The sequence below is a fragment of the Streptomyces sp. AK08-02 genome (assembly GCF_033795085.1).
Classification (GTDB): domain Bacteria; phylum Actinomycetota; class Actinomycetes; order Streptomycetales; family Streptomycetaceae; genus Streptomyces; species Streptomyces echiniscabiei.
In genome coordinates this window covers 1-115,343 of record NZ_JARAZV010000023.1, presented here as the reverse complement: position 1 = coordinate 115,343, position 115,343 = coordinate 1, and the positions used below count along the sequence as shown (strand labels likewise).

At 69.3% G+C, this 115,343-nt stretch carries 95 protein-coding genes, 2 tRNA genes and 2 pseudogenes (1 of these 99 running past the window's edge); 37 read left to right on the top strand and 62 right to left on the bottom strand.

Annotated features, from left to right (window positions below; translation table 11 throughout):
- Nucleotides 1–482, top strand: partial view of a DUF3830 family protein gene (locus tag PV734_RS38870; RefSeq protein ID WP_319090251.1) — the 3' portion only. The gene continues 34 nt to the left of window position 1, outside the view; the window shows 482 of its 516 coding nt (coding positions 35–516); the start codon falls outside the window, past its left edge; its stop codon occupies nt 480–482.
- On the opposite strand, the gene PV734_RS38865 is transcribed toward PV734_RS38870, so the two are convergent.
- Together PV734_RS38865 and PV734_RS38860 are read right to left on the bottom strand one after the other, a co-directional pair.
- Nucleotides 463–1,863: an amidase gene (locus tag PV734_RS38865; protein ID WP_319294119.1), complete on the bottom strand. Its 1,401-nt coding sequence runs from the start codon at nt 1,861–1,863 to the stop codon at nt 463–465. The two genes, PV734_RS38870 and PV734_RS38865, sit on opposite strands and share 20 nt — an antisense overlap.
- A gap of 20 nt (nt 1,864–1,883) precedes the next feature.
- Nucleotides 1,884–2,834, bottom strand: coding sequence for a D-2-hydroxyacid dehydrogenase (locus PV734_RS38860; RefSeq protein WP_319090249.1), 951 nt, complete (start codon nt 2,832–2,834; stop codon nt 1,884–1,886).
- 234 nt (nt 2,835–3,068) lie between these two features.
- On the opposite strand from PV734_RS38860, the gene PV734_RS38855 reads away from it, so the two are divergent.
- The 3 genes from PV734_RS38855 to PV734_RS38845 all read left to right on the top strand — a co-directional run bounded on the left by PV734_RS38855 (nt 3,069) and on the right by PV734_RS38845 (nt 5,915).
- On the top strand, nt 3,069–3,884 hold the full coding sequence (locus tag PV734_RS38855; RefSeq protein WP_319294117.1) for an aspartate/glutamate racemase family protein: 816 nt from the start codon (nt 3,069–3,071) through the stop codon (nt 3,882–3,884).
- A 21-nt stretch (nt 3,885–3,905) separates the two neighbouring features.
- Complete coding sequence (locus tag PV734_RS38850; protein ID WP_319294115.1) at nt 3,906–4,637, top strand: decarboxylase; 732 nt, start codon at nt 3,906–3,908, stop codon at nt 4,635–4,637.
- Between the two features lie 138 nt (nt 4,638–4,775).
- Nucleotides 4,776–5,915, top strand: a complete 1,140-nt coding sequence (locus PV734_RS38845; RefSeq protein WP_319090685.1) for an LLM class flavin-dependent oxidoreductase — start codon at nt 4,776–4,778, stop codon at nt 5,913–5,915.
- A 15-nt stretch (nt 5,916–5,930) separates the two neighbouring features.
- On the opposite strand, the gene PV734_RS38840 is transcribed toward PV734_RS38845, so the two are convergent.
- Entirely contained in the window at nt 5,931–7,832 is a 1,902-nt protein-coding gene (locus tag PV734_RS38840) for a putative bifunctional diguanylate cyclase/phosphodiesterase (protein WP_319090246.1), read from the bottom strand.
- A 449-nt stretch (nt 7,833–8,281) separates the two neighbouring features.
- On the opposite strand from PV734_RS38840, the gene PV734_RS38835 reads away from it, so the two are divergent.
- Nucleotides 8,282–9,655 (top strand): M6 family metalloprotease domain-containing protein, encoded by a 1,374-nt coding sequence (locus tag PV734_RS38835; RefSeq protein WP_319090245.1) that lies wholly within the window; start codon nt 8,282–8,284, stop codon nt 9,653–9,655.
- Between the two features lie 67 nt (nt 9,656–9,722).
- Here PV734_RS38835 and PV734_RS38830 read toward each other — a convergent pair.
- The 7 genes and pseudogenes from PV734_RS38830 to PV734_RS38800 all read right to left on the bottom strand — a co-directional run bounded on the left by PV734_RS38830 (nt 9,723) and on the right by PV734_RS38800 (nt 16,486).
- Nucleotides 9,723–9,796: transfer RNA gene (locus PV734_RS38830), tRNA-Lys, on the bottom strand.
- The gene (locus PV734_RS38825) at nt 9,787–10,461 is read right to left on the bottom strand and encodes a hypothetical protein (RefSeq protein WP_319294112.1); all 675 of its coding nucleotides are present in this window, start codon (nt 10,459–10,461) and stop codon (nt 9,787–9,789) included. Before PV734_RS38825 ends, PV734_RS38830 begins: the two co-directional genes overlap by 10 nt.
- A 277-nt stretch (nt 10,462–10,738) precedes the next feature.
- Nucleotides 10,739–11,083: pseudogene (locus PV734_RS38820) on the bottom strand (hypothetical protein); the annotation flags it as partial.
- A gap of 340 nt (nt 11,084–11,423) precedes the next feature.
- Nucleotides 11,424–12,776: an AAA domain-containing protein gene (locus PV734_RS38815; RefSeq protein WP_319294108.1), complete on the bottom strand. Its 1,353-nt coding sequence runs from the start codon at nt 12,774–12,776 to the stop codon at nt 11,424–11,426.
- The gene (locus PV734_RS38810) at nt 12,773–14,386 is read right to left on the bottom strand and encodes a hypothetical protein (protein WP_319294107.1); all 1,614 of its coding nucleotides are present in this window, start codon (nt 14,384–14,386) and stop codon (nt 12,773–12,775) included. Before PV734_RS38810 ends, PV734_RS38815 begins: the two co-directional genes overlap by 4 nt.
- Nucleotides 14,377–15,570 (bottom strand): hypothetical protein, encoded by a 1,194-nt coding sequence (locus PV734_RS38805; RefSeq protein WP_319090241.1) that lies wholly within the window; start codon nt 15,568–15,570, stop codon nt 14,377–14,379. Before PV734_RS38805 ends, PV734_RS38810 begins: the two co-directional genes overlap by 10 nt.
- Nucleotides 15,521–16,486, bottom strand: a complete 966-nt coding sequence (locus PV734_RS38800; RefSeq protein ID WP_319294106.1) for a phosphatase PAP2 family protein — start codon at nt 16,484–16,486, stop codon at nt 15,521–15,523. The genes PV734_RS38805 and PV734_RS38800 overlap by 50 nt, the downstream gene beginning before the upstream one ends.
- 282 nt (nt 16,487–16,768) lie before the next feature.
- Between PV734_RS38800 and PV734_RS38795 the strand changes: the two genes are divergently transcribed.
- Entirely contained in the window at nt 16,769–17,365 is a 597-nt protein-coding gene (locus tag PV734_RS38795; RefSeq protein WP_319090239.1) for a histidine phosphatase family protein, read from the top strand.
- Between the two features lie 176 nt (nt 17,366–17,541).
- On the opposite strand, the gene PV734_RS38790 is transcribed toward PV734_RS38795, so the two are convergent.
- Entirely contained in the window at nt 17,542–18,996 is a 1,455-nt protein-coding gene (locus PV734_RS38790; RefSeq protein WP_319294104.1) for a hypothetical protein, read from the bottom strand.
- A 280-nt stretch (nt 18,997–19,276) separates the two neighbouring features.
- Between PV734_RS38790 and PV734_RS38785 the strand changes: the two genes are divergently transcribed.
- Together PV734_RS38785 and PV734_RS38780 are read left to right on the top strand one after the other, a co-directional pair.
- Nucleotides 19,277–19,735: a hypothetical protein gene (locus PV734_RS38785; RefSeq protein ID WP_319090237.1), complete on the top strand. Its 459-nt coding sequence runs from the start codon at nt 19,277–19,279 to the stop codon at nt 19,733–19,735.
- A gap of 53 nt (nt 19,736–19,788) precedes the next feature.
- On the top strand, nt 19,789–20,658 hold the full coding sequence (locus tag PV734_RS38780; RefSeq protein ID WP_319090236.1) for a fused MFS/spermidine synthase: 870 nt from the start codon (nt 19,789–19,791) through the stop codon (nt 20,656–20,658).
- A gap of 21 nt (nt 20,659–20,679) precedes the next feature.
- Here PV734_RS38780 and PV734_RS38775 read toward each other — a convergent pair whose 3' ends face one another.
- Nucleotides 20,680–21,201 (bottom strand): hypothetical protein, encoded by a 522-nt coding sequence (locus PV734_RS38775; RefSeq protein ID WP_319090235.1) that lies wholly within the window; start codon nt 21,199–21,201, stop codon nt 20,680–20,682.
- Nucleotides 21,202–21,321: 120 nt separating this feature from the next.
- Between PV734_RS38775 and PV734_RS38770 the strand changes: the two genes are divergently transcribed.
- On the top strand, nt 21,322–22,026 hold the full coding sequence (locus PV734_RS38770) for a response regulator transcription factor (RefSeq protein WP_319090234.1): 705 nt from the start codon (nt 21,322–21,324) through the stop codon (nt 22,024–22,026).
- A 17-nt stretch (nt 22,027–22,043) separates the two neighbouring features.
- Entirely contained in the window at nt 22,044–23,444 is a 1,401-nt protein-coding gene (locus PV734_RS38765) for a HAMP domain-containing sensor histidine kinase (protein WP_319090233.1), read from the top strand.
- 145 nt (nt 23,445–23,589) lie between these two features.
- On the opposite strand, the gene PV734_RS38760 is transcribed toward PV734_RS38765, so the two are convergent.
- The 4 genes from PV734_RS38760 to PV734_RS38745 all read right to left on the bottom strand — a co-directional run bounded on the left by PV734_RS38760 (nt 23,590) and on the right by PV734_RS38745 (nt 28,441).
- Nucleotides 23,590–25,017: a GH1 family beta-glucosidase gene (locus PV734_RS38760; protein ID WP_319090232.1), complete on the bottom strand. Its 1,428-nt coding sequence runs from the start codon at nt 25,015–25,017 to the stop codon at nt 23,590–23,592.
- 156 nt (nt 25,018–25,173) lie between these two features.
- Nucleotides 25,174–26,088: a carbohydrate ABC transporter permease gene (locus PV734_RS38755; RefSeq protein ID WP_319090231.1), complete on the bottom strand. Its 915-nt coding sequence runs from the start codon at nt 26,086–26,088 to the stop codon at nt 25,174–25,176.
- Complete coding sequence (locus tag PV734_RS38750) at nt 26,085–27,110, bottom strand: sugar ABC transporter permease (protein ID WP_319090230.1); 1,026 nt, start codon at nt 27,108–27,110, stop codon at nt 26,085–26,087. The genes PV734_RS38755 and PV734_RS38750 overlap by 4 nt, the downstream gene beginning before the upstream one ends.
- Entirely contained in the window at nt 27,107–28,441 is a 1,335-nt protein-coding gene (locus PV734_RS38745) for an ABC transporter substrate-binding protein (protein ID WP_319090229.1), read from the bottom strand. Before PV734_RS38745 ends, PV734_RS38750 begins: the two co-directional genes overlap by 4 nt.
- A 418-nt stretch (nt 28,442–28,859) precedes the next feature.
- Here PV734_RS38745 and PV734_RS38740 point away from each other — a divergent pair, with 418 nt between their 5' ends.
- Nucleotides 28,860–29,915: a LacI family DNA-binding transcriptional regulator gene (locus PV734_RS38740; RefSeq protein ID WP_319090228.1), complete on the top strand. Its 1,056-nt coding sequence runs from the start codon at nt 28,860–28,862 to the stop codon at nt 29,913–29,915.
- A 176-nt stretch (nt 29,916–30,091) separates the two neighbouring features.
- Here PV734_RS38740 and PV734_RS38735 read toward each other — a convergent pair.
- From PV734_RS38735 to PV734_RS38720, 4 genes are all read right to left on the bottom strand, one after another.
- A tRNA-His gene (locus PV734_RS38735) sits at nt 30,092–30,164 on the bottom strand.
- Nucleotides 30,165–30,281: 117 nt separating this feature from the next.
- The gene (orn, locus tag PV734_RS38730; RefSeq protein ID WP_319090227.1) at nt 30,282–30,887 is read right to left on the bottom strand and encodes an oligoribonuclease; all 606 of its coding nucleotides are present in this window, start codon (nt 30,885–30,887) and stop codon (nt 30,282–30,284) included.
- Nucleotides 30,888–31,079: 192 nt separating this feature from the next.
- Nucleotides 31,080–32,369: a helix-turn-helix domain-containing protein gene (locus PV734_RS38725; RefSeq protein WP_319090226.1), complete on the bottom strand. Its 1,290-nt coding sequence runs from the start codon at nt 32,367–32,369 to the stop codon at nt 31,080–31,082.
- A gap of 386 nt (nt 32,370–32,755) precedes the next feature.
- Nucleotides 32,756–33,085, bottom strand: coding sequence for a hypothetical protein (locus PV734_RS38720; protein ID WP_319090225.1), 330 nt, complete (start codon nt 33,083–33,085; stop codon nt 32,756–32,758).
- A 346-nt stretch (nt 33,086–33,431) separates the two neighbouring features.
- Between PV734_RS38720 and PV734_RS38715 the strand changes: the two genes are divergently transcribed.
- Nucleotides 33,432–33,959, top strand: a complete 528-nt coding sequence (locus tag PV734_RS38715; protein WP_006376589.1) for a universal stress protein — start codon at nt 33,432–33,434, stop codon at nt 33,957–33,959.
- Between the two features lie 332 nt (nt 33,960–34,291).
- On the opposite strand, the gene glmS is transcribed toward PV734_RS38715, so the two are convergent.
- Nucleotides 34,292–36,109: a glutamine--fructose-6-phosphate transaminase (isomerizing) gene (gene glmS / locus PV734_RS38710; RefSeq protein WP_319090224.1), complete on the bottom strand. Its 1,818-nt coding sequence runs from the start codon at nt 36,107–36,109 to the stop codon at nt 34,292–34,294.
- 54 nt (nt 36,110–36,163) lie between these two features.
- Complete coding sequence (locus tag PV734_RS38705) at nt 36,164–36,421, bottom strand: hypothetical protein (protein WP_319090223.1); 258 nt, start codon at nt 36,419–36,421, stop codon at nt 36,164–36,166.
- A gap of 164 nt (nt 36,422–36,585) precedes the next feature.
- Between PV734_RS38705 and PV734_RS38700 the strand changes: the two genes are divergently transcribed.
- Complete coding sequence (locus PV734_RS38700; protein WP_319294160.1) at nt 36,586–38,160, top strand: metallophosphoesterase family protein; 1,575 nt, start codon at nt 36,586–36,588, stop codon at nt 38,158–38,160.
- A gap of 68 nt (nt 38,161–38,228) precedes the next feature.
- Here PV734_RS38700 and PV734_RS38695 read toward each other — a convergent pair whose 3' ends face one another.
- The 8 genes from PV734_RS38695 to PV734_RS38660 form a co-directional block, all read right to left on the bottom strand.
- Nucleotides 38,229–39,113, bottom strand: a complete 885-nt coding sequence (locus PV734_RS38695; RefSeq protein WP_319090222.1) for a DUF4429 domain-containing protein — start codon at nt 39,111–39,113, stop codon at nt 38,229–38,231.
- A 40-nt stretch (nt 39,114–39,153) separates the two neighbouring features.
- On the bottom strand, nt 39,154–40,638 hold the full coding sequence (locus tag PV734_RS38690) for an RICIN domain-containing protein (RefSeq protein WP_319090221.1): 1,485 nt from the start codon (nt 40,636–40,638) through the stop codon (nt 39,154–39,156).
- Between the two features lie 171 nt (nt 40,639–40,809).
- Nucleotides 40,810–42,585: an IucA/IucC family siderophore biosynthesis protein gene (locus PV734_RS38685; RefSeq protein ID WP_319294102.1), complete on the bottom strand. Its 1,776-nt coding sequence runs from the start codon at nt 42,583–42,585 to the stop codon at nt 40,810–40,812.
- Nucleotides 42,582–43,133: a GNAT family N-acetyltransferase gene (locus PV734_RS38680; protein ID WP_319090219.1), complete on the bottom strand. Its 552-nt coding sequence runs from the start codon at nt 43,131–43,133 to the stop codon at nt 42,582–42,584. The genes PV734_RS38685 and PV734_RS38680 overlap by 4 nt, the downstream gene beginning before the upstream one ends.
- On the bottom strand, nt 43,130–44,452 hold the full coding sequence (locus PV734_RS38675) for a lysine N(6)-hydroxylase/L-ornithine N(5)-oxygenase family protein (RefSeq protein WP_319294100.1): 1,323 nt from the start codon (nt 44,450–44,452) through the stop codon (nt 43,130–43,132). The genes PV734_RS38680 and PV734_RS38675 overlap by 4 nt, the downstream gene beginning before the upstream one ends.
- A 10-nt stretch (nt 44,453–44,462) precedes the next feature.
- Nucleotides 44,463–45,944, bottom strand: a complete 1,482-nt coding sequence (gene desA / locus PV734_RS38670; protein WP_319294098.1) for a lysine decarboxylase DesA — start codon at nt 45,942–45,944, stop codon at nt 44,463–44,465.
- Between the two features lie 151 nt (nt 45,945–46,095).
- The gene (locus PV734_RS38665) at nt 46,096–46,977 is read right to left on the bottom strand and encodes a siderophore-interacting protein (protein WP_319090216.1); all 882 of its coding nucleotides are present in this window, start codon (nt 46,975–46,977) and stop codon (nt 46,096–46,098) included.
- 136 nt (nt 46,978–47,113) lie between these two features.
- Entirely contained in the window at nt 47,114–48,172 is a 1,059-nt protein-coding gene (locus PV734_RS38660) for an ABC transporter substrate-binding protein (protein ID WP_319090215.1), read from the bottom strand.
- A gap of 830 nt (nt 48,173–49,002) precedes the next feature.
- Between PV734_RS38660 and PV734_RS38655 the strand changes: the two genes are divergently transcribed.
- Together PV734_RS38655 and PV734_RS38650 are read left to right on the top strand one after the other, a co-directional pair.
- Nucleotides 49,003–52,683 carry a LamG domain-containing protein gene (locus PV734_RS38655; protein ID WP_319294096.1) on the top strand — a complete coding sequence of 1,227 codons (3,681 nt, stop codon included), beginning with the start codon at nt 49,003–49,005 and terminating at the stop codon, nt 52,681–52,683.
- A 160-nt stretch (nt 52,684–52,843) separates the two neighbouring features.
- Nucleotides 52,844–59,356: an RHS repeat-associated core domain-containing protein gene (locus tag PV734_RS38650; protein WP_319294094.1), complete on the top strand. Its 6,513-nt coding sequence runs from the start codon at nt 52,844–52,846 to the stop codon at nt 59,354–59,356.
- 694 nt (nt 59,357–60,050) lie between these two features.
- Here the strand turns inward: PV734_RS38650 and PV734_RS38645 are convergent.
- Nucleotides 60,051–60,254, bottom strand: a complete 204-nt coding sequence (locus PV734_RS38645) for a DUF397 domain-containing protein (RefSeq protein ID WP_319090212.1) — start codon at nt 60,252–60,254, stop codon at nt 60,051–60,053.
- Between the two features lie 10 nt (nt 60,255–60,264).
- Nucleotides 60,265–61,116, bottom strand: a complete 852-nt coding sequence (locus PV734_RS38640) for a helix-turn-helix transcriptional regulator (protein WP_319090211.1) — start codon at nt 61,114–61,116, stop codon at nt 60,265–60,267.
- Nucleotides 61,117–61,352: 236 nt separating this feature from the next.
- On the opposite strand from PV734_RS38640, the gene PV734_RS38635 reads away from it, so the two are divergent.
- Together PV734_RS38635 and PV734_RS38630 are read left to right on the top strand one after the other, a co-directional pair.
- Nucleotides 61,353–61,793, top strand: coding sequence for an ATP-binding protein (locus PV734_RS38635; RefSeq protein WP_319090210.1), 441 nt, complete (start codon nt 61,353–61,355; stop codon nt 61,791–61,793).
- A gap of 34 nt (nt 61,794–61,827) precedes the next feature.
- The gene (locus tag PV734_RS38630; protein ID WP_319090720.1) at nt 61,828–62,052 is read left to right on the top strand and encodes a hypothetical protein; all 225 of its coding nucleotides are present in this window, start codon (nt 61,828–61,830) and stop codon (nt 62,050–62,052) included.
- On the opposite strand, the gene PV734_RS38625 is transcribed toward PV734_RS38630, so the two are convergent.
- Nucleotides 62,034–62,444 (bottom strand): Imm10 family immunity protein, encoded by a 411-nt coding sequence (locus tag PV734_RS38625; RefSeq protein ID WP_319090209.1) that lies wholly within the window; start codon nt 62,442–62,444, stop codon nt 62,034–62,036. The genes PV734_RS38630 and PV734_RS38625 overlap by 19 nt on opposite strands.
- A gap of 200 nt (nt 62,445–62,644) precedes the next feature.
- Between PV734_RS38625 and PV734_RS38620 the strand changes: the two genes are divergently transcribed.
- Both PV734_RS38620 and PV734_RS38615 read left to right on the top strand, forming a co-directional pair.
- Entirely contained in the window at nt 62,645–63,802 is a 1,158-nt protein-coding gene (locus tag PV734_RS38620) for a polyprenyl synthetase family protein (protein ID WP_319090208.1), read from the top strand.
- Entirely contained in the window at nt 63,799–64,440 is a 642-nt protein-coding gene (locus PV734_RS38615) for a biliverdin-producing heme oxygenase (RefSeq protein ID WP_319294092.1), read from the top strand. Before PV734_RS38620 ends, PV734_RS38615 begins: the two co-directional genes overlap by 4 nt.
- Before the next feature lie 65 nt (nt 64,441–64,505).
- On the opposite strand, the gene PV734_RS38610 is transcribed toward PV734_RS38615, so the two are convergent.
- The 5 genes from PV734_RS38610 to PV734_RS38590 form a co-directional block, all read right to left on the bottom strand.
- The gene (locus PV734_RS38610) at nt 64,506–65,420 is read right to left on the bottom strand and encodes a hypothetical protein (protein WP_319294090.1); all 915 of its coding nucleotides are present in this window, start codon (nt 65,418–65,420) and stop codon (nt 64,506–64,508) included.
- 138 nt (nt 65,421–65,558) lie between these two features.
- Nucleotides 65,559–66,725 carry an acyl-CoA dehydrogenase family protein gene (locus tag PV734_RS38605; RefSeq protein WP_319294088.1) on the bottom strand — a complete coding sequence of 389 codons (1,167 nt, stop codon included), beginning with the start codon at nt 66,723–66,725 and terminating at the stop codon, nt 65,559–65,561.
- Nucleotides 66,726–66,731: 6 nt separating this feature from the next.
- Complete coding sequence (locus PV734_RS38600; RefSeq protein WP_319294086.1) at nt 66,732–67,661, bottom strand: hydroxymethylglutaryl-CoA lyase; 930 nt, start codon at nt 67,659–67,661, stop codon at nt 66,732–66,734.
- Entirely contained in the window at nt 67,658–69,610 is a 1,953-nt protein-coding gene (locus PV734_RS38595) for an acetyl/propionyl/methylcrotonyl-CoA carboxylase subunit alpha (RefSeq protein WP_319294084.1), read from the bottom strand. Before PV734_RS38595 ends, PV734_RS38600 begins: the two co-directional genes overlap by 4 nt.
- An 11-nt stretch (nt 69,611–69,621) precedes the next feature.
- The gene (locus PV734_RS38590) at nt 69,622–71,238 is read right to left on the bottom strand and encodes a carboxyl transferase domain-containing protein (RefSeq protein ID WP_319294082.1); all 1,617 of its coding nucleotides are present in this window, start codon (nt 71,236–71,238) and stop codon (nt 69,622–69,624) included.
- A gap of 117 nt (nt 71,239–71,355) precedes the next feature.
- Between PV734_RS38590 and PV734_RS38585 the strand changes: the two genes are divergently transcribed.
- The 3 genes from PV734_RS38585 to tesB all read left to right on the top strand — a co-directional run bounded on the left by PV734_RS38585 (nt 71,356) and on the right by tesB (nt 74,147).
- A complete protein-coding gene (locus PV734_RS38585; RefSeq protein WP_319090201.1) occupies nt 71,356–71,946 on the top strand; it encodes a TetR/AcrR family transcriptional regulator in 591 nt (196 codons plus the stop codon).
- A gap of 110 nt (nt 71,947–72,056) precedes the next feature.
- Entirely contained in the window at nt 72,057–73,214 is a 1,158-nt protein-coding gene (locus tag PV734_RS38580; RefSeq protein WP_319090200.1) for an acyl-CoA dehydrogenase family protein, read from the top strand.
- Nucleotides 73,215–73,265: 51 nt separating this feature from the next.
- On the top strand, nt 73,266–74,147 hold the full coding sequence (gene tesB / locus PV734_RS38575) for an acyl-CoA thioesterase II (protein WP_319090199.1): 882 nt from the start codon (nt 73,266–73,268) through the stop codon (nt 74,145–74,147).
- Nucleotides 74,148–74,167: 20 nt separating this feature from the next.
- Here the strand turns inward: tesB and PV734_RS38570 are convergent, their stop codons facing one another.
- Nucleotides 74,168–74,962 (bottom strand): phosphatase, encoded by a 795-nt coding sequence (locus tag PV734_RS38570; protein ID WP_319090198.1) that lies wholly within the window; start codon nt 74,960–74,962, stop codon nt 74,168–74,170.
- Nucleotides 74,963–75,226: 264 nt separating this feature from the next.
- On the opposite strand from PV734_RS38570, the gene speB reads away from it, so the two are divergent.
- The gene (speB, locus tag PV734_RS38565; protein WP_319294079.1) at nt 75,227–76,225 is read left to right on the top strand and encodes an agmatinase; all 999 of its coding nucleotides are present in this window, start codon (nt 75,227–75,229) and stop codon (nt 76,223–76,225) included.
- Nucleotides 76,222–77,910: a thiamine pyrophosphate-binding protein gene (locus PV734_RS38560; RefSeq protein ID WP_319294077.1), complete on the top strand. Its 1,689-nt coding sequence runs from the start codon at nt 76,222–76,224 to the stop codon at nt 77,908–77,910. The genes speB and PV734_RS38560 overlap by 4 nt, the downstream gene beginning before the upstream one ends.
- Nucleotides 77,911–78,060: 150 nt before the next feature.
- On the opposite strand, the gene PV734_RS38555 is transcribed toward PV734_RS38560, so the two are convergent.
- Nucleotides 78,061–78,453 carry a helix-turn-helix domain-containing protein gene (locus PV734_RS38555; protein WP_319090195.1) on the bottom strand — a complete coding sequence of 131 codons (393 nt, stop codon included), beginning with the start codon at nt 78,451–78,453 and terminating at the stop codon, nt 78,061–78,063.
- Between the two features lie 147 nt (nt 78,454–78,600).
- On the opposite strand from PV734_RS38555, the gene PV734_RS38550 reads away from it, so the two are divergent.
- From PV734_RS38550 to PV734_RS38540, 3 genes are all read left to right on the top strand, one after another.
- Nucleotides 78,601–79,446, top strand: a complete 846-nt coding sequence (locus PV734_RS38550) for an NAD(P)H-binding protein (protein ID WP_319090194.1) — start codon at nt 78,601–78,603, stop codon at nt 79,444–79,446.
- A gap of 79 nt (nt 79,447–79,525) precedes the next feature.
- A complete protein-coding gene (locus tag PV734_RS38545) occupies nt 79,526–79,867 on the top strand; it encodes a sterol carrier protein domain-containing protein (RefSeq protein WP_319090193.1) in 342 nt (113 codons plus the stop codon).
- Nucleotides 79,868–80,353: 486 nt separating this feature from the next.
- Nucleotides 80,354–80,998, top strand: coding sequence for a hypothetical protein (locus PV734_RS38540; protein ID WP_319294076.1), 645 nt, complete (start codon nt 80,354–80,356; stop codon nt 80,996–80,998).
- Between the two features lie 434 nt (nt 80,999–81,432).
- Here the strand turns inward: PV734_RS38540 and PV734_RS38535 are convergent, their stop codons facing one another.
- Both PV734_RS38535 and PV734_RS38530 read right to left on the bottom strand, forming a co-directional pair.
- Entirely contained in the window at nt 81,433–82,164 is a 732-nt protein-coding gene (locus PV734_RS38535; RefSeq protein WP_319294074.1) for a hypothetical protein, read from the bottom strand.
- 86 nt (nt 82,165–82,250) lie between these two features.
- Entirely contained in the window at nt 82,251–83,135 is an 885-nt protein-coding gene (locus tag PV734_RS38530; protein WP_319294072.1) for a LysR family transcriptional regulator, read from the bottom strand.
- A gap of 226 nt (nt 83,136–83,361) precedes the next feature.
- On the opposite strand from PV734_RS38530, the gene PV734_RS38525 reads away from it, so the two are divergent.
- Nucleotides 83,362–84,096, top strand: a complete 735-nt coding sequence (locus tag PV734_RS38525; protein ID WP_319090189.1) for a DUF6585 family protein — start codon at nt 83,362–83,364, stop codon at nt 84,094–84,096.
- Nucleotides 84,097–84,187: 91 nt separating this feature from the next.
- On the opposite strand, the gene PV734_RS38520 is transcribed toward PV734_RS38525, so the two are convergent.
- Entirely contained in the window at nt 84,188–84,997 is an 810-nt protein-coding gene (locus tag PV734_RS38520) for an endonuclease I family protein (RefSeq protein ID WP_319090188.1), read from the bottom strand.
- Between the two features lie 290 nt (nt 84,998–85,287).
- On the bottom strand, nt 85,288–87,588 hold the full coding sequence (locus PV734_RS38515) for an ArnT family glycosyltransferase (protein ID WP_415924337.1): 2,301 nt from the start codon (nt 87,586–87,588) through the stop codon (nt 85,288–85,290).
- 221 nt (nt 87,589–87,809) lie between these two features.
- Here PV734_RS38515 and PV734_RS38510 point away from each other — a divergent pair, with 221 nt between their 5' ends.
- From PV734_RS38510 to PV734_RS38490, 5 genes are all read left to right on the top strand, one after another.
- Complete coding sequence (locus PV734_RS38510; protein ID WP_319294068.1) at nt 87,810–88,670, top strand: serine hydrolase; 861 nt, start codon at nt 87,810–87,812, stop codon at nt 88,668–88,670.
- Nucleotides 88,671–88,787: 117 nt separating this feature from the next.
- Nucleotides 88,788–89,894 (top strand): esterase-like activity of phytase family protein, encoded by a 1,107-nt coding sequence (locus tag PV734_RS38505; protein WP_319294066.1) that lies wholly within the window; start codon nt 88,788–88,790, stop codon nt 89,892–89,894.
- 207 nt (nt 89,895–90,101) lie between these two features.
- A complete protein-coding gene (locus tag PV734_RS38500; protein WP_319090683.1) occupies nt 90,102–93,803 on the top strand; it encodes an ABC transporter ATP-binding protein in 3,702 nt (1,233 codons plus the stop codon).
- Between the two features lie 140 nt (nt 93,804–93,943).
- Nucleotides 93,944–94,357 (top strand): hypothetical protein, encoded by a 414-nt coding sequence (locus tag PV734_RS38495; RefSeq protein WP_319090184.1) that lies wholly within the window; start codon nt 93,944–93,946, stop codon nt 94,355–94,357.
- A 129-nt stretch (nt 94,358–94,486) separates the two neighbouring features.
- Nucleotides 94,487–95,947 (top strand): S28 family serine protease, encoded by a 1,461-nt coding sequence (locus PV734_RS38490; RefSeq protein ID WP_319090183.1) that lies wholly within the window; start codon nt 94,487–94,489, stop codon nt 95,945–95,947.
- Nucleotides 95,948–96,051: 104 nt separating this feature from the next.
- Here the strand turns inward: PV734_RS38490 and PV734_RS38485 are convergent, their stop codons facing one another.
- The 6 genes from PV734_RS38485 to PV734_RS38460 form a co-directional block, all read right to left on the bottom strand.
- Nucleotides 96,052–96,684 (bottom strand): GTP-binding protein, encoded by a 633-nt coding sequence (locus tag PV734_RS38485; protein WP_319090182.1) that lies wholly within the window; start codon nt 96,682–96,684, stop codon nt 96,052–96,054.
- A complete protein-coding gene (locus PV734_RS38480; protein ID WP_319090181.1) occupies nt 96,665–97,054 on the bottom strand; it encodes a DUF742 domain-containing protein in 390 nt (129 codons plus the stop codon). Before PV734_RS38480 ends, PV734_RS38485 begins: the two co-directional genes overlap by 20 nt.
- Nucleotides 97,051–97,479 carry a roadblock/LC7 domain-containing protein gene (locus PV734_RS38475; protein WP_319090180.1) on the bottom strand — a complete coding sequence of 143 codons (429 nt, stop codon included), beginning with the start codon at nt 97,477–97,479 and terminating at the stop codon, nt 97,051–97,053. The genes PV734_RS38480 and PV734_RS38475 overlap by 4 nt, the downstream gene beginning before the upstream one ends.
- Nucleotides 97,476–100,208, bottom strand: coding sequence for a nitrate- and nitrite sensing domain-containing protein (locus tag PV734_RS38470; RefSeq protein ID WP_319090179.1), 2,733 nt, complete (start codon nt 100,206–100,208; stop codon nt 97,476–97,478). The genes PV734_RS38475 and PV734_RS38470 overlap by 4 nt, the downstream gene beginning before the upstream one ends.
- Before the next feature lie 160 nt (nt 100,209–100,368).
- A complete protein-coding gene (locus PV734_RS38465) occupies nt 100,369–101,061 on the bottom strand; it encodes a hypothetical protein (protein WP_319090682.1) in 693 nt (230 codons plus the stop codon).
- Nucleotides 101,062–101,258: 197 nt separating this feature from the next.
- Nucleotides 101,259–103,085, bottom strand: coding sequence for a glycoside hydrolase family 3 protein (locus PV734_RS38460; RefSeq protein ID WP_319294064.1), 1,827 nt, complete (start codon nt 103,083–103,085; stop codon nt 101,259–101,261).
- A 536-nt stretch (nt 103,086–103,621) separates the two neighbouring features.
- Between PV734_RS38460 and PV734_RS38455 the strand changes: the two genes are divergently transcribed.
- Nucleotides 103,622–104,548 carry a peptidoglycan-binding protein gene (locus PV734_RS38455; protein ID WP_319090177.1) on the top strand — a complete coding sequence of 309 codons (927 nt, stop codon included), beginning with the start codon at nt 103,622–103,624 and terminating at the stop codon, nt 104,546–104,548.
- Between the two features lie 185 nt (nt 104,549–104,733).
- Complete coding sequence (aroA, locus tag PV734_RS38450) at nt 104,734–105,972, top strand: 3-phosphoshikimate 1-carboxyvinyltransferase (RefSeq protein WP_319294061.1); 1,239 nt, start codon at nt 104,734–104,736, stop codon at nt 105,970–105,972.
- On the opposite strand, the gene PV734_RS38445 is transcribed toward aroA, so the two are convergent.
- From PV734_RS38445 to PV734_RS38420, 6 genes are all read right to left on the bottom strand, one after another.
- Nucleotides 105,969–106,769 carry a sugar phosphate isomerase/epimerase family protein gene (locus PV734_RS38445; protein WP_319090175.1) on the bottom strand — a complete coding sequence of 267 codons (801 nt, stop codon included), beginning with the start codon at nt 106,767–106,769 and terminating at the stop codon, nt 105,969–105,971. The two genes, aroA and PV734_RS38445, sit on opposite strands and share 4 nt — an antisense overlap.
- Before the next feature lie 10 nt (nt 106,770–106,779).
- A complete protein-coding gene (locus PV734_RS38440; RefSeq protein ID WP_319294059.1) occupies nt 106,780–107,727 on the bottom strand; it encodes a bifunctional helix-turn-helix transcriptional regulator/GNAT family N-acetyltransferase in 948 nt (315 codons plus the stop codon).
- 206 nt (nt 107,728–107,933) lie between these two features.
- Entirely contained in the window at nt 107,934–108,383 is a 450-nt protein-coding gene (locus PV734_RS38435; RefSeq protein ID WP_319090173.1) for a hypothetical protein, read from the bottom strand.
- A 54-nt stretch (nt 108,384–108,437) separates the two neighbouring features.
- Complete coding sequence (locus tag PV734_RS38430; RefSeq protein WP_319090172.1) at nt 108,438–109,073, bottom strand: hypothetical protein; 636 nt, start codon at nt 109,071–109,073, stop codon at nt 108,438–108,440.
- Between the two features lie 96 nt (nt 109,074–109,169).
- Nucleotides 109,170–109,805: a hypothetical protein gene (locus PV734_RS38425; RefSeq protein WP_319090171.1), complete on the bottom strand. Its 636-nt coding sequence runs from the start codon at nt 109,803–109,805 to the stop codon at nt 109,170–109,172.
- 2 nt (nt 109,806–109,807) lie between these two features.
- The gene (locus PV734_RS38420; protein ID WP_319090170.1) at nt 109,808–110,248 is read right to left on the bottom strand and encodes a hypothetical protein; all 441 of its coding nucleotides are present in this window, start codon (nt 110,246–110,248) and stop codon (nt 109,808–109,810) included.
- Between the two features lie 839 nt (nt 110,249–111,087).
- Between PV734_RS38420 and dnaK the strand changes: the two genes are divergently transcribed.
- Nucleotides 111,088–112,800, top strand: a complete 1,713-nt coding sequence (gene dnaK, locus PV734_RS38415; protein ID WP_319294057.1) for a molecular chaperone DnaK — start codon at nt 111,088–111,090, stop codon at nt 112,798–112,800.
- 80 nt (nt 112,801–112,880) lie between these two features.
- On the opposite strand, the gene PV734_RS45960 is transcribed toward dnaK, so the two are convergent.
- From PV734_RS45960 to PV734_RS38390, 6 genes are all read right to left on the bottom strand, one after another.
- Nucleotides 112,881–113,189, bottom strand: coding sequence for a ribosomal protein L7/L12 (locus PV734_RS45960; protein WP_415924335.1), 309 nt, complete (start codon nt 113,187–113,189; stop codon nt 112,881–112,883).
- A 53-nt stretch (nt 113,190–113,242) separates the two neighbouring features.
- Nucleotides 113,243–113,434, bottom strand: coding sequence for a hypothetical protein (locus tag PV734_RS38410; protein ID WP_319294055.1), 192 nt, complete (start codon nt 113,432–113,434; stop codon nt 113,243–113,245).
- Nucleotides 113,435–113,498: 64 nt separating this feature from the next.
- The gene (locus PV734_RS38405; protein WP_319090167.1) at nt 113,499–113,894 is read right to left on the bottom strand and encodes a nuclear transport factor 2 family protein; all 396 of its coding nucleotides are present in this window, start codon (nt 113,892–113,894) and stop codon (nt 113,499–113,501) included.
- 251 nt (nt 113,895–114,145) lie between these two features.
- A complete protein-coding gene (locus PV734_RS38400; protein ID WP_319294053.1) occupies nt 114,146–114,406 on the bottom strand; it encodes a hypothetical protein in 261 nt (86 codons plus the stop codon).
- Nucleotides 114,403–114,597, bottom strand: a complete 195-nt coding sequence (locus tag PV734_RS38395) for a hypothetical protein (protein WP_319294051.1) — start codon at nt 114,595–114,597, stop codon at nt 114,403–114,405. The genes PV734_RS38400 and PV734_RS38395 overlap by 4 nt, the downstream gene beginning before the upstream one ends.
- Nucleotides 114,594–114,899, bottom strand: a complete 306-nt coding sequence (locus PV734_RS38390; RefSeq protein WP_319294049.1) for a hypothetical protein — start codon at nt 114,897–114,899, stop codon at nt 114,594–114,596. Before PV734_RS38390 ends, PV734_RS38395 begins: the two co-directional genes overlap by 4 nt.
- Before the next feature lie 165 nt (nt 114,900–115,064).
- Between PV734_RS38390 and PV734_RS38385 the strand changes: the two are divergent.
- Nucleotides 115,065–115,244: pseudogene (locus PV734_RS38385) on the top strand (tetratricopeptide repeat protein); the annotation flags it as partial.
- Nucleotides 115,245–115,343: the final 99 nt, after the last annotated feature.

The following is a 115,343-nucleotide window of genomic DNA, read 5'->3' as shown; positions in this document are numbered from 1 at the left end:
ACATCGAAGTGTCTCTGACCGTCCGGAAAATTCACTGCACGGTGAAACTCCTGACCGACCGGGCCCCGGTCACCTGCGAAACCGTGTGGAACGCCCTGCCGTTGTCAGGTGACGTCTACCACGCCAAGTACGCGCGCAACGAGATATACGCGCTCTTCGCCCCCTTCGGAGAATCGCAGCCGCCGTTGGAGAATCCGACGGTCACTCCGATCCCCGGAGATCTCTGCTATTTCGCGTTCGCCGGAGCCGAGCTCGGGACGAAGGCGTACGGCTACGACCGCGAGGTCGGGCCCGGCACGACACTGGTCGACCTGGCCCTGTTCTACGAGCGTAACAACCTGCTGCTGAACGGCGATGTGGGCTGGGTGCCGGGCACGGTGTGGGGCGAGGTCGTCGAGGGCCTGCCGGAGATGGCGGAGGCCTGCAACGACCTGTGGCGGTCGGGCGCCGCCGGGGAGACACTCAGCTTCCGCCGGGCCTGAGGGCCTCCTCCAGTGTGTGCGCGGCCCGCAGTACCAGGTCGTCCCGGTGCCGGGCCGCGACGAGCTGCAACCCCACCGGCAGCCCGTCCCCGTCGACCCCCACGGGGACGGTCGCGGCGGGCTGCTGCGTCATGTTGAACGGGTACGTGAACGGAGTCCACCCCGTCCAGCGCCGCAGCCCCGAACCGCCGGGCACCTCAACTCCCGCCTCGAACGCGGTGATCGGCAGAGTGGGCGTCACCAACAGGTCGTACGACTCGTGGAACAGGCCCATCCGGCGCCCGAGTTCCATCCGGACGTCGACCGCCGCCAGATAGTCGAGGGCGCTGAACCGACCTCCCGGCTCCCGGATCTCCCGCAGGCCGGGATCGAGCAACTCGACCTCCCGCGCCCCGAGTCGCTGCGTGACCCGGGCCGCCCCGCTGAACCACAGGGTGTGGAAGGCGTCCACCGGATCGGTGAAGCCGGGGTCGGCCTCGGTGACGTACGCGCCGAGTTCCGCGAGCCGCTCCACCGCCCGCCGGACCGAGCCGGCGACGGCCGGACGCACCGCGACCCGACCGCCGAAGGACGCCGAGTAGGCCACCCGCAGCCCCCGGACCCCGCCGGCCAGGGAGTCCGCGTACGAATCGGGGACGGGCGGCCCGAGCGCCGACCAGTCACGGGAGTCGGGCCGGCCGATCACGTCCATCAGCAGCGCCGCGTCCGCCACGGTCCGGGTCATCGGCCCGACGTGTGCGAGGGTGCCGAAGGCGCTGGCGGGATAGAGCGGGACCCGGCCGTACGTCGGCTTCAGCGCGAAGATCCCGCAGAACGCCGCCGGGATACGGACACTGCCCCCGCCGTCCGTCCCGAGCGACAGCGGCCCGGCACCGAGGGCCACGGCGGCGGCGCTCCCGCCGCTCGACCCACCGGCGGTGCACGAGCTGTCGTACGGGTTGCGGGTCACGCCGGTCAGCGGCGAGTCGGTGACGCCCTTCCAGCCGTACTCGGGGGTGGTCGTCTTGCCGAGGAAGACCGCGCCGTGCTCGCGCAGCCGGGCGGCGGAAGGCGCGTCCTCACTCCAACTACCCCTGCTGTCAACGGTTTTGGAGCCACGGAGGGTGGGCGTACCGCGCAGCAGGATGATGTCCTTCACGGTCGTGGGTACGCCGTCCACGAGCCCCGCCGGCTCACCGCGCCGCCACCGGTCGGCCGACTCACGTGCCTGGGCGAGCGCCGCCTCGGCGTCGATCCGTACGAACGCGTTGACCACGGGCTGGAGTTGCTCGGCGCGTTCCAGTGCGGCGCGGGTGGCGTCGACGGGACTGAACTCGCCCTTGCGGTAGCCGTCGAGGAGTCGGGTGGCGGTGAGATCGGCCAGTTCGGCAAGCTCGGTCATCGTGCGCCCCTCCGGTCGGGTCAGTGCCCCGGTACGTATCCGCGCTGTTTGTCGACGACGTTCGTCAGAGACTTCCCCGCGTCCCAGCGTTCGTACAACTCAAGGAACTGCGCCCCGAGTTCGTCGCGCCAGCCGACGGTGTCGCCGCTCATGTGCGGGGAGACGATCAGCCCGGGCACCTCCCACAGGGGGCTGTCCGGCGTGAGCGGCTCGTGCTCGAACACGTCGAGGGCGGCGCCCGCGATCCAGCGCTTCGACAGCGCCTCGGCGAGCGCGCCCTCGTCGACGAGCTGTCCCCGGCCGACGTTGAGGAAACGCGCCGAGGGCTGCATGACGCCGAAGCGGCGGGCGTCGAACATGTGGTGTGTGTCGGCGGTGAGGGGAGCGGCGGCGATCACCCAGTCGGCCCGCGCCATCAGCCGATTGAGGTCGGCGGGCCCGTGGATGCCGGTTCGCGGAGTACGTCCGACGATCGCCGGTGTCACCCCAAGTGCCTTGAGATACCGGGCGATCTCCCGCCCGATCGGGCCGGACCCGACGACACAGGCCTTCGTTCCGGCGACCCGCTGCGACTCCCGGTGCCGCCACTCGTGCCGCTCCTGGAGGCCCAGGGTCCTCGGCAGGTCCTTGGCCATCGCGAGGACCAGGGCGGCGACGTACTCGGCGACGGGCTGGTCGAAGACGCCCCGCGCGTTGGTCACCACGGTGTCGGACGCGGCGAGTTCGGGACACAGCAGATGGTCCACACCGGCGCTCGCCGTGTGCACCCAGCGCGGACGCGCCCCCTCGCCCGGCCAGGCGGCCCGCACGGCGTGCGAGGCGAAGTCCCAGACGAGCAGGACGTCGGCGTAGGGGAGTTGCCCGGCGAGGGTGGTCTCGTCGGCGTGCACGATCCGGGCCCGCCCGGTGAGCCGGCCCAGACGGGGCGGCGGATCGGCGTCCAGGACGAGGAGCGTGGGGAGCGCGGGCATCGGGAGGCGGGTTCCGATTCTGGAGGCCGGACTGGACGGCGGGGGCGGGTCGGCCGGGCGGCCAAGCAGCCGAGTGGACGGGTGGCCGACTGGCCGGGTGGTCGGGTAGCCGGGTGGCCTGAGTGTCTGACATGCGCGGATTGACCACGCTCGCACTCGAACCTACCTTCGTCAACACGGGCGTGTGTACGGTCCGTTGCCCCGTCGTTCCTCACTGTGAGGCCGGTGCCTGTCATGGATGTGTCGTTTCTCGGGGGACCGCGCCCACAGCGCGGTGTCGGCGTGGTCGCCCCGTTCGACTTCGCTCTGGACCGCGAGCTCTGGCGCTGGGTCCCCGACGAGGTGTCCCTGCACCTCACCCGCACCCCGTACGTCCCCGTGGAGGTCAGCCTCGACCTGGCCCGTCTGGTCAGCGAACACGAGACGCTCGGCGACGCGGTACGCACCCTGAACGTCATCGCCCCCGAGATCGTCGCCTACGCCTGCACCTCGGGCAGCTTCGTCGGCGGTGTCGCCGGGGAGCGCGCGATGTGCGAGGCGATGACCCGCGCGGGCGAGGTCCCGTCGGTGACGACCTCGGGAGCGCTGCTGGAAGCCCTCGCGGAGCTGTCCGTACGCCGGGTGGCGCTCGTCACGCCCTACACGGTGTCGGTGACGCGAGCCCTGGAGGAGTACGTGGCCGAGGCGGGCGTCACGGTCACGGGATGCGCGTACATGGGCCTGACCCGGCACATCTGGAAGGTCCCGTACCGCGCTGTGGCGGACATGGCGCGGCGGGCGACGGACGGGACACGGCCCGAGGCGTTGTTCATCAGCTGCACCAACCTCCCCACGTACGACGTGATCGCGCAGCTGGAGGCGGAACTGCGCATCCCGGTGATCTCGGCCAACCAGGTCACGATATGGGCGGCGCTGCGCCGACTGGGTACCCGAGCCGTGGGGCCGTACCAGGCGCTGCTCGACGAGTCGGCGCGCGCCTGGCCCCCGGCGCTGCCGAAAGAACGGCAGGAGCAGCAGGAACGCCAGGACCAGCGCGGGCTGGGCACGTAAGGCAAGCAGGAAGGCTGGATCATGACGGCACTCGGATTCCTCTACCCGGGCCACTCCGCCGAGGACGACTACCAGCGCGTCGAGCAGCTTCTCGGCAGTGACATCCGGCTGGATCTGGTCCATACGGACATCGGTGAGGACGCGCATCGGGTGGACGCCCTCCTGGAGATGGGCTCGGCGGACCGCCTCGCGACGGGCGTGGAGGCGCTGCGGCTGTCCGGCGCGGAGTCGGTGGTGTGGGCATGCACCAGCGGCAGCTTCGTGTACGGGTGGGAGGGCGCCCACGAGCAGGTACGCGCCCTCGCCCGGGCCGCGGGCCTGCCGGCGTCGTCGACGTCGTTCGCCTTCGTGCACGCGGTACGGGAGCTCGGGGTGCGGAAGGTGGCCGTCGGGGCGACGTACCCGGCGGACGTGACGGAACTGTTCGCGGAGTTCCTGAGGGCGGCGGGGATCGAGGTGACGGCGGTCCACAGTGCCGGGATCGTCACGGCGGCGGAGGTGGGGGAGTGGGGCGAGGAGGAGCTGACGGCGCTGGCCCGCGAGGCCGACGACGCGGACGCCGAGGCCCTGCTCCTCCCGGACACGGCACTGCACACGGCGTCGCACATCCCGACCCTGGAGAAGCGCCTGGGGAAGCCCGTCCTCACCGCGAACCAGGTCTCCGTGTGGGAGGCCCTGCGGCTCGCGACCCGCAAGGTGAACGCACCCTCCCTGGGCACCCTGTTCGACAAGGAGCCGCTGGTACAGGTCTGACGGGGCCGTCAGGAATAAAACGGAGCCCCCCTCCTGTTGCCCGGCTGAGGACAGCGCACGGCAACCGGACAGCAGCAGGAGGCACCCACCGTGACCGCAGACGCGACGGTACATGTGACGGCAGACGGGGCGGCGGAGGTGACGGCGGACGCGACGGCGGACGGGATCCGGGGCGAGACGCTGGGCACCGCCCCCGTCCCCCTCTCCGTCCTCGACCTGGTCACCGTGGGCTCCGGCCACACCGCCACCGAGGCCCTGCGCGCCAGCGTCGCCATCTCCCGCCTCACGGAGTCCCGCGGCTTCCACCGCTACTGGGTCGCCGAACACCACTCCATGCCCGGCGTGGCCTCCTCCTCGCCCGCCGTGATCCTCGCCCACCTCGCCGCGCACACCCGGCGCATCCGGCTGGGCTCCGGCGGTGTCATGCTCCCCAACCACGCCCCCCTGGTCATCGCGGAGCAGTTCGGCACCCTCGAAGCCATGGCGCCGGGCCGCATCGACCTCGGCCTCGGCCGGGCCCCCGGAACGGACGGCGCCACCGCCGCGGCTCTCCGCCGCACGGAACGGCTCAACGAGGGTGCCGACGACTTCCCCCAGCAACTCGCCGAGCTGACCCGCTTCCTGGACGACGACTTCCCCGACGGCCACCCCTACCGCCGTATCCACGCCATCCCCGGCCCGGTCCAGTCGACATCCCCGGGCGGAGTCCAGTCCCCCCACCGGCCGCCCATCTGGCTGCTCGGCTCCTCCGGCTTCAGCGCCCGCCTCGCCGGCGTGCTGGGCCTTCCCTTCGCCTTCGCGCACCACTTCTCCGCGCAGAACACCGTCCCGGCCCTGGACCTCTACCGGGAGTCCTTCCAGCCCTCCGCCGTCCTGGACGCCCCGTACGCCCTCATCGGCGTCTCCGCGCTCGCCACCGACGACGAGAACGAGGCCCGCCGACAGGTCCTCGCGATGGGCCTCAACATGGCCCGTCTGCGCTCCGGCCGTCCGGGCCTGTTCCCGACGCCGGAGGAGGCGGAGGCCTACGAATTCAGCCCGATGGAACGGGAGTTCATCAACTCCTGGATGGCGAACATCGTCCACGGCTCGGCGGACGAGGTCCGCACAGGCCTGGACGACCTCCAAAAGCGCACGGGAGCCGACGAGTTGATGCTCGTCTCCCACGCCCACCGGGGCGACATGCGCCTGCGCTCGTACGAACTCATCGCGGACGCCTACGGATTGCCCACGACGACGACCCCGACCACGACGACCCCGGGTACGGTCGCGGGCTGACGGAGTGACCGCGGATCACCCCTGCCGACACGCACTGCCTCCCATCAGCAGGGAGATCCGGTCCGCTCCCACCGGCCGCGAGTAGAGCCAGCCCTGCCCCGTGTCGCATCCGATACGGCGCAGGCGGCCGGCCTGGGCCGCCGTCTCCACGCACTCCGCGGTGACCGTCAGCCCCAGCCGGTGGGCGAGTTGGATCATCGCCTCGACGACGATCTCGTCCGCCGGGTTGGGCGCGACGCCCTCGCCCTCGTACTGGAAGCCCCGGACGAAAGAACCGTCCAGTTTCAGTACTGACACCGGCAGCCGGCTGAGGTAGGCGAGGTTCGAATACCCGGTGCCGAAGTCGTCGATAGCGATGCCCACCCCCATGTCGCTTAGTGCCTGGAGTGCCTGGAGGGGCCGCCCGGCGGAGCCCATGACCGCCGACTCCGTCAGTTCCAGCTGCAGCAGACGCGCCGGCAGACCGGTCTCCGCGAGGATCTCCGCCACGTCCGCCACCAGATCCGAGTCCCAGACCTGACGTACGGCGACGTTGACGCTCACGAAGATCGGCGGCTCGTCGGGGCGTTCGAGCTGCCAACGACGGGCCTGACGGCAGGCCGTGGCGAGGACCCAGCGCCCCAGCTGCACGATCGAACCGTCCTCCTCGGCCAGTCCGATGAACCGGTTCGGCGTCAACGTGCCGAACTGGGGGTGATGCCAGCGCACCAACGCCTCGACGCCGTGCACCCGTCCGTCCGCCATACCCACCAACGGCTGGTAGTCCAGGGCGAATTCACCCCGCTCGATGGCCGGCCGGAGAGTGGACGACAGGGCCTGACGGGTCATCCGGTGGGCGTTGCGCTCGGGATCGAAGAGCGTCCACCGGGACTTGCCGTCGGCCTTCGCCCAGTACAGCGTCGTGTCCGCGGCCTGCATCAGACCCGTGGGGGTCGTGCCGGCCGCGTGCCGTTCGACGACGCCGATGGAGGCGGAGACGGACATCCGCTGACCGGCGAGGTCGAAGGGGAGCTGCAGTGCCTTCAGTACCGACTCGGCCAGGTCCGCCAGTTGGTCGGTGCCCGTCGAGTCCTCGATCAGCAGCGCGAACTCGTCGCCGCCCAGCCTCGCGACCAGCGGAGCGACGGCGCCGGGGTTCCGCCGGGCCAGTCCCGCCTCCTCCGCGCAGCGGGTGAGACGCTCGGCCACGGCGGCGAGCAGCCGGTCGCCGACGCGGTGGCCGAGGGTGTCGTTGATGGCCTTGAAGCCGTCAAGGTCCAGGTAGCACAGGCCGATTCGGCCCGTCCCGCTCTGCTCGTACGACTCCGCCTCCAGGGCCGCGGACAGCCGCTCGAAGAACAACGTGCGGTTGGGCAGGCGTGTCACCGGATCGTGCATCTGCAAGTGCCGCAACCGCGCCTGGAGTTCGCGGCGCGCGCTGATGTCGGCCACGGACAGCAGCACGCCCGGCGCCGTCCCGGAGGCGTCCTTCGGCAGTGGTGTGACCTTGACCTGCGCCCAGAGGGAGTGCCCGTCAGGGTGTTTGAGGCGGCGTGTGCAGCGCAGCCGAGCCGGTCGGCCGCGCAGCACCTCGCGGTACGCGTGCCACGCGCGGGTGTCGGACGCCAGGTCCACCAGATCGGCGGCCACCTTGCCGGCCAGCACCTCCGGGTGGATGCCCAGCAGTTCGCCCAGGGACTGGTTCGCCGTGACGACCAGGCCCTCCCGGTCCACCACGGCCATCGCCAGCGGCGCCGCCGCGAACGCGCCGTCCATCAGGGCGGGGCCCGCGGGGACAGGGAAAGCCGACGTGGACGACGACGTGGAAGCCGTGGATGACATGGGCGATGTAGAAGACGACGTGTCGGAGTTACTCTCTGTGACGGCCGGCCGGATGAGATCTACCGCGGGCGCCGGCCCTTCGGACGTTCCGCTCACCGCTCGCTCCCGCAGTGCACTCGGTCTTGATATGGATCCCGTCGGGCGGCCGACCGGGCGGCAAACCGCCGCCCTGGCGTTGTCCGTGCAGGAAAGTGTCAGGGAAGTGCCAGGAAAGTGTGCCGATCATAGAGGCTGGCCCGAAGCCCTTCCAGCCACTGTCCAGTGTCCCTGAACGACCGGTGGTTCTGACAGATCGTTTCTGCCCGCGCCTGGACGGGTTCCTTCGCCCTCGATCGCTTGTGACGTTCTGTGAGTGTTCCGGGGTGTCGCTCCACGAAGGGTGAGCCTTCGCATGCTTGGCCGTATATCCGGCTGTCCCGCATAGCCCCTGGTCACCTGCCTGATCGTGCGTCGGTCACCCTTCTGGTGCAGACAAACAAGGCATATAAACGCAAGATCACACAGGCTGGGTGGCGGTGTCCCCGATCCCGCCTCCGGAGGTCTGCGTGCCGCGTCAGCTTCCCCTCAGGGGGCTCACCCGTGATGCCCTGGCGGGATTCAGAGGGCTCGCGTGCGTCGGGGCACGCCCCCGCCTGCGCAGTACGGCCGCCGTTCTCACCACCATGACGGCCCTGGCCGCCACCTCCCTCATCGCGGGCCCTTCCGTCGCCGAGCCCTTCTCGGCACAGTCCTGCGCCCTCCAGCGCACCGACGCCCACCACTCGGAGGGCCTCGACACCTGGAACGCGGCCTATCCCCGCCCCTCCCGCGCGCTCGACGCCGTGATGGTCTTCCTTTCGTTCCCGGACTCACGCCCGCGAACCACCCCCGGCGAACTGGCCGCCGACCATTTCCCGGCCACCAGCGACTTCTTCGCCCGTGCCTCGTACGGCAGGTTCACCCTGCGCCCGCACCCGCTCCGGAACTGGCTCCGGATGCCGCGGCCGTCCACCGCGTACGCCATACAGCGGGACTGGAGCGCCGCCCACCGCGCCGACTACCTGCGCGACGCGCTCGCCGCCGCCGATCGTGACGTCGACTTCTCGCGCTACGACATCGTCTACTTCGTGGCCGACCCGGACGCGCCCGGCGTCGACTCCGACGCGACGAAGGTCGTCAACCTGGACGTCCCGCTGCGGGCCGACGGCACGGACATCCGCCGCGTCGTCACCGTCTTCGAGAAACATCCGCCGGACCGGCTCGTCCTCGCCCACGAGACGGGTCATGTCTTCGACCTGCCCGACCTCTACCACCGGCCCGTGGACGGAAAGGGCGACTGGGACACGTACGTCGGCGACTGGGACCTGATGGGCAGCCAGTTCGGCCTGGCGCCGGACCTGTTCGCCTGGCACAAGTGGAAACTCGGATGGCTCGAACCGCGCCAGGTGGTGTGTGTACGCGGCGGAGGTTCCACCCGGCTGACCCTGGAATCCCTGGGGGCGCCTCCGGCCACGACCGCGTACGCCCGTGGGGCTGCGAGGACGGGTGCGGATGTGTTCGGCGGCGGGGGTGCGGGGGCCGGTGCGCCGGTCTTCGGGCAGGGGGACGGGGTGAAGCTGGCCGTCGTACGGACCGGGGCGGACCGGGCGCTCGCCTTCGAGGCGCGGGGGGCGACGGGCAACGACAGCGCCACCTGCACGCAGGGAGTGCTCGTCTACCGGGTGCGCGGCGGGGCCGAGTCGGGCGGTGGTCCGGTCGAGGTGGTCGACGCCCATCCGCGTACCGAGGCCTGCTGGGAGGATTCGGTCTACCCGCCCCTCGCGGACGCGCCGGTCGCCCTGGGCGAGAGCTTCACCGTGCCCGGCGAGAACGTCCGCGTCGAGGTGGAGGGCCGCACGCCCTCAGGGGCGTGGACGGTGAAGATCACGAACGCCGAGTAAGCCGCGTAAGGGGTCCGGAAACGACGTTGGCGAGGCTGTTCGAAAACAGCCTCGCCAATCGACAACGTGCGCCGCCAGGGACTCGAACCCCGGACCCGCTGATTAAGAGTCAGCTGCTCTAACCAACTGAGCTAGCGGCGCCTGCTGACGTCGTAGACCTTAGCACCCTGATCGGCGGGAGGAAAAATCGATATCCGCACCCCACTGGCGACCGTGGAACGGGCCGCTCGGACGGCCGCCCAGAGCAGGATTTCCGCGCCCGGAAGCCAGGGGCGACTGCTGTCGGGGGCGACGACCCAGCGGGACTCGGGCCGCGGATCGACCTCGGTCCCGTCGTCGTTCCCGTGTCCGGTGCCGCATCCGGTCCTGTCTCCGGCCCCGTCTCCGGTCTCGTCGTTCAGCAGGGCGGGGACCGTCACGGCGTCGCCGCGGCCGTGGCAGAGGAGGGGCGGGATCGCGTGGTGGCGTCCGGTGCCACCCTCGCCGGCCGAGCCCCACTCCTCCCACCTCAGGAGCGACGGCAGCCGCTGGGCCGTGCCCAGTGCCGCGAACAGGAGGATCCGGCCCCGGTAGCCCGCCACCGGGCCCGAACCCGGACCGCCTTCCCAGAGCCGGTCGAGCATCCTGCGGCCGAAGACGGCGGGCACGTTGACGACGTCGAACGCGGTGCCGCACGGCAGGACGAGCGGGGCGGTGGGCCGCTCGGCCCAGAGTGAGAGCGTGCTGCGCGGATACGTTCCTGCGGAGGCGAGCCAGGCCGCTCCCTCCGAGGTGACTCCCGAGATGTCCGTGTGTGGGCTGCTCATGGCATACAGATCTACCGGCGGTGACCGGTCGGTCTCCGAGGGTTGCCGGAAATCGGGACGAGAGGGGGCGAGGTGGAGTACCTTGCCCTCCTGAATATGCCGCCCGTACTTTCGAGACCGAAGCGGTCGGATACGGATCGAATCCGACCGGAACGGGTGGGGCCTGCGCGGATCAGACCGGGTCGACGTGGTCCTGACCATGACCATGACCATGACCATGACCATGACCATGCTCGCCGAGGCCGCTTCTGTTGATCCCGCCGGTCCCGCCGCTGGTGTTCTCCCCGCCGTCGCGCAGCAGCTCACGGCCGTACTCGACCATCTTCCGCGCGTAGTCCTCGGTCCACTCGGCCTGCTCCGCGATGTCGGCCGGCGTCAGCCGGTCGAACCGGCGCGGGTCGGCGAGCTGGGCCGCCGCCATCGCCTGGAACTCGACAGCGCGGTCGGTCGCGGCACGGAACGCGAGGGTCAGCTCCGTGGCGCGGGTCAGCAGCGCGCGGGGGTCGTCTATCGACTCCAGGTCGAAGAAGTGCTCGGGATCGTCGGCCACCTGCGTGGGCTCGAAGAGCAGGGGCGCGGGGCGTAGCCGCGGTTCATTGCGACGCGGCGTGGGCTCCGCCATGTCTTCTCCTCCTCGTACGGTCCGCACCGTTCCTACGTACCCTCCACGCGCCACGGCATGTACGGCACACGGTCGAAAAGGCCCCGCAATCGAGCCGGGCCACCGTCCATTGTCCCCTGCCCGCGCAAGTGGGCCCCGGGGTCCGGCCCAGCAGGCCCCTGATCTGCCCCTACGGCCGCCAGACCACCCGGTGTTCCGCCAGATGGGAGAGCACCGCGTGGTTCGCCTCCCAGCCGTCCGGGCTGTAACCATTGGCCGCCTCCGGCGGCGTGCCGGACTCCGTCCGGCGAGGGGGCGGTGCCGGACCGGGTGCCTGTCGATCAGGCGCCCGGCACGTGGATCACGGCCGCCAGAGCACCCGGTGTTCCGCCAGATGGGAGAGCACCGCGTGGTTCGCCTCCCAGCCGTCCGGGAACTTCACCGTCACGCCCAGCTGTACCGGCTCCGTCGACGGATGGTCGTCCAGGAGTTCGGTCACGCCCGCCCGGCACACCACCACGCACGCGTGCCGGTGTCTGGAGGCGAGGACGCAGAGGCGGCCCGTCTCCAGGTGGAAGGCGGTGGCGTCGGGGCGGCCGGAGAGCGGGTGCAGGACCACCGTCACGTCGAACTCCCGTCCCTGGAGCCGGTTCGCCGTGTCCACGGTGACGTCCGGGACCCCCAGCTCGGCGAGCGCCGCCCGGACCGCCGCCGCCTGGTCGCGGTGCGCTGTGCCGACGGCGATCCGGTCGGCCGTGAGGGGCGTCGGCTCGGGTCCCCGTTCCGACGTGGCCGCGCCGCCCCGGTCCAGCATGCGGCGTACGACCATGGCGACCGCGCGGACCGCCTCGGGGTCCGTACGAGGGGTGTGCCGGGCGGGGAGTTCCAGCAGGCCCCAGCCCGATTCGGCGGCCTCGTCGAGGACCCGGTCCGGGGCCGAGCCGTCCGACGGGACGGCGAACGCGAGCCGCCGGTCGCCGTGGCCGGTGCCGCTGCGGAACGGGGTGTACGGGTAGAAGGCGGCCGAGACGAGGGGCGCGGCCGAGGCCGGGAGCCGCCAGGACACCGGCAGCCGGTGCTGCGGCAGTTCGGGGTTGTGGGCCAGGAGGGTCGTGACGGCCGAGGCCGACGGGTCGTACGACAGGCCCGCCCACTGCTCCGCGCCGACGATCGAGAAGGGGTCCAACTGGCCCGGGTCGCCCACGAACAGGGCCCGCTCGAACAGTCCGGCGACGGCGAGCAGCGCGTCCGAGCGCATCTGGTACGCCTCGTCCACGATCGCGTGCCGCCATGGCTCGTCGACCTTGACGTGGGCCCACTTGGCCGCCGTGGAGATGACCACGTCCAGGCCGGCCAGCTCGGCGGCCTTCGCGGACTTCCGTACGTTCGGCAGGTCGTCCAGCGCCTTGTCGTACGGGTCGGTGTCGCTGCTGTGCAGACGGCCCACCGGCAGCTCGGGGTTCTTCTCGGCGAGGCGGACGACGAGGTCGTCGACCTGGGCGTTCGTCTGCGCGATGACCATCAACGGGCGCCCGGCGTCCGCCAGTTCGAGCGCGGCCCGGACCACGAGGGTGGACTTCCCGGCCCCGGGCGGCGAGTCGACGACGACTCCGCGATGCGTGCCGTGCAACGTGTCGTGGAGGATCGCGTCGGTGGCTCGGCCGGCGGCGGCTCCGGGGTCGAAGGGGGCCTGCGGGGTGTGAGCGGCGTTCACAGCACGTCCTCTTCGGTCACCGGGTCGGCTTCCGGCAGCGTCGGCGTCGCTTCCTCGCCCGGAGGGCCGCCGTGGGTCCACGGGGTCTGGTCCGCGTCGGGGAGCTTCGCGCCGCCCCGCTGCTCGTGCTCGAAGAGCGTGAAGCAGATCAGGTCCCCCTTCTCGGGCACCGACCCGGCCTCCGGCTCCTTGCCCCGGCCCATCTTGTCGACCACCCGCAGCACGATCACCGAACCCTCGTCGCCGGGACCGTCCTCATGGCCCACGAACTCCGCCGCCTGCGGCTTGCCGCCCAGCGAGCGGTACACCTTCACCCGCCCGGAGAGCTGCGGCCGGTCGTCCGTGCGGACGGTGACCAGCGGGCGCGGGCTCGGGCGCTTGCCCTCGCTGTACGTCATGACGACATCCGTGACCTCGCCCGCGAACGCCTCCCCGGCCAGCCGCCGGCCCGCCATCACCAGCGGGTCGTCCAGGGCCTCCTGGGCCTCCAGACGGGCCTGTTCACGCTCCCGCGTGGCCAGCTTGTTCGCCGCCGTCACCGCGTCGTCGCGGCGCGGCTGCGGGGGTTCGCCCGCGGTGACCCGGTCGCGGTGGCCGGTGAACGACCAGCGGTCGCGAGTCCAGCGGTCGGCCGCGTGGGCGCCCTCCGGCAGCGCCCGCAGCAGGTCGAGGCCGCGCCACACGGCGTCCCAGGTGGGCCGCGTACGGCTCTCGACGAGGGCGCGGACGTCACGCTCGGCGGCGGTGAGTTCACCGAGCCGGTCGTCCGCCGACTCGCCGTCCTCGGCGGCGGCGAGCGCCGTCCGCGCGCGGTTGTAGTTCTCGATCGCGGGGGCGAGCAGCTTGTTGTCGAACGCGGGGTCGGTCGCCGGACCGGCCGGCGGACACAACAGCTGCCCCTTCGCGTCCCGTGCCAACTCGGCCCGCAGTGCCGCCTCGGCGCCCGACACACCGTCCGGCGGGTCGATCCAGGCGAGAAGCGCACCCAGGTGCTGGTCCTCAAGCGTGGACTGCCCGGTCGCCCAGTGCCGCGACAGCACGTCCGTCAGCGCCAGGAGGAGAGCGGAACCGGGGACCCGGGCCCGCTCCCCGTAGTGCGTGAACCAACGGCCGAGCAACGGCACCCGGGGTGGCGCGGGATGCGGCGTCTCCGGATCCTGTTCCGCCGTACGCCGAAAGCGCGTCGAGCGCCCCAGGAGCCGTACGAGATCGATGCCGGCGCGGCTCGGGACGATCAACTGGGGCGCGTCCGCGCACAGTTCGACCTCGACCTTGACCCGCTTACCGGTCTCCGGGTCGGTCTCGCTGCGCTCCGCGGCCTCCACGGCGTCGGCGTGGTAGTCGATGAACGGCAGCACGACGTCGGCCAGTTCGGCGAGGAACGCGAACCTGAGGTCGCGGTCGCGCGGCTGCGGTACGACGAGCAGGCGCGGCGCGTCCCGGTCGTCGCCGACCAGCGCGCCCAGCGGGGCCCCGGCCTCACCGGCGGTGATGAGCGGCACGAGGACGAGGGGCCGCTCGGACAGATGACGGTGCCGGACGGTGGCGGCGGGCTGGGCGCGACCGGTGCTGACGGCTTCGAGGCGGGCGAGGGTGGTGATCAACGACATCCTGGGCTCCCCGGCTCCAACTCGGCCTCCGGCGAGGTGAGTTCGACGTAGCGCAGTGCCTCGGCGCGCAGGGCTGCCGCTCTGCGGAGCGCCGCCACGGTCGGGTCCTGGGGGTCACCGGACCGGCCGTGGGCCGCCGACAGGACGTCGTCGACCGTGGTCAGGGTGCCCAGTTCGGCCCGTACCGAACGGCCGAGCGGGGTCACCGCGCCCTGCGCGCGGGAACGGTCACGGCAGTGGAAGGCCAGCTCGCACGCGGACAGGCACTCCGGCGCGTACTCCGCGGGCACCGACTCGACGGCCGCGGTCAGTTCGGCGGCGGGCAGGTCCGGGGCGAAGCACGTGCCCTCGGGGAGGGTGTCGGCGATGTCCTCGATACGGGTCAGCCGGGACAGCTGGCGACCGGTCACCGCCCGCTGTTTACGGACATCGACGGCGGACGCGGCCGGAAGGTTGGAGAAGTCCTTCGGGCAGACCAGCAGCACGCGATGGCGTACGACCGGCGCCGGATCGCTGCCCTGGGTGAGCCGGGCGGCGACCTCCTCCAGCGCCAGCACGTACACCGCGGCCTGGCGGGCCGCCGCGCCCACCTTCGCGGGGTCCGCCGAACCGTCCAGCATCGGGAAGGACTTGATCTCCACGACTGACCAGCTGCCGTCCGGGTGCACGACCACCGCGTCCGGCTCCAGGAAGGCCGGGGAGCCGGCGACGTCGAGGGCGAGCATCGGGTGGTCGAGGAACGTCCAGCCGCCGGCACCGGTGCCGGCCCTCGCTGTCGTGGCGTCGCGCAGGGCGAGGGCCGTCCGCGCGGTGCGGCCCTCCGGTCCGGTCGCCGTGAGGTCGGGGACCTCGGCCTCCACCGGTGCCGGGGCACCCGGGTCCAGCTTCTCGTGCACCAGCCGGAGCAGCTCCGAGCCCCCGTCGGCCTTGACCCGGGCCTCGAAGGTGTTGCCGCGCGCCAGGGCGAACTGGGACTGACCGAAGGCGGACGGTGAGCCCAGCGCGCTCGCCAGTGTCGCCTTGTTCACCCCCGCGCCGTCCAGGATCGCGCGCCTTCTGCACCCGGGGTTGGCCGCCAGGGCCGCGAGGGCACGCGCGTCCAGTGCCTTCGGCGGGACCGAGGGACCGCGCAGCTCAGCGAGCCGCTGCCGCAGCGCCGTCCCCCGCGTCCGCGGAAGCGGCACCCGGCTCGGCCCCTGGTCCGGGAACCGGCTCGAAGGCGGACTCGCGCTGCCTTGGAATTCGCTCACGCGGGGCAGTCTGGCATTCACCACTGACAATCGGGGCCTCCGCGCCACGAGAGCGCGTTGTGACGGGTGCGACGCGAGCCGTGATCCACCCCCTCGCCCGGTCCGCGTTCCGGATGACGAGCGGTGCCAGCAGCAGCCCGAGGCCCATCACGGCCGCACCCGCGACGGCGTCGAGGAAGTAGTGGTTCGCGGTGCCCATCACCACGATCGTGGTGATCAGCGGATAGGCGACGGCCAGGACCTTGGTGGTGCGCGTACCGCCGTACCGCCACAGCATCACCCCGCACCACAGCGACCAGCCGACGTGCAGGCTCGGCATCGCCGCGTACTGGTTGGTCATACCGCCGAGCCCGCGCGGGGCGCTCGCCTGGCCGCCCCACCAGCCGTACGAGCTGTACTGGGCCATCGTGTCGACGAAGCCGTGGCCGGCGTCCAGCAGACGGGGCGGGCAGGTGGGCAGCAGGGTGAAGCCGATGAGGCCGATGAACGTCGAGGTCATCAGCCAGGTGCGGGCCGCCCGGTAGCGGACGGCATGGGACCGGAAGAGCCAGACCAGGATGGCCGGGGTGACGAGGTAGTGCAGCGACGCGTACCAGAAGTCCGCCGGTACGCCGATCCAGGACTCGCTGGTGAACAGGCGGTTGAGCGGGTGCTCGGCGTTCAGTCGCAGCGCCTTCTCGAACCGGAGGATCGCCAGGCCGTGCTCCACGGCGGTCGACTCGTTGCCCCGCACCAGCAGGCGTCCGGCCGAATAGCACGCGTAGACGAGCAGGAGCAGTGGCAGCTCGGTCCACCAGCGAAGCCGGGGGGGTGGGTCCGTCTCGGTCCGTGCACTATCGGTCCGCGGCATCCGATCGTCTCTCCCACTCTGTGTTCCCGTTGAGCTGCGCCTCCGGTCGTCGGTGGCCTGCGGTTCGTCCGATTTTACGGCGTACGTGAACGCGCCGGGCGGCGCCCCTGTCACTAGACGCAAAGATCGACCCCCCGGTTGCCCTCCGACAGCGTGCGCGATGATGGAGGGGTTCCGCCTTGCTTTTCCGCCATTCGGTACCCCTGATTCGCTTCGTCGTCCCCTTTCGTTCGTCTCTCACCTCATTTGCCACGCCAACCGTCTCCCCCGGAAGGGGCCCTCATGGCATCGCGCATCCTGCTGGCCCGGCACGGACAGACGGAGTGGTCGCTGTCCGGCAAGCACACCGGCAGGACCGACGTCCCCCTCCTCGACGAGGGGCGGCGCGGTGCCAAGCTGCTCGGCGAACGGCTGCACCGGGCGCCCTTCGACGGGCTGCCCGGGGTCGAGGTGCGCACGAGTCCGCTGGCACGCGCGCGTGAGACGTGCGAGATCGCCGGGTTCGCCGAGCGTGCGACCGGGTGGGACACGCTCATGGAGTGGGACTACGGCGCGTACGAGGGCATGACCCCGGCCCAGATCCAGGCCGTCAGGCCCGGCTGGCTGATCTGGCGGGACGGGGTCCCCGGGGGCGAGAGCCTGGAGGCGGTCACCGCGCGCGCGGACGAGGTGGTCGCGTGGGCACGGTCGGCCGATCGCGACGTGCTGGTGTTCGCCCACGGCCACATACTCCGGTCGATCGGTGCGCGCTGGCTCGGGCAGCCGATCGACTTCGCGGCCCGCATCAGACTGAACCCGACATCACTGTCCGTACTGGGATGGGCCTACGGCGAGCCGGCCATAGAAACCTGGAACGACCTGGGCCATCTGGCCGGCTAGCGGACCGTAACAAGCGCCGACGAGGGCATGCGGTGGGTCGCGCGGCCCGTCACCTGCGATCTCCGGGCGACGGAAGCGCCCCCTGAGGGGCGCGGGGAACTGCGCGACCAGCCCCATCGGGCCCGCGGCCGGGCAGGTGGGAGCAGACCCGCCCCAGTCGTGCGACCGCCCGCAAGCTATGCCGTGCGCGGCAGACTCGCGTGCCTCTCCAGGAACGCCGAGACCACCGAAGCCCGCCGGTGCGGCAGAAGCACCCTCGCCGTGGCCGCCAGCATCGTCTGGATGCGGGACGACTGGACCTCGTCCAGCAGGTCCAGGACACGCATGCCTGCCACCGCCGCCTCGTCCGGGTGGCCGCCGCGGGCCAGGTCGTCGGTGAGTTCGGCCGTGTACAGGGCGATGTTCCTGGTGAAGTGCGGGTTCTGGAGATGAGCCGCTCGGCGGGCGTGCCGGGCCGCGCGGGGCCAGTCGCCCAGCGTCGACCAGCACTGCGCCTCCAGGCCCTCCAGCTCGGCCTCTCCGTAGAAGCTCATCCACTCGGGGTCGGCCTCGGAGGGGCCGCGTTCGAACAGCGACTGGGCTCGCGCCAGTGCCTGTTCACAGCCGGCCCGGTCGGCGAGTCCCGCCCAGCCGCCCGCCTCGCGCAGCGCCAGCAGCGACATCAGACGGGGCGAACCCAGCGGCCGGGCCACGCGCTGCGCGGCCTGCGCCGCTCTGACCGCCTCGCGCGGGCGCCCGGAGTCACGCGCGAGGAACGCGGTGTTGCAGAAGGCGTGCGCCTCCAGGGCCGCGTCCCCGGCCACCCGGGCGGTCGCCAGTGCCTCCGCGTAGTGCGAGCGCGCGTCGTCGAAGCGGCCCGAGTCGTGTGCCAGCCAGCCCACGGAGATGGCGAGTTCACCGGCGCCCGCGTGCAGCCGGTCGGCGGTGGCCTGCCGTACCGCACCCGCGTCGAGCAGTTCGTAGGCGGCCCGCAGCGGTGCCGCGGCGCGCCGGTAGAGCCCGTCGGCGCCGTGTCGGTCGTCGAGCAGTCTGATGCGGCGTACCGCCTCTTCCAGGGCCCCCGCCTCACCGGCTCCGACGCGGCGCATGGGACGGCCCGCGGTCGAGGCCGACGCTTCGTAGGTGAACCCGAAGGGGCTCAGGGAGACGGCTGCCGCTGTGGCACCGCCCGTCATGAATGCGCGACGCAGCACGTCGCTCTCCTCGTAGTTGTCGTGCGTTTCGTACGGGTCCTGCGCGTCCTGCATGTCATACGGCTCATACGCCCCCGGCGTCTCACCGCCGGCGTACGTCGGGATCGCGGGGTGAACGGGGGGCGTGTCCTCCGTGTCGCGCGCCCCGCGTCCGCGTACCGACGAGCGGGGCGCGAACCCCAGGTCGGCGAGTGTCCGGCCGGGGAACATGTGCAGGAACACCCGCTCGTACGCGTAGTTGGGACAGCGGATCTCACCCGCCTCGACCCGACCGACGTAACGCGCGTCACAGCTGACCCGCTCCCCGATCTCGCGGGCGGCCCGCCGTACCGCCGCGGCGAACTCGCCCGGAGAGCGCTGTCCGCGCAACTGCCGAAAGGCGAGGTTCGGCCGTGGCGGCCGGGGGGACTCCGACGAGGTCACTGTTGACGACGTCATGGCCGGGCCCTCTCTGCGAACCGTCGAACCGTGCCGGATTCCTGACGAGTTGGAACAGTTATCCATCGGACGTCCTGTTTCCGGCGGGCAAGAACGTACCCGCTGCGCACGACCCGCCATGCGGGGTTTGGCTACAAACCGGATATCTCATCCACGATCTGCCATGAACTGCCATCCTTTGCAGCGGTCTTGTGCCGTAGCCGTTGACGCGGTGGCGCGTTGAACCGGATGGACCGGGAGCCACCCGAACTCCCGACCCGTTCGTTTCAGGAGGGGTTCCGTGGTGGAGGCCGGGATGGAGATCAGCCCAAGCATCGATCCGTGTACGCCGTTCAGCGCGCGTACATCGATCGCATTGCCCGCATCGTCCACGTCAAACGTGGCGCCCAACTGTGATCTGGTGACGGTTCCGGCGCGGCAGGGGCTGGAAGCGGTCGACATCCTGCGCCGGGGGGCCGGTGACGCGGTCGGCCCCGTACTGCACGACGACGGCTGCGACACCCTCGGCTTCCTCGTCCCGCCGGGCACCGCCGCCGCCTGGGACGTCCCGGGCAGCACCTGCACGGAGACCAATGGGCGGGGCCTGAGCCTCGCGGTCCCCGATCCCGTGCCCCCCGTCGAGGGCTCGGACTGGCTGCTCCCGCCCGGGGACGCGGACCTGGCCACCGACCCGGCGGTGCTCCGCGCGGCCCTCGGCGAGGCGGCCCGGCTCATCGAGGCGGCGGACAACCGCCGCTGACCTGGCGCGACAGTCGTACGGCCGCCGCCTTCGCCCACCCCGATAATGGGGGAATGGGAAAGTCCAGAAACGCGCGGCGCGGACAGCCGGCCGCCGAGGCCGTCGTCGAGACGGTCGACGGCGGGCTCGCCGAGCTGACCCCCGACCGGGACCGGGCGCGCGCCTGGACACTGTTCATCGACGGCGCCCCGCAGTCCCACGTCGACCTCGACGACCCGGCGTACCTCTCCTTCGAGTACCAGCGCCGCCTCGGTCATGTGATCGACCTTGTCGCGCCGCCAGGCAAGCCCGTGCAGGTCGTGCACCTCGGCGGCGGAGCCCTCACCCTCGCCCGGTACGTCGCCGCGACCCGCCCCCGGTCCACCCAGCAGGCCGTCGAACGGGACGCGGCCCTCGTCCAACTGGTCCGCCGAGAGCTGCCGCTGGACCCGAACGCCCGGATCCGGGTGCGTTCCACCGACGCCCGCGAGGGCCTCGCGAAGATCCCCGACGGCTGGGCCGACCTGGTCATCGCGGACGTGTTCAGCGGGGCGCGCACCCCGGCCCATCTGACGTCCGTCGAGTTCCTGACCGACGTACGCAGGGTCGTGAACGACGCCGGCTGTTACGCCGCCAACCTCGCCGACGGACCGCCGCTCGCCCATCTGCGCGGCCAGATCGCCACCGCGGGTGCCGTCTTCCCCGAGCTGGCCCTGATCGCCGACCCGACGGTGCTACGGGGGAAACGGTTCGGCAACGCGGTGCTCGTCGGCTCCGCGCACCCCTTGCCCATCGCCGAGCTGACCCGCCGTACCGCCTCCGACCCGCACCCCGCCCGCCTCGAACACGGCCGCACCCTCGCCGACTTCACCGGTGGGGCCGTACCGGTCACGGACGCGGCGGCCGTCGCCTCACCGGCGCCACCACCGTCGGTGTTCCGCTGATCCGGGCAGCCGATCAGCGGTTCAGTAAGTGAGGACCTGTACGTGCGGTGGGCCGTCGTGCCAGGTGCAGAACACCGACACCCGGTCCGCGCCCGCGCCGAAGTCCACCCGGATCCACGTCTCCGTCTTCCACACCTGCATCGACCAGCCCGCCGCGGGCGTCGCCGACACGAGCGTCGCGTAGTCCGTACCGAGGTCGAGGACCGCCCGCCCACCCTCGGTGTCGTACGCCTTCACCGTGGAAGGCGACTTGGCCGGGGCCGGAGTCCCGCTCGGAGTGGCTGTCGGCGTCGGCGAGGCGGTCGCGGTGGGCGTCGCGGGCGCCGTCGAGCGGGTGGGCGCCGGGCTCACCGACGCGGGAGGCGGCTCCGGCTGCCGCGATGCCGACCCCTGCCGGGCCGCGTCGGCCGCCGTGATGGGCAGCGCGCGGGGCGGGTCGTACGCCGTTCCCGCCATCACCGTGTGAACACCCCACCACGTCATCGTGGCCGCCGCGCCCGTGGCCAGCGTCCACGCGAGAAGGTGTACGAATCCTCTGCGCATCGCCGGTCATACTGCCTCACGCGCCCCACAGGTGTCGCCTGTCGGTGTCCGGACGCGGTCGCCGCCGAGTTGTCCACAGGCGCCGGACCCGACTCGCCGGATTGGCGTACGGTGCGGCGCATGGCAAGTGTGCTCGTGGTCGAGGACGACCAGTTCGTGCGCTCCGCCCTCATCCGGCATCTGACCGATGCCGCGCACCTCGTGCGCAGTGTCGGCACCGCCCTTGAGGCGCTGCGCGAGGTCGCCCACTTCCGTTTCGACGTGGTGATCCTGGACCTCGGTCTGCCCGATCTCGACGGGTCCGAGGCCCTCAAGATGCTGCGCGGAATCACGGACGTGCCGGTGATCGTCGCCACCGCACGCGACGAGGAGTCGGAGATCGTCCGCCTCCTGAACGCGGGCGCGGACGACTACCTCACCAAACCGTTCTCCGTCGAACACCTGTCGGCCCGCATGGCCGCCGTACTGCGCCGCTCCCGCGCCGCCCCCGTGGACACCTCGCCGCCCTCGGTCCTGCGCGTCGGCGGCCTCGCCATCGACCCGCTGCGCCGGCAGGCCGAACTGGACGGCGTACGGCTGGACCTGACCCGCCGCGAGTTCGACCTGCTCGCCTTCCTCGCCCACCGCCCGGGGGTCGTCGTCGCGCGCCGGGAACTGCTCGCGGAGGTGTGGCAGCAGTCGTACGGCGACGACCAGACCATCGACGTCCATCTGTCGTGGCTGCGGCGGAAGCTGGGCGAGACAGCGGCCCGACCCCGTTATCTGCACACCCTGCGGGGCGTCGGCGTGAAGCTCGTGCCACCCGGAGCGGAACCGCCGCTGTGAGGGGGGAGGGGGACAGCATGAGATGGGCGCTGGTCAAGGTCTGCGTGGCGGTCACGACCATGGTCGTGGTGGCCTTCGCCGTGCCGCTCGGGCTGGTCATCAAGGAGATGGCCCGCGACCGCGCTTTCTCCAACGCCGAGCGGGAGGCCGCGGCCGTCGCCCCCGCCCTCTCCATCACCACCGACCGCGACCAGCTGGAGCGGGTCGTCGCCGCCGCCGGATCGGACGCCGGCCTGGCCGTGCACATCCCCGCGAGGGGTGGTGCGAGCGCGGTCGACCTCGGACGGCGGCGCGCCCCCGACAGCGACATCGCGGCCGTCCGCAGACTCGGCCGCGTCTCCACCGCCGAGGTGTCCGGCGGCTCCACTCTCCTGCAGCCCGTCGCGCTCAGCTCCGGTGACATAGCCGTCGTCGAGGTGTACGTCCCGGAGGCCGAGGTCGGCAACGGCGTCGGCCTCGCCTGGGCGGTGCTCGCGGGCGTCGGTGCCGTCCTCGTCGTCGGTTCGGTCGCCGTCGCCGACCGGCTGGGCGTGCGCATGGTGCGACCCGCCAAGCGCCTCGTCGAGGGCGCGCACGAACTGGGGGAGGGGAAGCTGGGCGCCAGAGTGCCAGAGGAAGGGCCGGCCGAACTGCGCCTCGCGGCGGTCGCGTTCAACTCCATGGCCGACCAGGTCGTACAACTGCTCGCCAATGAAAGGGAGTTGGCCGCCGATCTGTCCCACCGGCTGCGGACACCGCTGACCGTGCTGCGACTGAACGCGGCCTCGCTCGGGGACGGTCCGGCCGCCGAGCAGACCCGGGCCGCGGTCGCCCAACTGGAGCACGAGGTCGACACGATCATCCGTACCGCCCGTGAGGCCAAACCGAGGACGACGGCTCCCGGGCCGGGCGCCGGCTGCGACGCGGCCGAGGTCGTGCGCGAGCGGATGGCCTTCTGGTCGGCGCTCGCCGAGGACGAGGGGAGGAAGGTGAGGGTGGCCGGTGCGGAGGGGCCGGTGCGAATACCCGTGGCCCGCGCCGACCTGGCCGCCGCCCTCGACGCCCTCCTCGGCAACGTCTTCCGGCACACCCCGGAGGGCACCGCCTTCGCGGTCGACGTCCACAACGGCGACGACGCGGTGATCGTGCTGGTGTCGGACGCGGGGCCCGGGATCACCGACCCCGAGGCCGCCATGGCCAGGGGCCGCGGCTCGGGGAACGCGGGGTCGACGGGCCTCGGCCTGGACATCGTGCGCCGGCTCGCGGAGTCGACGGGCGGGGACGTACGGATCGGCTCGTCGGTGCTCGGCGGCACGGAGGTGAGGATCTGGATCCAGCTGGACGGCAGAGCGCCGGTTCGGCGGGGACACCGGGACCGCACGGGTTCGGTGTCGGGTGCGGGCCGGTGGGGTTTCTCGCGCAGTTCCCCGCGCCCCTGAAAGACGAAAAGCACGGGGCGCAGCCCCTGCTTTTCAGGGGCGCGGGGAACTGCGCGACCAGCCCCCACTCACCCGCACCCGACAACGAAACCCCCCGCCGGGGCTCGGCACCCCCCTCAGGTGCCGAGCCCCGTCAGGGAACCGCTCATTCCGAGTTGGCCGCCGGCAGGCTCCCGCTGCGGGCCGCGCGGCCGTACCAGAGGGCGCTCGACTTCGGGGTCCGGGCGAGGGTCGCGTAGTCGACGTACACCGCGCCGAAGCGCTTGCCGTAGCCGTACGCCCACTCGAAGTTGTCCATCAGCGACCACAGGTAGTAGCCCCGGACGTCCGCGCCCTCGGCGATCGCGCGCCGGACCGCCCGCAGATGGCCGTGGAGGTAGGCGATCCGCTCCGGGTCGTGGACGCGGCCGTCGGACTCGGGCTTGTCGTCGTAGGCCGCGCCGTTCTCCGTGACGTAGATCGGCAGGCCCGGAGCCAGCTTCGTGTACCGCATGATCAGGTCGTGCAGCCCCGTCGGGTCGATCGACCAGCCCATCTCCGTACGCTCGCCCGGCGACTGGTGGAAGAGGACTTCGTCCGCCCCCGGCCACGGCGAGAACTCGCTCGCCCCGTGACCGTCGGCGCGCGGGCCGCTCGGCTTCTCCTCGGCCGCCGACACCAGCGTGGGCGTGTAGTAGTTGAGGCCCAGCGCGTCCAGCGGCTGGTTGATCAGCGCGAGGTCGCCGTCCAGGACGTACGACCAGTCCGTGATCGACGAGGTGGCGGCGAACAGGGTCTCCGGGTAGGCGCCGTGCAGCATCGGGCCGTGGAAGACACCGTTGGCCAGGTCGTCGATCTTCTGGACCGCCGCCAGATCCTCCGGCGTCTGCGAAAGCGGCCTGACCACCGAGGAGTTGAGGCTCACCGCGACCGTGTTGCGGGCCGGCATCGCCGCGCGCAGGGCCGAAGTGCCCAGCCCGTGCGCAAGGTTGAGGTGATGCGCTGCCCGCAGGGAGGCCAGCGGCTCGGTCCGGCCGGGCGCGTGCACACCCGAGCCGTAGCCCAGGAACGCGCTGCACCAGGGCTCGTTGAGCGTGATCCACTGCTCGACCCGGTCACCGAGCGCCTCGCCCACGATGTGTGCGTACTCGGCGAAACGCAGCGCGGTCTCCCGCTCCGGCCAGCCGCCCGCGTCCTCCAGTTCCTGCGGGAGGTCCCAGTGGTAGAGGGTGACCGCCGGTTTGATGTCATGTGCGAGCAGTTCGTCGACGAGGCGCCGGTAGAAGTCCAGACCGCGCTGGACCGCGGGCCCACGTCCGGTCGGCTGCACCCGCGACCAGGAGACGGAGAAGCGGTAGGCGGTCAGGCCCAGGTCGGCCATCAGCTGCACGTCGTCGCGGTAGCGGTGGTAGTGGTCGACAGCGATGTCACCGTGCTCGCCGCCGGCGGTCTTGCCGGGCGTATGGCTGAACGTGTCCCAGATCGAGGGGGTGCGGCCGTCCTCCCGCACCGCCCCCTCGATCTGGTACGCGGAGGTCGCCGCGCCCCAGAGGAAGGCGGGAGGAAAGGTCACAGGGGTAACGGATTCAGGCATGGAAGCGCTCCCAGAGGAGGTCGTGGAGACAGACAGATAGGAATGAGGGAAGTGGGGGGAGAGTGCGAAGGGGGCCGAGGCGGCGGTGACCCGGCCCCCGAGAGTTCCCGTACGAAAGATCCCTGACGAAAGTCCCGTACGAAGTTCCTGTGCGGGTCAGCCCTTGATCGCGCCGTTCATGATGCCGCCCACGATCTGCTTGCCGAACAGGAGGAAGGCGATGAGCAGCGGCAGCGTGCCCAGCAGCGCGCCCGCCATGATCACTGCCTGGTCGGGGACGTAACCGGTGCCGAGGCCGTTCAGGGCGACCTGCACCGTCGGGTTCTGCTGGTTCAGCGCGATGATCGGCCACAGGAAGTCGTTCCAGGCGAACACGAAGGTCAGCAGGCCGAGTACGGCCATCGCGGGCCGCGCCGCCGGGAACACCACGTGCCACACCACGCGCAGGCTGTTCGCGCCGTCCATCCGCGCGGCCTCGATCAGCTCGGTGGGCAGCGCCTGCACCAGGTACTGGCGCATGAAGAACGTACCGAACGCGGTGACCAGCGTCGGCAGGATCACGGTCTGCAACTGGTTGGACCAGCCCAGGTCGGCCATCCACAGGTACAGCGGCACGACGGCGAGCTGCGGCGGGATCATCATCGTGCCGATGGTCAGCAGCAGCAGCGCGCTGGAGAACCTGAACCGCAGCTTGGCGAAGGCGAATCCCGCCAGCGTCGAGAACACCACCGTACTGATCGTGATGGTGCCGGCGACGAGCGTGCTGTTGAGCATCGCCGTCCCGAGTCCCACCTCGTCCCACGCGGCCTGCATGTTCTTGAACAGGTTCGCGCCGAACCACAGCGGCGGCGGCGTCTGGGCGAGCCGGGTGTTGTCGCGGGACGCCGCGATGGCCGTCCACAGCAGCGGGGCCAGCGAGATCAGCGAGAAGACCGCCAGCACGACGTAGGTGACCGGGCCCGCGTGCAGTTGCTTGCCCGCGCCGATCATCCGGGGGCGCCGGGAGCCCTTGTCGCTCTTCGGCTTCGACTCCGGGTCCACCTGAGGAAGCGTCAGATCACTTGTGGTCATTGGGATTTCCTCAGACGTCGGGTGACCAGCATGTTGACCGCGGCGACGATCAGCAGGATCAGGAACATCGACCACGCGATCGCGGACGCCTTGCCGAGGTTGCCGATGATCCAACCCTGGTCGTACATGTACAGACCGAGCGTCTGGTACTGGTGCTCGGAGCCGCCCTTGGACCCACCGAACAGCAGGGGCTCACCGAAGAGCTGGGTCGCGCCGATGGTGGACACGACCACGGTGAACAGGATCGTCGGCCGGAGCATCGGGATCGTGACGTGGCGGAACTGCTGCCAGCGGTTCGCGCCGTCGAGAGCCGTCGATTCGTACAGGTCGGCGGGGATCGCCTGCATCGCCGCGAGGTAGATCAGCGCGTTGTAACCGGTCCATCGCCAGATCACGATGCTGGAGACGGCGAACTGCCCGCCCCAGTCGGATTCGCGCCAGTTGATCGGGTCGACCCCGACGAAGTGCAGCAGCCAGTTGATCATGCCGCCGTCCCACGAGTACAGCAGTGTGAAGACCAGCGTCGCCGCCGCCACCGAGGTGGCGTACGGGGTGAGCATGACCACCCGCCACAGGGTCGAGCCGCGCAGCTTGTAGTTGAGCAGGTGCGCGATGCCGAGCGCCAGGAGCAGCTGCGGCACGGTCGAGATCAGACCGATGGTGAAGGTGTTCTTCAGGGCGTTCCAGAAGAAGTCCGAGGACCACAGGTTCTTGTAGTTCTCCAGACCCACCCAGGTCTGGCTGTCCAGCGAGGACAGCTGCACGCTGTGCAGCGAGTACCAGCCCGTGTAGAGGAGCGGGACCAGTCCGAAAGCCCCGAAGACGAGGAAGAAGGGGGTGATGAACGCGTATGGCGACGCCTTCATGTCCCAGCGGTACAGCCGACTGCGCCACGAGCCCGAGCCCGGGGCCGTCGGCGGCTTACCGCGACCTTGAGCGCCCCGGACCGCGCCCGGCTGGTCGCCGGGCGCGGTCTCGGCACTCGACGCGGGATGCGCGAGAGCCTGCTTGGAGCTGGTCACTGGCCGAGCACGTCCTTGATCTCGTTCTTGGCCGCGTCCCATCCCTGCTCAGGGCTCTTGCCCTTCTGCTCGACCTGGAGGATGCCGATGTCGGCGATCGCGGTGCCGATCGGCTGGTCCTTGACGCCGAAGTACTGGACCGGGATGGTCTTGGCCGACGCCGCGTAGATCTCGGCGATCGGAGCGTTCGAGAAGTACTCGACGGTGGCGGGCTGCGGCTTCAGGGTCGCGTACGCCGCCGGGGCCGACGGGAAGCTGGCCTGCTTGGCGAAGACCTTCGCCTGCTGCTCGGGGGCCGTCAGCCACTTGGCGAGCGCGATGGCCTCCTTCTGGTGCTTGCCGGCCGTCGGTACGCCGACGAACGCGCCGCCCCAGTTGGCCGCGGTCGGCGCCGCCGCCACGTCCCAGTTGCCCTTGCCGGACTCACCGGACTTCTCCTGGATGTAGCCGATCATCCACGCGGGGCAGGCCACGGTCGCGAAGGTGGCGTTCGAGAAGCCCTGGTCCCACGGCTTGTCGAACTGCTTCAGCTTCGCCGACATGTCGCTGGTCGCCACCTCCATCGCGGCGTCCCAGGCGGCCTTCACACCCGTGGACTTGTCCCAGATGGCGTTGCCGTCCTTGTCGTAGTAGCGCTCTTTCCCGCCACCCAGCGCCGCGTTGTAGACCGAGGAGGCGGAGTCCACGAACTTGGTGCCGCTCGGCGCCTTCTTCATGTAGTCCTTGCCGACCCCGACGAACTTCGACCAGTCGCCCGCCCACTGTGCGGCGAGCTTGGTCCGGTCCGTCTCCAGACCGGCCTTCTTGAACAGGTCCTTGCGGTAGCAGATCGCCATCGGGCCGATGTCGGTGCCGAGCCCGATCTGCTTGCCGTCCTTGGTGGTGGCCTGCGCGTTCTTCCAGTCCAGCCACTGGGACTTGTCGACCTCCTTGCCGAGGTCGACGAACTTGTCCGCCTGCGTCTGCACGGCCTCGGCGATGTTGCCGACCTCGATCGCCTGGATGTCGTCGACACCGGAACCGGCCTGCAGACGGGTGATCGTCTTGGGCCAGTACACGTCGGTCTTGGTGGTGACGTTCTCCTTGATGCTGACGTTCGGGTGCAGTTTCATGTACTCGTCGTAGAGACCGGCCTGCTTGTAACCGAAGACACCGAAGGTGCCGATGGTCAACGCGGTCTTGCCACCGCCACCGCCTCCGCCGTTGTTGCCCGAGCCGGTGTCCGGGCCGTCGCCCGAGTCGTCGGCGCAGCCGGCCAGCAGCCCCGTCGTCAGTGTGGCGACGACCGTGAGGGTCATCAGTCTGCGGGACCTGCGGGTACTCGTGCGCATTGCGTCCTCCTGTTGCCTGACGTGCCGACCCCCCGGCCAACTGCGTTGTTGGGCCCGTTAGTTCAAATGCGGCGGCTCGGGCGGGGAACGTGCGGGATGTGTATGTGTCAGGTACCGTGGGAGCGCTCCCACAGGTGATGTGTTGAAGAGTCGTCGGTCTGGGCGGGGGTGTCAAGGGTGGAGACGCGGGGATGTGTCTTCGGTTATCGGGCTGTTAACTAAAGCTCCTGAAAGCGGAATGGAAGCCTTCGGAAGGCCGGGAACAGACCCCGGAAGCATGCCCCCGGGCGCCGCGGGATTCCCGGCGGACCGCGCAAGGGGTGCCACCGGGTCTCGCCGGGCCCGTTGCCGGACTTCGGTCCGGAATGCGTGCTGTTAGATTCCAGAGCAGACCAGAGCGGGTGACGGGAGACGGACCATGGTGGGCCACGGAGTACGGGGCCGGAGTGGCGGGCGGCCGACCCTCGAAGAGGTCGCCGCGCGCGCCGGAGTGGGCCGTGGCACGGTCTCCCGGGTGATCAACGGCTCACCGAGGGTCAGTGACGTGACCCGGGCGGCGGTGGAGGCGGCGGTCGCGGAACTCGGCTACGTCCCGAACACCGCGGCCCGCGCCCTCGCGGCGAACCGCACGGACGCGATCGCGCTCGTCGTCCCCGAGCCGGAGACCCGCTTCTTCGCGGAACCGTACTTCTCGGACATGCTGCGCGGTGTGGGCGCGGCGATCTCGGACACGGAGATGCAGCTCCTGCTGATCTTCGCGGGCAGCGACCGGGAGCGTCAGCGCCTCGCCCAGTATCTGGCCGCCCACCGGGTCGACGGCGTCCTCCTGGTCTCGACCCACGCGGACGACCCGCTCCCCGACCTGCTGGCCCAGCTGGAGATCCCGGCGGTGATCAGCGGCCCGCGCTCGGCGGCGGAGACCCTCACCTCCGTCGACTCCGACAACTACGGAGGCGGCCGGCAGGCGGTCGAACACCTGCTCTCCCGGGGTCGCCGCAAGGTCGCCCACATCACGGGCCGACTGGACGTGTACGGCGCCCAGCGCCGCGTCGACGGCTACCGCGAAGCCCTGGAGGCGGCGGGCCACGAGGTGGACGAGGACCTGATCGAACCGGGCGACTTCACCGAAGAAGGCGGCCGCAGGGCGATGACCCGCCTCCTCGCCCGCTGCCCCGACCTGGACGCGGTCTTCGCCGGCTCCGACGTGACGGCGGCGGGCGCCCGCCAGGTCCTGCGCGAACAGGGCCGCCGCATCCCGGAGGACGTGGCCCTGGTCGGCTACGACGACTCGGCCATCGCCCGTCACATGGACCCGCCCCTGACAAGCGTCCGTCAGCCGATAGTGGAGATGGGCCGGGCCATGATCGACCTCCTCCTGGAGGAGGTCGCGGACCGCCGCCCGACGGCGTCCCGGGTACTGGAACGCCGCCAGGTGGTGCTTCCGACGGAACTGATGACTCGTACGTCGTCCTGAGAGATCAACAGGGCCGACAGGGCCGACGGAGCCGAGCCGACACCGCGCAGGCGTACGGGAGTTCACGTGCATGCGCGGAAGCGGTGTGCCCGTGACGGTTCCCGTGATGTTCCCAGGAGCCGGGACACGACTGAGGGGCTGACCCGTTTTCACAGGTCAGCCCCTCAGTCGATCAGGGTGAGTGACGGGACTTGAACCCGCGGCATCCTGGACCACAACCAGGTGCTCTACCAGCTGAGCTACACCCACCATGACCGGCTTGGGAAGTCCGAGTGGGCTTCCTGACCGGCCGAGAAAAAGTGTACAGGGTCCGAAGGGGTGCTCGCGCCCGGCTTTCTCGGGGCTGTCGCGAGCGCTGTCGTACGGCTACCGCGTCGCAGGCAGGACGTGCTTCGCCGCGATCGTGCGGGCCGTGTCGGAGTCCGGGCCGGGCTGCGGTACGAAGATCGCCTCGCGGTAGTAGCGCAGCTCGGCGATCGACTCGCGGATGTCGGCGAGGGCGCGGTGGTTGCCGTTCTTGTCGGGGCTGTTGAAGTACGCCCTCGGGTACCAGCGGCGGGCCAGCTCCTTCACCGAACTGACGTCCACGATCCGGTAGTGGAGGTACGCCTCCAGGGTGCCCATGTCGCGCAGCAGGAAGCCGCGGTCGGTACCGACCGTGTTGCCGCACAGCGGGGCCTTGCCCGGCTCCTTGACGTGCTCGCGCACATACGCCAGGACCCGTTCCTCGGCGTCGGCCAGCGTCGTACCGCCGGCCAGCTCGTCGAGGAGTCCGGACGAGGTGTGCATCTGCCGCACCACCTCCGGCATCGTCTCCAGCGCCGAGTCGGGCGGACGGATGACGATGTCCACCCCCTCGCCGAGTACGTTCAGCTCGGAGTCGGTGACCAGTGCGGCCACCTCGATGAGCGCGTCGTCGGACAGCGAGAGACCGGTCATCTCGCAGTCGATCCACACCATGCGATCGTTCATGCGTGTCACCTTACGCGGGGGGTTGGGCACCCGGCGATGGTGTGGGCCTCGCTGGGGGCTCCGCCCCCAGACCCCCAGGTCGCGCTGAACGCGCTCGTCCTCAAACGCCGGACGGGCTGGAAGTAGACGTCGGACGGGCTGGGTGATGTGCGCCCAGCCCGTCCGACGTTCAGCAAGTCACCGCGCCGTTACCTATGCGCCGCTTCGCTGGCCCGGCAGGCTCGCGCGGTTTCCGACGTACGGATCCCGCCCGTGGTCCGCCGACAGGCCGACCGAGCTCGCCGTGCGGCGCGCCTGGATCGGGACCGGGCTGTCCGGGTGCAGGGTGCGGTCGTGGCCGCCCTGGCCGTGGCCCGGGCCGTGCTGGCCGTGGCCCTGGCCCGCCGTGGTCGGCGTACCCATGCCCCCGGGGCCGCCCTGCGCCCCGATGGCCGCTCCGTCCGGCTCCTGCACCCGCTCACTCTGCGGTCTGCGTGCCCGGTACGCCGCGCGGTACGCGGCCGGGGACGAGCCCAACTGGCGGCGGAAGTGGCCGCGCAGGGCCACCGGGGAACGGAAGCCGCAGCGGCCCGCGACCTCGTCCACCGAGTAGTCCGACGTCTCCAGGAGACGCTGGGCCTGCAGGACGCGTTGCGTGATCAGCCACTGGAGCGGCGCGCTTCCCGTGAGCGAGCGGAAGCGGCGGTCGAACGTACGACGGGACATGTACGCGCGTGCCGCCAGCGTCTCCACGTCGAACTGCTCGTGGAGGTGCTCCAGCGCCCAGGCGACGACCTCTGCGAGCGGGTCGGCGCCGATCTCCTCTGGTAAAGATCGATCGAGGTAGCGCTCCTGGCCGCCCGATCGGCGCGGTGGGACCACCAGTCGGCGGGCCAGCGCACCGGCCGCCTCGTTGCCGTGGTCCGTCCGCACGATGTGCAGGCACAGGTCGATGCCTGCCGCCGTACCGGCGCTGGTCAGTACGTCGCCGTCGTCCACGAAGAGTTCGCGTGGGTCGACATGGACGGACGGATAGCGCTTCGCCAGCGTCGGCGCGTACATCCAGTGCGTTGTCGCCGGGCGGCCGTCCAGCAGGCCGGCCGCCGCGAGGACGAACGCGCCTGTGCACAGGCCTACGATCCGCGCACCTTCCTCATGGGCCCGGCGCAGTGCGTCGAGCGCCTCCTCCGGCGGCGGCGCGGTGATCGAACGCCAGGCGGGCACGACGACCGTGCCTGCCCGTGCGATCGCTTCCAGGCCGTTCGGCGCGGTCAGTTCCAGCCCGCCGGTGGTCCGCAGCGGGCCCTCTTCGCCACCGCACACCAACAGTCGGTAGCGCGGTACGCCGGCGTCCTGGCGGTCAATCCCGAACACCGACAGTGGAATGGAACTCTCGAAGATGGGGCCGCCGCTGAACAGCAGCACCGCGACGATCTCCTTGCGGCGTCGCCCGGAAAGCTTCCGGGCCGCGGCTTCCGGCGCGGCAGTGGAGTCGTGGCTCATACTGCTAAGCCCCCCTCGGTGGTCGCGTCGCCCCTATCTTGTCGGGCCTGTCGCTCCAACACGTTTCCCCTCGGTCCTGCACGAGTCCCCCGCCGTAGACAGTCAAGATCGAATCTACTGTGTCCCATGATGCCGAGGTGACCAGTTGGTCACTCGACAGATTGTCGACTTGGCAACTTGGCGTAAAGCATTCGATCACGAAGCGTTGCACTCGTGGGGCGTGCAGGGAAGTGCGCCTCGTCTTAGTGGCCAATCCGCGTAGGGTGCGCGGCCCCGCCTGGACCCTTTCAGTGCAGGTGGAACAGGGGTTTGGGGGTTGTTCGGCCAAGGGGTGCACGGTTGCCGGAAGTTGGCTGAAAACCATCGGGCGCGTGCGCTAAAACAGGTCAGTCGACCGGTGTACTTCCGCCGGAGTGTCGACCGCCCCTGTGGGGGCCGGAACCGGTCCTCCCGTGCCGTCCCCGGGAAGGGGCGGCCTCCTCGACGGGCCGTCCCCGGGGCGGGGCGCTCTCCTCCGCCGGCACGCGGGCCGCACACCGCTCGGACTGCCTCAGCAGCACCCGGCACACCCCTGTCACGGCCGCCAGGCCCAGTGCCGTACCGGCCGCGCCGCCGAGCGAGGTGCCGTAGAGGACGAGGACCACGGGGACCAGAACGCAGCTGAAGGCCGCCCAGCGGACGAGGTCGGTCGCGGAGTCCTGGGTCGGTGAGGTCATGGCTGCTCCCTGTGACGAAGGGTCACCGGGTTCAACGCCTGTTCGAGCGGTCGGTCACTGGTCATGATGTCCGGAAGATGTGCGCGATCGCGATCGGCGTAGGCGAGATGCAGGCGAACCCTGTGGAAACAGCCTGTACGTGGCAGCAACCATTGCGTTACGGGCACCCCCTCGTGCATGCTCCCTGGAACCCGTCCGGAGCATGTGCGGGCTGTGGGCTACGGAGGCGTGCCGCCGTACCCTTGGGGGTATGGGGTTGGGAAGATGATTCCCGGACACAGCTCCGCCGCACACTGTCGTCCCCATCACGTCGTCCCACCACGAGGATCAAAACGCCGAGAATCCCATGGCCGGTCACGAATTCCTGGAACCCGCGGACCGCAAGCGCCCCGTCGCCGATCACACGGCGGCCGAGCCCTTGGCGGCGGAAGAACCACGTCAGTCCTGCGACCCCGCGTTCAAGCACGGTGTCGTCGTCGGTTTCGACGGCTCGACGTCGAGCGAGCGCGCCCTCGCGTACGCCATCGGCATGGCCCACCGTTCAGGTTCGGGTCTGATCATCGTGCACGTCGCCAACCGGCTGCCCACCACGGTGTGGGCCGGTTGCGAGCCGCCCGTCTTCGTCGACGTGCCGGACCACAGGACCGAGGTCCTCGGGCTCGAACTCGCGTGCGCGGACTATCTGGCCGAGGTGCCCTGGATCCTTGTCGAGCGCGGTGGCGACATCTGCCACGAACTCGAAGAGGTGGGGCGGGAGTACGAGGCCGACGCGATCGTGGTCGGCTCGACCCACGGCATCGTCGGACGCATCTTCGGCTCGGTGGCCGGGCGGCTCGCTAAGCGGGCTCAGCGGCCGGTCGTCGTCATCCCGTAGCTCTTCCTCGCTCTTCCTCGTCCCTGAACTCCCTTGTGTCATGCCTTTGTTGCGCTGGGCAAACCTACTCGCGCGTAGAGGTGTCCGTGTGCTTGTGAAGGGCATATACGGGTCACCGCACCCGGGTTGTGACGGCCACGGGGTGCTGCGCAGGCCGGGGGTTGGGCGACTCCCGGCGATGTGAGTGACCCCTCGTGTCTGGTGGCAGCACGAGGGGTCCGTTTCTGTTCGTCGGCCTCTGCGGGTGCGTGGGGGCCGGTCGCGCAGTTCCCCGCGCCCCTGTCGGGCGCCCCTGTCGGGCGCCCCTTCGGGGCGGCCCTCCAGGAGGTTGGCTATTCGACCGTTACCGACTTCGCCAGGTTCCTCGGCTTGTCGATGTCACGGCCTAGGGCCAATGCCGTGTGGTAGGCGAGGAGTTGGAGGGGGATACCCATCAGGATCGGGTCCAGCTCGTCCTCGTTCTTCGGGACGATGATCGTCTCGTCGGCCTTCTCCTGGTCCTGGTGGGCCACCGCGAGGATTCGGCCACTGCGGGCCTTGATCTCCTCCAGGGCGGCCCGGTTCTTCTCCAGGAGGTCGTCGTTCGGGACGATCGCGACCGTGGGCAGCGCCGGCTCGATGAGGGCCAGCGGGCCGTGCTTCAACTCCGAGGCGGGGTAGGCCTCGGCGTGGATGTACGAGACCTCCTTGAGCTTCAGGGAGGCCTCGCGGGCCACCGGGTAGCCCCGTACGCGGCCGATGAAGAGCATCGAGCGGGCCTCGGCGTACTGCTCGGCCAGCTTCCTGATCTCCTCCTCCTGCTCCAGGATCTCGGAGATCTGCCCGGGCAGCCTGCGCAGGCCCTCGATGATCCGCTTGCCGTCGCGGACGGAGAGGTCGCGGGTGCGGCCGAGGTGCAGGGCCAACAGGGCGAAGGCGACCGTGGTGTTGGTGAAGCACTTCGTCGAGACGACGCAGACCTCGGGGCCCGCGTGCACGTACATGCCGCCGTCCGCCTCGCGGGCGATCGCCGAACCGACCACGTTGACGATGCCGAGGACCCGCGCGCCCTTGCGCTTCAGCTCCTGGACGGCGGCCAGCACGTCGTACGTCTCACCGGACTGGGAGACGGCCACGTAGAGGGTGTCGGGGTCGACGACCGCGTTGCGGTAGCGGAACTCGGAGGCCGGCTCGGCGTCGGCCGGGATACGGGCCAGCTCCTCGATCATCTGGGCGCCGATCATGCCCGCGTGGTACGAGGTGCCGCAGCCGAGGATCTTCACGCGCCGCACGGCACGCGCCTCGCGGGCGTCCAGGTTGAGGCCGCCGAGGTGGACCGTGGAGAAGCGGTCGTCGATCCGGCCGCGCAGGACGCGGTCGACGGCCTCGGGCTGCTCGTGGATCTCCTTGTGCATGTACGTGTCGTGGCCGCCCATGTCGTACGAGGCGGCCTCCCACTCCACGGTGGTCGGCTCCGCCGTGGTGCGGGTGCCCTCCGTGGTGTAGGTGCGGAAGTCGTCGGCCTTGAGGGTGGCCATCTCGCCGTCGTCCAGAGTCACTATCTGCCGCGTGTGGGTGACCAGCGCGGCGATGTCGGAGGCGACGAACATCTCCTTCTCGCCGATGCCGAGCACGACCGGCGAGCCGTTGCGGGCCGTCACGATCCGGTCGGGGAAGTCGGCGTGCATGACCGCGATGCCGTACGTGCCCTCGATCACGCGCAGCGCCTGGCGGACCTTCTCCTCCAGGGTGTCCGCCTGGGAGCGGGCGATGAGGTGGGTGAGCACCTCGGTGTCCGTCTCGGAGAGGAACTCGACGCCGTCGGCCTCCAGCTTCTTGCGCAGGTCGGAGGCGTTGTCGATGATCCCGTTGTGGACGACGGCGACCTTGTTGTCGGCCGACATGTGCGGGTGCGCGTTGTGGTCGGAGGGAGCGCCGTGCGTGGCCCAGCGGGTGTGGGCGATGCCGGTGGTGCCGGCGAAGCGCTTGGGGACCTTGGCCTCCAGGTCCCGGACCCGGCCCTTGGCCTTGACCATCTTCAGGCCCGTGGCCTTCGGCGACGTCACGACGATGCCCGCCGAGTCGTAGCCGCGGTACTCCAGGCGCTGCAGCCCTTCGAGGAGCAGCGGCGCCACGTCACGCCTGCCGATGTATCCGACAATTCCGCACATATATAAGAGTCCCTGTCCCTGTCCCTGTCGTACGCGGGTGCGTACGTGGGTGATCTAGCCGTAGACGACGCGGCGCAGCTGCCGGAGGGTGAGCTCCGGCGGCGCGACCGCGCGGTATCGCAGATCCGCCTCGATCCGGTCGAAGATCTCCGCGTTCACCAGTCCCTGGCCCTGGAGTTCGCGGTGGCGGCGACGGACATAATCCTCGGTTGTCTCGTCGAAGTAGGCGAGAACATCCTGAATCACCCGTAGCGCCTCGCCCCGGGAGAGGGGTGTGGTACGCGTCAGATGATCAACGAGTTCGTCGTGCACCCGACGATCCTGAGGTAAAGCGTCGGCAATCGCAAGAATCCTGCCCGATATCGGGCAACGGTCTGTTGAAACTCTCATGGGACCCTGTTCGGTGCCTGTTCACCCTGTGTCCTGCGGGGCGATGGGTACCCAGAGCACCGTTTTCAGCCATGGACACTCCTCGCATGGGCGTACCCGAGCAGCTCGCCGACCGCATGAGCATGGCCGAGCAGCACGAGTACCTTCGCGCCAAGTTCTCGCGGCGCACGATGATCAGAAGCGGCGCCGTCACCGTCGGCGCCGTCGCGGGCGGAGCGTTCGTCCCGGGCGCCGTCGCCCAGGCCGCGACGCGGACCTCCGTACCGACGCAGACGCACGCACAGACCGAGAAGGTGGACGGCGCGCTCGTCGCCCCCTTCGGCCGTCACCTCGCCTGGGGCAACGACCCCCGTACGGAGATCACCGTCTCCTGGCAGGTCCCGGTCGCGGTGAAGAAGCCCTTCATCCGGATCGGCGCCCACCCGTGGGACCTCTCCCGCAAGATCGAGGCCGAGGTCCGGACGCTGTACACCCCGGCCGGTGTCGGCGCCAGCGGCGACCACACCCAGTACTACCTGCACGCCAAGCTCACCCACCTGCGCCCCGGCCGGACGTACTACTACGGCGTCGGCCACGCCGGCTTCGACCCGGCCGAGGCACACCTCCTGGGCACTCTCGGCACCTTCACCACCGCCCCCGACCACAAGAAGCCGTTCACCTTCACGGCCTTCGGCGACGAGGGCGTCAGCTACCACGGCCTCGCCAACAACAGCCTGCTGCTCGGCCAGAACCCGGCCTTCCACCTGCACGCCGGCGACATCGCCTACGCCGACCCGGCCGGCCAGGGCAAGACCGCCGACACCGGCTTCGACTCCCGCGTGTGGGACCAGTTCCTCGCGCAGACCGAGTCGGTCGCCAAGTCCGTGCCGTGGATGCCGGCCTACGGCAACCACGACATGGAGGCCTGGTACTCGCCCAACGGCTACGGCGGCGAGGACGCCCGCTGGAACCTCCCCGACAACGGCCCGGACAAGAAGAACCTCCCCGGCGTCTACTCCTTCGTCTACGGCAACACGGCGGTCATCTCGCTCGACGCCAACGACATCTCCTTCGAGATCCCGGCCAACCTCGGTATCTCCGGCGGTACGCAGACCAAATGGCTGGAGGCACAGCTCAAGAAGTTCCGCGCCTCCAAGGAGGTCGACTTCGTCGTGATCTTCTTCCACCACTGCGCCTACTGCACCTCCACCGCGCACGCCTCGGAGGGGGGCGTGCGCCAGGAGTGGGTGCCGCTGTTCGAGAAGTACACGGTCGACCTGGTCATCAACGGCCACAACCACCAGTACGAGCGCACCGACGTCATCAAGGGCGGCGCCGTCACCAAGAAGCTCCCGATCGGCGGCACTTCGTACCCCGAGACCGAGGGTGTCGTCTACGTGACGGCGGGCGCGGCCGGCCGCAGCCTGTACGCGTTCACCGCCCCGCTCTCCTACGAGGGCCACGAGAACGAGGTCGACTCGGTCGCCTCCTTCGTCAACACCAAGGACGGCAAGGTCAACGAGACGGTCACCTGGTCGCGCGTGCGCTACCTCGACTACTCGTTCCTCCGCGTCGACGTCACCCCCGCGTCCAAGGGCCGCCTCGCCACGCTGACGGTGCGCGGTATCGCGGAGACGGGCGAGGAGGTCGACCGCTTCACGGTCGCCCGCCGCGTACGCTGAGCGTGCGCGTATGCCCGGAAGGCAGGGCGTACGAGTGACACCAACAGGCGGTTCTCCGGCGCGTGTTCCTACATGCGCTTGAGGACCGCCTGTTTGGCGTGTGCGAACTCGTCGTTCGTCAGTACGCCGGTCCGGTGCAGCTCGCCGAGTTCGCGCAGCCGCCGGAGGTGGGCGTCGTGCTCGTGTTCGGCCGGTCCCCCATCGGCTGCGGCGATCTCCTTCCGCCGCTGCGGCGGTACGTCCGTCACGGGCGCCGCCGGATGCGGCAGGCGGGCCTGTACGGCCGCCGCGACCAGCGCCATCAGCGGGTCCTTCTTGAAGCCCCACAGCTCGACGGAGTTGGGGTCGTACTTCGGCGGGGCCTTGGTCGGCGCGTTCCGCACACCGAAGCGCAGGTGGCCGTTCTCCAGGCCCACCGCCGGATGCCACTCCACGGCCACGATGTCGGCGACGGCCAGGGAACGGGGGCCGGCGGCGGCCTTCGCGTCCTCCGTCTTCCAGTTCCACTCCAGCCGGACGTGTTCACCGTCGAAGGTCGCGGTGCCGTCCCCGGCGGACACGGACAGCGGTACGGCGGGCCCGGGCAGCAGATACCGGTCCACGGCACCGGACGGCACCTCGTCGAGCAGCAGCGCGCCCCGCACCTCGTCCACGAAGTACTCGGCGACGCCGTAGCGGTCGGACTCCACGTTCAGCTGGTACGGGTCGTCGGTCTCCGTCAGTTTGCCGCCGGTCGCCTGGAGCAGCGGGTCGGCGCCGTCGCGCAGCCGGAGCCTGAGGCGTCCCGCCCTTCTGCCCTGCTCGAAGGAGACACCGGCCAACGCCGCAAGGGGGACAGCGAGTTGGCCCAGTTCCCTGCGGAGCGGGCTGACGTTCCTGTCACGCCCTGGGGTGAGCCGGAGGGCGTCACCGTCGAAGACCCAGGTGCCGTCCTTCTGGATGATTTCCGCCATGGGGAGATTCTGGCACCGGACGGTCACCGTTCCGGCGCCCTCACAGTCCCAGCGCGGTCGCCGCCCTGTCGTCGGCGGCGAACCGAACGGCCTTGCCGGTCAGGGTCGTTGTGCGCATGGCGAGTTGGCCGGCGCGCACCCCGAGGGCGATCTCCGGGTTGTCCTGACAGACGAGGACGAACGAGTCGTCGGCCGCGGCCCTCGGCAGGAACGCCTGGTCCTCCGGGAAGGGCGCGGCGGCACCCTGCTCGTAGGCGCACGGCCGTTGCTGCATCCCGTCACCGGCGACCCGGTCGCCCGCGATGTCCAGACAGAACCTCGAATCGGCGTTCACCAGGGCGACCGCCCCCTCTGTCAGGGGGACGACCTGCCACTCCTGCGTCCTTCCGCCGTCGCAGGCAGCCAGGACGGGATCGGCGGCGGGGGCTGAACCAGGCGAGGCGTTCTTGGCCGGGCCGGTGACGCAGCGTCCCGTGGACACGTTCTCGAGGGTGATCGTCGTGGCGGTCGCGTCGGACACGGAGGACGGTGCGATGGACGCGCTCGCCGTGGCCCGGGGACTCTCGGCTCCCACGGCGGAGTCGGCACCCGACAGCAGGCGCAGCACCCCGGTGGTCAGCGCGGCTGTGACGGCCACGGTGACCGCCACCGTGAGCACCGGCCGTCTGCGTCGGCGGCCCTCGGCTCTGTGGCCCCTGCCCCCGGCAGACGCGGGCGGCGCGGACGGTACGGCCGGGGTGACGGGTTCGCCGCTCGGCGCCCGGCCTTCCGACCGCGCCTCGCGGTACGCGGCCCCGCCCCACACCAGCACCTCGTCGACCAGCAGCCGTCGTACCTCCTCCGCGTCACCCGCCGCGAGCGTGCGCAGCAGTTCCAGGTCGACGGCGCAGAAACGGCAGGTGTCCAGGTGCTGTTGGAGGTCCGCCGGCGCCTCGCGATGAGTGCCGCGGGCGATGGCGCCGAGCATCGCGCCGTAGCGGAGGCACTGGGGATCGGCGGTGCGGGCGGCCCGTACGCGCAGGAAGGTGTCGACCAGACGGCTGCGGGCCGACTGGGCCAGGGACTCGGCGAACTCCGTGGTCGTGCTGAGGATCCTGGCCGCCGACGCCGTCTCCTCCGGCTCGGCCAGGCACAGCCACAGTGCGGCCCGCTGCTGGTCGGGCAGCTGCTCGAAGGCGGCCAGCAGACCCGAGCCGCGCTCCACCCGGTCCAGTGTGTCGACGGGGCCGAAGGTGTCGGCGGCCCGTTTCGACCAGTCGCGGAACTCCGGGCGCAGCAGCCCGTGCCGTCCGTCGCGCAGCCAACTGTCGGCGGTGCGGCGGACGTCGGCGAGGAGAGCGGTGCGCAGGGCGGGCCCGTGCTGCCGCGAGCCGCCGGCGAGCACCTGGACGGCCAGATCGGTGGCGTCGCGCGGTCTGGCGCAGAAGGCGTTCGCGTACGCGTGGACGGCCGGGGCGTGTTCCGGCGGCAGGCCGGGCGCGGACGGCTGGTGGTACGGGACTTGCTGTGCGAAGTGCTCGGTCATGAATCTCGACTCCCCACGGAGCGGGCACGGCAAGGCCAGGACCGTAGTGCCGAATTCTGTGCGGGGGCTGTGAGTTCACGTGCCCGTGTCGCGTACACGGAAAGTGACGAGGAGGGCGGAGACGGTGACGGGCTCCCCGAGGACCGTACTCGGGGAGCCCGTCTGCCGTGATCAGAACCCTGTGACGGGATTTCTCAGGGTGCCGATCAGCTGGAGGGCGCCTGCCGGATCCGCCAGATCCACCATCTGCTCGTTGTTACGCAGTTGCAGCCGATTCAGGCAGGACAGGGCGAACTCGGGGGCGAACAGGTCGAACTGGCGGAACCTGTCGGCGAGTTCGGGGTTCGCCTCCTGGTAGGCGCGGGTGACCTCGGCGACCGTCCGCCAGAAGTCGTCCTCCGTCAGGACGCCTTCGGCGGCGAGGTTCGCGGCCAGGAAGCGGAAGAAGCAGTCGAAGACGTCCGTGAAGACGGACAGGAGTTTCTTGTCCTCCGGTACGTCCACGCGCAGGCGCTCGACCGTCGGCGGCAGTACCGCGTCCGGGTCCATGACGGCGATCTCCTCGGCGATGTCCTTGTAGATCGCGCGCTGGACCGTGCCGTCCCGCAGGACGAGGATGACGTTCTCGCCGTGCGGCATGTAGACCAGGTCGTAGGCGTAGAAGCTGTGCAGGAGCGGGGTGAAGTAGGCGCCGAGATAGCCGCGCAGCCACTCCTGCGGGGGCAGGCCCGACTGCTCGACGAGCGCGGCCGCGAAGGAGTGGCCCTCGTGGTCGACGTGGAGCAGGGAGGCCATCGTCGCGAGCGACTCGCCCTCCGCGAGGGACGGCACCGGGCTCTCCCGCCAGAGCGCGGCGAGCATCTTGCGGTAGGGGGAGTAGCGGTCGGTGGCGGCCTCGTACTCCAGGTGGCGGTAGCCGACGGCAGCGCGCTCCCGGATGATCGACAGGCCTGTCGACTTCAACACCGGGTCGTTGTCGATGAGTTGGGCGAGCCAGTCGTTGATGGCCGGGGTCGCCTCCATGTAGGCGGCCGAAAGCCCGCGCATGAAACCCATGTTGAGGACCGAGAGAGCCGTCTTCACGTAGTGCTTCTCGGGGTTGGACCGGTTGAAGAAGGTCCGGATGGACTGCTGGGCGAGGTACTCGTCGTCGCCCTCGCCCAGACAGACCAGGTGCCGCTGGGCGATCTCGGCGGCGAAGGTGACGCTGAGCTTGTTCCACCACTGCCAGGGGTGTACCGGGATGAAGAGGTACTCGGTGGGGTCGAGGCCCTGGTCGGACAGTTTCGTACGGAAGCGGACGACCGTCTCCTGCCCCAACTCGGCGCGCAGGAAGGCCTCGTACTCGATGCCGACGCCCGCCGTGAACGCGGCGCGCGAGCGGTGCGCGGCCAGCCACACCAGCCGGACCGGGCTCGCCGTCTCGGGTGCGTACGAGAGGTACTCGTGCACGCCGAAGCCCAGCCGGCCGTTGTTGGCGACGAAGCAGGGGTGGCCCTCGGTCATCCTGGTCTCGATCTCCTGGAAGCCGCTTCTCACGAGTTCGGCGACGGGGATCTGCGGTTTGGTGAGCTTGTAGCAGGTACCGGAGAGGGTGGAGGAGATCTCCTCCAGATACACGGGCAGGACCTCGTCGCTCAGGCCGAGCGATTTCCGCAGCTCGATGAAGAAGTCGAGGGCAGCGAGCGGGAGTTCGGCCCCGTTGCGGTGCCGGGTGATCGAGCCGGCGTCGACCTGCCAGTGGTCCAGGGCGTGGCGGGTGGCGGTGAAGCGGTAGCGGGTCAGGCCGTCGTCGCCGAGCACGACGTAACCGCCGTCGTCCTTCTCCGGTTCGGGGGTGATCAGGCGTTCGTGCGCGAACTCGGCGAGGGCCTTGCGGATCAGGAGGCGGTTGGCCTGCTCCCAGCGCTCGGGGGAGAGGTGGGCGGTGGCGTCGGCGAGGCTCATACGGACATCGCCCTCTCGAACTGCTCGCGGGTGCAGAAACTCAGCAACGCCTTCTTCTCCGGCTTCTGTATCTCTCGCTCGGGCACGAACCCGACGGCTTCGTTCAGGGCATGCACTGCCTTGTTGCCGACGTCCGGCTCGACGACGACGCGGGCTGTGCGCGGGTCCTCGAAGAGGCGAGTCATCACGGCCGTGATGACGGACCTGGTGAACCCGGACACCGGTGTGTCGGTCGCCGGCACCAGGAAGTGCATGCCGACGTCGCCGGGCCGCGGCTCGTACAGGCCGACCAACTCGCGGTGCACCGGGTCGTATTGCTCCATCAGGAAAGCGGGCTCGCCGTCACGGAGGCCGAGGAGGGCCTGCTGGTGCTCGTCGGCGGCGACGTCCATGTAGGCACGCTCGACGTCTTCCAGGCGGGCGTCCTGCATCATCCAGTAGGCCGCCTTGGGATGCGTCAGCCAACCGTGCAGCAGCTCGGCGTCGTTCAGGGGGTCGAGCGGACGGAAGATGAAGGCCGTGGTGGCTTTGGTGGTTGTGGGGGTCATACGGCGAACTCCTGGAAGGCGATGGTCTTCTCGACCGGGTAGTACTCGCTGCCGAGCAGCTCGCCGATGATGAAGCTGTTGCGGTACGCGCCCATGCCCAGGTCGGGCGAGGTGATCGAGTGGGTGTGGACGCCGGCGTTCTGCAGGAAGACTCCGCGCCCGGTCCGGTCGATCGCGTAGTTGCGGGCGATGTCGAAGTTGCCCTGGGTGTCGTAGCGCAGCCGGTCGCGGACGGGCTTCAGGAACTCCGGCTCGGCGTACTTGTAGCCGGTGGCGAGGATGAGGCCCTGGGTGTCCAGGGTGTACTCCTTCTCCTGCTCCTCCTGGCGCAGCCCGAGCGTGTACGTCCCGCTCTCGGCCTCGTAAGTCACGCTGTTCAGCGCGGAGTTGGTGAGCAGCCGGGTGGGGACCGGGCCGCCGAGGTTCTTCCGGTAGAGCAGGTCGAAGATCTCGTTGATCAGGTCACCGTCGATGCCCTTGAACAGGCCCTTCTGCTCCTGTGTGAGGCGGTAACGGGTCCGCTCGGGCAGGGCGCGGAAGTAGTCGATGTACTCCGGGGAGGTCATCTCCAGCGTCAGCTTGGTGTATTCGAGCGGGAAGAAACGCGGCGAGCGTGTCACCCAGTTGAGCCGGTAGCCGTGGACGTCGATCTCGCCGAGGAGGTCGTGGTAGATCTCTGCGGCTGACTGGCCGCTGCCGACGAGCGTGATCGACTCCTTGGCCTGCAACTCCCGCTTGTGCCGCATGTACTGGGAGTTGTGGATGAAGTCGCCGTCCAGGTCCGCGCACGCCTCCGGGATGTACGGGGGAGTGCCGGTGCCGAGGACGAGCCTGCGCGCCCGGTAAAGGTCGCCGGCGGCGGTGCGGACGACGTACAGATCGTCCTCGTCCTCGTAGGTCACCTCCGTGACCGTGGTGTCGAAGCGGACGCTGCGCAGTCTGTTCGCGGCCCAGCGGCAGTAGTCGTCGTACTCGACACGCAGTGGGTAGAAGTTCTCGCGGATGTAGAACGAGTACAACCGGCCCGATTCCTTCAGGTAGTTGAGGAAGGAGTACGGGGAGGTCGGGTCGGCGAGGGTGACGAGGTCCGACATGAACGGCGTCTGGAGATGGGCGCCGTCGAGGAACATCCCCGAGTGCCACTCGAAGTCGGGCTTCGACTCCAGGAAGACGCCGTCGAGTTCGTCGATCGGCTCGGTGAGGCAGGCGAGGCCGAGGTTGAAGGGGCCGAGACCGATCCCGATGAAGTCGTAGGTCTTGTGCACTGCTCCGGTCCTGTTCACTGCGTCGGTCTTGTTCTCTGCTTCGGTCCTGTTCATGGCTTCGGCTTCAGGAAGCGACGGAAGTGATCGAAGCGATGGAAGTGACGGAAGTGACGCGGTCGGCGGACTCTCCCAGGTACTGCTCGGCATGGCCGGCGATCAGGTCGAGTACGGCGGTGATGTCGTCCGTCGTGGTCTCGGGGTTGAGCAGGGTGAACTTGAGGTAGTGGCATGCACCGACCTTCGTCCCCGCGACCACGGCCGCACCGGAGGCGAACAGGGCCTTGCGGGCGTACAGGTTGGCCCGGTCGATCTCCGCGGGGTCGGTGACGGCGGCGGGGATGTAGCGGAAGACGAGGGTGGAGAGGGAGGGTTCGACGACGACGTCGTAGCGCGGGTCCGCGGCGAGCAGTTCCCAGCCCTCCTGGGCCAGGTCGCAGACCTCGTCGAAGAGTTCGCCGATACCGTCGGCGCCCATCACGCGCAGGGTCATCCACAGCTTGAGCGCGTCGAAACGGCGGGTCGTCTGGAGGGACTTGTCCACCTGGTTGGGGATGCGCTCCTGCACCATCCGGCGCGGGTTGAGGTACTCCGCGTGGTAGGTGGCATGGCGGAGCGTGGCCGCGTCCCGGACCAGCAGGGCGGACGAACTCACCGGCTGGAAGAAGGACTTGTGGTAGTCGACGGTGACCGAGTCGGCGCGCTCGATGCCGGTGAGGAGGTCGCGGCGCCTGACCGAGGCGAGCAGTCCGCAGCCGTAGGCGGCGTCGACGTGCAGCCAAGTGCCGTACTGGGCACAGAGTTCGGCGATCTCGGGCAGCGGGTCGATGGAGCCGAAGTCGGTGGTGCCGGCGGTGGCGACGACGGCCATGGGGACGAGACCGTCGCGCTCGCAGCGCTCCAACTCGTGGGCGAGGGCGACCGTCTGCATCCGCTTGTCGTTGTCGACGGGGATGGAGACGACCGAGTCGGGGCTCAACCCGAGGAGCTTCGCGGACTTCTTCACGCTGAAGTGGCTGACCTCGGAGGCGAAGATACGCAGGTCGGCGGCGGACTGGCTCTTGGCCTCCTCGCGGGCGAGCAGCAGTGCCTGGAGGTTGGACTGGCTGCCGCCGCTGGTGAAGATGCCGTCGGCGGCGGGCCCGAGGCCGATGCGCTCGTTGGTCCAGTCGATCAGTTTGCGCTCGATGAGGGTGCCGCCGGCCGACTGGTCCCAGGTGTCGAGGGAGGAGTTGACGGCGGAGAGGATCGCCTCGCCGAGCACCGCGGGTATGACGACCGGGCAGTTGAGGTGGGCGAGGTAGCGCGGATGGTGGAAGTAGATCGCGTCGCGCAGATAGACCTCTTCGAGCTCGTCGAGGGCGGCGGCCTCGTCGAGGAGGGGCCGGTCCAGGTCGATCCGGTCGATGCGCGGGGCGAGGGCGTCGACCGTGACGCCGGTGAACGGACGTTCCGTGGTGGCGAGTTTCGCGGCCACCCGCTCGACTCCTTCGGTCACAGAGCGGCGGTACCGCTCCGCCGTCGTGTCATTGAGCAGGTGCGAGCGCATCGGGGGAGCCTCCGGGGGACGGACAGAGAGGGCAGGTGCATGTTCGTCATGTCGAACGGATCTAACTTAGGTTAGCCTAACCTAAATTTCTGTGAGGCACTCCTGCCCCACCAGTCACAAGCTGTGATCCAGGGATCCACGCCTCCGCACCTCATGCGGACTGCTCGCGCAGCTGCTCCTCGCTGAGCCCGCGTCGCCAGTAACCGACGAAGGTGACGTCCCGACGGTCGATCCCGCGCTCCCGCACGAGATGCCGACGCAGCTCCTTCACGGCGGACGACTCACCCGCGATCCACGCGTACGGCCGTTCGGCTGGGGGGAGTTGGGCGTCCCGGATGGCGTCGAGGGCTGTGGGCGCGCCAGTGCCGGTGTGAGTGTCGGTACCCGTGCCGCGCACGAGCCACGTGATCTCGGCGTCGGCGGAGGTCGCCAGATCTTGGATGTCCCCGGCGTGCCCGGCCTCCAGCCAGACCTGGGCCCGGGTGCCGGCGGGGAGCTGTTCGAGAATCGCGGATGCAGCCGGAACGGCCGTCTCGTCGGCCCAGATGACGACGAGGTCGGTGCCGGTCGGCGGGCGGAAGCGGATGGCACGGTTGTCCGCGATCGCCGGCCCGAGCAGAAGGACGCGGTCCCCGGCGCCGGCGCGGGAGGCCCACAGAGAGGCTGGCCCGGCGGGCGTGACGGCACCCGGCTCGACGCCGTGCAGGACGAAGTCGATGTCGATCTCCGTCGTACGCCCGTGGGCGTCGGCGCGCAGCGCGCGGAGCGTGTACGAGCGCATCACCGCCCGTACGTCGTCCGGCAGTTCACGCCACCCCTGCCACCAGCCGTCGCCCAGCTCGACGGGCACGGCGGGGGCGTCCTGCCCGGGGTGGGGCAGAAAGAGGGAGAGACTCTGGTCGCGCCCGTTGGAGCAGAAGGCCGCCAGATCCTCCCCCGCGAAGGTGACCCGGACGAGAGAGGGCCCGAGCCGGACGGTCCGTACGACGTGAAGGGCGAAGAACCGGAAGGGGGCGATGGCAGTGGTCGTCATTCGGACTCCTGATGAATGTCAGGGGACGCGATGACGCGCCCCGAAAGGGGCGCGGGGAACTGCGCGACCAGCCACAACGGACCCGCAGCTCCCCACGAACAAGCACACTCACGGCGCAGATTCAGGGCGCCCCGGGTCAGCTGACCTTCTTCGCGCTCTCGATCGCCTCCGCGAGGCTAGTGAGCAGCGGCGTGCACTTGTCGTACGACAGAATCGGCTCGGGATTACGGGCGATGACCTGCCCCGCCTTCACCGCAGGCAACTGCTTCCAGGTCGCCTCGGTGATGTCCGCGGGCTGGATGGCCGAGGTCCGGTTGTCCATCATGATGATGTCGGCCCCGTACTTGTCGACGTTCTCCCAGCTCAGGTTCTCGTACCAGCCGCCGCTCGCCTTCAGCGCATCGGCGGAGGGCTCGACGAAGTTCACGCCGAGTGCCTTGAAGTACTCCAGGTCGACGGAGAGGTTGGAGCCGGACACGTAGAAGATGTCCTGGCTCGCGGAACCCACCAGCACCTTGATGTTCGGCTTGGCCTTGGTGGCGGCGCGCAGTCGGGCTGCGGCGTCCTCGAAGGCCTTCTTCGCGGCGGTCACCTTGGCGGAGGCGGTGTCCGCGCCGAGGGTCTTGGCCAGCTCCAGCATGCGCTGCAGCGGCTGGTCCAGCTGGATGTCGAACACGGAGATGCCGACGGTCGGGGCGCCGACGGCGAGGATCTTCTCCTTGGACTCCTCCGGGACGTACCAGAGGGTGCCCGCGCTGTCGAACATCGTGGTGACGAGGAGGTCCGGGGCGAGGGCCGCGTACTTCTCGATGTTGAACTGGCCCCACTCGTTGCCGAGGACGGTCACCTTGGTGACGTCCAGGTCACCGGCCTGGACGTCGGCCTTGCCGTCCTTGGTCGTGGTTGGGCCGAAGACGCCCTTGACCTCGACGCCGTAGTCGTGGAGCGCGGCGGCGACACCGGTGAAGGCGACGATGTTCGAGGGCACCTTGTCGGCCTTGGCGGTCTGGCCGCGGTCGTCCTTGAACGTCCACGGCCCGGCGGGCGCGGCGGCGGCCTTCGACGCGTCCGCGCCCGAGCCACCGCTTTTCGCGTCGTCGTCCCCACAGGCGGCGAGGACGGCCCCGAGGCCGAGGGCGCCTCCTGCGGCGAGCATGCCGCGGCGGGAGAGGTGGGTGGCACGGGCGTTGGACATGAGATGGCTGCTTTCGAACAGGGCGGTTCGGCCCGCCGGACAATTCGAAAGGTAGGTTAGCCTAACCTCAGTAGATGTCCAGGGGGTGGTTCGGGGGAGCGGGGTGGCCGGGGCGGCGTGTGCCGGTTTCTGTAGATGACCTATGTATCGAAGGTGGGCTGCTCGCCTGGGTGTCTATTCGTGCTCAATGGTGATGCCTGATCCGCGAATGTGAAGGATGGGTAGGGTGGCCGGGGTGGGGTTGCTGAACCACCGCAAGGCCCGAGCGGGCTGAGGTGGGATCCTCGTGAGGCCTCGCTGGCACGTACTGTGTCGTCGCCGAAGTGACCATTTCCGGCCAGGGTCGATCAGAGATGTGGCAGCGGCCGGAGGGTGACCTCGGCGAACGGTGATCGCCGCCCCGCACCCGGCTCGCCCTGGCCGCGGACACCTGACTCTCCCGGGATTGCCGGATCGTGGTCGCCGCAGTGATGGGCTTCTTCTCCGCCGACACCTTCTTCGTCCCCCGTGCCGACGTCTCCATGTCAGGCGTGCTGGCGTGACTACTGACCGCTGAGCCTCTTGTGGGCACTTTTCATCGAGGGCGCGCTGAACGGTATGGGCGCTGGCGTGCTCGTGGCCTTATGCCTCGTGGATGGTGCGCCTGGAGGGACCTCAATTTTGAGCCTCGATGCGCGGCGATGGAAGGGGTGTCGGTGCTCGGCTCGCGCATCTGTGGCGTCGATGTGTTCACTTTGAAATTGCTTGACCGTTCTCGATCAACTGTGTTGGATATGGGGAGCTTATAAAGATCACGTAAAGCGGGGGTGGGGAATGGGTGGGGACTCTTTGTGCTGCCCGCAGCGCAGACGATCGGGCGCGCGAGACGGTTGGTCTCCGGTCTGACGGTCACGGCGCTGCTGGCGGCGTTGCCCGCCTTGGGGGTTACTTCGTCGGTGGCACAGGCCGACGACGCGGAGCCGCCGACATCCGAGGCGTCCGCCGCGCTGGAACAGGCGAAGGCTTCTGGCGAAGCGGTCGAAGTCGTAGGCGCCCGCGAGGAATACGCCACGACCCACGCCAACCCTGACGGCTACTCGTTCACCCTCACCAAATCCGTCGTACCGGTGCGCGTCGCACAGCCCGACGGTTCCTGGGCGGAACCGGATGCGACACTTGAGCGCCGCGTCGACGGCTCGATCGGGCCGAAGGCATCGGTGGTCGACATTTCCCTCTCCGCCGGTGGTGACGGCGGAGGTCTGGTGAAGCTGGCCGAGGACGGCCGTTCGCTGAGCCTGGGCTGGCCCGGCAGCCTGCCTAAGCCGGTGCTGGACGGCGCGTCCGCCACGTACGCGGAGGTGCTGCCCGGAGTTGACCTGCGGATGACGGCGACGGTCGAGGGCGTCCGGCAGGTGCTGATCGTCAAGTCCGCCGAGGCAGCCGCCAATCCGGAGCTGGAACGGATCGAGTTCTCCCTCAAGACGCAGGGCCTGACGGTGGCTACCCGGGCGGGTGGTGGTCTCGCCGCCATGGACGAGGACGGTAACGCGGTGTTCCGTTCACCGGCCGCGCAGATGTGGGACTCGGCAGGGGACACCGCCGGCACGGGGACGATGACCATGTCGCTCGCCGCCGTTGACGACGAGCCCGTCGTGGACGGCCATGGTGAGATCTCTGCCGACCCGGCCGACGGCCCTGGCAACGGCGACGCCTCCGCCGTGCTACCGGTGGAACTGACCGAGGACGCGGTGGCTGTGGTGCCGGACGCGGGCCTCCTGAGCGGGGAGAACACGGTCTACCCGCTGTACATCGACCCGGATGTGGGCCTGGAGGAGTCCGAGCGCACGGTGTTGTCCTCGGACGGCGACACCTTCTACAACTTCTCCGGTGGCGACGATGGTGAGGGGGTCGGCTACTGCGACACCTATGTCACCGGCGGGTTCGCGTACTACTGCGGCTCGGGCTACAAGCAGCGCATGTACTTCGAGTTCGGGCCGACCGGCCTGGCGGGCAAGAAAGTGCTCGACGCCAAATTCCGGGTGACCGAAAAATGGTCGATGTCATGCCAGCCGTCGACTGTCGACCTTGTCCGCACGGGTGGGATCTCGTCCGCGACCAGGTGGCCCGGGCCGACGAGCAGTTGGGACCTTCTGGGTGACCGGACCGTGTCCGCAGGACGCGGAGCGATGTGCGACCCGGATCAGCCGGACGCCCCCATCACGTTCGACGACGACCCGGCACAGAGCTACGAAAACCTCACCCACACGGTCCAGGTTTTCGCGGCAGGCGGCTTCGACCGCCTCACCCTGATGCTGAAGGCGCACAACGAGAACGACCCGAACAGCTGGAAGCGGTTCGACGACAATGCTGCTCTGGTGGTCACGTACGTGGGGCTGCCCGCTGTGCCGACCTACCCCGGCATTGTGCAGAAGAACAGTGTCATTTGCTCGACCAAGCCCACCGCCCCGACCACCATCGCGGACCCCCAGCCGGTGCTGACCGCCCGGCCGCAGGCCGCAGGAGGCGGCGGAACGTACGCGCATCTACAGGCGCATTTCTACGTCCAGAGGGAACAGAACGACGGCACTTGGAAGGTGGAGACTGAGCCGGTGCGGCCTGAGGGCTCCGTGGGCGACAACGAGCAGGTGAAGGCCGTCACGCCCATCGCGCTCACGCCGAAGAAGACGTACCGGATGGCGGTGTTCACGCGGTCGCTCTATAACAACGACAAGAGCTATCTGGAGTCGTCCAGCACGGTGACCACTAAAGGCTGGTGCTACTTCAAGATTGACACCGATGGTCCGAAGGCACCGGTGATCACCTTCGTCGCCCCGTACAGAGAGTGCCCCGCCAACGACTGCCAGGGGTTCGGCGGTCCAGGTATCAAGGGGAAGTTCACCTTCTCCCGGAACCCTGGCGATGACACGATTAACAGTGGCTACCGCTACAAGCTCTCCACCGACGAAGAGTCATCGCAATGGTTTTCCGGGGACACCGTGACCGTGTGGATCACACCGTCCCGGGCAGGCACGATAACGCTCGAGGTCCAGGCGAGAGACAGTGCCGGTGAGGGCGACACGGCGGCGGTGGACTTCAAGGTGGCCGAGGGCCAACCGGCGGTCGGCCGCTGGCACTTCGACGGGCCATCAAAAGACCCGGCAGCCGACTCCGCCACCGAGGGCGTGCGGCACCCTATGACGTTGCACGGCGCGGGTTCGGGCCGATCGTCGGCGATGGCACGGCGTGGTGACGGGGACCTGTCGTTGTGGCTCAATGGTGACCCCGGTGACGCCACACGGCAGTCGGGATACGCGGACACCTCGGAAGCAGTGGTCGACACGAGGTACTCGTTCACCGCCTCGGCATGGGCCAAGCTGAGCGACGCGTCCACTTATCGGACGGTGCTGTCCCAGACCGGCAGCGACAACTCCAGCTTCTCGCTCTACTACTCGTCGGGCGCGCAGCGCTGGGTGTTCCTACGGAGCTGGTACGAGAACGGCGTACGGCAGTCCGAGGGCGCCGACGCGAGTGCCACCGGTGTCCCGCTCGACACGTGGGTCCATGTGGCGGGTTCCTACGACGCCGAAAATCGGGCGATCCGCCTGTATGTGAACGGCCGACCGCAGGGTGGGTCTGTGGCCCTGCCCAGCACGTCGGACGCGACGGTCGCGGGCGGCCCTCTACAGGTAGGCCGAGTCACGTTCACCTCGGGCGGCACGTACCAGAACTACATGAGCGGCCAGGTCGATGAAGTAGCTGTCTGGCAGCGGCTGCTGACCGACGACGACGTGGCGACCGAGGCCCAGCTGCTGGACGAGAACAATAAGGCGTACGTCGAGCGGGTGGCGGACTGGAAGCCGAACGGTGCGACCGCCGGAACAAATGTCTCGTTGGCGGATGCTGGTACTGGCTACGGGCGGTCACTCAAGCTCTCCAACGGGGCCTCTCTCGACAGCACGGCGATCGTGCTCGACGGCACGAACGACACAGCCACCGCCAAGGGCCCGGTTGTTGACGACACGGGGGCGTTCACAGTGACCACGGCGGTGGAGTTGGACGGCGAAGCCATGGCGCTCAAGCCCGACGGCTACATCTCCCAGGTCGTCGGCCAGCGAGGCGCCGACGGCTCCTCCTGGGGTTTGTGGTTCGAGAAGACCGCCGCTGTGGACGATCCGCAGACCGAGACGAAGACCGTCGAGGGCACGTGGTACTTCGGGCGGTTGAGCAAAGAACGCTGGACGGCCGTGGTCTCCAAAGAGACCACGAGGATTACGCCCAACAGCATCACGCAGCTGACTGGTGTGTTTGATGCCTCCGCGCGCACGATCAGCCTGTACGTCGGTGGTAGCCAGAACGGCTTGGGCCCCGGATACACGGCGGTGGCGGGGTCGGGCGACTTCGCAGTCGGCACGGGCTTCGTGGACTCCGCCTGGGGCCACTACCTCGCGGGCCGGATCACCCGGATTCGGATCTGGGCGGGGGCCATGTCGGGGCAGCAGGTCAGCGACATCGTGAGTCGCACCGATGGCTGAGCTTTCGTCTCACCGACCGTCCGTCGACCGGTCGTCCTCTGTTAGCTGTGATCACGTGGGGGTTTGTGCTGTGAGTGCCGGAAGACGTGGGGTCCGTACCAGGATCAGACGTGTTGTCTTCAGCCGACGAATGCTGTCGGTCTTGGTGATGACCCTCGTCGTGTCCACAGTTGTCGCCGTCCCCGTGCAGGCGGCGGACAACGGCGGCGGCTTGGGCAAGCCCAAAGCCCAGGAGCAACTGGTCACCGAGGTCCACGAGTTCGCAGGGCAGGGCGCCAAGAAGGCCCGGGCCAGGGTGGCCGAGACACGTGCGGAGAACGCCGAACAGAGCAAGCGCGCCAGGGCCGAGCAGACCGCGACCTGGCCGACGGCCGGCTCGGCGAAGGCCGGGCTGGCGGGGAAGCGCAAGGCAACCCGGCTGACGGCTGGCGGTCTCCCCGTAACCCTCACTGGTACACCGGACGGAGCTTCGGGCGACACCCGTGTCGAGGTCCGCAGCCGCAAGGCGACCGAGGCTGCCGGTATCAAGGGCGTACTGCTGACGGCGACGGCCGCCGACCCCGGCACCGCCGAAGTCAGCGTCGACTACTCGGACTTCGCCTCCGCGTACGGCGGCGGCTGGTCCGGCCGACTGCGGCTGTTCCAGCTCCCCACCTGCGCGCTGACGACGCCGAACAAGGCCGCTTGCCGCGAACGGACACCGCTCGACTCGCACAACGACATCTCGGGTCAGACCGTCTCGGCTGAGGTAGCCCTCGCTGCCCCGACGGTCGAGAAAGCCCCATCGGCCCCCAACTCCGCTGCCGCAGCAACCACTTCAGCCTCCTCCGCCTCCTCGGCGGTGACAGTCCTGGCCCTCGCGGCGACTGCCGGCGCTTCCACCTCCGGCGCGGGCGACTACACGGCGAGCCCGCTCTCGCCAGCCTCCAGCTGGGAAGCAGGCGGTTCTTCCGGCGCCTTCACCTGGTCCTACGGCATGGCCGTGCCGCCCGCTGCGGCCGGACCGTCCCCGTCCCTGTCGCTGTCCTACGACTCCGGCAGCGTCGACGGCCGTACCGCCTCGACGAATAACCAGGCCAACCCGGTCGGCGAGGGCTTCGAGATCTCCTCGTCCTCGTACATCGAGCGCTCCTACGGCAGCTGCGACAAGGACGGACAGGCCGACAAGTTCGACCTGTGCTGGAAGTTCGAGAACGCCTCGATCGTCCTCAACGGCAAGGCCAACAAGCTGGTCAAGGTAGACGCCGCTGACAAGACCGACGACGTATGGCGGCTCAGCTCCGACGACGCCTCCACCGTTGTCCGCTCCACCGGGGGTGACAACGGCGACGACGACGGCGAGTACTGGACCGTCACCACCGGCGACGGTACGAAGTACGTCTTCGGTCAGCACAAGCTCCCCGGTGCGTCCAGCAGCGATCTCACCAACTCCGTGTGGACGGTGCCGGTCTACGGCAACGACTCCGGCGAGCCCGGCTACGACAAGGGTTCCACCTTTGCCGGCCGCTCGCTCACCCAGGCCTGGCGCTGGAACCTGGACTACGTCGTGGACATCCATGGCAACGCCATGACGTACTGGTACACGCCCGAGACCAACTACTACGCCCAGAACGGCGCTTCCACGGCCACCGCAAAGTACACCCGCGGCGGTTACCTCACCGAGATCCGCTACGGCCAGAACAAGGCCACCCTGTTCTCCGGCGTGACCTCCGACAAGGTCACCTTCTCCTACGCCGAGCGCTGCACGGTCACCGACTGCGGCGAACTGACCGACTCCACTGCCCCCAAGTGGCCCGACGTCCCTTTCGACTCGATCTGTGCCTCGGGGGCCGACTGCGATGCGCCGAGCCCGTCCTTCTTCACGCGCAAGCGACTGACTGGCGTCAATACCCAAGCCTGGTCGGCCGCCACGAGCAAGTTCACCGCGGTCGACTCCTGGGCGCTGGACCAGGACTTCAAAGATGGCAACGACATCGGTGACACCACCGACCAGAGTCTGGTTCTGGAGTCCGTCCGGCACACCGGCGAGAACGGCACCGCCATCGAGCTCGACCCGGTGACCTTCACCTACGAGATGCGTCCGAACCGGGTCCACGCCGACCTCGACAACATCCTGCCGCTCAACCGCCCCCGGATCAGGACGGTCACCTCCGAGACGGGTGCCATCACCACGGTCACCATCTCCGGTCCGGAGTGCGTCCGCGGCTCCAACATGCCGGCCGCCGAGGACGACAACTCCAAACCCTGCTACCCGCAGTACTGGAACATCAACGGATCCTCCGAGGCATCCATCGACTGGTTCCACAAATACCGCGTCACGGCAGTAGGCACCGCCGACCCGTTCAGCGGGAGCGCGGACACCGAGAACGCCTACACCTACGCAGCCCCCGCCTGGCACTACAACGACGACCCCCTCACCCCCGAGGCCGAGCGCACATGGTCCGTCTGGCGCGGCTACGGCAAGGTCACCTCCACCAAGGGCATCGCGGGCGGCACCCAGTCCAAGACCGTCTCCCTCTACCTGCAGGGCATGCATGGCGACAAGCTCAAGGGCACCGCCACCACGCGGTCCGCGTCAGTCGCAGGCATCGACTTCACCGGCCTGGACATCGCCGACGAGACCGACAGCGATCCGTACGCCGGCTTCCTGCGCGAGCAGATCACGTACAACGGTTCGACACCGGTCAGCGTGACCGTCAACGACCCCTGGTACCGCACCACCGCCACCCACAGTGCCTCGAACGCCAAGGCCTACTTCGTCCGTACGGAGAGGGCGTTCACACATACCTATCTGACGGCGAAGACGTCCTGGCGCACACGCACCACAGCAACGACCGAGTGGGACACCTACGGGCAGCCACTGAAGGTGCAGGACGCGGGCGACGCGGCCGTCACCGGTGACGAGACATGCACCCGCACCTGGTACGCAGCCAACCCCGCGCTTGGCATCAACTCCCTGGTCACCCGTACCCGAGTGGTCGGCAGATCCTGCGCGCCCGCTGAGACCGAGCTGTCCCTGCCCACGTCATCGGCCACGCCTGGCGACGTCCTGTCCGACACCGCGATGGTCTACGACGGCACATCCACGACCGCCGTCTGGTCCGGGTCCCAGACCCCGACCAAGGGTGAGGTCACCTGGGTCGGCCGCCCCACCGCCTACCCGGCGACAGCCACGAACGGCGAACGCAACCCGGCCGTATGGCAGACGACCAGCCGGACGACGTACGACGACCTGGGCCGCGTCGCCTCCGTCACCGACACCGACAGCAACACCACGGCCACGACCTACACCCCCGTGGCGGCCGGCCCGCTGACCCGGACCAAGGTCACCAACGCCAAGGCGCAGAGCACCTTTGTGTACGCGGACTACGCCCGAGGCCTGCAGGTCAAGATCTACGACATCAACAACAAGATCACCGAGACGACGTACGACGCCCTCGGCCGTCAGACCGCGACGTGGCTGCCCAACCGCTCCCGCGCCAGCAACTACAGCCCCAACTACACGTACGCCTACTCCGTCTCCAACGCCGACAACTCCTGGACCTCGACCTCGGTGCTCAAGGCTGACGGCACCACGTACAACACCAGCTACGCGATCTACGACTCACTCCTGAGGCCTCTCCAGAGCCAGAGCCCCACCCCGCAGGGCGGCCGTCTGCTCACGGACACCCGCTACAACGACCGTGGCCTGGCCTACCAGACGTATGCCGACGCCTTCGACTCCGACAACGTTCCCTCCGGCGAGTACGCAGCTGCTGTGTACGGTCGTACGCCCAAGCAGTCGGTGACTGTCTTCGACGGCGCGGAACGCCCTGTGACCAGCACCTTCTATGTCGTCGGCGTGGAGAAGTGGAGCACCACCAGCACCTACACGGGTGACTCCACCGCGACGACCGCCCCTGGCGGAGGCTCGGCCTCCCGCACGATCGTGGACGCCCAGGGCCGTACGACGGAAACCCGCGAGTACGAGGGCACCAGCCCGGCCGACACCGGCTACGGCGCCACGGTGGGTGCGACCTACACGTCCACGAAGTTCACATACACCCGCGACGGCAAGCAGTCCACGATCACGGGACCCGACAGCGCCTGGTCGTACGGCTACGACCTCTACGGCCGTCAGACATCCGCCACCGACCCCGACATGGGCACGACGACCACCGGCTTCACTGCCTTGGACCAGGTCTCCTGGACCAAGGACGCGGAGGGCCGGGTCGTGATCAGCGCCTACGACGTGTTGGGCCGTACCACCGGCACGTGGACGGCCCCTGCCACGGCGGACCTCTCCTCCACCATCGAGGAGCGGGTCGACGCGAACAAACTCACGGCGTACACCTACGACGGGGTCGCCAACGCCAAGGGCCAGCGGGACTCGGCCATCCGATACGTCGGCGGGGCGGTCAGCGGCACTGGCAGCGCGTACACGAAGAAGGTCACGGCCTTCGACAGCATGTACCGGGCCACCACCACCCAGCTCGTCCTGCCGGATAACGACCTGTTGGTAGCCAAGAAAGCCGTCGCTGACAAGACGCTCACTTTCACCACGGACTACCGCATCGACGGAACTCTGCAGAGCACCACGGAACCCGCCGCCGGTGGCCTTGCTTCGGAGCAGGTCATATACAAGTACGACGGCCTGGGCCTGAACACCCAGACTGAAGGCACCAGCGCTTACCTGCTGGACGCCAGCTACACGGCACTCGGCCAGCCCCAGGTGCTCAGCCTGGGTAAATCCAACGCCGAAGGCACCTACAACGCGTACATCAACAACCACTACGAGACAGGCACCGACCGCATCCTCAGGTCGTCGGTCACCGACGACACACACGCGTACATGCTCCAGCAGCTGAACTACGCTTACGACGCCGCGGGCAACGTCACGTCCATCTCGGACCCGACGACCCTCGGCGGAGCCGGTGCTGCGGACAACCAGTGCTTCGGCTACGACGGCCACCGGCGCCTGATCGATGCCTGGACTCCGGCGACGGTGGACTGCTCCACCGCCAACCGCACAACGGCCAACCTGGGCGGCGCCGCCCCCTACTGGACGTCGTACACGTACAAGGACTCGGGCCTGCGTGCGACCGAGGTCACCAAAACCAGCAGTACACCTACGACCAAGACGTACTGCTACGACAGCACGAAGACCCACCGCCTCCGCGCCACGACCGCCAACACCTGCACCGGCGTCGCTGAGGCCTACACCTACGATGCGACGGGCAATACCAAGACCCGCCCGGACGGCACCGCGAGCCAGACCTTGACCTGGTCGGCGGAGAGCAAGCTCGACACCCTCAAGGAGGGCGCCAGCACCACCGGCTACGTCTACGACGCCGACGGCAGCCTCCTGATTCGCCGCAACACGGCCGGGGAGACTGTCCTTTACCTGGGATCGAGCGAGATCCACCTCGACACCTCGACATCGACGGCGAAGTTCTGGGCCCAGCGCTACTACACCGGCGCCGGTTCCACGATCGCGATGCGCACCAACAAGTCGGGCACCGACAAGCTGAGTTGGCTGGCCGCGGATCACCACGGCACGAGCAGCCTCGCCGTGGACAACGCGACGCAGGGGATCACGAAGCGCTACAGCAAACCGTTCGGCGCGGACCGAGACCAGTCGACCTTCGGCCCCTGGCCGGACGACAAGGGATTTCTCGGGGCTTCCGCGGACTCCGCTTCGGGGCTTACGCATCTCGGGGCGCGTGAGTACGACCCGTCGATCGGGCGGTTCATCAGCGTCGACCCGCTGCTGGAGGTCGACAAGCAGCAGACCCTCAACGGCTACACCTACGGCGGCCAGAACCCGCTCACCTTCAGCGACCCCACGGGGATGGGGCTCGCGTGCGGTGGCAAGGAGGATGCTTGCCCGAAGCGTCCTGATGGCTCGGCCGGGAATGGGCGCCCGGGGGAGGCGGTTGACACCTCCAAGCCAGCTCCGGATCATCCCTGCACCGGGAACTGTGGCACGGCGAGCACGGACAGTACCGGAGATGTAATCGTTTTTGCCGAAGTGCCCGACGAACGTCCTCAAAGATATCGATATGAGTCGCCGAATGGCGTTTGTATTTTCGCAATGGCAAGCAGTTGTGAGACTGTAGACAGCCAGCAACACTCGGAAAGCATTCCAGATCTTCCTTGCGTCGCCGGTGAGTCTGGTTGGATGTGTAGTGCTCGAAACACGCTATATAAATTTGCGATCGAATCGGGCATGTTGGGCGGTTCTCTTGGATTCTTTGGGCTGCGCCCTGGGACTCGCTGGAATCAGGCTGTTAGGCTTCCTGAAGGGCTGAGTAGAGGGCAGTTCTCAGAAATTGAGACAGTTTTCCGTAAAAATCTAAAAATAGATGCGGATGTGGCAGTTCAGGGGAGTCGAGTAACTGGAAATGTGACAGGCTCTTCAGACTTGGATATCGCTGTACGCGTCACCCCGGAAACCTTTGACTCTATGATTTCCCAACGGTGGGGGAATGTTAAGTCGGGGTCGGCGAAAGCGCGTACGCGGGATAGGGCTATCGAGGCGGGGAAGATCACGGCTGGTGATGCCACTCCAAGGTTGAGTGGTATCCGAAATGAGATTCAAGGAATCTTGGGTGATAGCGTTCATCACGTAGATGTCTCCATAATAAGAATGGGAGGTGCTTTCGATAATGGGCCATTCATCGGGATCCGATAAAGTCGGGCGCGTCGATATGGACTGTATGATCTATATTGATTCCGGAAATCTTGAGCGCGTACTGTCTATTTTGGGTGATTCGCTGCCTGTGTCGGCAGTTTCGCGTGGAGTCTTCGTCTATTCTGGCATCAGGGCGTATAGCGCACACAATGACTATGAGGAGGGTGGAGGTCGGAGAGATGACTTCACTCATTGGTTGTCCGTGCTGGAGTGTGAACCCGTCGATTGCTCTACGGAGCAGGATGTTATCCGCTCTATTGGTGCAATTTTGCAGGTTCTTTGGAATTCAGGGTTTCGTGCTATAGCGGCTTGCGACTTCGAAGATCAGCTGCCCGAAGGTGGGGGACTGCACCGTTATCCTCAATAATGTTGATCTTTGGTGTTGGCCGCTATGAGTCGTTCCATTTTTACCTGCTCTCGTTCGCTATCGTGAATTGGTGGCGGCTCGGGCTGTTGCATGCGGGCAACGCGCGCGCCTGGTGAATCGGAACGCGAAACGGTGCGCCGATTCCGTAGGCGCACCGTCAAGAAGGATCGAGGCTAGGCAGAGCCGGTTTGGATCGCGCAGCGCGGCCAGGGGCTTGGCTTCGATTTTTTGGTCATCCGTACCTGAGCGATCCGCAGATCCTGCCCCGAGGCCGACCTGTCCCTGCGTACCTTGCCCTTGGCGGAACGCGCGGCCGGTTGGGCCGGGTCAGGTGGTCGTGCGCGAAGTGCCCGTCTTGAGCACCTCGACGAACGTGGCGAAGGCCCTGGGCGGGAAGCTGAGCGTCCCCCGGGCCGGGTCCTTGGAGTCGCGTATGGATATGCGGGTGCGTACGTCCGCTATCTCCACGCAGGTGTTGCCATCGCCTCCCTCGGAGAAGGAGGACTTCTGCCAGTGGAGGGGGAGGGTCACGCCTGGTGCCTCACAGTTTCTTCGCCAAACGGTGGATGAAGTCCCGCGACTGTGCGGGGTCTAGCGCTGCCCCCTCTACTTTACGGAAGAGCGTTCGAAAGCGGTCCAGTTGGGACTCGGCATCCAGGAACGCCGTGCCGCTGGGTGAGTCGCGAAGCACCGTGTCCAGGCGGGGGAGTGGGCCGCCCAGATGCATCATGGCGGCGCTTGCTCCGGCGAACCAGTCGGTGTCGAAGGGGACGACGCGCACTGTGACGTGACCTCGTTCCATCTCGCTCAGGATCTCGTGGAGTTGGGCCAGCATCACCTTGCGGTCGGCCACGCGGATGCGAAGGGCGGCTTCGTGGATGACGGTTCTGTACGGGGCCGGGGGATCGCGTTCGATGACGGCTCGCCGGTTCATCCGGTGCTGGACTCGCGGAGTCAGCTCGCTCTCGGGCAGTTGCGGGACCATGTAGCCGAAGACCGCGCGGGCGTAGTCCGGGGTCTGCAACAAGCCCGGTACGTGGGTGATCACGACTTCGTGAAGGAACGTCGCGTGGTGTTCCAGCTCGGCGACATCCGAGAAGACCGGCGGCAGGAGGCCTTCGAACTCCTCCCACCAGCCCTGCGTACGGTCGGTGACCATAGCCGCCAGCGCGTCGATCAGAGCATTGTCGCCGCACGCGTAGTGAGCGGCCAGGCGGCGTACGCGTTCCTCGCTCACTCCGGCCAGGCCGGCCTCCACCTGGCTCATCTGGGCCGAAGTCGAACTGAGTAGCCCTGCCGCTTCGCGGGCCTTCAGTCCGGCGGCTTCCCGCATCCTGCGCAGTTCGGTACCCAGGCGCACCTGCCGTGCGGTCGGTTGGCTCCTCGGTGCCACGTGCCCTCCGGTCTGAACTTGCCTGTTTCTGTGCCACGTTCGGGTGTCAGGTTAGTGCAACGACTTGCGCGAGGAAAAATTTTTGCACTACCTTCGGTGTCGCGACGCACACGCTGCGGAATCACCGGGACCCCGGAAGCGCACCGCCCCGTCCTGCCATGACGGCTGCGGCACAGCCACCGCCCGCACCCCCTCGGCGTCCAGCCAACTCCCCTCCCCACCAACGGAGTTCACGCATGCCCGAAATCGAAGGAAACGCCCCCACCGCCGACGAACCCTGGGAGTACGTCCTCCACATCCCCCACGACCTCCGCGCCGTCACCGTCTGCCGCCGCACCGTCCGCCTCATCCTCACCATGCACGGCCTGATCCGCCTCACCGACATCGCCGAACTCCTCGCGACAGAGCTGGTCAGCAACGCCGTACGCCACACCAAAGGCCCCGTCGCCCTACGCCTACGGATGCGTGACGGCTTCCTGCGCGTCGGAGCGTGGGACGCCGACCCCGAAGCTCCCACGCCTCCGCCCTCGCCAGAGGCGTTGATGCAGCTCACACACATGGAGGAGGGGCGTGGCCTGGCTCTGGTCAGTTCCTGTGCCGACCTCTGGGGCTGGCAGCCACTGAGCAGGGGTGGCGTCAAGGGCAAGTGCGTGTGGGGTGACCTCGCTGCGGCCTAGCGGGCCCGGCCGGGAATCGGGTGCCTCGTCGACGGTGAAGTTCTGGGCCCTGCGCCACTGCACAGGCTCGGGCTCGACGATCGCCCTGCGCAGCAACGAGTCAGGCACGGACAAGCTGTGGTTGGCAGGCTGTAAACGCCTGCACCACCGCGACGAACGAAAACCCGAGCGATTCCTTGCCCTCGTGGGCGTCGCTGCCATCCTCGTCGGCCACCGGCGGCTGCAGCCGGGCACGCGCAGCTACAGATCGACGCGCTGAGGGTGGGCATCTGCCCGTCCGAACGCCAGCACTTGCACGAGCACCTCCCGCATCCGCTCGATATCCTCGTCCGGCACGTCGAGTTCTGCCTCGATCTCGGGGTCTTCCAGCCCCAGATCGTCCAGCGCAGCGGGATCCAGTGACAGCGTGAGCCGTCTGCCCGACAGAGCGATCGCCCGGACGCAGCCATAGGCCGTTCCCTGGGCTTGCGTCACGACGCAGTGGCTGTCGAGTCCGAGCGACTTGTTCTGACGGGACGGCTCGCCGATGTTGCTCGTGAACAGGAGGAAGAATCCCTCGCCGGCCTCGTCCTCGGCGATGCCCGCCTGCATCACGTCGTTTTCGGGGTCGACCTCTGCCGCTACCACGCGAGCAGTGAATCTGAGCGTCATGATTGCTGTTTTAGCAGGACACCCGAGCGCGTCTGCGGGTGGGCCGACCACCATCACAAACGATGTCGTAGGGCCGGATTCCGCCCCGTCCGATCCCGCACATTTCTCGAACTCCCTTGCGAAATATGCCAGTTGCGATCACGCTTCTGCATATCGACGGGGGTCGGGGGTGGGAGCAGGAAGCGGAGGCTGGGGCGGGTATGGGTGCCACGGAGAGGGTCGCTGAGGCGGCTGGGGAAGCGGTGGGCGGGGTTGCGGCGGTGGTGCGGGGCGATGCGGCTCTGCTGGAGGACGATCTGGCCGAGTTTCTCGGTTCGCTGACGGCTCCGGCGGGAGTCGCCGCGCAGTCCGTGTACGAGGGTGCTCTGCGGCGCTCCCTCTACGAACCCGTCGCCGACGCCGTCGGGTCGAAGGTGGGCCAGGAGGCGCTGGCCCCGACCGCCGGGGCGCCCGGCGGCAACCGGGCCCCGCTGCGGCCGTCGATGGTCTACTGGGCCTACCGGAACTACCGGGGGTTCCCGCACGAAACCGGGAGCGAGGCGCTCTCGGCGGACATGGCCGTGGTCCGGCGGGCCGCAGTGGCCGTACGGGTCATGCTGAAGGCGTTCGTCGCGATCGACGACATCCAGGACGGCAGCGACGTCCGCTACGGCGAACCCGCGCTTCACGTCACCCATGGCGTGCCGCTCGCGCTCAACACCGGTTCCTGGCTGATCGCGGCCGTCCTGCGGCACGCGGCCGACCCCGCTGTCGTGGACAGTCTCGTGCGGGCCGTCGAGAACGGCTTCACCGGGCAGGCCGTCGACCTGTCCACGCGTACGGCCGAGACCCGCGCCGAGTTGCTGGCCGCGCCCCTCGAAGAGCGCGTGGCCTACTGGGAGTCGCTGGCCGCCCTCAAGACCGGCACGCTCTTCCGGATGCCGCTCGACTCGGCCCTCGCGGCCCTGCGTGTCGTCGACGACGAGCAGTACGTCCTGGACGCCGCCATGCGCCAACTCGGCCTGGCGAGCCAGCTGTTCAACGACCTGACCGACTTCGTGCCCGAGTTCGGCGGAGGCCGGATCCACGAGGACTACGACGGGCTCAGCAACCGGGTCTTCCTCGAACTGCTCGACCCGGACACCCCGGCCCTGACGGGGGAGCGGCTCAAGGCGTACGTCCTCGGCCATCCCGAACTGGAGTCCACCCTCCTCTCCCTCGCCGCTGAAGCTGTCCAACTGAAGCGTGACGCCAAGGAGAGCGTCTACCGCGTGTGCCGATCCGATCGCAGCGCCGCCTACTTCGACCTCACCATCGAACGCAAGGGCCACCTCATCGACCGTCTCCACGAGACCCTCCAGCAGCGGAGTGGTGCGTGACAGCCGCCACGGTCGTCGAGCGGCTGCGTAGGAGCACCCGTGACTGGCATGACGCCCTGGAAGCGACTCCCTTCGCCGCCGCGATGATCGACGGGACACTTCCCGTCGAGCGGTACGTCGGCCAACTCGCGGCCTATCGAGTGGTGTTGGGGGCCCTGGAAAGCGAACTCGCCGGTGTCACGGACTTCTCCGCCGACCGTCCCGTCTGGTCGCTCGACCTGGTCAAACTCCCCCTCGTCGAGCGCGACTTGGCCCACTTTGCGAACCTCGGCACCCTCCCCGGCCCCTGGGCCGCCGACAAGGCGGACGCCTTCGCCACCGACATCCGGCAGCGCGCCGCCGACTCCGACCTCGCCGCTCTCCTCGGGTACCTCTACGTCATGGAGGGCTCGACGCTCGGTGCCCTCTTCCTGCACCGGTACGTCACCGCCGCCTACCACCTGCCCGGCACGGACGGCGTCGCCTACTACACCAGCGGCGACCGCGACCGCTGGGCGCGCTTCACCGCCCGAATGAACCAGGCGTTCGCCGAACCCGAGGCCCAGGACGAGGTCGTCGCGGCCGCCCGGCAGGCCTACGGTCACGTGGCCGCGATCACCAACGCCCTGTCCGAAGGCCTCGTCCCGGCCGCCAGGTGAACGCCGATCCCCTGAGACGGAGCGAGCGGTGCCGACGGTGAACCCGGCGGCACCAGCTCGGATGGCTAGACCTCCCCGAACAGTTCCTCCGTGTCGGCGGCTGTGAGGGCCCGGTCGAACCAGGTGCCGAGTGTTTCCAGGTCGGTGCAGCCGGCGACGCGCTCGCGGGCCGCTTCGGGGACATCGACGCCACGGAGATCGAGGATGCGAAGGATGTCCTCCGCCCGTCCCTTGGCCCGCCCCTCGGCCTGGCCCTCGGCGAGACCTTCGGCTAGGCCCTTGAGGTGGGTCTCCTCGATGAAGGTGCCGCTGCCGGGAAAGCGGCTGACGAACGTCGCCATCAGGTTCCTCCAGGTTGCGCGGGTCCGGGGGTCACCCAGACCGATTTCGGTGTACTCGGCCCAGCCCTTCGCGACCTCGCCACCAGTGTTGGCGAGTGCCGTCGCCAGCGCGTCCAGTATCGCAGGGAGGGCTGGGTCCTTGGCATGGATGAGCGTGGACAGGACGGAGAGCGGGAGGTCCTGGGCCGCCTCGTCCGGGTCGGTGATCGCTGGGAGGTTGTCGGGGCCCAGGACCAGGGGCAAGACCGCGATGCTGGTGTGGGTGGGCAGGCCGATGCGGATGGGTTCCGAGGCCCAGGATGCCGTGGTCTTGTCCCGGCATGTGACGAGCAGGATCGGCGGGATCTTGTACTTGGCGTAGAGATGTGCCAGGTAATACGTCCAGCTGTTGAGCTTCGCCGGGTCCGGTTCGCTCTGCGACTCGATGGCGAGCAGGTAGCGCTCGCCATCCGCCGTCTCCATCCGTTGCAGGGTGTCCACGCGGCGTTCCAAGGGCCTGATCTCGGTGAGGGCGGTGTCCAGGTTCTCGATCGCTGTGGGTTCGGGGAAGGCGATGCCGGCCCTCGGGAGGGCCCGGGCGAACAGCCCGGGGTCCTCCCTGAAGATCTGGTGCATCGCCTCGTGCGCTGAGCTGACCATGTGACGGAAAGTAGTGTCATGGGTGCGCTGTGACACCTGAAACCGGATCTTGTTCAGCCGTTCGAGTGACTTTGCCGTCGGTATATGCCCATCGCGGTGGGTGTGCGCTCAGCTCGCCAGGCCCGCCCCCCTGCCCGACTACACGCCCACCCCCAGCCCCAACTCCCGCGCGATCAACATCCGTTGCACCTCGCTGGTGCCCTCTCCGATCTCCAGGATCTTCGAGTCGCGCCACATCCTCGCCACCGGGTACTCGTTCATGAAGCCGTAGCCGCCGTGGATCTGGGTCGCGTCGCGGGCGTTGTCCACCGCGATCGTGGACGAGTACAGCTTGGCCAGGGCGGCTTCCTTCTTGAAGGGTTCGCCCGTGACCAGGCGGGAGGCCGCGTCCCGCCAGGACAGGCGGGAGGTGTGGGCCTTCATCTCCATGTCCGCGATCTTGAACTGGATCGCCTGGTTCGCGCCGATCGGGCGCCCGAACGCCTCCCGTTCCTTGGCGTACTTCACCGACTCGTCCACGCAGCCCTGGGCCAGCCCGGTCGCCAGCGCCGCGATCGCGATGCGCCCCTCGTCGAGGATGCGCAGGAACTGGGCGTAGCCGCGCCCCTTCTCGCCGACCAGGTTCGCGGCCGGGACGCGTACGTCGGCGAAGGACAACTCCCTGGTGTCCGAGGCGTTCCAGCCGACCTTCGAGTACGGCGCCGCGACCGTGAAGCCCGGCGTGCCCGAGGGGACGAGGATCGCAGAGATGAGCGGCTTGCCGTCCGGCTTGCGGCCCGTCACCGCCGTCACCGTCACGAAGCCCGTGATGTCCGTACCCGAGTTGGTGATGAAGCACTTCGTACCGTTGATCACCCACTCGTCGGTGTCGGGGTCCAGTCGGGCCGTCGTCCGCGTCGCGCCCGCGTCCGAGCCGCCGTCCGGTTCCGTCAGGCCGAACGCGCCCAGGATCTCGCCGGCGCAGAGACGCGGAAGCCACTCACGCTTCTGCTCCTCCGTGCCGAAGAGGTGGATCGGCATCGCGCCCAGCGAGACCCCCGCCTCCAGGGTGATCGCCACCGACGAGTCGACCCGCGCCAGTTCCTCCAGCGCGATGCCCAGCGCCAGATAGTCGCCGCCCATCCCGCCGTACTCCTCGGGGAACGGCAGTCCGAACAGGCCCATCCTGCCCATCTCGCGGACGATCTCGTACGGGAACTCGTGCCGCTCGTAGAAGTCGCCGATCTTCGGGGCCACGACGTCGTGCGCGAACTGCTCGACGGTACGGCGGAGTTCTTCCAGTTCGGGGGAGAGCTTGTGGTCCATGGTCCTTCACTGCTCCTGGGAGAGGGCTCGTACGGTGCGGGACGGGCTCGGGCGGCCCAGCTGGTCGGCCATCCATGTGCTCGTGGCGACCAGCGCGGCGAGGTCGACCCCGGTCTCGATGCCGAGGCCCTGGAGCATCCACACCAGATCCTCGGTGGCCAGGTTGCCGGTCGCCGACCTGGCGAACGGGCAGCCGCCGAGACCGCCCGCGGAGGCGTCCACGGTGGTGACGCCGTGCTGGAGCGCGGCCAGGGTGTTGGCGAGCGCCTGGCCGTAGGTGTCGTGGAAGTGCACGCCGAGGACGTTCGTCGGCACGCCCTGTTCGTTCAGGGAGGCGAGCAGTTCCAGGACATGGCCGGGGGTGGCGACGCCGATCGTGTCGCCCAGGCTCAGCTCGTCGCAGCCCATGTCCCGCAGCGCCCGGCACACCCGTACGACCTGGTGCAGCGGGACCGCGCCCTCCCAGGGGTCGCCGAAGCACATCGACACGTACCCGCGTACGTGCGCGCCCTCGTCCTTCGCCCGCCGCACCACCGGCTCGAACACGGAGAGGGACTCGTCGAGCGTGCGGTTGAGGTTGGCCTTGGCGAAGGACTCGGTCGCGCTGGCGAACACGGCGATCTGCCGCGCACCGAGCGCCAGGGCACGGTCAAGCCCGCGTCCGTTCGGCACGAGCACCGGCAGCCGTACGGGGAGATCGCTGACCTGGGGGAACAGGTCCTCCGCGTCCGCCAGTTGGGGCACCCACTTCGGGTGGACGAAGCTGGTCGCCTCGATCGTCTTCAGGCCCGCGTCGGCCAGTCGGCGGATGAACTGCGCCTTCACCGCCGTCGGGACGGTCGCCTTCTCGTTCTGCAGCCCGTCCCGCGCGCCCACCTCGTGGATCCTGACCTGCGCGGGCAGATCCGGGGCCGGTACGACCATCGGCAGCGTCATTCCGGCGCCTCCTCGTGCGGTGTGATCACGGCAAGTACCTGGTCCATCGCGACCGTTGTCCCCGGGGTGACGTCCAGCTCGGCGACCGTGCCCGCGTGCGGGGCGGCGATGACGTGCTCCATCTTCATCGCCTCGACCACCAACAGGCTCTGACCGGCGGCCACTTCGTCCCCGACGGCCACCTTCACCACCGTCACCGTGCCGGGCATCGGGGCGGTCAGCGAGTCTGCTCCCGCGTGTGCGGCGCCGGTGAGCGAGGCCGCCACCGGGTCGTGGTCGCGCACCTGCCACGCGTCGCCGTCCCGGCCGAGCCAGTCGGCGGCGCGGTGGAAGGTGTGCCGGACGCCGTCCAGGACCACGGACACCTGGGCGTCGGTGACCGTGTGGGTGCCCCGGGGGACGTACTCCACGGGGTCCTGCACCCGCAGCCAGAAGGCCGGCGGCTTCGGTGTGCCCCCCAGCCGCCAACCGCTCGGCACGGAGAAGGGGTCCGTCCAGCCGCCCTCCGTCGCCTTCGGCCGCAGCGCCTCCTGACGTACGGCCGCCGCCGCTTCGTAGACCTCCTCCGGCACGCCGTCCGGGACGAGGGAGTCGACCTCGCGTTCCACCAGCCCCGTGTCCAGCTCGCCCGCCACGACCGCCGGATGGGCGAGAAGCCGGCGCAGGAAACCGGCGTTCGTCGGCACGCCCAGCGTGACCGTGTCCGCGAGGGCCGCCCGGAGTCTCCGGAGCGCCGTCGCGCGGTCGGGGCCGTACGCGATCACCTTGGAGAGCATCGGGTCGTACAGCGAACCGACCTCCGTGCCCTCGCTCAGCCCGGAGTCGGTGCGGACGCCGTCCCCGGAGGGTTCGCGCAGGGCGAGCACCGTGCCGCCGGACGGCAGGAAGCCGCGCGCACCCGCCCGTACGGAGACGGTCTCCGCGCAGATCCGGGCCTCCACGGCGTGTCCGGTCAGCCGTACGTCCTTCTGCGTGAAGCCGAGTGGCTCGCCCGCCGCCACCCGAAGCTGCCACTCGACCAGGTCGAGGCCGGTGACCAGTTCCGTCACCGGGTGTTCGACCTGGAGGCGGGTGTTCATCTCCATGAAGTAGTACGACGACGGGTCGCTGCCCGGGACGATGAACTCGACCGTGCCCGCGCCCTCGTACCCGCACGAGCGTGCCGCCTGGACCGCCGCCTCGCCCATCGCCGCCCGGGTCTCCTCGTCCAGGAGGACGGACGGCGCCTCCTCGATGAGCTTCTGGTGGCGCCGCTGGAGCGAGCACTCGCGCTCGCCCAGGTGTACGACGTTGCCGTGGGCGTCGGCCAGGACCTGGATCTCGATGTGCCGGGGCCGGTCCACCCACCGTTCGACGAGGAGCGTGTCGTCGCCGAAGGAGGCGCGGGCCTCGCGCCGTGCGGCGGAGATCTCCTCGGCCAGGTCGGCCGCGTCCCTGACCAGCCGCATGCCCTTGCCGCCGCCGCCCGCGCTCGGCTTGAGCAGCACGGGCATGCCGATCTCCCGTGCCGCGTCGGCCAGTTCGGCGTCCGTCAGGCCGCTGCCGCTCGACCCGGGGACCACCGGGACCCCGGCCGCCCGGACCGTCTCCTTGGCGCGGATCTTGTCGCTCATGAGGGCGATCGCGTCCGCCGGGGGACCGATGAACGCCAGCCCCGCCTCGGTGCACGCACGCGCGAAGGCGGCGTTCTCGGCGAGGAAGCCGTACCCGGGGTGCACCGCCTGCGCGCCGGTGCGGGCGGCGGCTTCGAGGAGGCGGGGGACGGACAGATAGCTCTCCGCCGCTGCCGCCGGCCCGATCCGTACCGCCGTGTCGGCCTCCCGGACGTGCCGGGCGTCCGCGTCGGCGTCGGAGTGGACGGCGACCGAGCGCACCCCGAGAGAGCGCAGCGTACGGATGACGCGTACGGCGATCTCGCCCCGGTTGGCCACAAGTACCGTGTCGAACATGGACGTTCCCCTCACATCCGGAAGACGCCGAACTGGGGGTCGCCCAGTGGCGCGTTGGCGCAGGCGGTGAGCGCGAGACCCAGGACCTGGCGGGTTTCGAGGGGGTCGATGACTCCGTCGTCCCAGAGGCGGGCGGTCGCGTAGTAGGCGTTGCCCTGGCGCTCGTACTGCGCGCGGATCGGGTCCTTGAAGGCGTCCTCGTCGGCCGCCGGCCAGGTCTCCCCCCGGGCCTCCAACTGGTCCCGCTTGACGGTCGCGAGGACGGACGCGGCCTGTTCGCCGCCCATGACCGAGATCTTGGCGCCGGGCCACATCCACAGGAAGCGCGGCGAGTACGCCCGGCCGCACATCGAGTAGTTGCCGGCCCCGTACGACCCGCCGACCACGACGGTCAGCTTGGGCACGCGTGTGCAGGCCACGGCTGTGACCATCTTGGCGCCGTGCTTGGCGATGCCACCCGCCTCGTAGTCCCGGCCCACCATGAAGCCGGAGATGTTCTGCAGGAACACCAGGGGGATGCCGCGCTGGTCGCACAGCTCGATGAAGTGGGCGCCCTTCTGGGCGGACTCGGAGAACAGGATGCCGTTGTTGGCGACGATCCCGACCGGGTGCCCGTGGATACGGGCGAAGCCGGTGACGAGGGTCTGCCCGAACTCGGCCTTGAACTCCGAGAAACCGGAACCGTCGACCAGGCGCGCGATGATCTCCCGTACGTCATAGGGGGTGCGGGAGTCGACGGGCACGGCGCCGTAGAGCCCGTGGGGGTCGACCTTGGGCTCGACGGCGGGCCGGACCTCCCAGGGCAGTGACCCGCGCGCGGGGAGGGTGGCGGCGATGTTCCGGACGATGCGCAGGGCGTGCGCGTCGTCCTCGGCGAGATGGTCGGTGACGCCCGACACGCGCGCGTGGACATCCCCTCCGCCCAGCTCCTCGGCGGTGACGACCTCACCTGTCGCGGCCTTCACCAGTGGGGGGCCGCCCAGGAAGATGGTCCCCTGGTTGCGGACGATGACGGCTTCGTCGCTCATGGCGGGGACGTAGGCACCGCCGGCGGTGCAGGATCCCAGCACGGCGGCGATCTGCGGAATGCCGGCGCCGGACATCCGCGCCTGGTTGAAGAAGATCCGCCCGAAGTGGTCACGGTCGGGGAAGACCTCGTCCTGCATGGGCAGGAAGGCGCCCCCGGAGTCCACGAGGTAGATACAGGGAAGCCGGTTGTCGAGGGCGACCTCCTGCGCGCGCAGATGCTTCTTGACGGTCATCGGGTAGTACGTGCCGCCCTTGACGGTGGCGTCGTTGGCGACGATCACGCACTCACGCCCGCTGACCCGGCCGATCCCGGCGATGACACCGGCGGCGGGCGCCTGACCCTCGTACATCCCGTCGGCGGCGAGGGGAGCGAGCTCCAGGAACGGCGACCCTGGGTCGAGGAGCCGGTCGACGCGCTCCCGGGGAAGCAGCTTCCCGCGCGCGGTGTGCCGGTCCCGGGCCTTCTCGCCCCCGCCCAGCCGGGCCGCGGCCAGCTTTCCGCGCAGTTCCTCGACCAGGGCGCGGTGGGCCGTCTCGTTGGCCCGCCAGGCCTCCGACGCGGGGTCCGCCGCGCTGTGGAGCTCCGGTGCCTCCTGCATCCTGCGGTCCCCTTACCCAGGTCACCCAGTGGTTGGCTGATGGTCGACAAGTTAATGAGCGTTAACCCAACCCCTTCAGGTTAACGACCGCTAACCTCCGTGTCTAGAATCATTCGCATGGCCACCAGAACCGACGCCCCGACCCGCCGCGAACAGATCCTCAAAGAGGCCGCGAGGCTCTTCGCCGAGCGCGGTTTCCACGGTGTGGGCGTGGACGAGATAGGGGCGGCCGTGGGCATCAGCGGCCCCGGCCTCTACCGCCACTTCCCGGGCAAGGACGCGATGCTCGCCGAGCTGCTGGTGGGCATCAGCGGCCAGCTCCTGACCGGCGGCAGGCGACGGGTCGCGGAGGCCGGCGGGGACCCCGATGCGCTCCTCGACTCCCTCATCGAGGGCCACATCGACTTCGCCCTCGACGACCGCCCCCTGATCACCCTCCACGACCGCGAACTGGACCGGCTGCGCGACAGCGACCGCAAGCTGGTGCGCCAGCTCCAGCGGCAGTACGTCGAACTGTGGGTGGAGGTGGTGTGCGAGGTGTACCCGGAACTGGCCGAACCGGCCGCCCGCTCGGCCGTCCACTCGGTCTTCGGCCTGCTGAACTCGACCCCCCATCTGGGTCGCCCCGGAGCACTCCCGGGCCGGGCCGTCACGGCCGATCTGCTGCACCGAATGGCGCGGGGCGCGTTCGCCGCGGCGGGGGAGTGATGAGCGTTACGGCGTAACTCCTCTGGACGGCGATTCGTACTCGCGGGTACGGTTGATCTGAGCAAGCGCTTAGCCGTCGGGAAGAGATCTGGAAGAGAGAGGTGCGGGCCGTGCGCCGTACTGTGTTCAACGAGGACCACGAGGCGTTCCGGGAGACCCTGCGCGCCTTCATCGAGGCCGAGGTCGTTCCCGTCTACGACGAGTGGTTCGCCGCCGGCCAGGCGCCGCGCGAGTTCTACTACAAGCTCGCCGAACTGGGTGTCTTCGGCATCCGCGTCGACGAGGAGTACGGCGGCGCCGGCATCGACTCGTACAAGTTCGAGGCCATCCTCTACGAAGAGACCGCGCGCGCGGGTGTGTCCTTCGGCGGCTCCGGTGTGCACGTGCTGCTCGGTCTGCCCTACGTCAAGCTCCTCGCCAACGACGAGCAGAAGAAGCGCTACCTGCCGAAGTTCGTCTCCGGTGAGGAGATGTGGGCGATCGCGATGACCGAGCCGGGCACCGGCTCCGACCTCGCGGGCATGAAGACCACCGCCAAGCTGAGCGAGGACGGCACGCACTACGTCCTCAACGGCTCCAAGACCTTCATCACCGGTGGTGTGCACGCCGACCAGATGATCGTCTGTGCCCGCACCGACTCGCCCAGCCCCGAGGACCGCCGCCACGGCATATCCCTCCTCGTGGTGGACACCAAGTCCGAGGGCTACTCCATCGGCCGCAAGCTGGACAAGCTCGGCCTGAAGACCTCCGACACCGCCGAGCTGGCGTTCGTCGACGTCAAGGTGCCCGTCGAGAACCTCCTCGGCGAGGAGAACAAGGGCTTCTACTACCTCGGCCACAACCTCGCCTCCGAGCGCTGGGGCATCGCCTACGGCGCGTACGCGCAGGCCAAGGCCGCTGTCCGGTTCGCCCAGCAGTACGTCCAGGAGCGCGTCGTCTTCGGCAAGCCGGTCGCGCACTTCCAGAACACCAAGTTCGAGCTGGCCGCCTGCAAGGCCGAGGTGGACGCCGCCGAGGCCGTCGCCGACCGCGCCACCGAGGCGCTGGACGCGGGCGAGCTGACCCCGGCCGAGGCCGCCAGCGCCAAGCTGTTCTGCACCGAGGTCGCGCACCGGGTGATCGACCGCTGCCTCCAGCTGCACGGCGGCTACGGCTTCATGAACGAGTACCCGATCGCCCGTCTGTACGCCGACAACCGCGTCAACCGGATCTACGGCGGCACCAGCGAGATCATGAAGTCGATCATCGCGAAGGACATGGGCCTGTAAGGACACGAGTCCGCAAGGCTTTCGCAATTACTGACCCGTAGAAATGACTTCATGAGTCAGGCACTTCAGTCTCTCCTCGATCTGCTCGACCTTGAGCAGATCGAGGAGAACATCTTCCGCGGCCGGTCCAGGCCCGCCATCGTCCCGCGCGTCTTCGGCGGGCAGGTGGCGGCCCAGGCACTCGTCGCCGCAGGGCGCACGGTCCCCCCGGACCGGCCCGCGCACTCGCTCCACTCGTACTTCCTGCGCCCCGGCGACCCCGGTGTGCCGATCGTCTACACCGTCGACCGCATCCGCGACGGCCGTTCCTTCACCACCCGCCGGGTCGTCGCGATCCAGCACGGGCAGCCGATCTTCCACCTCTCGGCGTCCTTCCAGGCGCACGAGGAGGGCCTCGACCACCAGGCCCCCATGCCCGCCGCCCCCGACCCGGCGACCCTCCCCACGGCCGAGGAACAGCTCCCCCGGTACGCCCATCTGCCGCCGGCGGTCGTCGAGAAGTTCCTGCAGTCCCGCGAGGCCGTCGACATCCGCTACGTCGACGACCCGCCCTACGGCAGGTTCGGCGAGCCCCGTGAACCGCGTTCACAGGTCTGGTTCCGTACGAACGGCAAGCTCGGTGGCTCGGTGGACGAACCACTGCTCCACGTCTGCCTCGCCACCTACGTCTCCGACTACACGCTGCTCGACTCGATCCTGCTCGCGCACGGACGCGGCGGCTGGGCGGTGAACGACGTCGTCGGCGCCTCCCTGGACCACGCGATGTGGTTCCACCGCCCGTTCCGCGCCGACGAATGGCTGCTGTACGACCAGGAGTCACCCTCCGCGTCCGGCGGCCGGGGCCTCGGCCAGGGCCGCATCTACACGCAGGACGGACAGCTGGCCATCACGGTCATCCAGGAGGGCGTGATCAGGGTCCCCCGACCCGCCTGACCTGCCGTTCTCTAGTCGCTCTACTCGCCGAGCAGCTCGGCCTCGTTGAGGAGGAACGCCGTCAGCGGGTCGTAGAAGCGCGGGCTCGTCACATGGTCGTCGAGCGGAACGGCCACCTGGACGGTGCCCTCCGCCTCGGCCAGGAACAGCGCCGGGTCGTTGCAGTCGGCGTACCCCACCGAGTCGATGCCGTGCTGCCCCGCGTACCCAGCCCAGCCGTGGTCGGCGACGACCAGGTCGGGCAGCGGGCGGCCCTCGCGCTCCAGTCCCGTCAGGATCGCGCGCATCGGCTCGCCGGAGTGCGTGTGCCACAGCGAGGCCCCGTGCTCCAGCACCGCCACGTCCGCGAACTGGAACACGTACCCCTCGTCCGTCGTCAGACCGTCCGGGATGACGACGATCTCGCAGCCGGCGGCCCGCAGCGCCTCGGCCGTGGCACGGTGCACATCGAGCAGGCCGCCCGGGTGGCCGGTCGCGAACAGCACCCGCTGCTGTCCGTCGGCCGCCTTGCGCAGCCGGGCCGCCAGCCGCTCCAGCCCGGCGATCGTCAGTTCGGGGTCGATGGTGTCCTGGCCGTACCGGTGTTCGGGATCGTCGTTCACGCCGACCCGCTCGGCCATCACCGCGAGCACGTCCTGCTCGTCGGTCCAGCGGTCACCCAGCTCCAGCCCGAGCCAGTAGTGCCGTTCGCCGTTCGCCAGCTTGCGGTAGTGGGAGAGGTTGTTCTCGCGAGGCGTGGCGACATCACCTGCGATGCGGGTTCTGACGAGGTGATCGACAAGCTCGGCGCGGCTGGGAATCCCGGGTATCGGCATGCCACCCATTGTGAGGCAGACGACACCGCGAGCACCCGGCGTCCCGGTCGCTGGGACGCAGGTCACGCGGCCTGACCACGGCGGACCGCCGCGGCCGCGGGCGCCCCCGGCACCCCGGCCGCGCACCGGCGCTCCGCGGCCACCATCTACGCTGGCGCGAGCGACTCGCCGGGCGCACCATCGAACTCATAACCGAACCCGTATCCATGGATCCGAATCCACATCCAAACGGGCCCCGAGGCGCAGGAAAGAAGGCGGAACAGCATGACCAGCAGTAACGAGACGTTCGAGACGCCCCGCGGCCCCGTCGACTCGTCGCGCGTGCCGAGGTACGCCGGTCCCGCGACCTTCGCGCGGCTGCCGCGCCTCGACGAGGTCGGCGGACGGGCGGATGTCGCCGTGGTCGGGGTGCCTTTCGACTCGGGCGTCTCGTACCGGCCGGGCGCACGCTTCGGCGGCAACGCGATCCGCGAGGCGTCGAGGCTGCTGCGGCCGTACAACCCGGCGCAGGACGCGTCCCCGTTCGCCCTCGCCCAGGTGGCGGACGCCGGGGACATCGCCGTCAACCCGTTCGACATCCACGAGGCGGTGGAGACGGTGGAGGCGGCGGCCGACGAACTCCTGGGCACGGGCGCGCGGTTGATGACCCTGGGCGGCGACCACACCATCGCGCTGCCCCTCCTCCGCTCGGTGGCGCGCAAGCACGGCCCGGTGGCGCTGCTCCACTTCGACGCCCACCTCGACACCTGGGACACCTACTTCGGCGCCGAGTACACGCACGGGACGCCGTTCCGCCGGGCCGTGGAGGAAGGCATCCTCGACACCTCCGCCCTCTCGCACGTCGGTACACGCGGGCCCCTCTACGGCAAGCAGGACCTCGACGACGACGCGAAGATGGGCTTCGGCATCGTGACCTCGGCGGACGTCATGCGGCGCGGTGTCGACGAGGTCACCGACCAGCTCCGGCAGCGCGTCGGCGACCGTCCGCTCTACATCTCGATCGACATCGACTGCCTCGACCCGGCCTTCGCCCCCGGCACGGGCACCCCCGAGGCGGGCGGAATGACGTCCCGGGAGCTGCTGGAGATCCTGCGGGGCCTGGCGTCCTGCAACCTGGTCTCCGCGGATGTCGTCGAAGTCGCCCCCGCGTACGATCACGCCGAGATCACGTCGGTCGCGGCGTCGCACACGGCGTACGAACTGACGACGATCATGTCTCGTCAGATCGCCGAGGCGAGGACTCAGGAGAAGGCTGCGAAGTGACCCACGACCACGACCTGGTGCTGAAGCCGACCGCGGCCCAGACGGAGGCCGCGCTGAACCCGCCGGGCGGCCGCACCGGCGGGGACCTGGTCGTGGAGACGCTGGCCGGCCTGGGCACGACGACGGTCTTCGGCCTGCCCGGCCAGCATGCCCTGGGCCTGTTCGACGCGCTGCGCCGCTCGGACCTCCGGTACGTCGGCCTACGGGTGGAGAACAACGCGGGGTTCGCGGCGGACGCGTACGGCAGGATGACGGGCGAGGCGGCGCCACTGCTGCTGTCGACCGGCCCGGGCGCGCTGACGTCACTGGCGGCGCTCCAGGAGGCCGCGGCGGCCTCGGCCCCTGTCCTGGCGATCAGCAGCCAGATCCCAACTGCCGGTCTGGGCGGCGGCAGACACGGCTACCTCCACGAACTCCCGGACCAGCAGGCGTCGTTCAGGGCTGTGGTCAAGTCGGTCCACACGGTCCGTACGCAGTCCCAGATCCCCTCGGCGATCGCCGACGCCTGGAAGTCGGCGCTCACGGCCCCGCACGGCCCGGTGTGGGTGGAGATCCCGCAGGACGTGCTGACGGCCGGGACACTGATCCCGGTGGTGACGGGGGGAGACGCCTTCCCCGAGGAGTTGGTGCCGCGCCCCGAACTGACGGCGCTGGCAGCCCACTTGCTCTCGAACGCCGAGCGCCCGGCGATCATCGCGGGCGGCGGGGTCGTACGGGCGGACGCGTCGGGCAAGCTGAGGGCGCTGGCGGAGCGTCTGCGGGCGCCGGTGGTGACGACGTACGGCGGCAAGGGCGCGTTTCCCTGGACGCACCCCCTCTCGCTCCAGTCCTGGATGGAGGACCGCCACATGACGGACTTCCTTGAGGACGCGGACGTGTTGCTGGTGGTGGGCTCGGGTCTGGGTGAACTCTCCTCCAACTACCACACGTTCGAACCGCGCGGCAGGATCGTCCAAGTCGAGGCGGACCTCGGCAAGTTGGAGTCCAACCACCCGGCACTGGGCATCCACGCGGACGCCCGACTGGCGCTTCAGGCGCTGCTGGAGACCGTGCCGACGACACGGGAGGACGAGCAGGCGGCGGAGCGGGTACGAGGGGTGCTGGACCGGGTGCGTACACGCCTGGACGAGCAGCAACTCACCCTGGAGCAGGGCCTGTTGGCGTCGATCCGGGCCGCCCTGCCGTCCCGCGCGCCCTCCTTCTGGGACATGACGATCCTGTCCTACTGGGCCTGGTCGGCCTTCGACCCGCGCGGCACCAACACCATGCACTCGGCCCAGGGCGCGGGCGGCCTCGGCTACGCCTTCCCGGCGGCCCTGGGAGCGGCGGTCGCCGACCCGACGTACCCGGTGCTGGCGGTCTCGGGCGACGGCGGCGCCCTGTACGGGATCGCGGAGCTGGCGACGGCCAGGCAGTACGACCTGAACGTCACCTGGCTGATCGTGGACGACGGCGGCTACGGCATCCTGCGCGAGTACATGACCGACGCGTTCGGCGAGACGACGGCCACGGAGTTGGCCCGCCCGGACTTCGTGGCACTGGCCGAGTCGTTCGGGGTCCCGGCGGTACCAACGACACCGGAGACACTGGAGACGGACCTCGCGAAGGCGCTGGGGGAGGCGGGACCTTCGGTGGTGGTGCTTCCGGCGGTGCTGCGGATGTTCGGGGCTACGCATTCGGGGTGACGGGTGATTGCTGTCCGGTGCTGGAAGCCAGGTCGGGGGCCCGTCGGACATCGCACGGCCGAGCACTGTCATCGCTTCGGAGTCCTCGCCGAAGGAGGAGGAGAACGACAGCGGGATGCGGCGAGCGAGGCGATCCAGAGCGCTGACGCGCTACCGAGGTGGAACGGTGTCGTAGTCGTGCCGGGCCTGTTCGACCTTGTCCAGGTTGCCGGCAGCCCATTCGGCGAGGTGTGCGAAGAGTGGGGCCAGGCTGCGGCCCAGCTCGCTGATTTCGTACTCGACCCGAGGGGGGACCTCCGGGTGGTACGTACGCACGACCATGCCGTCCCGTTCCAGCTGACGCAGCCGCTGGGTCAGTACCTTTGGTGTGATCGTGCCGATCCGCCGTTCCAGCGCGACGAATCGTTGGCGGCCATGCATGTTGAGAGTCCACAGGATCGGCGTGGTCCACCGGCTGAACACGATGTCCACGACCGCACTGGTCGGACAGGCGAGTTCCGGGTCGGTCCCAGCGGCTGCCACCCGGTCAGCATCGTCGGCCATGCGCACTCCTTGGGATAGTCACTTTCCTGTAGGTACCTACTATATCGACGGTGTTAGCGTCCCCGTGTCGCCCGGAGAGCAGCTCTCCGCGGCGGTCCCGCCCACTCGGGCGGCGACAACCATGCTGAATTGACACGGGAGTTGTTCATGTTCGTAGTGACGGGTGCGACCGGTAACGTCGGCCGATCGCTCGTGCGGGTGCTCGCGGCAGCCGGTGCGCCGGTGACCGCGACATCCCGGGGGATCTCGGACGCGGACGTGCCGGAGAATGTCCAGTACACGAGGGCGGACCTGGTCGATCCTGAGAGCCTTCGGCCCGTTTTCGACGGGGCCGATGCGCTGTTCCTTCAAAGCGGCGGCCCCAGCGCGCATCTGTTGAGCCCACAGGACATCCTCGGCGTTGCCAAGGCCGGCGGCGTCGGGCGGGTCGTTCTGCTGTCCTCCCAGGGAGTCGCGACCCGACCGCATTCGGCCTCTCACGGGGACCTGGGACGGTCCATCGAGGACGCCGTCCGGCAGTCAGGCATGGACTGGACGATCCTGCGGCCTGGAGGCTTCAACTCCAACGCGTACGCCTGGGCCGAGTCGGTGCGCGCCCGAAGGACCGCCGGCGCGCCGTTCGCCGACATCGGCCTGCCGACCGTCGATCCGGACGACATCGCCGAGGTCGCCGCCGCAGCTCTGCGGGAGGACGGCCACGCCGGACAGATATACGAGTTGACCGGGCCCGCTCTCAGCACGCCCCGCCAGCGGGCCGCGGCGATTGCCGACGCACTCGGCGAACCCGTCGGGTTCATCGAGCAGACCCGCGACGAGGCCCACGCGCAGATGCTGCGGTTCATGCCCGAGCCCGTGGTCGAGGCCACCCTGTCCATCCTGGGTGAGCCCACCCCCGCCGAGCAGCGCATCAGCCCCGACGTCGAGCGGCTCCTCGGCCGCGCGCCCCGCACCTTCGCCGACTGGGCCCAGCGCCACATCGGCGCCTTCCGATAGGTCCTGCGTCTCCGGCCAAGGCGTTCCTGGACAATCCATCACGACGCACTGCCGACCGACCCCGGACGGTTCCCGCACCTTGTGGGCACGCCTGCTCGACGTCTCTCGCGCCCTGACGCAACGCTCGTACGAGACCGCCGGCGAGCTGCGGTTCACCGTCGACGGCGACCGGATGTGCCCCGCGAACAACCGGACATGGTGCCTCCGGGCGGACGGCGACTCGGCGACGTGTGTTCCGACCGAGCGGACGGCAGACCTGACCATCACCGTCCCGGCGCTCAGTTCGCTCTGCTTCGGTGGCATGTCCGCACACGACCTGGCCTACGCCGGCCACATCACCCCGCACGCCGAAGGGGCGATCGGGCAACTGACTCGGATGTTCCGGAGCGATCCCGAACCGCACAACTCCTTCCGCTTCTGACAAGCGGGACGGGGACAGGGCGAGGACAGGGACAGGGACAGGGGCGTACGAGCCGGTCCACTGGCCCCTGGAGGTGGCCGGGTCGGATCGTCAAGATCAATGCAAGCCCTTTCTCCGGGCGGCTCCGGTGGTGGGCGGAGTGTGCCGGATGAATATGGCTCCGGCGCGCGGAAGTTGGCCGTGTGTCACCGGCGCGGTCTGAGCTGCGGGAATGGCGTCGAGTGAGCGTACCGGCCGACCGGTTTGACCTGTTCGGTGCTCACGCTCCGCAGATTGGCCCATTACCGACAGTGCGCGCCCGACCTCGGGCGTCCCATACTGGGGCGGCGCGACAACAGGGGGCTCTTGTCGCGTGCCGAACCGCAACGCAACGCAGGAAACGCGGCGCCACTGACCAGGCGCCGCCGAGGTCCACGCGGCCATCGCGTTCACTCACGCCACCTTGTGGCCGACGTGTGCCCACGATGCCCTGGGAGGGGAAACAGTATGACGAATTCACGCCTGAGAGCGCTCTCCGGTGTCCTTGCCGCCGGCGCGCTCATCGCCGGTCTGGCCGGTTCGACGGCACAGGCAGCGGAGAGCACCACTACCGCCGCCGTGGCGGAGATCGGCATCCGGTTCAACCCGGACGGCGATGCCGGGCAGTGCGGGGGACTGGCGGGGGAACAGTGGGGCCGCAACCCGGACTTCACCCGGGCGATCCGGTTCGACACTGACAACCGCTCGGGCGGCTGCCAGCTGTCCTTCGGCATCTTCGACCCGGACAACACGCTCTCGGGCGCGTCCGTCTCCTACGCCTTCCGGGCCACTGCCGGTGGCGACGCGGGACAGTGCGGAAACCCGGGCACCTTCCAGATGCCGATCCAGCGGTTCAAGACCTTCGGGTCCCAGGTCCGGGTCGACACCGACGGCAGGCCGGGCGGCTGCAATCTCACCTTCGCCGTCTCGGGCCGCTCCGACGTCATCCTGCAGGTGCGGTACTTCGCGGACGGCGACGGCGGCCAGTGCGTGAACTCCCTTCCCTCGGACCAGAACCACACGGCGTTCGCGGGTAGCCCGGTGACCATCGGCATAGACACCGACGGGCGCTCCGGCGGCTGCCAGATGCAGCTGCGGCTCCAGAAGGTATAGGTCCAGCGTGTCCTGATCACAGCACAAGCCGCGGCCGGAACGTGACGGAGCCCGGGAGCATGTCCAGCTCCCGGGCTCCAGCTTGCCACCCATTTGCGCACACCGACGGCGTTTAAGAACCGCGGGTCATATTGAGATCGACGTGTTCTGCCTTTGAACTACAGCGCCACGAGAGAGGCGCCGGGGGGACTTGAACCCCCATCCGTCGATGTTCGCCCACGTTCGGTCGATCCGGTGTTCGGCGGCGAATACTGAGACTGGAGCGAGAATCTGAGTTTCACGGGGCCGCCTCTGCCAGGCTTGGGCCACCCCCGCACGTGGTGCGGGGAGAGGGATTCGAACCCCCAACTGACACCCCTTTATCAGCTTCAACATCAGTTTCAGCTTGCGCTCATCGCGCACCCTCCGCTCGCGACGGAGGGCGTATGTGGGGGCTACCGGAAGAGGTAGCCGAATACCGCGTCGCCGATCCGCTGGTCGGTGACCTCGGTGTTGTTCGCCTCCTCGCGGGCGAACTTGACGGACTGCTGGAGCTTCTCGACGCGGTCGAGGAGCTCGTTGACCCGCCGGGCGGGCAGCGCGCCGGAGAACTTCACCGTGGTCCAGTAACCGACCGGGACGTCCTCGTAGTACACCTCGACCTGCGCCGGGTGCTTCTCCGTGGCCTCGGCCTTCACGTGGTTGCGCGGAACCTTCTTCGTGCGGATGGTCCGCACCGGGTCCGTCTTCCACGAGTCCGTCGAGGGGTCCAGGTTCCACGACTCGGAGGCGTCGAGCACCGGCAGCTTGCGAACGAAAGTGTGCAGGTCGGTGAGCTGCTTCTCCAGGAACAACAGGTACGGGACGGGCACCTGGGGCAACAGCACCGTACCGTCGACCACCACGTCCGCGGCCGCGGACCGGTTCGCCCAGTCCTTCGTCGCGGTCACGTCGAAGAGCCGCGTCAGCGTCCCCGCGGTCGCCCGCAGAGCGTCCTCGGCCTTGATCTGCACTCGCGTCGACTCGGGCGGCAGCTGCTCGCCCTCCTCGTCCTTGGGCTGGTAGGTCCGGGAGATGCCGGCCAGCAGGGCGGGCTTCTGCACGTCCTGGTGAGCCTGGGTGAGCTCCTGGAGAGCCTTGGACTTGACGCCCTTTTCGACTGCGATGATCTGATTCAGCTTCGGCACACGGCGAACCTAACAACTCCACGCCGCAAGCACATCCGATTAAACGCCTGCCCCGTCCCCTTCCGGCCGATAGGCGGGGAGGCGGTTCAGCCGGCGGCACCCCGCAGCAACTCCCCGAGTTTCAGCGCCGCCGACAGCGGGGCGGCGGGCAGGGCCAGGTGGATCGTGCGGCGCAGAGCGGAGTCGGCGACGCGGCACAGGGCGAGTTCGGCCGGGATCGCCCAGGCCGCCAGCGACGGGACGAGGGCCACTCCCAGGCCGGCGGCGACGTAGCCGAACTTGGCTGTCCACTCCGCGATTCTGATGATTTTGCGCGGGGTGAAGCCGGCCCGGGCGCAGGCGTCGGCGAGCATCGTGGGGCGGTCGCCGTACGTTTCCTGGAGCCAGGCCTCGTCGCGAAGTTCGCGCAGGTCGATCGACTCCGCTGCCGCCAGGGGGTGTTCGCGGTGGAGGGCGACGAACAGTTCGTCCTCCAGCAGCGCGGTCGTCGTGATGCCGTCGGCCGAGGGCAGGCCGGACGGGTAGTCGCTGACCACGGCCAGGTCGAGCGAGCCCTCCGCGAGCTGCTCCACCAGCGCGGCGCTCCGGCCTTCGACCGCGACGATCTCGACGTCCGGCCTGGCCCGCCTGAACTCCCGCAAAGCGGCCGGTACCAGCGAGATGTTGGCGGTCGCGAAGGCTCCCACACGGAGCATCCCGCCCTGGCCCGCGTGGATCCCGGTCAGCTCCTGCTCCGCCCGCGACAGCCGTTCCAGTACGTCCACGGCGTGCCGGTGCAGCGCCCGGCCGGCGGGGTTCAGGCGTACGCCTCGGGGGAGCCTTTCGAAGAGGGGGCCGCCTGCCCGCTGTTCGAGGGCGGCGATCCGCCGGGACACCGCCGACTGCGTGTAGTTGAGCTGGATCGCCGCGGCGGTGAACGATCCGGTCTCCGTCACGGTCACCAACAGGCGTAGCGCGTCGGTCTCGAACACGTTCCCCTCCGCTCACATTCTCTCGGCGCATGGGTTCCATGCGATCCAGTCGCTGGTGGAATGTCACGCCTCTTCGTAACGTCTCATCACATCGCCGATCCGTCATTCGTAGTCCGCAGTCCGTAGTCCGCGACCCGAGGGGAAACGTGATCGCTCTGCCCGCGGTGCTTGCCGATCTTCCGAAGTCGTCCCTGACCGAAGTCACCTCTACGCGAGAGAGATGCTCATGACCACACAGACGCTCCAGCCGCCCTCACCCGAGGTCGCCGCGCTCGCCGCTCGTCATCAACTCGGCGTCCTTGAGGCCTCGTTCGCTCCCAAGCGGCTCGGCGTACTGATGTTCATCGTCTACCTCAACATGCTTTTCGTGTTCTCGGCGTTCTTCCTGGTTCCCGGGCTGGTGTGCTTCTGGTGGCTGCGCCGCTTCCCGAACTTCAGCAGGAAGCAGGCCCGCAAGCGTCTCCACCTCTTCGAGCACGGGATGATCGTGCAACCGCAGTTCGGAGACGGTATGACCGCCTTCCGCTGGGATTCCGCGAAGGTCTACCAGGACATCACCCAGTTGTTCATCAACGGCGTCCCCAGCCCCGTCAAGTACGTCTACTCCGTCTCCGCCCCGAGCTTCGGCGGCGCGGAGATCACGGAGTTCTACGAGAGACCGGAGGCGTGGGGACCCTGGTTGCAGGAAGCGATACTCCGGGCCCAGGGGCAGGCGGTCCTGGACTCGGTGCTGGAGGGCGGGACGGCCGACTTCGGTTCCTTCTCGGTCTCGCGCTCGGGCGTGGCCATCCGCGGGAAGAACCCGCTGCCGTGGTCCGAGGTCCACGAGATCCAGGTCCGCGGAGGCGCGGTCCACGTGATGAAGTACGGCACGTCCAGCCCCTGGTTCACCGTCACGGCCAGCGGTGTCTCGAATCTCCACCTTTTCCTGACCATCGCCGAGAACCTCTACCGGAAATAGCCGGTGCCGGTACCGGTCGGCGACGCGCTGAACGCCCCGTGGATGACGGGGCGTTCAGGGTGAGACGGTGAGATCGTGGGACGAGGAACCGCTACCAGATCGCCTCGACCCACTCCGGGTGGTCGATGAACGGGTTGCGGTTGTGCTGGTAGGTGTCGTAGATGACCTGGTTGCGCTTCTCCTCGAAGGCGCTGGGCGGGTCCGCCTCGCTCCACGCCTTGAGGACGGAGAGCTTGCCCATGTACGGGTTGCTGCCGTTGCCGACCTTCTCGTTGGGCTCCAGGTCCGCCCAGCCGTCGTCGCCCTCGTAGCGCACGGCCATGTAGAGGATCATGCGGGCCACGTCGCCCCGGTCCGCGGCGCGCGGCGCGAAGGAGTCGGAGTCCACGGTGCTGCCGCCGCCGTTGGTGACCGCGCTGCCGCCGTTGTCGAAGTCCAGGTTGCCGCGGATGCTGTTGACCTGGACGTCGGCCGGGCGCAGGTGGTGCAGGTCCGTACCGGGTCCGGTCGCCTCGCCGAAGTCGCCGTGGGACTTGGCCCACACGTGCTCGCGGTTCCAGTCGCCGACGTCGCCGCCGTTGAGGGACTTGGCGCGGGAGACACCGCTGTACAGCAGGATCACGTTGCTGCTGTTGTTCGGGTCCTGGTCGGTGACCTTGAGCGCGTCCCAGACCGCCGAGTACGAGATCTTCGTCTGGCTGCTGATGATCGTGTGCAGCGAGGACTTGAGGCTCGTGCCGGTCTTGCCGATCGCGTTCTTGTAGTACGTCGCGTCGTAGGCGGTCGTCGTCGCGCCGGCCGGGGTGGCGGTCATCGTGGGGATGGCGATGGCTGCCAGGACGGTCGACGTGGCGAGTGCCACGGTCTTCCAGCGGAGGGTGCGTATCTGCGTCGCGGGCATCGGGGGTGTCCGTTCTACGCGTGTCGAATGGGGGAGACATCCGGGAGCGTGACATGGACATGCGTTTCAGGCAATGAACTACGCGTGTCCGTTGCGTGACTTGAACCGGCAACTCGGTTGATATCGGAGCGATTTGACGCGCGTAGATCCGTCCGTGGATCCCGTGGATCCCGTGGATCCCGTGGATCCCGTGGATCCCGTGGATCCCGTAGATCCCGTAGATACGGGAGTGGCCCCTGACCGGTGTCTCGGTCAGGGGCCACTCGGGGTTCAGGCGGTGTCGGTCCGGTTCAGCCGACGTCCGACGCGTCCAGACGGTAGATCGACGACGTCGTGGACTGAGTGCCCGACCCCGTCGCCGTGCTGCCGGTGCTTGTGTTGGTGCTGTACTCGCTCTCCTTCACCGCCGTACCGTGCTTCTGCACCCAGGCCGTGACCTCCGAGCTGAGGCCGGAGCCGTTCATGCCGCCTCCGCCGCCCATGCCGCCGCCGAGCTGGATGTAGTGCAACTCGCCCTTCTTCACCAGCTCCTTGAGCTTGGCCAGGGTCATCGCCCTGTCGGTGCCGGTCCAGCCCCACATGGAGATCACCGGCTCGCCGCTGCTCACGATCAGCTGCGCCGCACCCTGTGAATTGGACACCGCCAGCAGCCACTTGGCGCCGTCCTGGTGCTTCTTCAGGTATGTGATCAGCTGGCTGTCGGCGCCGCCACCCATGCCGCCGCCACCGCCCATACCCCCGCCGCCCATACCGCCGGGCTGCCCGCCCTGCTGCTGACCGTCGGCCTCGGCGCCGGTGCCGTCGGCGCCGGTCGTGCCGCCCGGAGGCGTACCCGTGCCGCCGCCCTGCTGACCGCTGCCGCCGGGGGCCCCACCGGGCATACCGCCACTGGGCGGCGTACCCATCTGACCGCCCTGCTGCCCGTCCTGTTGCCCGCCCTCGGCCTGGCCGTTCTGTTGCTGACCCTGCTGCTGGCCCGGGCCGCCCGTGCCGCCGGGGAAGCCGCCGCCCGCGCGCCCGCCACCGCCGCCGGGGCCGCCCATTCCGCCGCCCGTCGAAGGGCCGGCCGTCGGGTTCGTGCCGCCCATTCCGCCGCCCGTCGCGGAGGTCTCCGCCAGGGCGTACGAGGCCGGTCCTGCCACCGACGCGACGATCGCCGCCACCACGGAGGCGGCCAGCAACCGCACCCGGCGTCCGGTGCGGAAGACCAGCATGCCCGTGATCGCCAGTGCCATGACCACGGCGATCGTCGGCCACAGCCACGCGTTCCAGTCGGACGTACGGCGCAGCAGCACGACCGACCAGACGCCGGTGACACCGAGCGCCAGCGGGAGCACCCACACCCACCGCCTGTCGGTGCGGAACGCGCGCAGCAGGAGCACTCCGCCGCCACCGCACAGCGCCGCGATGCCGGGCGCGAGGGCGGTCGTGTAGTACGGGTGCATCGTGCCCTCGGCCATGGCGAAGGTGAGGTAGTGGAGCAGTGTCCAGCCGCCCCACATCAGCAGCGCGGCCCGGGTCGCGTCCGTACGCGGGGCCCGGCCGACCAGCACCAGGCCGCCCACCAGGGCGATGCCCGCGAAGGGGATGAGCCAGGAGATCTGGCCGCCGAGGATCTCGTTGAACATACGGCCGATACCGGCGGTCCCGGAGAAGCCTCCGCCTCCGCCACCCCCGCCGTTGCCCTCGCCGCCGAGGACACGGCCGAGGCCGTTGTAGCCCATGATCAGGTTCCAGGCGCTGCCGTCGGTCGAGCCGCCGATGTACGGGCGTTCGTCGGCCGGTACGAGGGACACGGCCGTGGCCCACCAGAAGCTGGAGACCGCGAGCGCGACGCCCGCGAGCAGCAGGTTCACGATCCGCTTCACGAGGCCCAGGTCGGCCGCGTACAGGTAGACCGCGAAGACGGCGGGCAGGGCGATGTAACCCTGGAGCATCTTCGTGTTGAACGCGAGCCCGAAGCACACCGCCGAGCCGAGCAGTGGCAGCAGCCTGCCGTCGCGGCTGGCGCGCAGGGCGAGGGCCGCGCCCGCCACCATCAGGCAGACCAGCAGTGTGTCGGGGTTGTTGTCGCGGTTGATGGCCACGGTGATCGGGGTGAGCGCCAGGACCAGCGCGGCCACGGTGGCCGCCGCGTGGCCGAACACCCGCTTCACGGAGGAGTGCAGGATCCAGATGGTGCCGAGCGCGGACGCGATGAGCGGCGCCATCATCTGCCAGGTGCCGTAGCCGAACACGCGGCACGACAGGCCCATGACCATGAGGACGAAGGGCGGCTTGTCGACGGTGAGGAAGTTACCCGCGTCGAGCGAGCCGAAGAACCACGCCTTCCAGCTCTGCGTGCCGCTCAGTACGGCCGCGCTGTAGAAGCTGTTGAGGCCGGAGGAGGAGAGGTTCCAGGAGTACAGGACCCCGGCCAGCAGCATGATCGCGAGCAGCGCGGGGAGCGACCAGCGCGGCGCCTTCTCGGGCGGGCCCGACGCGGCGGGGGCCGGGGGAGTCGCTGGAGTCACGGGGGCCGCGGGCTCGGTGGAACCGGCGGCGACTGGGGTCTCCGGGGCGTGGGGGTGTGGGTCGGTGGCAGAGGTCACCATCGAATCGTCCGTACGGGGTGTGGGTGCGCGCTGTGGCGTGGCTGGGGGCCGCCTGTGAATCGGGGCAACAGCGCGTAAACGCGGGGTGCGGGCTTTCCCCGAGAAGAGTCCGAAAAACAGTGCGACTTGGCGTACAACCATTCGTATTCGTGCGTGGTCTCAAAGAGACCAGCGTGCCGGGGGTGCGCTGACGCCGTTCACGGGGATGGGAAATTTCCATGAATCACCACATATCAAGATCCGCGCGTGCCCGCATACTTGGCGGCGCCGCCGTCTGCGCCACCACCGTGCTGTCGCTCGTGGCCACCGCCACACCCGCCAACGCGGCTGCGGCAGCTGTCAGTTGTACGTCAGCCAAGCCCGCCCTCGCCACCAAGCTGAAGCGGGACATCACCACCGCTCTCTCCGGGCGCCGGGGCTCCATCAGCGTCGGTGTCTTCGACCGGTCCACCAAGACGACCTGCGTGTACCGGGCGCAGACGGCCTACGACTCCGCCAGCGTCGTCAAGGTGACCGTCCTGGCCACGCTGCTCTGGGACGCCCAGAAGACCGGCCGTGCCCTGACGGCCACCGAGAAGAGCCTCGCCAAGGCCATGATCACCAAGTCGGACAACGGCTCGACCACGAAGCTGTGGAACCAGCTGGGTCTGACGAAGATCAGGAACTTCGTCGCGGCCGCCGGTATGACCCAGACCAAGCCCGGCACGAACGGCTACTGGGGTCTCACCCAGATCACCGCGCGTGACGAGCAGAAGCTCCTGGCGCTCACCACCATCACCAACACCGTTCTGACCGACAACTCCCGTGCCTACATCCAGCAGTTGATGGGCGAGGTCATCTCCTCCCAGCGCTGGGGCACCCCGAAGGGCGCGCCCGCCGGTGTCTCCGTGCACGTCAAGAACGGCTGGCTGGAACGCGCGACGAACGGCTGGCGCGTGCACAGCGTCGGCACCTTCAAGGGCGGCGGCCACGACTACATGATCACAGTGCTCACCCAGGGCAACAGCACCTGGAACTACGGCATCGCGAGCATCGAGGGCGTAGCCAAGGTCGTCCACCGGGACCTCGCCGCCAGTTGATCGCCGGCTGAATCGCCGGCCGATCGCCGACTGTCGCGAACGGTTCACCGGCTGCCCGCGAGCCGACTTCACCGCAGCGCCTCCCGGCCGTCACCGACCCGATCTACGGTGACGGCCATGCGCCTGCGACCCCAGCGACCTCTGCGAACCCTGCTCACCACTGTCACCGCCGGTCTGGCGGCGGCCGGTTGTCTGACCGCCGCCGGACCGGCGAACGCCAACTCCCCGACCGGCAGAGCCAGTAGCGCCAGTAGCGACATCGGCGCCGGTCACGCCTGCTCACCGACCGTCTCCCTCGACCGCTTCTCCGACGCGCTCGACAAGACGACGTACGACGGCACCTTCGTCGGCAACCTCTCCGCGCTCGCCGTGGACCGGAACGGCGACCTCGCCGCCCTCTCCGACCGCTCGTCCCTCTTCACCCTCGACCGGCGGACCCTGAGCCCGACCAGTGCCGTCCCCCTCGCCGACGAGACCGGCGCCGCACTCGACTCCGAGGGCCTGGTCGTCGACAGGGACGGCACCCGCCTCGTCTCCTCCGAGACGGAACCCTCCGTACGCCGCTACTCCCGGGACGGCCGCATCCTCGACCGTCTCCCGGTGCCGGACGCGCTCCGCGTCGCCCCGGCCGGCCGTGCCACCGCCAACCAGACCTTCGAGGGGCTCACCCTCCTCCCCGGCGGCCGTACGCTCCTCGCGTCCATGGAGTACGCGATCTCCGGCGACTCCACGGGCATCGTCCGCTGGCAGACCTGGGAGCGCCGGGGCGGTCACGCCGGGCACGCCGGTAACCCCGGCTCCTTCGTTCTCGGCGCCCAGTACGCCTACCGCACCGACGCCGGTCTGGGCGTCCCCGAGGTCGCGGCGACCCCCGACGGCCGCTTCCTGGTCCTGGAGCGCGGTTTCACCGCCGGTGTCGGCAACACCGTCCGCCTCTACCTGGCCGACCCGCGCCACGCCACCGACACGAGCGGCGTCGAGAACCTCACCGGCCAGGACGGGGTACGCCTGGTCAGGAAGACCCTCCTCGCCGACATCGTGAACTGCCCGTCACAGGGAGCGACCGCCAAGCAGCCCCAGCCGAACCCCCTCCTCGACAACGTCGAGGGCATGGTGATCACCGGCCGCACCCATGGTGACCTGCGCGTCCTGCTGGTCAGCGACGACAACCAGAACGCCGTGCAGACGACCCGCTTCTACTACCTGCGGGTGCGGACGCCGTAGCCAGGCGTAGCCGGAATTGTTGCGGAGGGATGAAATCCCCTTCCGCACGTGTTGGTGCTTACCGGCGGAGTGCGGAATCGCGGATCTACGGAAGGCGCCGGAGTGGCAGAGCAGCGGGGGCGGAAGCCGGGACACGAACCGGAACGAGCGCCGGAAGCGGGTTCGGTACCGGGGGAAGAGGTATCGGTACCGGGATGGGCGCGGCGGCTGGTCGGATACGCCTGGCGGTATCCGAAGGACGTCGTGCTCTCCCTGGGCTCGTCCCTCGGCGGTATGGCCCTGATGGCGCTGGTCCCACTGATCACCAAGGTGATCATCGACGACGTGATCGGCGACAAGACCCGGTCCATGGCCCCCTGGGCGGGCGCGCTGGTCGTCGCCGCCGTGCTCGTCTACGTCTTCACCTACATCCGCCGCTACTACGGCGGCCGGCTCGCCCTCGACGTCCAGCACGACCTGCGGACGGAGATGTTCGACACGATCACCCGGCTCGACGGGCGCCGCCAGGACGAGCTGTCGACCGGGCAGATCGTCGGACGGGCCACCAGCGACCTCCAGCTGATCCAGAGCCTCTTCTACATGCTCCCGATGACCCTCGGGAACGTGCTGCTCTTCGTGATCTCCCTCGCGATCATGGCCTGGCTGTCCCTCCCGCTCACGCTGGTCGCCCTCGCCGTCGCCCCCGCCCTCTGGATCGTCGCCAAGCGCAGCCGCACGAAGCTCCACCCGGCCACCTGGTACGCGCAGGCCCAGGCCGCCGCCGTCGCCGGTGTCGTGGACGGCGCGGTGACCGGCGTACGCGTGGTGAAGGGGTTCGGGCAGGAGGACCAGGAGACCGGGAAGCTCCGGGAGGTCGGACGGCGGCTCTTCGCGGGTCGGCTGCGGACCATCCGGTTCAACTCCGTCTACACCCCGGCCCTGCAGGCGGTGCCCGTGCTCGGGCAGGTCGCCATGCTCGCCGTGGGCGGCTGGCTGGCCGTCGGCGGGCACATCACGCTCGGTACGTTCGTCGCCTTCTCCACCTATCTCGCCCAGCTCGTCGGCCCGGTGCGCATGCTCGCCATGGTGCTGACCGTCGGACAGCAGGCGCGGGCCGGCACCGAGCGGGTCCTTGAGCTCATCGACACCAAGCCCTCCCTGGCCGACGGGCACAAGGACCTGCCCGCCGACGCCCCGGCGACCGTCGAGTTCGACGACGTGTCGTTCGGGTACGACCCCGAGCATCCCGTCCTCGACGGGCTCAGCTTCGAGATCCGGCCCGGCGAGACCCTCGCCGTCGTCGGCTCCTCCGGCTCCGGCAAGTCGACCGTCTCGCTCCTCCTGCCGCGCTTCTACGACGTGACACGCGGCGCGGTCCTCATCGGCGGGCACGACGTCCGCGAGCTGACCCACGACTCGCTCCGGGCCGCGATCGGGCTGGTCCCCGAGGACTCGTTCCTCTTCTCCGACACCGTCCGCGCCAACATCGCGTACGGTCGCCCGGACGCCACCGACGAACAGATCCTCACCGCCGCACGCGCCGCCCAGGCGGACCGTTTCATCGCCGAGCTGCCCCACGGCTACGACACCAAGGTCGGCGAGCACGGCCTCACCCTCTCCGGCGGCCAGCGCCAGCGCGTCGCACTCGCCCGCGCCATCCTCACCGACCCCCGGCTCCTCGTCCTCGACGACGCCACCTCCGCCGTGGACGCCCGCGTCGAGCACGAGATCCACGAGGCGTTGAAGCACGTCATGGAGGGCCGGACGACTCTCCTCATCGCCCACCGCCGCTCCACCCTGGGCCTCGCCGACCGCATCGCCGTCCTCGACGACGGACGCCTCGCCGATATCGGCACCCACGACGAACTCCAGGCCCGCTCCGCCCTGTACCGGCGGCTGCTGACCGACCCGGACGAGCTGGGCGGCGTCTCGCCCGGCCGCGCCCTGCCCACCCTGCCGCCCGAGGACACCTCCGTACGGGAGGAGCTGGACGCCGAGTTCGACGCCGAGCGCGGGGTCACGCCGAGGCTGTGGAACGGTGACCGCGAGCGCAAGGACACGGCGTTCGACGGGATGCCGGCCACACCCGAACTCCTCGCCCAGGTCGAGGCGTTGCCCCCGGCCGCCGACACCCCGGGCATCGACGAGGCACGCGCGGTCACGCCCGAGGAGTCGTACGGGCTGAAGCGGCTGCTGCGCGGCTTCGGGAAGCCTCTGCTGGTGAGCCTCGCGCTCGTCGCCGTGGACGCCGGGATGGGGCTGCTCCTGCCGATCCTGATCCGGCACGGCATCGACTCGGGTGTCTCCCAACTCGCCCTGGGCGCCGTGTGGGTGGCCGCCGGACTCGCGCTGGTGTCCGTCTTCGTCCAGTGGGCGGCGCAGATCGGCGAGATGCGGATGACCGGCCGGACCGGCGAACGCGTCCTGTACGCACTCCGGTTGAAGATCTTCGCCCAGCTGCAACGCCTCGGACTCGACTACTACGAACGGGAGTTGACCGGGCGGATCATGACCCGGATGACGACCGACGTCGACGCCCTCTCCACGTTCCTGCAGACCGGGCTGGTCACCGCCTTCGTCTCCGTCGTCACCTTCTTCGGCATCATGGTCGCCCTCGTGGTGATCGACGTGCAGCTCGCGCTCGTCGTGTTCGTCACCATCCCCGTGCTGGTCGTCGGCACCGTCTACTTCCGCCGGGCGAGCGTGAAGGCGTACGAACTCGCCCGTGAGCGGGTGTCCGTGGTGAACGCGGACCTCCAGGAATCGGTGTCCGGGCTGCGGATCGTGCAGGCCTTCCGTGGCGAGCGGACGGGCTCCGAGCGGTTCGCGGAGGGCAGCGACAGCTACCGCCGGGCGCGGGTGCGGGGGCAGTGGCTGATCTCCGTGTACTTCCCCTTCGTGCAGCTGCTGGCCTCGGTCGCGGCGGCGGCGGTGCTGATCGTGGGCGCGGGGCGGATCGACGACGGGACGCTGACGACCGGTGCGCTGGTCGCCTACCTCCTCTACATCGACCTGTTCTTCGCTCCCGTGCAGCAGCTCTCGCAGGTCTTCGACGGGTACCAGCAGGCGACCGTCTCGCTGGGCCGGATCCAGGAACTCCTCCAGGAGCGGACCTCGACGGAGGCCGCCGAGGAGCCGATGGAGGTCATCTCCCTGAAGGGCGACATCGCCTTCGAGGGCGTGGACTTCGCGTACGGGTCCGGTGACGACGCCGAAGAGGCCCTGAGCGGCGTCCGGTTGACGATTCCGGCCGGTCAGACCGTCGCCTTCGTCGGCGAGACGGGCGCCGGCAAGTCGACACTCGTCAAGCTGGTCGCCCGCTTCTACGACCCGACCGGCGGCCGGGTCACCGTCGACGGCACCGATCTGCGCGCCCTCGACATCACCTCGTACCGGCACCGCCTCGGGGTCGTGCCGCAGGAGGCGTACCTGTTCCAGGGGACCGTCCGGGACGCCATCGCCTACGGGCGGCCGGACGCCACCGACGCCCAGGTGGAGGCGGCGGCCCGGGCGGTCGGCGCCCACGACATGATCGCCACCCTCGACGGCGGCTATCTGCACGAGGTCGCCGAGCGCGGACGCAACCTCTCCGCCGGGCAGCGCCAGCTGATCGCGCTGGCCCGCGCGGAGCTGGTCGACCCCGACATCCTGCTCCTCGACGAGGCGACCGCCGCCCTGGACCTGGCCACCGAGGCCCAGGTCAACCAGGCGACCGACCGGCTCGCAGGGCGCCGTACGACCCTCGTCGTCGCCCACCGCCTCACCACCGCCGCCCGCGCCGACCGGGTCGTCCTCATGGACCACGGCCGGGTCGCGGAGGACGGCACCCACGACGAACTGCTCCAACTGGGCGGCCAGTACGCCGAGCTGTGGCGCACGTTCGTCGGAGCACCGGACCAGGAGGAACCGGTCACTTCTTCATCGCGCTGAGCGGGCGCGCCCCGAAGGGGCGCGGGGAACTGCGCGACCAGCCACAGCGGACCGGTAGCCGAAGTACCACGCAACCGTTCTACAGTCGCCATGCGTCCGTACATCAGTACGGTATGGGCATCGCGACGGGAAGGAACACGGTGAGCGTTGGTCCGGTACGGCGACGCATCGCACTCGGTCTGGCCGCGCTGACCGCCTCCGGCATGCTCGCCCTAGCGAGCCCGGCCGCGGCCGAGGCGGCCTCCGCGGCCTCCACCGCCTCCGCGGTCTCCGCCTGCTCCGGCCGCAAGGCGCGGACCCTGACCTTCTCCACCGGCGTCGTGCACATCTACCGGCGCAACGGCTACGTCTGCGCCGTGACCGTGCCCAAGCGGCCCGGCGCCCGCCAGTGGATGTCGGTGAGCGTACGGGCGCGGGGCGGGCGGCCGGTCGTCGACGAGGGACTGTTCTCGAAACGGGCCGGACCGGTGACCGTGCACGCGGGACGGCGGCAGGTGTGGATCAAGGGGGCGGTAGGGCGAGGATCGGTCAGTTCTGGCTGGATCCGGTGTTGATCCACTGCCCCCCGCCCTGATCAGACCCTATTCACCGACCCTCCGCCGAGGGATTTCCCTATGTCCCCTGGTGCACCGGTAGTTGCTCCGATAGCTTCCGGCGCACAGATGTTTCATAGGGGAGGGTGCATGCGCAAGGCGCTCAGATGGCTGCTCGCGCTGGCCGTGCTCATCGGCACGGTGAGTACGGCGGGAGCGGCGACCGCCGCTCAGCCGGAGGCCGTATCCGGCACCAAGAGCGGTACCAGCACTGCCAGTTCGGACATCAAGGACCAACTCCTCGCGATACCGGGCATGAGCCTGATCCAGGAGAAGCCGTACACCGGCTACCGGTACTTCGTCCTCAACTACACCCAGCCGATCGACCACCGGCACCCGTCCAAGGGCACGTTCCAGCAGCGGATCACCGTCCTGCACAAGGATGTCGCGCGCCCGACGGTCTTCTTCACCAGCGGCTACTTCGTCAACACGAACCCGAGTCGCAGTGAGCCGACGCGGATCGTCGACGGCAACCAGGTCTCCCTGGAGTACCGCTTCTTCACTCCGTCCAGGCCCGACCCGGCCAACTGGTCGAAGCTGGACATCTGGCAGGCGGCCAGCGACCAGCACCGCGTCTTCACGGCGCTGAAGAAGATCTACGCCAAGAAGTGGCTGTCCACCGGCGGTTCGAAGGGCGGCATGACCGCCACGTACTACGAGCGCTTCTACCCCCGCGACATGGACGGCGTCGTCGCGTACGTCGCCCCCAACGACGTGGTGAACAACGAGGACTCGGCCTACGACCGGTTCTTCGCGAGCGTCGGCACCAAGGAGTGCCGCGACCGGCTGAACGCCGTACAGCGCGAGGCGCTCGTCCGCCGGGAGCCGCTGGAGAAGAAGTACGCGGAGGTCGCCGCCACCGAGGGCTACACCTTCGACACCATCGGCAGCCTCGACCGGGCGTACGAGGCCGTCGTCCTCGACTACGTCTGGGGCTTCTGGCAGTACAGCCTGCTCGCCGACTGCGAGTCCATCCCGGCGGACGCGAAGAACGCGACCGACGACGACATCTGGACCTCGATCGACACGATCTCCGGGTTCTCCGCCTACACCGACCAGGGCCTGGAGCCGTACACGCCGTACTACTACCAGGCGGGCACCCAACTCGGCGCGCCCAACATCAGGTTCCCGCACATCGAGAAGAAGTACGTCCGCTACGGCTACCAGCCGCCGCGCAACTTCGTCCCCCGGGACATCCCGATGAAGTTCCAGCCGCGGGCGATGCGTGACGTCGACAACTGGATCCAGCACCGCGCCCAGCACATGCTGTTCGTGTACGGGCAGAACGACCCGTGGGGTGCCGAGCGGTTCCGTCTCGGCAAGGGCGCGAAGGACTCGTACGTCTTCGCCGCTCCCGGCCTGAACCACGGCGCGAACGTCGCCGGTCTGGTCCCCGACCAGAAGGCGCTCGCCACGGCCCGCATCCTGGAGTGGGCCGGCGTCGCCTCGACCGCCGTCCAGTCGAACCCGTCGGTGGCGAAGCCGCTGGCGACGTACGACGCGCGGCTCGACAAGCGGAACATCGAGCGCGAGCCCATGCTGCGGCCGTAACGACCGTAACCGCCGTGCGCGGTAAGGGTGGTTGATCGGTTGATCGACAGTGCGGCCCGGTGGCAATCGCCACCGGGCCGCACTGTCGTCGGGTGTCCGGCGGGTCAGCCGTCGATCGCGGCGGGCGGGCGGCCCGCCATCAGCCGGTTGACGAGGGCCACCAGCAGGTCCCGGCTGTCCAGCCGCTCCCGGAGGTCACCCATGACGACCGGGACGTTCGGATCGAGATCGAGCGCGTCCCTGACCTCGTCCACCGTGCGGTCCCGGCGCCCGTGGAAGCAGTTGACGCCGACCACGAACGGGACGCCACGGCTCTCGAAGAAGTCGATCGACGCGAAACTGCTCTCCAGCCGTCGGGTGTCCGCGAGGACGACCGCGCCGAGCGCCCCGTGCACCAGGTCGTTCCACATGAACCAGAAGCGTTCCTGGCCGGGCGTCCCGAACAGGTACAGGACGAGCTGGGCGTTGACCGTGATCCGGCCGAAGTCCAGCGCCACGGTCGTCGTGGTCTTCTGGTCCACCCCGTCGAGGTCGTCCACGTCCAGCCCGGCGACGGTCAGCCGCTCCTCGGTGTGCAGGGGCGGGATCTCGCTCACGGCGCCGACCATGGTGGTCTTGCCGACGCCGAAGCCGCCCGCGATCAGTATTTTCACCGCGGCGGGCGCGCCGGACGCGGCGGCCGTCCCGGCCACGGACAGCTGTGAGCCGGCCGGTTCGTCAGAGTCTGAGTAGGGCATCCTTCACCGCCTGGAGAAGAGTCATGTCGGGAGTCTGGCCGACCCCGACGGCGAGCGGCGGCCGGGCCGTCACCCGGTCGAGCGCGATGAGATCACCGATGAGGATCTTCGTCACCGCCACGGGCAGGTTCAGCCCGGCGGCGACCTCCGCGAGGGCCACCGCTGTCCGGCACTGCCGCAGGATCATCCGGTGCTCGGGCTGCAGACCCCGGTCGCCGGTCCGTTCGCCGGGCGCGACGGTGACGATCACCGTGATGAGGGTGAGGTCGTCGCGCGCCGAGGCGGTACGGCCGTGGGTGATGGTGTACGGCCTGACGAGGCTCTCCTCGGCGTCATCGTCGTCCGGCGACGCGTCCGCCCAGTGGCTCACTCACGCCCCCCGCCTTCCAGGCGCTGGACCCGCGCCTCGGTCCCCAGTCGCTGTCCCACCTGCTGTACGAGGGTGTCCATCGCCACGGCCATCACCTCGGCGTCGACCTCCTGGTCCGCCACGACCGCCAGGTGGGTGCCCCGGCCGGCCGAGCTGACGAACAGCCACAGTTCGTCGAGCTCGATGATGACCTGGTGGACGGCCCCGCCGCCGAAGACCTCGCCGACACCGCGGGCGAGGCTCTGCTGACCGGTGGCGATGGCGGCCAGGCGTTCCGCGTCGACCCGGGCGATGCTGCTGGACTGGCTCACCACCAGCCCGTCGTCGGACAGCACGATGGCGTTCCTGGTCCCCGGAACCTGGTCGACCAGACGGTCGAGCAGCCAGTCGAGGTCGGAGTTGGTGGCAGTGGTTCGCAGAGTCATCGTCCGTCTTCCTTCCGGGCCCGGGCGGGTCCCGGTGAGGGGTTGGTGGGCTGGTGGCCGGGCTGCTGATCGGCGTCGGGCCTGAGCCGCGCGGCCCTGGACTGGCGCTGGAACGCGCCGACCGTGGCACCGGCGCGGGCGCCCGTCCGGCGGGGGAGCGGCTGTGCGCCGGTGGCGGGACCGGTGTGCGCCGGTTCGGTGTCGTACGAGGGTGGAGCCTCCCGGAGTTCGGCGGCGAGACTGGCCTGCCGGACACGCCGGGGCAGGGGGTTGGGACTCGCCGAGCTTGCCTGGGCGGAGGCCTGTACGGACGTCTGTACGGAGGCCTGCGCGGGACGGGTCGCCGCCACCGAGGGCGCGGCCCAGGGACCGATGAGAGGACGCTCGTACGCCTCTTGATCACCGGTGTTGTCGCCGGTCCTGCCGGTGTTGCCGGCGGCCCCACCGGGCCCGGCGTGCGGCCGGGCGCCGGGGCGGGTGGTCGCGCCGCGCAGGGCGAGGCGGTTGGGGAGGGTGCCCGGCGATGAGGTGGGGGAGGCGGGACTCGGTACTGGTCCGCCCGACACCGGCTGACCGCCCGGAACCGGTCGGCCGTGCGCGGGCTGGGCGGGCTCGGTGTCCGCGGTGGGCGGCGCCGTGCGCGGGCCGGGGCGGACGGTCGCGCCGCGCAGGGCGAGGCGGTTGGGGAGGGTGCCCGGCGGTGCGGCGGGGGTGGCGGGACTCGGTACGGGTCCGCCCGACACCGGCTGACCGCCCGGGACGGGCTCGCCCCGCGCCGCCTCGGCCAGTCTCGGCCGGCCCGCCGAGATCAGCTCAGCCGGGACCAGGACGACGACCCGGGTGCCCCCGAACGACGAGGGCCGAAGCTCGACCCCGAGGCCCAGGTTGGCGGCGAGACGGGCCACGACGTACAGGCCCAGACGCGCGTCGTCGGCGCGGGACATCACGTCCATCCGGGGCGGCGCGGCCATCAGCGCGTTCGCCTCGGCGTACTGCTCGGGGTCCATGCCCATGCCGCGGTCCTCGATCTCGATCGCGACCCCGCGCCCCACCCGGGAGGCGGTCACCTCGACCGGGGTCGGCGGCCGGGAGAAGGAGACCGCGTTCTCCATGAGCTCCGCGAGAAGGTGGACCATCGGGCCGACCGCCCGCTCCGACAGCCAGGTCTCGCCGTCGGAGTCGATCCGGATACGCCGGTAGTCCTGCACCTCGCCCTGGGCGGAGCGCATGATGTCCAGCAGCAGAACGGGCCTGCGCCAGCGCCGCTGCGGAGTGCCGCTGCCGAGGATCACCAGGTTCTCCTCGTAGCGGCGCAGCCGCGCCGCCAGATGGTCGAGGTCGAAGAGCCCTTCCAGGACCTCGGGGTCCTCGTGCCGCCGCTGCATCTCGCCGAGACGTTTCAGCTGCATGCCGATCAGCAACTGGGTGCGCCGCGCGATGCGTTGCAGCAGTCGCTCGAAGCCGCGGTACAGCTCGACCTCCCGTACGGCCGTCTCCAGGGCCGAGCCGCGCGCCTCGTTGAGGGCTTGGCCGAGCTGGCCGAGTTCGTCGTCGCCGTGGCGGATCTCGGGCAGTTCGGCGTCGGTGTCGACCTTCTCGCCCTTGCGCAGCCGCTCCACGATGTCGGGCAGCCGCTCCTGGAGTTCGAGCGCCTCGGCGCGCAGGCCGAAGATCCGGCGGCGCAGTGTGCCGGTCAGCCGCAGCGAGAGGACCAGCATCAGCGCCACGGCCGCCGCGCTCACCGCGCTGTTGACGATCATGTGGGTCATCAGGCCGTCGAGTTCGTCCTCGGTGGCGGCGACGAGGTCCTCGGAGTACTCGTCACTGGCCCTCAGCAGCTGCGGGGTGATCCCCGTGATGCCCTGCCGCCACTTCCTGCCGAGCGCGGCGGAGACGGCGGTCCGGTCGTCGGCGCCGGTGCCCTCGGCGTTGAGGATGCTCTGCTCGACCTCGGTCTTCCGCTTCCAGTCGGCGCTGGTCAGCACCGCCCGGTAGGTCTCGGCCCGGGTGTCGGGGAGCTCGGGGACGACCTTGTCGCTGTAGATGTGCTGCTGGCTGCCGATCAGCCCGGCGATCTGGAAGCGCTGCTCACCGGTGAGCCTGCCGCTCGCCGTTCCGGCGGTGATGATCGCGTCCTCGCGCGAGATCATCTCCTGGCCCCACTGGGCGTCGAGCGCCGGCCGGGTGAGGACGGCCGTCTCGCCGAAGCCGACGTTGCTGAAGTCCTCGAACAGCTGCATGCTCGACGCGATCACGTCGGTGTACGCGTCGAACGTCTGCTGCTGGTAGGTCGACCGCCGGTCCACGGAGTCCCGGTAGACCGGCAGCTTCTTCAGCCCTCGGGTGACCTCCTGGAAGGGCTCGTCAAGAGCGCTCGGGGCGGCGCCGACCGCGACGAGGTTCCGTACGGACCTGTCGGTGAGTTCACGCTGACGCGTCAGGTCGGACCGGTCGGCCCTGGGGTCCGCGAGCACGGCCGCGCTGAGCCGCCGCTCCTCCTGGAGGTTGAAGAAGACCGTGACGAGCGGGGTGCCGAAGCGTTTCCCCTCGTCGTTGCGGTCATGGACGGTCCGCCAGTCGCCGTAGAGGTGGTTCGAGTCCATGCCGCCCAGAGCGACCAGGGCCAGACAGGGCACCAGAGCCAGGACGAGGAGCATGGTCCGTACGGACAACTGGCGCTTGGGAGCCCGGTCCTGCGGCTGTCGCGCCGTGCGTGCGTGGAGTGCCACAGTGGTTCCCGGCCTGTGAGTGCTGACGGACTGTCCGAAAATAAGTGGTCCGCGCCATGACAGGGGGGAGCCTACCGATTCACGAATTCATCACAACAGATGTTCCGGTGAATGGGAACGACTCGTTACCCGGTTGAGGAAGCCGATGAAATGGAATCCTTCATACCGGTTTCGCGCATCCGACCGGCCGCTCCCCGCCCAACTGCACGTAAAGGGCGGTGGAAGTCGGGCAGTTGAAGCGTTTGGTGACGGCCTCTGTCACCCGGTACTCCGGCTTCTTCTCGCCCTTCCCGTCGCACGCCGTCTCGCGCACCTCTCCGCGCCCGGCGCTGTACACACAGTCGCCGACGATCGTGCGCGGGCCTCCGCCGCCACCGGGATCGCCGGGGTGCGGGGCCTGGAGGTTGCGCATACAGGCGTAGCCCTGTGGGACGGCCCCGTCGCCGTCCTCGTCGGAGGCGGGCCGCTGTTCGCTGATGTGCAGCACGAAGTCGGTGGTCGCCGGGCATGACGGACCCTCGGTCACCGTGCCGTCGTACCGGGCCACGACCCGGGCCGCCGCGCGCTCGCTGGTGCAGGGCACCTCGGTGAAGCTGGTGATGCCGAAGGAGCTGCACTCGTCGACGGAGAGGAAGACGGTGCCGTAGCCGGTGGGCCGGGGCGACGCCGGCCGTTGGCCGACCACCGTGCCGGCGGCGGCCCCGGAGGAACCCGCCGACGAGCCGCCCACCGCCGCCTTCCCGGCCCCCTTCCCGTCCTTCGGCGAACCGCCGGACGACAGTTGGCACCCGGTCGCCGTGAACACCGCGACCAGCGTCAGCAGCACGCAGGCGACCACCCGCACGCACACCACCGCGCCGGATCCCGCAGACCCAACAGGCCCCACAGGCCCCACGGATCGTTTTCCGTACATCGCATCCCCCAGAGTTCCCCCGCCCAGCCTGGTCCGCGACGCCAGGGTCACGTCGGAAGTTCAGCGGATTTGCGCCTTTTGGGGGTGGTGCGCCGGTTGTGCGACGTACGCCGTGTACGCCTCCTCGCCCCCCGCTCCTAGTACGACAGTCCGTGACCAATCGGATACAGTACGCTCGTCGGATCGTCCGCGCGCAGCACCGGCACCGGCAGCTTTCCGCGCGGCCGGACCCGCCCGGCGATCACCCGCGCGGCGGCCCGGAGTTCGACGTCGGTCCAGGAGTAGGTGGCCAAGTAGGCCTGTACATCCGGAAGTTGAGCCACGTCGTAGGGGTTGCGGACGGCGACGCACACCACGGGCCGGCCGGTGGCGAGGAGTTGGGCGACCAGGGTCCGCTGGCCGCTTCCGCCGCTGAGGTTGTACGTCCCGACCACCACCGCGTCCACCTCCCCGGCGGCGGCGACCGCCCGGGCGATGACGGCGGCCGAGGGAGCGGTGCCGGTCGACAACGCGGTCGCGGTGAAGCCCAGTTCGGTGAGGGCGGCGGCCAGCACGGAGGTGGGCGGCCCGGTGGTACCGGACGGCGAGGCGGGGTCGGCCCCGACGACGAGCACCCGCTGGTGGGTCACCCGGGAAAGGGGCAGCAGCTTCCGCTCGTTGACGAGGAGGGTGGTGGTCCGCTCGGCGATCCGGTCGGCGGCCAGGAGATGGCCACGGACACCGACGGCACGGTCGACCCCGTCATGGGTGACGTAGGGACGGTCGAGCAGCCCGAGCCGGTTCTTGAGCCGGAGGATGCGCAGGACGGACGTGTCGAGCCGTGCCTCGGTCAACTCCCCCTGCCGCACCGCCGTCAGGACGGCGTTCCAGGCGATGTCGATCGACGGCGGGTTGAGCAGCTGGTCGACCCCGGCCTTCAGCGCGAGCACCGGCACCCGGTCGTCGCCGTACTTCTCCCGTACGCCCTGCATGCCCAGCGAGTCGGTGACCACGACCCCGTCGTAACCGAGTTGCCCGCGCAGGATGCCGGTGAGGATCGGGTGGGAGAGCGTGGCGGGGTCGCCGGAGTCGTCGAGGGCCGGGACCATGATGTGCGCGGTCATGATCGAGTCGATGCCGGCGCGGATCGCGGCGCGGAAGGGCGGCGCGTCGACGGCGCTCCACTGCTCGCGCGTGTGCTCGATGACCGGGAAGCCGTAGTGGCTGTCGACGGCGGTGTCCCCGTGCCCCGGGAAGTGCTTGGCGGTGGCGGCGACGGAGGACCGCTGGTACCCCGTGACCTGCGCGGCGACCAGCCCGGCGACGGCCTTCGGGTCGGCGCCGAACGACCGTACGCCGATCACCGGGTTGGCGGGGTTGACGTTCACGTCGGCCACCGGCGCGTAGTCCTGGCGGATCCCGAGGGCGCGCAGCTCGGCGCCGCTGACCCGGCCGGCGGTACGCGCGTCGGTGCGGGAGCCGTTCGCGCCGAGGGCCATGGCCCCGGGCAGGAGAGTGGCGGGTCTGCCGACGCGGGCGACGATCCCGTGCTCCTGGTCGGTGGAGATGAGCACCGGCAGACCGCGGCTGAGCGAGAGGGAGGCCTTCTGGATGCCGTTGCTGAGGTCGGCGATCTGATGCGGGTCCCGGGTGTTGTGCGCCCAGGTGAAGTAGATGATCCCGCCGACCCGGTACCTGGCGACGAGCTCGGCAGCCGTCCGTACGCCGATCTCGGCGAGGTTGGCGTCGATGTCGGCCTGGTCGGGCGCGGTGGCGGAGTGCCCGTAGACCCGCATGACGAACAGCTGGCCGACCTTCTCCTCCAGGGTCATGCCGGAGACGATCCGGCGCAGGCGCGCGTCACCGTCGTACGAGTGCGCCTCACCCCCGAGGGCGAGCGCGGCGCCGGTGCCTGCGGTCGCGGCGAGGAGGGCGCGTCTGGAAGGGCGGGTACTGATCCCGTTCTGCTCAGCTGGGTCGCGCACGAAGGCGCTCCTTCCCTCGTGAAGGAAACTTCCGAGAAGTCACGAATAACCGGGAAGTTTCTTCCAGTCAAGGGTGCGCACCATAACGAGAGATGGCCGAATGCCCCCGGAAAGAGGGCCGTCACCGGCGCATCGGAGGGGGGCGCGCCGGTGACGGCGGGCTGCCGGCCGCAGGCGGTTCGGAGAGGGTGCGTCAGCGTTCGCAGCCAGCAGCGAGGCCGACACCGCACAGCGGTGACTCATCCGGCAGTCGTGTCGGTTGGACGGGGCGGGCCGGTGACGGGTTCCCGGATCGTGACCGATTCCGCGAAGTCGGTACGGGGGTGGGCGGTGGGGCGGGTGTGAGCCCTGGGGCGCCCCCCGGGACCCTCGCCCCCGCATACCCGCACGTCCGCGCCCCGACACGCGGAATCGCGTCAACTATCTTATTTTCCAGGCCAGTTGCGGGAGGATCCCGGTATTGCCCTGCGTCTCCCAAGACAGCCGCGCCTGTCGGGAGACCGGCCAGGGGGAAGCCGAGACACAGGAGGCAGGAGATGGCCACGAAGTCAGGACCCCAGCGATACCCCGGCGCCAGCCGGGCGAACTGGTACCAGGACGATCACCCGGGCGACCCGATGCAGGTCAACGTCCTTGTCCTGCACACCACCGAGGGACGCACCCTGCCCACGTACAGCGGTGGCTCGATGGCGCCCAACCTGACGGCGGTGCCGGACCTCACCGCGAAGAAGCTGAAGTGGTACCAGCACTTCGACATAGAGACCTCGTCCCGGGCCCTCGCCAACCAGCGGGGCGGCGTCGAGACCAACACGCTCAACGTCACCCAGGTCGAACTGGTCGGCACCTGCGACCCCAGGACCCACAAGAAGTGGACGGCGGCGGGCGACGCGCACATCTACTGGCCCGACGCCCCCGACTGGGCACTCAGGTCGGTCGCGCGGTTCCTCGCCTGGATGCACGAGGAGCACGGCGTGCCGCTGGCCGGCCCGAAGTCCTGGCCGGCCTACCCGACCTCGTACGGCGACGGCGGCGGCCAGCGGATGTCGTTCACCGACTGGAAGGCGTTCAAGGGCGTGTGCGGCCACATGCACGTCCCGGAGAACGACCACGGCGACCCCGGCGCGATCGACTTCTCCACGCTCGTCAAGTACGCCAAGGCCGAACTGGACGTGGACGACTCCGCCGACGAGCACACCCCGCCGCAGAGCACACCCAAGCCGAGGGTCCCCGCGTACCCGGGCCGCAAGTACTTCAAGGAGGGCGCCGTCAACCCACACGTCCTCAAGCTCGGCAAGCAGCTCGTCAAGCGGGGCTTCGGCGACCACTACAAGGTCGGCCCGAGCCGCAGCTGGGGGGAGAGCGACCGCCTCAACGTCCGGGACTTCCAGAAGTCCCGCAAGGAACTGCGCGGCGACGCGGACGGCTACCCGGGCCCACTGACCTGGCGCCTACTGTTCACGTGACCTCATCGGGGGGCCGCTGCCGCAGGCAGCGCCCCCTAAGGGGCGCGAGGAACTGCGCGACAAGCCACAACGAACCCGCAGCCCCCGATAACCCCTGGCCCCACCTCCGGCGGAAACCGCACCGTTCATGGTCCATTTCGCGGACGTTCCGACGCCCGGGCCGCGAGCCGGGCGAGCATAGGGCCATGGCCGTCGTAGAGATTCCCGGTTCCAAGTCCATCACCGCGCGCGCCCTCTTCCTCGCCGCGGCAGCCGACGGGGTCACCACCCTCGTACGCCCCCTGCGCTCGGACGACTCGGAGGGCTTCGCCGAGGGACTGGTCGGCCTCGGCTACCGGGTCGGACGGACCCCCGGCGCCTGGCAGATCGACGGCCGCCCCCAGGGCCCGGCGGCCACCGAGGCCGACATCCACTGCCGCGACGGCGCCACGACCGCCCGCTTCCTGCCGACCCTCGCCGCCGCCGGTCACGGCACGTACCGCTTCGACGCCTCCCCCCAGATGCGCCGCCGCCCCCTCGCCCCCCTCACCCGCGCCCTGCGCGAGCTGGGCGTGGACCTGCGGCACGAGGAGGCGGAGGGGCACCACCCGCTGACCGTCGAGGCGGCGGGCGTGGAGGGCGGAAACGTCACCCTCGACGCCGGGCAGTCCTCCCAGTACCTCACCGCGCTGCTCCTGCTGGGCCCCCTGACCCGCAAGGGCCTGCGCATCCAGGTGACCGACCTCGTCTCGGCCCCCTACGTGGACATCACCATCGCGATGATGCGGGAGTTCGGGGCGGAGGTACGCAAGGACGGCGACGTCTTCGTGGTCCGGCCCGGCGGCTACCGGGCCACCACCTACGCCATCGAGCCGGACGCCTCGACCGCCTCCTACTTCTTCGCGGCGGCGGCCCTCACCGGCGGCGAGGTGACGGTCCCGGGCCTCGGCACCGGCGCGCTCCAGGGCGACCTGGCCTTCGTCGACGTACTGCGCCGGATGGGCGCCCGGGTGGAGATCGCCGAAGACCGCACGACGGTCGCCGGAACCGGTGAACTCCGGGGCCTGACGGTCAACATGAGGGACATCTCCGACACCATGCCCACCCTGGCGGCGCTCGCCCCCTTCGCCTCCGGCCCCGTACGCATCGAGGACGTGGCCAACACCCGCGTGAAGGAGTGCGACCGCCTGGACGCCTGCGCGGAGAACCTCCGACGGCTGGGGGTACGGGTGGAGACCGGGCCCGACTGGATCGAGATCCACCCCGGCGCGGCCCCGGTGCCGGGCACGGACATCAAGTCGTACGGCGACCACCGCATCGTCATGTCCTTCGCGGTGACCGGCCTGCGCGCACCCGGGATCACCTTCGACGACCCGGGGTGCGTGCGCAAGACGTTCCCCGGGTTCCACGAGGCGTTCGGAGAGCTGAGGGAACTGCTTCGCTAGGCCGACTCGTTGAGCAGCCGGGCGAGGTGCTCGCGGCCGGCGCTCAGCAGACCCTCCAGGGGGGCGGCGGCCTCGTACCACCGCTTCTCGTACTCCCAGCACAGCCAGCCGTCCCAGCTGTGCCGGGTGAGGACCTCGACGCACTCGGCGAGCGGCAGAACGCCGGCGCCCAGTGCGACCGGGGTGGTGTCCTCGGCCGAGGCGATGTCCTTGACCTGCACGTATCCCAGGTGCGGGGCGAGGGCCAGATAGCTGTCCGTCGGATCCTCGCCGCCGAGCCAGGTGTGCATGACGTCCCACAACGCGCCCGCCTGACGGTGACCGACCGGGCCCAGGACGCGGATCGCGTCGGCGCCGGTGCGGTGCGAGTCGTGGGTCTCCAGCAGGATGCGTACGCCGACGTCGGCCGCGTACTCGGCGGCGCTGCCGAGCCTCCGGGCCGCCGCCGCGTCGGCCTCCTCGGGGCTCTGGTCGGTGCCGCCGCCGGGGAAGACGCGAACGAAGGGGGACCCGAGGTCGCGGGCCAGGTCGAGAAGCGCGCGGAGTTCGGTGAGCACGGGCTCGTCGTCGCCGGGGGCCGCGACACGCACGTACCCGGCGAGACCGAGGAGCTCGACGCCGGACGCCTTGAACTCGGCGGCCACGTCGGCCCGTTCGGCGAGGCCGAGACCGAGGTGGACGGGTTCTTCGGGGTGCGTGCGCAGTTCGACGCCGTGGTAGCCGTGGGTGGTCGCGAGCCGCAGGACCTCGGAGAGGGGGAGACCGGGCACGCCGAGGGTGGAGAACGCCAGTTTCATATGAGGGACCCTATCCGTCACTCCACTTTTCAGTCGTGGTGTGGAGGTCCAGTCGCCAGTCCTGGCCGACCAGGTCCCGGCCGAAGGAGCGGTGGGGCTTCTCGGCGGCGAGGACGAAGCCATGCCGCTGGTAGATACGCCGGGCGGCGCCGAGCACCTCGTTGGTCCACAGGACGAGGTCGCGGTAGCCGACCTCGCGCGCGAAGCCGATGACGGCGGCGACGAGCCGGTCACCGATCCCGAGCCCGCGTGCCTCCGGCTCGACGAGCAGCAGCCGCAGCCGGGCCGTCCCCGGCGCCTCGTCCCGTACGCACATCACGCACCCGACCGGCCGCTCGTCCAGCTCGGCGATCCACACCCGCTCCAGATGCGGGTCGTGATCCTCCGCGAAGTCGGCGACGATCCTCGCCACCAGCCCCTCGTAGTCGGTGTTGAAGCCGTACTCGGCCGCGTAGAGAGCCGCGTTGCGCTGCACGATCCAGCCGAGATCACCCGGGACGGGCTCACGCAGCACGACGTCCTCGCGGCGCGGGGCCCGGCGGTCGGAGAGGAGCGAACGGACCGTGCGCAGGGCCTCCGCGAGCCGGGGCCGGTCGGCGGCGGGCACACCGGCGAGCAGCGAGGAGATGGCCTCCGTGGACCGCTCGTTCAACAGCCCGGCGGTCTCCCGCCCGGCCCCGGTGAGCGTGACCCGCCGCCGCCGCGGATCCCGCTCGGAGGGCGCCCGCTCGATCAGCCCGTCCTGCTCGAACTTGTTGAGGATGCGGCTCAAGTACCCGGCGTCCAGGCTGAGTTCGGCACGGATGTCGACGGCGTCGGTACGGGCGGAGTGGGCCAGCTCGTAGAGGACGCGGGCCTCGGTGAGGGTGTAGGGGGCGTAGAGGTGGGTGCCGTAGTCGAGGGCGCCGATGACGTTCGTGTAGAAGCGGTTGAAGGAACGGATGTCCTGGACGCTCATGGAACGGACCACCTCGTGGACGACTGCGACGCGGACTGCGGACTGCGGACTGCGAGCTGCGGACAGTTGACTCAGTCAGAGATACCGCTGCGTCGAGGGTAGGCCCGGGTGGCGGGTTCCTCAAGGCCGCACGACGGGGCCGTGCCCCGGCCGGTTGCCCGACCCCCGTGGGGGGTGGGGTCGGGCAACCGGGGCGACCGCCGTGGTCAGGGCTTGACGTAGAACTGGCTGATGGTGCGGTTCTTGGTCTGGAACACGTTGTCCGCGCGCAGCATGCTGTTGCAGACGTCGTCCCCGTGTTTGGAGTCGAGGACGTCCTGGGAGAAGTACTCGCAGGTCACGTTCTGCAGCCGCTGCCGAGCGCCCCACTTCACGCCGAGGCGCACGGTCTCCTGCGGGGGGTTCCCGACGCGGTCGGTTCTGTTGATGGCGACGTCGCAGGAGACGCCGTCACTCTTGGGCACCTCGATCACCCGGGACCAGGTGACTTCCCGCTGGCCGTTGTCGTAGTAGCCCGTCCAGTAGTTGCCGCAGATGCGGGATCCCGACTGGGCCTCGGCCGTGCCCGGGACCGCGATCGCGAACAGCGCTCCTGCGGCCAGGGCGGCGGCCGCCATCGTCGCCGTGCGCCGCTTCTTCATACCCTTCACCTTCACGCCTACCTCCTTGACTCGAAATGGCTCTTGAAGACCTTTGAGTGAACTGCGGTGTCACATACGGCCGTTGACGGCGTAGCCGACCCTTTCCTTCTCGAAGACATTCCGGGTCCAGTTGCCGAACCGGACGCTTCCGTCCCATTCGTAGGTGGTGCCGCCCTGGCAGCCGCGGTTCGTCCTGACCCAGCCGCCGGAGAAGTCGCCCTGGGTCCAGCGGCGGACCGCGATCTGGATGGGCTGGGCCACGTCACCGCCGTTGAGGTGCACGGTCCAGGTGAAGTTGGTGCTGATCTCGGTGTTCTTCTGGTAGCCGCCGACCAGCGGAAGCACGACGTTGTACCACTTCTTGGAGGGCGAGCTGGCGTTACCGAGATCGGTGCCGCCGCCGACCGCCCAGCCGGTGTTCGTCGTCTTGGACTTCGACCACGCGTAGTCGCAGGTCCGTCCCCGGGGGCACTGGAACTCGGTGCCGCGCCATACCCAGTCGTCCCAGGTGTTGCCGGCGCGCTGTCGGGTTATCGAGCGGGTGACCTGTCCGCCGCCGGTGCCGGGGACGATCTGGGCGCCGTCGGAATAGCTCTGGCTGAAGCACTGGCTGGCGGCACTGGCGGTGCCCTCGGTCGTGGCCACCGTGGCTACGGCGAGCGCCCCGCACATCAGCAGGCGATGCCACATCACTTTACCGGGCATAATCGTTTCCTTTCCTGGAGGATGATTTACCGCGTGAAGGTCGAACGGGCCGGGATACGAGTCCCGATATGATTCGGGATACGGGATACGGGTCGGTCACATACGGCCGTTTACGGCGTAGCCGACCCTTTCCTTCTCGAAGACGTTCCGGGTCCAGTCGCCGAACCGGAGATTTCCGTCCCATTCGTAGGTGGTGCCGCCCTGGCAGCCGCGGTTCGTCCTGACCCAGCCGCCGGAGAAGTCGCCCTGGGTCCAGCGGCGGACCGCGATCTGAATGGGCTGCGCCACGTCACCGCCATTGAGATGCACGGTCCACGTGAAAGAGGTCCTGATCACGGTGGTCTTCTGATAGCCCACGACCAGTGGGATCAGGGCGTTGTACCACTTGCCGGACGGTGAACTGGTATTACCCAGATTGGTGCCGCCGCCGACCGCCCAGCCGGAGGTGGTCGTCCTCGATTTCTCCCACGCGTATTCGCAGGTCCGTCCCCGGGGGCACTGGAATTCGGTGCCGCGCCATACCCAGTCGTCCCAGGTGTTGCCGGCGCGCTGTCGGGTTATCGAGCGGGTGACCTGTCCGCCGCCGGTGCCGGGGACGATCTGGGCGCCGTCGGAATAGCTCTGGCTGAAGCACTGACTGGCGGCACTGGCGGTGCCCTCGGTCGTGGCCAGCGTCGCGACGGCGAGGGCTCCGCACATCAGGACGCGATGCCACCATGCTGATCTGCGCATGGTCAGTACACCTGCGACCACTCGACGGGCGTGCGGCCCGCCACCTGGCCGATGAGGTCGACGCGGTTCATGTTGAGGCAGGGGTCGTTCCCGTACTTGTCGTTGAACAGGTCGCCGGCGTCCTCGCAGGTCCAGGACCGTATGGGCTGCCGCGGGTTCCACGTCACCGTGCCGTTGTAGCCCGGCAGGCTCCGGCCGTTGATGCTGTTGGTCTTGTCGATGACGCGAAGGCAGATACCGAAGTCGACCTTGGGTACCTCCAGGACCTTGGCAATGATCCCGACCGTCTTCCCGTTGGCCCGGGCTTCCCAGTAGTTCCCGCAGATACGGGAGCCCGACTGGGCGTTCGCCGTTCCGGGCACCGAGACGGTGGTGGCCGCCGCGGCTGTGATCACGAGAGCGGCCAGGACCGCTTTGCGGTTGAACGGGAGTGTGATCGCCACTGTGTCTCCTGACTGTCCACGAAAACGGAACTCCAGCGAGATCCGAATTCAGTGGGTGGGGGGTGGTCGCCATAAATATGAAGGCGCCCGGAGGTGAAGTCAATACGCCGAGAACCTTTTGGGGGCAACTTCTTGAAACTTTTAGTTCATTCTGTTTTCGGGCAGCCGAAAGCGCCCCTTCAACGCTCGCAGGAAATATGAGAGGGCGAGGAAAAAGGGTCGCGAAAAGAATTGAAAGACGAGAACGTCAGTCAAGTGGGAAATGGGGGGTGAGAGTGGATGCTATGAGTCTCCATAAGAAGGTGTGGGGTCTTTGGAGGTGGTTCCGTATGCGCACGGAAGGGCGACAGTGGAGGAAGCGCGGCATCGAGGCAGGGCGGCACTTTTAGTGCGCCCCGCCGAAGGCATCGCGTCCCGTTTTCATACGAAGAAGCCGCAAGGGACTGGTCAAGACCCGTGGGGGAGGACTTCTTCGCGATAATGCGGCTCTGGTTCAGCGCTGATCATGCAGCCGCGCGGCACGGCCGTCAAGATCAGGCGCGAAAGGACTCAATGAACGAAAGGCTACCGAGGAGTCACCACGTAATTACTGAACCGTACGGTAACTAAATGTGGGAGGAGGGGAGTTGATGGCCGATAATCTCATGGTCCGGCGGAGCGTTCGGGTGTAGAACCCGGGCGGCGTGCGTGTCCGACGCTTCGGCCATAGCACGCGACCGTGTCCACGCGGGACGTTTGTGGAGCAGGTGGCGAAAAGCCGCGTAACGAACTGGTCGACAGAGAATGATGAGGGGAAGTTCACGCGCGGCTGTCGCCGCGGCGGCTGGGGGGAGCGCACGGTGGCTCGTGCTGTTGGGATCGATCTTGGTACGACGCATTCTGTGGTGAGTGTTCTCGAAGGTGGTGAGCCGACGGTCATCACCAACGCGGAGGGTGACAGGTCCACGCCGTCCGTCGTCGCCTTCACGAAGGACGGTGAGGTGCTGGTCGGTGAGGCGGCCAAACGGCAGGCGGTGACCAACGCGGACCGCACCGTCTGTTCGGTCAAGCGCCACATGGGCACCGACTGGAAGTTGGGCATCGACGGCAGGGACTACACACCGCAGCAGATCAGCGCGTTCATCCTGCAGAAGCTGAAACGGGACGCCGAGTCGTACCTGGGTGAGCGGGTCACGGATGCGGTGATCACCGTCCCGGCGTACTTCAACCACTCCGAGCGGCAGGCCACCCAGGAGGCCGGACGGATCGCGGGGCTGAACGTCCTGCGGATCATCAGCGAGCCGACCTCCGCCGCTCTCGCCTACGGCATCGACAAGGACGACGAGACAGTCATCGTCGTCCACTTCGGCGGCGGCACCTTCGACGTGTCGCTGCTGGAGATCGGCGACGGCGTGGTGGAGGTGAAAGCCACCAGTGGCGACAACCAACTCGGCGGTGACGACTGGGATCAGCGCATCGTCGACCATATGGTCAAGCGGTTCGCCGACGACCACGGTGTTGATCTCGCTGAGGACAGGACAGCGCTCAGGCGCCTGCGCGAGGCCGCGCAGAGGGCGAAGGCAGAGCTCTCCTCGACCACCGAGACCATGATCGACCTGCCCTACATCGCGGCCTCCGCCACGGGCCCGCTGCACCTGCGGGAGAGGCTCACCCGGGACGGGTTCCAACAGCTCACCGCCGATCTGCTGGAGCGCTGCAAGGTGCCGTTCCACAACGTCATCAAGGACGCCGGCATCAGCCTCGACGAGATCAACCACGTCATCCTCGTCGGAGGCTCGACACGCATGCCCGCGGTCATCGAGCTGGTCGACCAACTGACCGGCGACAAAGAGCGCCACCGCGTCCGCTCGGACGACCCGGTCGCCGCCGGCGCAGCCATTCAGGCCGGCATCTACAAGGGTGAGATCAGGGACCTCCTGCTGCTCGACGTCACCCCACTGTCTCTCGGCGTCGAGTCCAAGGGCGGCATCATGGCCAAGGTCATCGAGCGCAACACCACGATCCCGACCAAGCGCTCCGAGATCTTCTCGACAGTACGGGACAACCAGGCGGTGCTGGAGATCAAGGTCTACGAGGGCGAGCGCGAGATCGCGGCGTACAACAAGATGCTCGCCACGCTCGAACTGACCGGTCTGCCTCCGGTGAACGCCGGCGAGCCGCAGATCGAGGTCGCCTTCGACATCGACGCGAACGGCATCATGCACGTCTCCGCCAGGGACCTGGGTACCGGCAAGGAGCAACGCGTGACGGTCACCGGCGGATCAGTCCTGCCAGAGGCAGACCTCGAACGCATGGTGGGTGAGGCCGAGCGGTACGAGGAGCGGGAACGTCGGCGTCGTGAATCCGCAGAAGTGCGCGACGAGGCCAATCGACTCCTCAACGCCACCGAGAAGGATTTCCGGGACCTTGCGGACACGGTGTCGGACGGCATCAGGACCGAGGTCGGGGCCGTGGTCGGCGAGCTCCAAGAAGCCCTCAGGAACGGGGACGACGCGGCCGTCCGGGTGGCAGTTGAGAAGGTTGCCGTCGCGCGGCAGAGACTTCACCGGTGAGCTTCCCGAGGCTGCTCGGACCGTTGAGTACTCCACCGACAGCTTTGGACTCGGACCAGGACCGGTCGGCCGCGGTCCGATCAAGCTCTTGATCGGCTCGCGGGGCAGCCCGCCGGGGACAGGTAGGGCGATGAGCAGGGGCCCGGGTCCACCGGACAGTCCGCCGGCGACATCACCCGCTCACACCACCGACAGACCAGGTCGGCTCGCGCACCGACCGCGTTGAGGCGCCGTGCCGCGTCGGCTGCGGCTGTGAACGACGTCCGATCGACAACCGTCGTCGGTGCGGCCTCAAGCAGCTGCTTGCTTCGCCACGCGCTCAGCCCGGTCACCGACCGAACCGTCAGCACAAGGTCGAGTCCATCGCCGCCGCTTGAGGTCAACAGCACGTCGAACTCTGGATCTTCCACAATTCCCCCAGCGAAAGCAGGCAGAGTCGAGCTCAGCCGCGTACCGGATCTTCGGAGACAGACAGCGGCTGTGCGATTTCGGGGACCAGCGCGCGGACCGAGGGCGTGGCGACCATGGCGAGGGCGGCGAGGAGGACGAGCTCGGCGGCCGCACAGCGGGTGCCATGGCAGCAGGCATGCGCATCATCGTCGGGACTTCGCAGCGCGCCCGCAACGGGTTTCACGACCGGGCCAAGTCTGCCGAGGCCGCCCGCCGGAGGGTGAGGTCGTCCCGAGGACGGCCGAGACTCAGGCCCAGAACTCGTTGCTGCTGTCGATGTCCTCGACGCACTCGTCGAGATCGGTGATCTTGTCCCCGACGATCCGGAAGACGAGGGCGCCGGTCTCGTCGATCGACCTGCCCTGACGCTCGGCGGTGAAGCGGTGCGTGGAAACCGCGTGTCCCCGCCCGTCGACGAGGACGTTCAGCGGCACGACGCGCACGGTCCCGTTCGTCTCCTCGCCGATCCGGCGGTACATGTCGATGATCGCGTCCTGCCCCTTGAAGTCCCCGGAAAGCGAGTGACTGCCGGGAACGTGATGCGCGGCGTCCCCCGCCAGCAGGGTGCGCATGGTGTCCATGTCACCGCGCGAGAACGCGTCGTAGCCCTTGCGTACGAGGGCTGCGTGCGGGTGCTCAGTCATGATGATCGCCACCTTTCGGAGGTACGGGCGATGTTCGACCGACGGGAACCATTGTCCTCGGGGTCGGGGCGGTACGCAGGTCAGGGGCTGGGCGCTCGGGCCCCCGCCGTTCTACCTGCTCCATCCTCAGCGGTTGCGCCCTATAGCGCCCCGACTGGCTCTGTACGGAGAACCGGTCGAGGCGTCGGACCCGTCCTGGGCGGGGCCACCAGAGCGGGAGCCATGACGGGCGCCCAGACGGCCGCCGTGGGTTACGCGTGGCCCACGACAGGCCCATGACTGGGCGACGTTTGGACGGGCTTGCGGCAGTCCGGCGGGTTCGCGGGCGCCGGGTGGCCGTCGAGGGCGCGACACAGGGCCGCATGCAGATGCTCGGCCTCAGCCGGTGAGAGCGACAGCTCAGTGTCCGTCGCGTGCTCCCCGTTGCGGGACAGGCTCAGGGGAAGCACCAGACGGTCGTCGTCGGTGCGGTGGAGGGGGCGTCCCGGTGTCCGCTTGATCTCCCAGTTCATGACGTCCTCCCGATCCGCGTGAGGCGGTACACGCCCCACAACTCCCGTCCGTCCTCACACCCGTCCTGTGCCCTGCTGACACGCTTGCAGCCGACAGCGCACTTGCGCGCGTGCTCGAACCACAGCCGGTAGGTACGCAGCATGTCGTCCTCGACCTTCTTCACGATGGCCCCGACTGTTTCGTCGTTCATCGGTGTACCCCCGTCAACTCTCCTGCGTGCAGGGCATGTTGTTGTTGGACGGGCGGGAAGACGTAGGTGGGCACGGGAGGGTGTGATTCGCCCTGGAAGCGCCGCGCGGCGCGTTGGGCGCGGTGCAGCCGCCCGAGCGCCAAATAGGCGCTCATCATGGCGCTCGAGATCGGTGCCACCTGTTCGTGCGCAGGCTGATCGGGGTAGGTGCGTGCGCTGCGGGTGCGACTGTCCTCGTCGGTCGGACGGGTCCCGAACAGTAAAGCTCTCAACCATTCAAATGCTTGTGATACGAAGGCCATTGTCGGCGCTCCTTGTCAGCGTTGGCCATGCCCCCGGCCGTCCCAAGCGGTGCGGGGGTCCTTGCTGCTCTAGGCAACCGCACGGTTACGCACAGCGGTACCGTGAGAGCGGCAGCAGGATTTAAGAGCTTTAAGTGCCACGCCAGCACGAGGAGTTGAGGGCCAGTGAATACGCCGGAACCGAACACCGCTCTAGAGCGGCTGTACCGCGAGTCCGGCTGGACCCTGCGCCAGTTCGCCCAGGACGTGAACCGCGTGGGCACGGAACGGGGAACGCCCCTCAACTACCGGGCACCGTCCGTGCACCAGTGGCTCAAGGGGCACATGCCGAAGGAGACTGTACGGCTGAGCTTGTTCCGCTTTGACGGACACCATTGGTGTGGTGGTCAGGCTGCGTGTGCGGTCTCGTATTCGGCGGGACTGCGGTAGCCGAGGCTGCTGTGC

What these genes read in the sequence shown, in the direction of transcription:
- PV734_RS38525 (WP_319090189.1), top strand. Translation starts at nt 83,362, where the DNA reads ATGACCACACAGACGCTCCAGCCGCCCTCACCCGAGGTCGCCGCGCTC.
- PV734_RS38540 (WP_319294076.1), top strand. Translation starts at nt 80,354, where the DNA reads ATGACGAATTCACGCCTGAGAGCGCTCTCCGGTGTCCTTGCCGCCGGC.
- PV734_RS38775 (WP_319090235.1), bottom strand. Translation starts at nt 21,201, where the DNA reads ATGCGCAGAGGATTCGTACACCTTCTCGCGTGGACGCTGGCCACGGGC.
- PV734_RS38800 (WP_319294106.1), bottom strand. Translation starts at nt 16,486, where the DNA reads ATGCCGCGGACCGATAGTGCACGGACCGAGACGGACCCACCCCCCCGG.
- tesB (WP_319090199.1), top strand. Translation starts at nt 73,266, where the DNA reads ATGAGTCAGGCACTTCAGTCTCTCCTCGATCTGCTCGACCTTGAGCAG.
- PV734_RS38605 (WP_319294088.1), bottom strand. Translation starts at nt 66,725, where the DNA reads ATGGACCACAAGCTCTCCCCCGAACTGGAAGAACTCCGCCGTACCGTC.
- PV734_RS38675 (WP_319294100.1), bottom strand. Translation starts at nt 44,452, where the DNA reads ATGAACAGGACCGAAGCAGAGAACAAGACCGACGCAGTGAACAGGACC.
- PV734_RS38510 (WP_319294068.1), top strand. Translation starts at nt 87,810, where the DNA reads ATGAATCACCACATATCAAGATCCGCGCGTGCCCGCATACTTGGCGGC.
- PV734_RS38685 (WP_319294102.1), bottom strand. Translation starts at nt 42,585, where the DNA reads ATGAGCCTCGCCGACGCCACCGCCCACCTCTCCCCCGAGCGCTGGGAG.
- PV734_RS38505 (WP_319294066.1), top strand. Translation starts at nt 88,788, where the DNA reads ATGCGCCTGCGACCCCAGCGACCTCTGCGAACCCTGCTCACCACTGTC.
- PV734_RS38520 (WP_319090188.1), bottom strand. Translation starts at nt 84,997, where the DNA reads ATGCCCGCGACGCAGATACGCACCCTCCGCTGGAAGACCGTGGCACTC.
- PV734_RS38665 (WP_319090216.1), bottom strand. Translation starts at nt 46,977, where the DNA reads ATGACGACCACTGCCATCGCCCCCTTCCGGTTCTTCGCCCTTCACGTC.
- PV734_RS38715 (WP_006376589.1), top strand. Translation starts at nt 33,432, where the DNA reads ATGGCCGGTCACGAATTCCTGGAACCCGCGGACCGCAAGCGCCCCGTC.
- PV734_RS38550 (WP_319090194.1), top strand. Translation starts at nt 78,601, where the DNA reads ATGTTCGTAGTGACGGGTGCGACCGGTAACGTCGGCCGATCGCTCGTG.
- orn (WP_319090227.1), bottom strand. Translation starts at nt 30,887, where the DNA reads ATGAACGATCGCATGGTGTGGATCGACTGCGAGATGACCGGTCTCTCG.
- PV734_RS38765 (WP_319090233.1), top strand. Translation starts at nt 22,044, where the DNA reads ATGAGATGGGCGCTGGTCAAGGTCTGCGTGGCGGTCACGACCATGGTC.
- PV734_RS38405 (WP_319090167.1), bottom strand. Translation starts at nt 113,894, where the DNA reads ATGACTGAGCACCCGCACGCAGCCCTCGTACGCAAGGGCTACGACGCG.
- PV734_RS38865 (WP_319294119.1), bottom strand. Translation starts at nt 1,863, where the DNA reads ATGACCGAGCTTGCCGAACTGGCCGATCTCACCGCCACCCGACTCCTC.
- desA (WP_319294098.1), bottom strand. Translation starts at nt 45,944, where the DNA reads ATGCGCTCGCACCTGCTCAATGACACGACGGCGGAGCGGTACCGCCGC.
- PV734_RS38660 (WP_319090215.1), bottom strand. Translation starts at nt 48,172, where the DNA reads ATGTCCAACGCCCGTGCCACCCACCTCTCCCGCCGCGGCATGCTCGCC.
- PV734_RS38860 (WP_319090249.1), bottom strand. Translation starts at nt 2,834, where the DNA reads ATGCCCGCGCTCCCCACGCTCCTCGTCCTGGACGCCGATCCGCCGCCC.
- PV734_RS38740 (WP_319090228.1), top strand. Translation starts at nt 28,860, where the DNA reads ATGGTGGGCCACGGAGTACGGGGCCGGAGTGGCGGGCGGCCGACCCTC.
- PV734_RS38825 (WP_319294112.1), bottom strand. Translation starts at nt 10,461, where the DNA reads ATGAGCAGCCCACACACGGACATCTCGGGAGTCACCTCGGAGGGAGCG.
- PV734_RS38455 (WP_319090177.1), top strand. Translation starts at nt 103,622, where the DNA reads ATGGCCACGAAGTCAGGACCCCAGCGATACCCCGGCGCCAGCCGGGCG.
- PV734_RS38425 (WP_319090171.1), bottom strand. Translation starts at nt 109,805, where the DNA reads ATGCGCAGATCAGCATGGTGGCATCGCGTCCTGATGTGCGGAGCCCTC.
- speB (WP_319294079.1), top strand. Translation starts at nt 75,227, where the DNA reads ATGACCAGCAGTAACGAGACGTTCGAGACGCCCCGCGGCCCCGTCGAC.
- PV734_RS38680 (WP_319090219.1), bottom strand. Translation starts at nt 43,133, where the DNA reads ATGACCCCCACAACCACCAAAGCCACCACGGCCTTCATCTTCCGTCCG.
- PV734_RS38625 (WP_319090209.1), bottom strand. Translation starts at nt 62,444, where the DNA reads ATGACGCTCAGATTCACTGCTCGCGTGGTAGCGGCAGAGGTCGACCCC.
- glmS (WP_319090224.1), bottom strand. Translation starts at nt 36,109, where the DNA reads ATGTGCGGAATTGTCGGATACATCGGCAGGCGTGACGTGGCGCCGCTG.
- PV734_RS38725 (WP_319090226.1), bottom strand. Translation starts at nt 32,369, where the DNA reads ATGAGCCACGACTCCACTGCCGCGCCGGAAGCCGCGGCCCGGAAGCTT.
- PV734_RS38745 (WP_319090229.1), bottom strand. Translation starts at nt 28,441, where the DNA reads ATGCGCACGAGTACCCGCAGGTCCCGCAGACTGATGACCCTCACGGTC.
- PV734_RS38445 (WP_319090175.1), bottom strand. Translation starts at nt 106,769, where the DNA reads ATGAAACTGGCGTTCTCCACCCTCGGCGTGCCCGGTCTCCCCCTCTCC.
- PV734_RS38770 (WP_319090234.1), top strand. Translation starts at nt 21,322, where the DNA reads ATGGCAAGTGTGCTCGTGGTCGAGGACGACCAGTTCGTGCGCTCCGCC.
- PV734_RS38440 (WP_319294059.1), bottom strand. Translation starts at nt 107,727, where the DNA reads ATGAGCGTCCAGGACATCCGTTCCTTCAACCGCTTCTACACGAACGTC.
- PV734_RS38595 (WP_319294084.1), bottom strand. Translation starts at nt 69,610, where the DNA reads ATGTTCGACACGGTACTTGTGGCCAACCGGGGCGAGATCGCCGTACGC.
- PV734_RS38570 (WP_319090198.1), bottom strand. Translation starts at nt 74,962, where the DNA reads ATGCCGATACCCGGGATTCCCAGCCGCGCCGAGCTTGTCGATCACCTC.
- PV734_RS38690 (WP_319090221.1), bottom strand. Translation starts at nt 40,638, where the DNA reads ATGACCGAGCACTTCGCACAGCAAGTCCCGTACCACCAGCCGTCCGCG.
- PV734_RS38695 (WP_319090222.1), bottom strand. Translation starts at nt 39,113, where the DNA reads ATGGCGGAAATCATCCAGAAGGACGGCACCTGGGTCTTCGACGGTGAC.
- PV734_RS38555 (WP_319090195.1), bottom strand. Translation starts at nt 78,453, where the DNA reads ATGGCCGACGATGCTGACCGGGTGGCAGCCGCTGGGACCGACCCGGAA.
- PV734_RS38485 (WP_319090182.1), bottom strand. Translation starts at nt 96,684, where the DNA reads ATGCCCTACTCAGACTCTGACGAACCGGCCGGCTCACAGCTGTCCGTG.
- PV734_RS38790 (WP_319294104.1), bottom strand. Translation starts at nt 18,996, where the DNA reads ATGACGTCGTCAACAGTGACCTCGTCGGAGTCCCCCCGGCCGCCACGG.
- PV734_RS38620 (WP_319090208.1), top strand. Translation starts at nt 62,645, where the DNA reads ATGGGTGCCACGGAGAGGGTCGCTGAGGCGGCTGGGGAAGCGGTGGGC.
- PV734_RS38490 (WP_319090183.1), top strand. Translation starts at nt 94,487, where the DNA reads ATGCGCAAGGCGCTCAGATGGCTGCTCGCGCTGGCCGTGCTCATCGGC.
- PV734_RS38430 (WP_319090172.1), bottom strand. Translation starts at nt 109,073, where the DNA reads ATGCCCGGTAAAGTGATGTGGCATCGCCTGCTGATGTGCGGGGCGCTC.
- PV734_RS38395 (WP_319294051.1), bottom strand. Translation starts at nt 114,597, where the DNA reads ATGAACGACGAAACAGTCGGGGCCATCGTGAAGAAGGTCGAGGACGAC.
- PV734_RS38755 (WP_319090231.1), bottom strand. Translation starts at nt 26,088, where the DNA reads ATGACCACAAGTGATCTGACGCTTCCTCAGGTGGACCCGGAGTCGAAG.
- PV734_RS38855 (WP_319294117.1), top strand. Translation starts at nt 3,069, where the DNA reads ATGGATGTGTCGTTTCTCGGGGGACCGCGCCCACAGCGCGGTGTCGGC.
- PV734_RS38400 (WP_319294053.1), bottom strand. Translation starts at nt 114,406, where the DNA reads ATGAACTGGGAGATCAAGCGGACACCGGGACGCCCCCTCCACCGCACC.
- PV734_RS38720 (WP_319090225.1), bottom strand. Translation starts at nt 33,085, where the DNA reads ATGACCTCACCGACCCAGGACTCCGCGACCGACCTCGTCCGCTGGGCG.
- PV734_RS38795 (WP_319090239.1), top strand. Translation starts at nt 16,769, where the DNA reads ATGGCATCGCGCATCCTGCTGGCCCGGCACGGACAGACGGAGTGGTCG.
- PV734_RS38810 (WP_319294107.1), bottom strand. Translation starts at nt 14,386, where the DNA reads ATGTCGTTGATCACCACCCTCGCCCGCCTCGAAGCCGTCAGCACCGGT.
- PV734_RS38700 (WP_319294160.1), top strand. Translation starts at nt 36,586, where the DNA reads ATGGGCGTACCCGAGCAGCTCGCCGACCGCATGAGCATGGCCGAGCAG.
- PV734_RS38390 (WP_319294049.1), bottom strand. Translation starts at nt 114,899, where the DNA reads ATGGCCTTCGTATCACAAGCATTTGAATGGTTGAGAGCTTTACTGTTC.
- PV734_RS38610 (WP_319294090.1), bottom strand. Translation starts at nt 65,420, where the DNA reads ATGGTCAGCTCAGCGCACGAGGCGATGCACCAGATCTTCAGGGAGGAC.
- PV734_RS38585 (WP_319090201.1), top strand. Translation starts at nt 71,356, where the DNA reads ATGGCCACCAGAACCGACGCCCCGACCCGCCGCGAACAGATCCTCAAA.
- PV734_RS38590 (WP_319294082.1), bottom strand. Translation starts at nt 71,238, where the DNA reads ATGCAGGAGGCACCGGAGCTCCACAGCGCGGCGGACCCCGCGTCGGAG.
- PV734_RS38600 (WP_319294086.1), bottom strand. Translation starts at nt 67,661, where the DNA reads ATGACGCTGCCGATGGTCGTACCGGCCCCGGATCTGCCCGCGCAGGTC.
- PV734_RS38760 (WP_319090232.1), bottom strand. Translation starts at nt 25,017, where the DNA reads ATGCCTGAATCCGTTACCCCTGTGACCTTTCCTCCCGCCTTCCTCTGG.
- PV734_RS38780 (WP_319090236.1), top strand. Translation starts at nt 19,789, where the DNA reads ATGGGAAAGTCCAGAAACGCGCGGCGCGGACAGCCGGCCGCCGAGGCC.
- aroA (WP_319294061.1), top strand. Translation starts at nt 104,734, where the DNA reads ATGGCCGTCGTAGAGATTCCCGGTTCCAAGTCCATCACCGCGCGCGCC.
- PV734_RS38635 (WP_319090210.1), top strand. Translation starts at nt 61,353, where the DNA reads ATGCCCGAAATCGAAGGAAACGCCCCCACCGCCGACGAACCCTGGGAG.
- PV734_RS38475 (WP_319090180.1), bottom strand. Translation starts at nt 97,479, where the DNA reads ATGACTCTGCGAACCACTGCCACCAACTCCGACCTCGACTGGCTGCTC.
- PV734_RS38850 (WP_319294115.1), top strand. Translation starts at nt 3,906, where the DNA reads ATGACGGCACTCGGATTCCTCTACCCGGGCCACTCCGCCGAGGACGAC.